The sequence below is a fragment of the Desulfogranum mediterraneum DSM 13871 genome, assembly GCF_000429965.1.
GTDB lineage: Bacteria > Desulfobacterota > Desulfobulbia > Desulfobulbales > Desulfobulbaceae > Desulfogranum > Desulfogranum mediterraneum.
Genome location: NZ_KE387005.1, coordinates 85,018 through 199,005, shown reverse-complemented (window position 1 = coordinate 199,005; position 113,988 = coordinate 85,018). Strand labels below are relative to the sequence as shown.

The following is a 113,988-nucleotide window of genomic DNA, read 5'->3' as shown; positions in this document are numbered from 1 at the left end:
TGGTCACCTCGGGGTGCTGGGCAAAGAGGGAGCGGAGGTGTTCATCCACCATCTCATGCACCCATCTGATGTTCTGTTCCTTGCGATGTTGCTCAAAGATCCCGGATTTGGAGGTGATTTCCTTGAACCTGGAGATCACCTTCCAGATGTTATCGATGCCGTCGTTGGTGACCGCGGAACAGGTAAAGGCATGGGAGACCCAACCCTCGGTGGAGGGTTGGAGATAGTGCATGGCCCGTTCATACTCGTTTCTTGCGGTCTCTGCGTAGAGTTTGTTGTCGCCGTCGGCCTTGTTGATCAGGAGGGCATCGGCCAGTTCCATGATCCCCTTCTTGATACCCTGGAGTTCGTCTCCTGCCCCGGCCAGCATCAGGAGGAGAAAGAAATCCACCATGGAGCGGACCGTGATCTCGCTCTGGCCCACGCCCACGGTCTCGATCAGGAGGACATCAAAGCCGGCTGCCTCGCAGACCAGGATGGTCTCCCTGGTCTTGCGGGCCACGCCGCCCAGGGTTCCTCCCGAGGGCGAGGGTCGGATGAAACAGCGTGCATCCCTGCCCAGTTTTTCCATTCTGGTCTTGTCGCCGAGAATACTGCCCCCGGAGATGGAGCTGCTGGGATCCACCGCCAGCACCGCCACCTTATGGCCCTGCTCCAGGAGGTAACAGCCCAGGGCCTCGATAAAGGTCGACTTGCCCACTCCGGGTACTCCGGTGATGCCCAAGCGCAGGGAGTTGCCGGTATGGGGCAGGAGGATCTTGAGGATCTCCTGGGCCTGGTCCATATGGGCGGGCAGGTTGCTCTCCACCATGGTAATGGTGCGACCGAGGATACCCCGATCGCCCTTGAGTACCCCTTCGGCATAGCCCTGGGCCGTCAGCTTGGTCCGACGGTACTGACTGACCGGTTTGTTGCTGCTGGTGCCGGCATAGGAACTGATACCGTCGTGGCCGGCGGCAACCCCGTCCATGACCCGGCAGGCAAAACCCTTGCCGCCCTCCTCAGGTGCCCACTCCGGGCGTTTCTCTGTTTTTCCCATCTCACTCTCCTCATCCAAAAAATTTCCGGTCCGGACCTCGGGGGCGTCACCCCCGGGTCCGGATCGAGGGCTAGAGATTAACCGTGCAGGCGGATGTTGAGTTCTTCAAGAACCTTCTGTGCAGCTACCGGGATAACGGTACCCGGGCCAAAGATGGCTGCAGCACCACGTTCGCGAAGGTAATCATAATCCGGGGCCGGAATGACCCCGCCGATGACGCACATGATGTCGGGCCGACCCAGTTTTTCCAGCTCTTCCACCAGGGCCGGCAGCAGGGTCTTGTGGCCTGCTGCCAGGGAGCTGAAGCCGATGATATGGGCATCGTTTTCCACGGCCTGACGGGCCGCCTCCTCCGGTGTCTGGAACAGGGGACCGATATCCACGTCAAAGCCCAGGTCGGCAAAGGCGGTGGAGATGACCTTGGCGCCGCGGTCATGACCGTCCTGGCCAAGCTTGGCCACCATGATCCTGGGACGGCGCCCCTCTTTCTCCTCAAATTCCTTGGTCAGCCGGACCACCTTCTCCACCTCTTCCTTTTCGCTGAACTCGGCCTTGTAGACTCCGGCGATGGAGCGGATGACTGCGGTATGACGACCCCAGCTCTTTTCCAGGGCAAAGGAGATCTCTCCCAGAGAGGCCCTGGCCCTGGCCGCCTCGATGGAGAGCGCCAGCAGGTTGCCCTCGCCTGATTCTGCAGAGCGGGTCAGGGCGTTGAGGGTTTCCTGACACTTGGTCTCGTCACGCATGGCCTTGAGCTTGGCCAGCCGTTCCAGCTGGGCCTCGCGGACCGCGGTGTTATCCACCTCCAGGGTATCCAGGGCATCCTCCTGTTCCAGACAGTAGGAGTTGACCCCGATGATCTTCTCCCGGCCCGAATCGATCCCGGCCTGTCTGCGGGCCGCGGCCTCTTCGATCCGCATCTTGGGCAGACCGGTCTCGATGGCCTTGGCCATGCCGCCCAGCTGTTCCACCTCCTGGATCAGGGACCAGCCCCGCTCCATGATGGCCCCGGTGAGTGCTTCCAGGTAGTAGGAACCGGCCCAGGGATCGGCAGGGCGCAGGATGTTGGTCTCGTCCTGGAGATAGAGCTGGGTGTTCCGGGCGATTCGGGCAGAGAACTCGGTGGGCAGGGCAATGGCCTCATCCAGGGAGTTGGTGTGCATGGACTGGGTGTGGCCCAGGGCTGCTGCCATGCCCTCGATCACGGTGCGGCAGACGTTGTTGAAGGGGTCGCCCTCGGTCAGGCTCCAGCCCGAGGTCTGGCTGTGGGTCCGCAGGGCCAGGGATTTGACGTTCTTGGGGTTGAAGGTTTTGATGATCCGGGCCCAGAGTACCCGGGCGGCACGCATCTTGGCGATCTCCATATAGTAGTTCATCCCCTGGGCCCAGAAGAAGGAGAGCCGGGGGGCAAAGGTGTCGATGTCCATGCCGGCATTGACCCCGGCCCGGGCATAGTCCCAGCCATCGGCCAGGGTATAGGCCATCTCGATGTCCGAGGTGGCGCCGGCCTCTTCCATGTGGTAGCCCGAGATACTGATGGAGTTGTACTTGGGCATGTGCTCCGAGGTATAGGCAAAGATGTCGGAGATGATCTTCATCGACTGGGCCGGGGGATAGATGTAGGTGTTACGCACCATATACTCTTTGAGGATATCGTTCTGGATCGTCCCCCCGAGCTGGCTCTGCTTGACCCCCTGCTCCTCGGCTGCCACGATATAGAAGGAGATGATGGGCAGCACCGCCCCGTTCATGGTCATGGAGACCGTCATCTCGTCTAAGGGGATGCCGTCAAAGAGGATGTTCATGTCCAGGATGGAGTCCACGGCCACCCCGGCCTTGCCCACATCGCCGACCACCCTGGGGTGGTCTGAGTCATAACCACGGTGGGTGGCCAGGTCAAAGGCAATGGAGAGACCCTTCTGGCCGGCAGCCAGGTTGCGGCGGTAGAAGGCATTACTCTCCTCGGCCGTGGAAAAGCCGGCATACTGGCGCACGGTCCAGGGCCGCATCACAAACATGGTGGCATAGGGGCCCCGCAGGTAGGGCGCGATGCCGGCCATATAGGAGAGATGGTCCAGCCCCTGGTAGTCGTCGCGGCGGTAGAGCGGCTTGACGTCGATCTGTTCCACGGTTTTCCAGGCCAGCTCTTCAGCGCTCATCCCGGTTTCCTGTTGAACGGCCGCTGCCCAACTCTGGTAATCCATCGGCGCCTTGCCGGGATTTAAGTTCATCTTGCTGAAATCAGGATTTTTCATGCGGTCACCCCCAAATGTTGTTGCACGGTTGCAAGTAATTCTAAAGCATTGCACCCCATGTAGAGGAATGCATCCACTCCGGCCTCCTTAAAGGCCTCGATGTGCGCCTTGGGATAGCCGGCCAGGATGATCAGCATATCCGGTCGCTCTGCCTTGACGGCCGTAATCAGCGGTGGCACCACCTCGGGATAGTCGGCGTCGGTTGAACAGATCACCATGGCGCGGGCCCCCGACTCCAGGGCTGCTGCCGCAGCTTCTTCGGCCGTGGCAAAGCCGTTGTTGCCGATGGTTTCCAGGGCGCCCACATTGAAGAAGGCGGTGGAAAAGTCGGCTCGGGCCTTGTGTTGGGGAATCGGGCCCATGTTGGCCAGGAAGAGCTTGGGGGCGGCTCCGGTTCTGGCGGTGAAGGCCTCGGTGGTTCGACGGAGCTGTTCAAAGGGTTCAGCCCCGCGGTGCTGGTGCAGGGTGGGAACGTTTTCCTGTTTATCCTGATGGGCTCCCAGGGCCTGGCTGAGTTGACCCAGGGTGGCTCCTGCCAGGACCGCCTTGATGGCATGATCCATCATGGCCTCGCTGCATTCACCCTGGAGGTGGGTCATGGCAGAGAGCACGTCTTCCGCCAGGGCCCGGTCCACCGTGGCAGCATGGTGTTCGGCCTGCTCGGCCCGATGGGCCTGGAAGGCATGGTGATCCAGCTCATCGGCAGGTTCCGGCTTTTCCAGGAGGTTGGGGTACATGTTGGTGCCGACAAAACGGTCCTTGCGGCTGGCCACGTTTTTGGCACGCTGGGCAGCGATCTCGGCCACCTGTTTTTGGGGTGCTCCCTGCTGGAGCAGGGCGAACATCCCTCCCTGGCTCTCGATCTCCTGGAACTGTTGCCAGCTTTTTTCAGCCAACTCAGCGGTGATGCTCTCCACGTACCAGCAGCCACCTGCAGGATCGATCACCTTGTTGAAGTGGCCCTCATCCTTGAGCACGATGTGGACGTTTCGGGCAATCCTCCTGGAAAAATCATTGGGTTGTCTGAAGATCTCATCAAAGGGGCTGACATGCATGGAGTCCACCCCGCCGGCCACCCCGGAGAAGGCCTCGGTGGAGACCCGGAGCATGTTCACCCAGGGATCGACATGGGTCTTGTTCCAGCTGGAGGTGCGGGCGTGGATCCGCATCTTGCGCGCCTCTTCGCTGCCGCCAAAGGATTCCACCACCTGGCACCAGACCATGCGGGCTGCCCGGAATTTGGCAATCTCCATGAAGAAGTCTGCGCCAATGGAGAAGGAGAAGGTGATCTTGGGGGCGATCTGGTCAATCCCCAGGCCACGTTCCTGCATGGCCCGGATATAGGCGACCCCGGTGGCCAGGGCAAAGGCTATCTCCTGGACCGCATTACCGCCGCTGTTTTGGTAGGGGTGGACCTGGACGCCGATGGTCTGGAGAGAGGGGGCCTTGGCAACGGCCCAGTAGGTCAGCTGGGCCATCTGGTCATAGGCCTGATCCAGGCTGACCGGCAGGCTCCCTTCGCTTGCCAGGAAGCCCAGGGGATCTGCAGCCACGCAGCCGCAGAGGTCCTCGGTCTTTTTCTCCTGTTTGTGCAGGGCAGCCCCGATCAGGGCCATGGCCCCAACCCCGGAGTAGCCGCAGCGAAGCTGGACAGGCAGGGTGGTGAGGTCCAGATCCTTGAAGGCGGTCTCGACGTCGGCCAGGTTGGCCAGGCAAACCCCGCCCTGGCCAACCAGTTCCGCCGGTGCCTGCTCGGAGTTGAGGCCGTAACAGCTGGCCTTGTCAAAGACCACGTTGAGGGTGTTCTGGCCGCGGCCCAAATCATGGACAGCAGCCTGGTTGAACTCTTCGGGATCAGGATCGGTGATCTCCTGGGCAATACCCCAGGGGTTGATCTTGCTGCCCGAGGCCGTGGTTCCTCGGACATAGGGAAGTTGACCTGGCAGGGTGTTGACGTGGTCCAGTTTATCCAGGTCATGTTGAAAATACATGGGTTGGATATCGATCCCTTCATAGGTTTTCTTGACCAGTACCTTGTCAAAGGGTTTGCCTTTGAGCTGTTTGTCAACAGCTTCGAGCCAATCCTCATGGGTATGAGCCGGGAAAACCTTCAGGATGTCTAGCGCATCACTCATTTCTGTCTCCTTTTCCAGTGTTGTGGTGGCGTTGAAAAAAACAAAAAAAAATCCCCCAGTCCTTGAATAAGGACTGGGGGATTGCACCCAGTTTGCTTCATCACCCCAGATAAACTGCCGCCGAGATGAAGGGGCTGCAGTTTATATCATGCGACAAGACGGTGTCCACGCCGTCTGTGCTGATAGAGAGTCATCGGCAGGTCTTCTGGCTTCCGGTTCTGTCTACTTGCTGCGTCTTCCCAACCCGAATGGTCAGTGACATCCTGCAGCGTTCGTCCCCGGTTACAGCGGCGGGACCGCAACGGATTTGCACCGTTTTCCCTTTTAAGCCCGGTGGTTATATGGTGGGCTCCGATACTCTGTATGTCGTTGTACTCACTATTGCATAGAGCACTTGGTTCTTCCTGTCAATATTATTGTCGCTTTTATCTTAAATTAATAAAGTAGAGTAAGTGAAAATTATTATTATAAAATCAGCGCTCGTTTCACCTCCTGACAGACGGTCTGTCAGCAGCGGTCCGTAGCGGCCTGTCGAGATTCAGGAGAGGCAGGCCCGATCCTGCTGCCCGGGATTGTTTTAAATATCTGATCAGGTATACGGCTCAGCTGAAAAGAATACTCTATGTAGGCAGGGGACTGATTTAATTGGTAAGGGGTAATTTATGGTCTGTATGGGTCAAGAATGAGGTGTTTTGAGTATTAATCTTGACCTGAGGGTTGAGAAGTGACAACATTACCTCAATGTCACCTAGGCGTCACCTAAACGAGATTTTTTGAGTATATCAGCAGGAGTGATGATGAGTATTTTAATGAGCACCAGGGAAGTGGCCGATTATCTCAAGGTGAACCAGAAGATGATCTATACCCTGGTTGCGGAGAAGGAACTGCCGGCCACCAAGGTGACCGGCAAGTGGTTGTTCCCCAGGCACCTGGTCCAGCAGTGGGTGGAGAACAGTACCATCAACTTCCCCGAGCCTGTGGGCCAGGTGTCGGCGACCAAGGGAACGGTGGTCCTGGCCGGGAGTAATGATGTCCTCCTGGAGCAGACCATGGCCCTCTATAACCGCGAGTATCAGGGCAGGATGGCGGTGTTTGCCAACGTGGGCAGCATGGGTGGGATCCATGCCCTGCGCCGAAATCTCTGCCATATCGCCCCCAGTCATCTCTTGGAGGAGGGCGGGAGCGGTCAGGAAAAGGGGAAGATGGAGTATAACTTTCACTTTGCCTGGCAGGAGCTGAAGAGTATGCCTGTGGTGGTGAACTTCTGTCGGCGCAGGCAGGGCTTGCTCTATCGCAAAGATAATCCCCTGGGCATCAGCGGGATTGCGGACCTGGGAAAGCCCGGACTGCGCCTAGTGAACCGGCCTCTGGGCACAGGTACCCGCCTCCTTCTGGACAACCTGCTCCAAGAGCAGGGGCTGAGCGGAGAGAAGATTAAGGGCTATGGCCTGGAGGTGGGCAGACACCTGGATGTGGGGCTGGAGATCCTGGCCAATCGTGCCGATGTCGGTCCCGGTATCGAGGCCATTGCCGGGATCCTGGATTTGGGTTTTCTGCCCCTGCACTGGGAGCGCTTTGACCTGTTGATCTCCAGAGCGATGTTCTTTGAGCGGACCATCCAGCACTTTTTAGGCATCCTGGAGCATCAGGGGGTCGCCGAGCTTGCGGCCGGATATCGGGGCTATGATCTCAGTCTGGCCGGAAAGATGATCTTCCAGGGCGAGGAGTAGGTCCGCCTCTCTTGGCAGGGGGACTTTTTCCCGCTGCTTTCTCCTAGAGCTTGATAATCCCGATCTTGGTCAAAAAAACCAGCAGCACGGCGACAGGGGCGATGTAGCGGATGGTGAAGTACCAGATATTGAAGATGAGCAGAAAGGAGCGGCCATCTTCGCAGATCTCGGCTCTGGATATTTTTTTTTCCAGGATGTGGCCTGCATAGATGGCGATCAGGAGACCGCCGATGGGGAGCATGAAGTTGCTGGCAAGATAATCCAGTGAATCCAGGATCTCCATGTTCTTGATGGGTTTGACCTGGGCCAGCAGGGAGTAGGAGAGGGCCGAGGGAATGCCGGTCAGGTAGACGGCAATGGTCATCCAGATGGTGGCCTTCCTGCGGTTGAACTTTTTCTCGTCGATCATGAAGGCGGTCAACACCTCCAGCAGAGAGATGGCCGAGGAAAGTGCTGCAAAGGCAAGCAGGATAAAGAAGAGCACAGCCAGGATAGAGCCCATGGGGATGGTGGCAAAGACCTGGGGCAGGGTCTTGAAGATCAAGCCAGGACCTGCCCCAGGCTCCATGCCCACGGAAAAGACGATGGGAAAGATGGCCAGCCCGGCAATGATGGCCACCAGGGTATCCAGGAAGGCAATCCGGATGGAGACCGGGTAGATCGGCTCCTTCTTATCCATGTAGCTGGCATAGGTTATCATCGCCCCCATGGCCAGGCTCAAGGTGAAGAAGGAGTGACCAATCGCCTCAAGTACGCCGTTGATGGTCAGCTTGGAAAAGTCTGGGTAGAGCATGAACTTCAACCCTGCCGTGGCGCCGCTGGTGGTCAGGGCGTAGCCGGCCATGACGATCAGCAGCACGAACAGGGTCGGCATCAGAACCTTGTTCCAGCGTTCGATTCCATCCTTGATACCGCCGATAACCGCCAACAGGCAGAGGCCCATGAACAGGGTCAGCGAGATCAGCTGGCGGACCGGGTCGGAGACCAGGGCGCCGAACATCCCGGCTATGGCCTCCGGCTCCTGACCGGCAAAGGCGCCGCACAGGGCTTTGAAGAGATAGTCAAGGGTCCAGCCCGCCACCACCCCGTAGTAGGAGAGGATGATGAAGGAGGCGGCAAGGTTGAGCCAGCCGAGATGTTTCCAGAAAGCGGATTGCGGAGTCAACTCCCTGAAGGAGCCGACCACATCTTTCTGGGCATGACGGCCAACGATGAACTCAGCCATGAGGATGGGCAGGCCGCAGGCCAGGATGGCTACCAGGTAGACCAGGACAAAGGCTCCTCCCCCATTCATGCCGGTAATATAGGGAAATTTCCAGATGTTTCCCAGGCCGACTGCAGATCCTACTGCAGCCAGGATAAAGCCGAGTCTGCCGCTCCAATGGTTACGCATGATCATTCCCTGCAGGTCAAATTTTAAAAAAGGACGGGTTGGAGAAGGTCCCGTTACATCGCTCGTTTTTTAAGGAGTAACGCTGACCCTGTAAGAGTTGAACCCTGGCCTGAAGCAGCACCGGTTTGGGCAACAGACACTACTTTCGTCTTCAGCCAACTGGCACCAACTCTTGAGGGTAGGTTCAGAAAAAAACGTGGCATATTACAGCTGTATACCCAAAAGTCAAGTCAAAGCTGTTCAATGGCAGGGTTGTTGATCAGTGGCTGGCTGGAATGCAGTATGGGTAAGGGCGGCCGGGCATGGGATACGGCCCGAGTACATGCCTTGAGCGGGGAACGGTTGCCCAGAGCTATGATGGGGGCAGCAGCCAGCAGCCCGCTTACCGAGAGTCTGGGTGCAGGGCTTTTCTGCCCGAGGGGCGCCAGCCCGGGACCGAATCTCAGATCCTGTCAGGACATTCAGGCTGTCCCGCCCGCCACCAGTGTTCCGCAGCCGCTGCTCACAGCAGGCCCGCTCGTTCTCTCGGTGTTGTCACCCAGGGGATCTGTCCCGGGGCAGGCCGGCTGGAGAGGTGAGTTGGCTGTTAAGGCCCCCTTGAAACATTGTTTTTCCTTCCAACTTCAGCCTAGCACTCAAAATTTTACCCTCGGAATATCAAATATATGGCTGCGGTACGGTGTATCGTGCGCCTTGACCTTGAGGGAAAATGCTAATTTGTTTAAGCCCCATTAATGGTATATTTATGATGCCAATTTTTTTGTTGTGTCGATCTCGGAAAAGAGCCTCTTGCTGGAGGGCAGCTCATTCGATCTTGGCTTGAGGCGGTGGCTGCAGGCGTTCGGATGGAGAGCTGATGACAGTGGCTATTATTATTAAATATCAGAAATATATAGATTTATTTTTAATAATTGTGGTATGGGTGCCAGAGTAAGCAGTTGGGGGAAGCGTTGCCCTTTGCTGGTTGATGGAACTGAAGTTGTATCTATTTATTTCAGATTATTGTTCGTCTTCTTGCTGGAGCGAGTGGAGGTTCCAGGGAGCAGATTCTGCTTCGGGCTCTGCGGGAGGGAGCAAGGGAAGGCGGCTGAGCTGGTCTGGGAAAGGCCCGGCCACTTGCCCTCAAGGGGAGGTTATCTGAAAGCGGACCATTGCCCTGGTTGGGCAACTGCCCGGAGGCAAATCTTTCACGTTCCAGCGTACGGCTCCACTTCTTTCCTGTGAACTGCCAAGCCAATGCCATCCCCGTGGTGGGGGTGGGGGGCTTCTTATGGCTACCTTGAAAAGTTGCTTTTTCTGCCAATCTCTTTGTTATGGTGAAAATTTTATCCCCGGAATAGCATCTCTATGCCTGCGTTACAATTTTCCCCATGCCGTGATCTTGAGCGAAAAATCTCGTTTTTCAAAGTATCCTTATCTTTAGCCAGGAGGTACATTTCATGTCGAATGGAGAAACAGTTCAAGGAAACCCGGCGGTTGTCGGGCTTGCAGGATTTGCTCTTACCACCATGCTTTTGCAGGTGCACAATATCGGCCTGTGTGACATCGGGCCGATTGTGGCCCTGGCCTTTATCTATGGCGGATTTGCCCAGATGTTTGCAGGCTTTCAGGAGTTTAAATGCGGTAATAACTTCGGTTACAGCGCCTTTGTCTCCTATGGCGCCTTCTGGATAGGCCTTGGTATTATTTTCATCCTCAATCATTTTAACATTTATCATTCCAGCACCAGCGACGTGGGCTGGTTTCTGGTGGCCTGGACCATCTACACCTTTATCATGTGGATTCCTGCCATGAAGGTGCATGGGGCCATGGGTCTGACCTTTACCCTGCTCCTCATCGGCTTTATTCTCCTTGACCTTGCCCACTTTGGCTTTCCACAGATGACCAAGGTTGCCGGCTACGAATTGCTGCTCTGTTCCGCGTCAGCCTGGTATATGATGGCCCATATCATCTTTGCCCAGGTCTTTGGTCGGGACGTGCTGCCGGTGGGAAAGGCATGGCTCCGTTAAACCGTATGCTAGGATCTGATGCTATGAAAAGAAACATTACTAGGAGAGGTACAATGAAAAAATCCCTTATCGTTCTTGCCGTCTCAGTCTTGGTTCTCTTGTCTTCCCAGGCAGGTGCCGTGGAGAGAGCAACCACCGAAGAGTGTGTTGCCAAGACCCATGAAGCAGCCGCATTGATCAATGCCCGGGGGGTGGAGGAGGCGATTAAAGTGATCCGTGACCCCCATGGTCCCTTTGTCTGGAAAGATTCTTACGTGTTTTTGATGAATCTGGAGGGGAAGGTCTTGGCGCATCCCATGCAACCGGAACTTGTCCAGCGGCAGCATGTGCTGTTGGAGACCGATGCCATCGGCAAGGCGATATTCGTGCACTTCGTTAATATGGCCAAGGATCCTGGTCAGGGCTGGGTGGATTACAGGTGGCCAAAGCCGGGAAAGAAATCACCCTCTAAGAAAATTACCTATGTCTACAGGGTTCCGTCAAAAGACCTGCTCGTGGGGGCCGGTATCTATGTGGGGGGGATGATGTATTAAGGCCACCTTGAAAAATTGCTTTTTCTTCCAATCTCGGCGTTGCACTCAAAATTTTATCCTCGGAATATCAGATATATGCCTGCAGGAAAATTTATCGCGCGCCTTGACCTTGATCGAAAAATCTCATTTTTCAAGCTACCCTTAATCTTGAATGCAGTTCAGGACGTTTGCAGCTAGCTGTGCCGGTGTAGTGGCAGGTGCGGTGTGCAGGGGCTCGCAAGGATGGAGGGGGATTTACCCCCTTCTCTGTTGCGAGCTTTTTTTTTGCCCATTTTCCCTTGGCTGTGACTCGTCTCTGTGGATAGGTCTCGATGAGGAGGGCACGAAATCTTCTACCTGGGTATGGTCTGTATCTCTCTGTGGCTGAAACCGACTTTTGTGCTGGTCTCTGGAGGTGTTCTCTGGGAGTAATGTGGGGAGGGGGGAGAGGAACACCGGTGACCACCAGGGCAGGGGGTAGGGGGTGTAAGGAGTTTTGAGTGATAATTTTGGAGAAGCGTCACTGGAAATAACGGCTCTGGTCCAAGAGGTATCGACCCTGCCCTGGTAATCGTTCCGGATCTCGTTGACTGTCTCTGTGTATATAGCATAACATGCACAGTATGCATAGATAAATATTCCTGGGGCCAGATTAAATGGACAGGGGGTGGACTGGCCTTTATCAAACCCTGTTCTGACCATGGCGGAAGGTTGGGGGGCGTTTTGTTCCGTATGATCAATAACTATGAGGTGATACAGTGGTGAGTGGGGCGGATCTGGAGGGGCTGAGGCAGGAGGCGCTCAAACTGGGGGCAGCGGCTGCGGTGGTGGTGTCCCCGTCCGAGCTGAAGATAGAGGCGCGCTTTGCCGAGATGTGCAGAACGCCGGGTTGTCCCAGTTATGGCCTGGCCCCGGGCTGTCCGCCCCATGCCCCCAAGCCCGAGGTCTTTAAGGCCGGCCTGGCCGCTTATCAGGCAGTGCTGGTCTTCCGCCTGGATGTGGAGGCGGCCGGATTGCAGGGAGAGGGCCGCCTGGAGGAGACCCGCAAGAGCCATCAGCTGGCGGCGCAGTTGGAGCGTCGGGCTGCGGTTCTGGGCTTCTCCCGGCTCAAGGCGGTGGCCGCTGGTTCCTGTAAGGAGTTGTTTTGTCCGCAGGATCCGGTCTGTGTGGTGTTGGAACAGGGGGTGGATTGCAGGTTTCCCGGCCAGGCTCGAGCCTCTCTCTCGGCTCTGGGGGTGGATGTCCGGGCCCTATTTGCCCGGCTTGGCTGGGAACTGACGTGGAAGGTTCCTGCTGACCAGGGCGAGCCGGTGGCGATGGCTGCCCTGGTGGGGATGGTCTTCGTGGGCTGAGCAGCAGGGAGCTGCCCCTGCTGGGGCTTATCTGCCGGCCAGCAGCTGCTGCAGGTAGTCGATCCACTGCTCAAAGTTGTCCCCTGAAGTGGCGGAAAGCTCGATGATATCCAGGTCAGGCTGGATCTTCAGGGCCTCTTCCCTGGCCTCCCGGGCAGAGAAGTCAAAGTGGGCCTGGAGGTCGGTCTTGGTGATCATGAAGCAGTCCGCGCCCTTGAAGGTGGTGGGATATTTTACCGGCTTGTCCGAGCCTTCAGGTACGGAGAGGAGGATGATCCGGCAATGCTCTCCCAGGTCAAAGGTGGCCGGGCAGACCAGGTTGCCGACGTTTTCGATGAAGATCAGGTCCAGGGGGCTGTTCTTGGTCAGGTGTTCCAGTACATGGAGTCCGCCGTGGACCATGGGGGCGTCCAGATGACAGGCACCTCCGGTGGTGAGCTGGACCGCAGGCACGCCCTTGGCGCGGATACGGTCGGCATCACGTTCGGTCTCGATGTCCCCCTCGATCACCCCGATCCGTACCTGGTCGCCCAGGGCATCGATGGTCCGTTCCAGGAGGGTGGTCTTGCCTGATCCCGGGCTGGAGATCAGGTTGATGGCGATGGCTCCCATCTTCTCGATGTGGCGCCTGTTGGAATCTGCCTGCTTCTGGTTGGCGTTGAGCAGGTTCTGGTTGACCTCGACGATGGTTGGATCGCTCTGGTGGTGGTCGTGTAGCTGACAGCCGCATACGTCACACATGGTGCTACTCCATTTCAAGTTGTTGTAAGATAAGTTCAGTCCCGCCCTGGGGCGAGAGTCGACTCTCGCCGCAGTGGCTGCAGGTAAAGTCGTTGCCGGCCAGGTTGGTGGTCTGCGGGTGACCGATGGCCGCTGCCCTGGTCCTGGTGTTGACGGTCTCGCAGTTGAGGCAGCGGTACTGCGGGTCCGGGGTCTCCAGGATGAGCTGGGCATCGGCGGTGGCCGCCTGTTCCTTCTTGAGGACATCGAAGCCAAAGGCAAAGGAGTCGGCAACCACACCGGAGAAGGGTCCCAGGATAACGGTCAGTCGGTTGATCCGTTTCATCTGGTGCTGGTCGCTCAGTTCCAGGAGCTGGTCGATAAGGCTCTGGGCCAGGGAGAGTTCGTGCATGATGGTCGGTTTCTGTACCTGGTAAAGGTTGGCCGGATTTTGCTCAGCAGATTCGGGGCAGGGGCTCCCCGGTCAGGGGTTCCAGCAGTCTGGTGCCGCCGATGGTGGTGGTCAGGCTGACCCTGCCGCGGTCTCCAGCTGCGACCCGGCCGATGATGGCGGCATCCCGGCCGGCATCCAGTCGGCGCATGGTGCTAACGATCGTCTCGGCCTGTTGGGGGTCGCAGATGACGAGGCATTTTCCCTCGTTGGCCAGGTAGAGCGGGTCCAGGCCGACCAGTTCGCAGGCCACACGGACCGCCGGCCTGATGGGCAGCAGTTCCTCTTCCAGAATAATATCCACCTTGGAGGCCTGGGCAATCTCGCAGAGGGTGCTGGCCACTCCGCCCCTGGTGGGGTCCCGCATCACATGGACGCCGTCCTGGGCCTGTTCCAGGATGGCTGCCACCAGCTGGTGGAGGGGTTGGGTGTCGCTCTGGATGTCTCCGCTGATGTCGATTCCGGCCTGGCGAGCCATGATGGTGATGCCGTGATCCGCCAGGGTGCCGGAGGAGATGACAGCATCCCCTGGCTTGGCCTGGGTTCCGGAGATGTTGTGCAGGTGTGAGACCGTGCCGATACCCGAGGTGTTGATAAAGATGCCGTCTGCCTTGCCCTTGGGCACCACCTTGGTATCGCCGGTCACCACAGCTACGTCCGCGGCTGTGGAGGCCCGGGCAATGGATCGGATGATATCTTCCAGCAGCTCCAGGGAAAATCCCTCTTCGATGATCAGGGCCAGGCTCAGGGCTATGGGCCGGGCACCACGCATGGCCAGGTCATTGATGGTGCCGTTGATGGCCAGTTCGCCGATGTCGCCCCCCGGGAAAAAGAGCGGATCCACCACGTAGCTGTCTGTGGAGAGGGCGATTCGGCAGGTGCATTCGTCAAGCACGGCACAGTCTTCCAGCTGGCTCAGGGCCGGGCTGGTCAGGTACTTGAGAAAGAGGTCGCTGATCAGGTTCTGGCTGGCCAGGCCGCCGCTGCCGTGATCAAGGGTTACGCTGTTGTTGGTCATGTACGGGGGCTCTTTAGGTTATTCGCTGTAGCGATAGTAGGCTGCGCAGGTGCCCTCGGTGGAGACCATGCACGGGCCGATGGGGTGCAGGGGGGTGCACCTTTTCTTGTACAGGGGGCAGGCAGGGGGCAGGAGTTGACCTTTGAGGATCTCACCGCATCTGCAGCCCTTGGGTTCTGTTACCGGTTTTACCGTGATGGGCAGCGCTGTCATGGCGTCGAAGCGGCGGTAGTCCGCCCTGAGGCGGAGGCCGCTTTCTGGGATCACTCCCAATCCCCGCCATTCGCTGTCTTCCTGGGCAAAGACCGTCTCGATCAGTTGCAGGGCCCTGGGGTTACCCTGCTCGGGAACCGCTCGGGTATAGCAGTTGTCCACCCCGGGGGTTTTCTGGTTGATCTGCCTGACCAGGCTGAGCAGGCCGGCCAGGATGTCGGCCGGTTCAAAGCCGGCGACCGCGCAGCTCAGCTGGTAGCGGTCGGCCAGTGGCTGGTAGGCCCGGGCGCCGATGATGGCGCTGACATGGCCGGGGCAGAGCAGGCCGTCTACCTTGAGTTCCGGGTCAGACATCAGTACTTCCAGGGGACTGGGCATGGTCTTGGCGGCAGCGATGATGAAGAAGTTGTCCAGTCCGAGTCGCTCTGCCTGGAGGATGGTGGCGGCAATGGCCGGGGCTGTGGTTTCAAAGCCGATGGCCGGAAAAACCACCTTCCTCTCTGGTTCCTGTTGGGCCAGGTTCAGGGCGTCCATGGGGGAGTAGACGATCTCTACCCGGGCACCTTCGGCCCTGGCCGTGGCCAGTGAGCCTCTGCTTCCGGGAACCCGGATCAGGTCGCCAAAGGTGGCAACGGTCACATCCGGGAGTCCGGCTGCAGCGATAAAGGCGTCGATCTGGCTGGCCGGGGTAACGCAGACCGGGCAGCCTGGTCCGGAGAGCAGGGTGATACCCTCGGGCAGCAGGGAGCGGATGCCATGGCGGAAGATGGACATGGTATGGGTGCCGCAGACCTCCATGATGCGCACCGGCCTGCGTAGGCTGTGGGCCAGTTCGCGGAGCAGGGGGGTGGTGATATCCCGGCTCTTGAATTCGTCCGCACACTTCATGGCTTCGGCTCCGGCAGCCGCCCCTCCTCCTCCAGGGCCTCCGCCATCTTGCGCATCAGCTTGAGGTTGATCTGGGCCTCCTCCTCGCTCAGGGTGTGGATGGCAAAGCCGGCATGGATGATGACGTATTCGCCGATCTCCGGCAGCCGGTCGACCATCTCCAGGCGGATCTCCCTGTGGATGCCGTCGGCTTCCACCAGGGCGACCAGGGGGGCAAGGGGATCTGTTTCACTGCCCTTGAGGGCGGTTACTTGCATGGGTATTGCGAGACACATGGGGCTTATCCTTTGTTGTGGGGCGCCTGCTAAGGGCGCAGGACTGTATGGTACACATGGTTGTGCTGGTCTGTCTATACTTTTAGGGGGCAGCCGCAATGTAGGCCTGCCCCAGGGAGAGGCCGCCGTCGTTGACCGGCACTGCTTCACCGCTGTACACCGTAAAACCAAGTCTGCCGAGCCGGGCGGTGAACCCCTCCAGCAGGATCTTGTTCTGCAGGCAGCCGCCGCTCAGGACGACCTGGCGAGGGCTCTCGGGGTCCGTCTCCCGGCTTGCCTGCTCCAGCAGGCGGCAGAATCCGCGGATCAGCCAGCCGTGGAAACGGTAACAGATCTCGTCCAGGGAAAGGGAGGCCTCGAGGTCGGCCAGGATCTGGTTGACCAGTGAGCCGGTTTCCAGCATCAGGGGGGGCGGGCCGGGGGAGATTTCGACTGGGTAGGCGCGATCGGCCTGTTCGGTCCGCCGGGGCTGCCCGGCGGCAAAGCGCGCGGCTCGTGCCTCCATGGTCATGGCTGCCTGTCCTTCGTAGCTTGCCTCCAGGCAGAGCCCAAGCATTGCGGCCACGCCGTCAAAGAGGCGGCCGCAGCTGGAGGAAAGGGGGCTGTTGATTCGCCGCTCCAGCATCTGGCCGAGGATTCTGCGATGTTCCCTGGGGATGCCCCGCAGTGGTGTGGGCAGCTCCTCCTCTGCGTCGAAGCTCAGTTTGTTTGCGCTGTGGAGCAGTGCCAGGCCCATGCGCCAGGGCTCCTGGGCCGCCTTGTCGCCCCCGGGGAGCCTGAACAGGGAGAGGTGTCCCTGACGTTGGTAGTGTCTCCGGTCAGCCAGGTACAGTTCTCCGCCGAAGATGGTCTGGTCGTGGCCCAGGCCGGTGCCGTCGAGGATGATGCTGAATACCCGGCTGTCGAGGCCATGTTCGGCCATCACTGCTGCGGTGTGGGCATGGTGGTGCTGGATAAGGTGGGGCTTGAGTTGGAGGGTGGCGGCGTGGCGGCTGCTTGCATAGTCGGGGTGGAGATCGCAGGCCACGGCCGGCGGGGTGCATTCCAGCACCGCCTGGAGGTGAGCGATGCTCTGGGTGTAGAAGTCAAGGCAGGCCGGAGAGGTCAACTCGCCGATATGCTGGCTGAGATAGGCCTGGTTGTCCCGGACAATGCAGAAGCTGTTTTTCATCGCGCCGCCGCAGGCCAGGATGTCGCCGGTGGCAGCAGCCAGGGGCAGGGGGGCCGGTGCATAGCCCCGGGCCCTGCGGAGGAGACGGGGACGCTGGTTCATGACCCGGGCCACCGAATCGTCTACCCGGGTGATGATATCCCGGTTGTGGAGGAGGAAGTGGTCGGCCAGACCGGAGAGGCGCTCCAGGGCCTCCTGGTTGCCGGTACAGATCGGCTCCCCGCCGAGGTTGCCGCTGGTCATGACCAGGGCGGGAGGGGCGGCCGGGTTGTTCAGCAGCAGGGCGTGCAGCGGAGTGTAGGGAAGCATCACCCCGAGAACCCCCAGTCCTCGGGCCAGGTTGTCGGCCAGGGGAACGGTCGTCGGGTACCGTACTTTTTTTTCCAGGAGGACGATGGGGCGCTGGGCCGAGTTGAGCAGGGTCTGTTCCGTAGCTGAAATCCGGCAGTAGCGGGCGGCGAGCTCTGTTGAGGCCACCATGATGGCCAGGGGCTTGTCAGGTCGTTTTTTTGCCCGGCGCAGGCGCTCTACCGCCTCGGTGGAGGTGGCGTCAACGGCCAGGTGGAAGCCGCCCAGTCCCTTGATGGCCAGGATCCGGCCGGCAGCCAGGGCCCGGGCCGCCGCATCGAGACTCTTCTCTTCAGGGATGAGTCGGCCCTGCTGGTCGTGCCAGCTCAACTGGGGACCGCACTCGGGGCAAGCGTTTGGCTGGGCGTGGAAGCGCCGGTCCAGGGGGTCGTTGTACTCTGCTGCACAGCGTCGGCACTGCCTGAAGGCGGCCATGGAAGTCAGGGGGCGGTCGTAGGGGACCTCTTTGATGATGGTAAACCTGGGGCCGCAGTTGGTGCAGTTGGTAAAGGGGTAGCCGTGGCGTCGATCAGAGGGGTCAAGGATCTCTCGCAGGCAATCCGGGCAGGTGGCCGTATCAGGAGTGATCTGGACCGTGGCCTTATGGTTGTGGGCGCTGGCGATGATGGTAAATCGTGGCTGGGCGTCTTGCTGCGGTCGCTCTGTCACGCTCAGGGAGCTGATCCGGGCCATGGGAGGGGCCTCCCGGGGGAGTCGCTGGATAAAGCTCGCCATGGCCGCTGCCCTGCCGGTGGCCATGATCTCTACCCCGTCGCCCGAGTTGGCTACGGTGCCGCTCAGGCCAAGGGCATGGGCCAGTCGATAGACATAGGGGCGAAAGCCCACTCCCTGGACCATGCCCTTGATCTGGATGGCACGGGATTGGAGGGTCTCTGTGGCAGGCGGCATCTTGGTTGGGGCAGCGGAGGATCTGGGAGTCATCGCGGTGTTTCCAGTCGATGGAGGGGCCAGGATAGGGTGAATCTCTCCTCCCTATATCAAGTTCCGTTGTTTTTCACCACTGATTTTTTTTATGCGGAACAGTTTGCCCAGTTTGCATAATTTGGGGCTCTGGTTGAGTCTGGACCGCTCTCAGCTGTTCGCCTGGGCCTGTTGCTGGATGGTACGGTAGCGCTGGGAATCCACCACCCGATGCTGGACCTGCTCATCAATCTCCTCCCGGCTCAGGTGGATCAGGCCGCAGACCGGACAGGCCAGCTCAACGTCATCATGGGCAGCACGTTCCTTGAGTTCATCGGCGGTCATGTGGCCAACGTAGCCACAGGCGCAGCTGGGGCATTCCACCCGGACCGGGCTGTACTGTTCTGTTCTCTTCTTTGTCATCACGGGCATTGTCCTTTGGAGGCGGTTATGGGGGAAAGGGTCTCGGCAGCCGGAACTCTGGGCAGGCTCAATCGCCGGGATCGGTCTCCAGGGCAAGCAGACGGTTATGCATCTCGTAGATGGCTTCAACCAGCCGCTCCGGTTCGGCTGCGGAGAGCCAGACCAGCTGAAAGCGCTCCTTCTCGTAGCCAAAATCAGCCAGGATCTCCTCCAGGACCTCGGAGCGGGAGAGCATGGCGTGGTTGCCCTCCTGGTAGTGGCACTCTCCCAGCTTGCAGCCGGTAACCATGACCCCGTCGGCCCCCTGGTTGAGGGCATGGAGCACCATCTCCGGGTGCACCATGCCCGAGCACATCACCCTGATGATCCGAATCGCACAGGGGTATTGCAGTCGGGATATTCCGGCAAGGTCTGCAGCGGCGTAGGAGCACCAGTTGCAGCAGAAGGTGATGATTTTCAGGTCCTGCTTCATAGAAGACTCATCTCACGGGGTCATGGTTTCGGGGGTTCCAGGGCGGCATCGATCTGGGCGAGGAGCTGTTCGTAACTGAAGCCGGTGATATAGACGCCCCGTTTGGGGCAGGCCCCCTGGCAGATACCGCAGCCCTTGCAGAGGGCGGGGTCGATTTCGATGATCTTGTGTTCCTCTCCCTGCTCGTCGATGGTGGCCAGCAGGGTGATGGCCTGGTAGGGGCAGACCTCCAGGCAGATCCCGCAGCCGTCGCAGAACTCCGGGTCCACGTGGGCGGTGATGGCGTCCAGCTCCACGCTCTCCCGGGCCAGGAGGGTGGTGGCCTTGGAGGCGGCGGCCAGGGCCTGGGAGATGGACTCCTCCACCGGCTTGGGATAGTGGGCCAGGCCGGCGACAAAGACGCCGTCGGTGTTGAACTCCACCGGCCGGAGTTTGGCGTGGGCCTCCTGGAAAAAACCATCCTGGTTCAGGGGCAGTTTAAACAGCTTGGCCAGCTCCGCACTGCCGGGGTCGGCCAGGGTGGCTGTGGCCAGGATGACCATATCCGCCTCGATCTCCAGGGGCCGGTGGAGCACGTGGTCACGGCTGCTGACCAGCAGCCGGCCTCCCTCTTCGCCGATGATCGGCGGCCCCTTGAGCTCGTAGTTGATGAAGATGATCCCCAGCTCACGGGCCTGGTTGTAGATCCGTTCCCGTTGGCCGTAGGTCCTGATTTCACGGTAGAGGATGTAGATCCGTCGTTCAGGGGCCTCCTGCTTCAGTTTGATGGCGCTCTGGATGGAGTGGGTGCAGCAGGACTTGGAGCAGTAGGGCCGCTTCTCGTTGCGGGAGCCGACACACTGGATAAAGACAAAGGACTTGCCCTGGGTCACCCGGATCTCGTTGTGCATGTGGAGTTTGTCAAACTCGATGGAGGCGACCACATTGGGGATCTGGCCGTAGCCGAATTCGCTGGGGATGTAGCGTTTACCGCCGGTGGTGATGATGGTGGCGCCATGGTCAACGCTCTTCTTGCGGCCGTTGCCGGCCCTGAGCGTGGTCTTGAAGTGACCGGCCTGGCCGGAGGAGGCCACAACGGTGGTGTTGAAGTGGATGGCGACCCTGGGCTCTTGGCTGATCTGCTGCTGCAGCTCCTTGAGGTAGCGGGGCACATGCTCGCCGCTCCAGGTCTGATAGAGATGGAGGGCATTGCCGCCCAGGGTGGTGCTTTTCTCCACCAGATCCACCTTGAAGCCCTGGCCGGCCAGGTTGAGGGCCGCCGTCATCCCGGAGACGCCGCCGCCGATGATCAGAGCCGAGGGGATTACCGGGATCCGCAGGGGATAGAGGGGCTCCTGGATGGCGATCTTGGCCACCGCCATCCGTATCAGGTCCTTGGCCTTGATGGTGGCCCGGGCGGGTTCGTTTTTATGGACCCAGGCGTTCTGGTTACGGATGTTGGCCATCTCGATCAGGTGCTCGTTGATCCCGGCGGCCCGCAGGGTCCTGCGAAAGAGCGGTTCATGGGTCTGGGGGGTGCAGGCGGCGATCACGATCCGGTTGAGTTGTTTTTCCCGGATCTGCTGGGTGATGTAGTCCTGGGTATCCTGGGCACAGGTAAAGGGGTTCTGCTCAACATGGATGACGTCGGGCAGGGTGGCGGCATAGGCGGCCAGCTCGTCTACGTCGACCACTCCGGCGATGTTGGAGCCGCAGTGGCAGATAAAGACCCCGGTCCTCGGGCTGTTGGCCTTCTGCGGGACCTCATGGGGGGTGCAGCTGGCCTGGGTCCGGGTGTGGCGGGCAGGGGCCAGCAGCTGCGAGGCGCTTGCCGCTGCTGCAGAACCGCCGATGACCGACTGGGGGATGTCCCGGGGGCCGTTAAAGGCGCCGCAGGTGAAGATCCCCTTCTTTGAGGAGGAGACCGGCATGAAGGCGGAGATTGAGGCGAAGCGATCCGGGGTGATATGGATCCCCATCCGTTCGGCAAGGCCGAGGGTGGAGTCCGGGGTCTCGAGTCCCACCGAGAGGATCACCAGGTCGACCAGCTGGTCCACCTGCTTGCCCTGCTGGTTAACGTAGTGGAGGCGCAGGTTGCCCTTGTTGCCCTGGGGTTCGACCCCATGGATCTTGGTGCGGACAAAGTTGATGTCATACTCGACCTTGGCCTGGATGAAAAAGCGTTCAAAGTCCTTGCCGTGGGTGCGCATGTCGCTGTGAAAGATGGTGATCTCCACCTGGTCCAGCTGCTCCTTGGCGATCATGGCCTCCTTGATGGCCGCCATGCAGCAGACCGAGGAGCAGTACTCGTTGTTGCAGCGATTCTTGTCCCGGCTGCCCACACATTGGAGAAAGGCGATTTTTCGCACCGGCCGACCGTCTGATGGGCGGGTGACCACGCCGCCGGTGGGCCCGGTGGGGGCGAGGAGGCGCTCGAACTGGAGGGAGGTGATCACGTTGGGATACCTGCCGAATCCCCAGGCCTGGCTGGTGCCAGGGTCAAAGGGTTGAAAACCAGGAGCCATGATGATGGCCCCGACCTGGATGGTCTGTTTCTGTTCCCGGTCGGCAAAGTTGACGGCATCGGCAGGACAGATCCGGGCACAGAGGCCGCATTGACCGGGATTGTTGAGCCAGAGGCAGGCGTCCGGGTCGATCTGGTACTTCAGGGGAACGGCCTGGGGGTACTTGATATAGATCGCCTTGCGCTGGGCCAGGTCGCCGTTGAAGCGGTCCTCCACGGCCTGGGGGCATTGGTCTGCGCACTGGCCGCAGGCGATGCACTTGTCGGGATCGACCCACCTGGGATACTCTTTGACCCTGACCGTGAAGTTTCCCTCCTGGCCCTCCACATCGAGGATCTTGGCCAGGGTGAGTATCTTGATGTTGGGGTGGCGGCCGCACTCCACCAGCTTGGGTGCGATGATGCACATGGAGCAGTCATTGGTGGGAAAGGTCTTGTCCAGCTGGGCCATGGTTCCGCCGATGGCCCCGCTGCGTTCCACCAGGTGGACATAGAATCCTGAGTTGGCCAGGTCCAGGGCGGCCTGCATCCCGGAGACGCCGCCGCCGACCACCATGATGGCTCCGATTTTTTCAGCCTCTGCCTGTGCAGCCTCTGTCATAGCTCCAATGCCTGTGGTGATTGTTCATGAGTATCATTCCTTGTTGTGGTCGATTCCCTGGCCGGTATGGCGGTCGCGGCCCTTGACTGCAGGGTGCGTCCATGGTCAGCTGGCGGGAACCAGGGCCTGGGCCACCAGTTCCCAGAGGGACTTGACCTCGATCTCCAGGTTGAATTCCGGGGCCAGGGAGTGTGCAATCTGGTCTTTGCAGTTATGGCAGGAGGTCACCACCAGCTTGGCTCCCGAGGCCTTGATCTGTCTGGCCTTTTCCCGGCCATGAAAGACCCGTTCTGCCGCATAGGGGCTTGCCCAGGCACCGCCGCCGGCGCCGCAGCAGTAGCTGTCTCCGCTGTTGGGGATCATCTCCCTGAACTTGGTGCAGCAGGCCTGGACAATGGTTCGTCCCTCGCTAAAGTAACCGTGACCAAAGGCCTTGAGCGATTTGCGGCCATAGTTGCAGGAGTCGTGGAGGGTGGTCAGCTTGTTGTGGATGGTCGGGTCCAGGTTGATCCGTCCCGCTGTCAAATACTCCAGGAGCAGGTCAAAGATTGAGTAGATCTTGAACTTGCGGGCCGATTCCGGGAACCATTTTTCCAGGCCATAGCGGGTGGCATAGTAGGCATGGCCGCATTCCGGAAGCAGCAGGGCCTGGCAGTTGAGTCGCTCCATGTTATCCACGATCCGTTCGACAATGGTTTTCATGGAGGAGTCGTCTCCGGAGTAGAATCCCCAGTTCACTCCCTCCCAGTTTTCCGAGGAGAGGGTCCATGACTCCTGGGCCGCGTAAAAGATCCGCCACCACCACATCAGTTGGCGGGGCTGGACAAAGGGTTCCTTGGAGTTGACCGTGACCAGCAGTCTGGCCCCTCGCACATCCACCGGGGTGGTGAAACCGGGGCAGATGGTCTCGCCGAGTTCTGTGCCCAGTCCCTTGACCAGTTGGAGGAAGTCGTCCTTGGGTATTCCCAGGTTGTTGCCCTTCTCCAGGCAGGTGGTGACCCCCTTCTGAATGGGGTGAGGCACCTTGGCCCGGTCCCGCTGGCCCCGGATGGAGCGCATCAGCTCAAGGATCTTGACGTTTGCGGGGCAGGACTCTTCACAGCGACCGCAGAGGGTGCATTTCCAGGGCCAGTCGCTGGCCAGAATCTCTTCTTCCAGGCCTAAGAGGGCCATGCGGATAATCTTACGGGGGTCAAGGTCATCCACGCCGGCGATGGGGCAGGCTCCGGCACAGCTTCCGCAGGTGACACAGCAGTCTGCCAGTGCCGGGTCCGGGAAGAGGTGGATAGAGCTGAGGCTGAGCCGGATCGGGACAGGGGGTGCCTGGGGCGTCGGTTGTTCCTGGGCCGGTGCATTGATGGCCTGGGCAGCGGGAAAGGCCTTGGGCTTGCGACCGAACTTGTCGCAGAGTCGGTGGTAGTCTTCGGCCTGGATCAGGTAACGCCGCCCCGGCCCTTCCTGGGCGGGCAGGGTGCCGGAGTTGATCCAGTTTCTGATCGTGTTGCGGTGAACCCCGAATTCTTCGGCCAGCTCATTGACTTTAACTTCGTAGACCATGCTGCAGTGTGGTTGGTTTGCGGTTGTACAACCTGAAGCCGGCGTTGAGCAGGGCGCTACTCCTGGTCAAGGGCAAGCCGTATGGCTGGTGGTGAACATCTGCGTAGTGCGCCAGAACTGTTGTTAATTTCTGTGAAGTGACCCTGTTTCCAACTGATCTGCCGGTTGTTGCTCAGGCCGGCTGGGGGCTGGTTTGTGCAAAATGTGCATTGGTCCCAGTATCACATAAAATGGTGGTTTTCTGCAAGCCTAAAGTGGCGGGGCAGAGCGGCGGCAAAGGAGGGGCCGCGGCCTGGCCTTGATCGCGAGACCGGGGCAATGGAGGTGGAGGACCTTGAACCTGTTGTTATTGGGGCAGGTTCGACCGGGCTCAGCTAACCCTTGGGAGAGAGGTTGAATTTCTCGCTCCAGAGCTAGGGGGCAGATGGCATATCATGGCTACGTATGAACATACGTCTGTATTTCTTGTTTGAAAAAAACACATAAAATCAGTTCATTCTTTGTTTGGAGGAACGTTTGGCTGAGTAGGATGCGCAATCAGAAAAAAACATTGGCAGGATGTTGCCTTTGTTCACGGATGCGAAGGTTTCTGTCCCTGGAGAGGCCCCGGATCTCCACCGATTCCGGAGCGGCGATTTTTTTGTTCTTCGGCGCAGTCAAGGTACGCTATAGTGGAAGAGGTGTGTTTGGGAAAGGGGACCCTGGAATAGAGGCAAGGGGAGGGGCGCGGAGTGATGAGGTCATTTCTGGGAAAGGATACCTTAATGAGAGCCGGGCAGGATATCTCTGCCTGGCGGAGCCTGGCTGCGCTTGTTCTGCTGCTGATCGGTCTGCTGCTCTTGCCGCTGCTGCTCTCCTGCAGTCGCTCTCCAGCCCTTAGCCTGACTCCTCTGGAAGAGCAGTGGGTGGCCGAACATGGAGACCAGCTGGAGGTGCTCTTTGGCTACGAGGCTCCACCCAATGCCTTTCACGGCCGTGGTGGTCGTTACCAGGGGCTGTTGGTGGATTTTCTGGAAGAGATCCAGCGCCAGAGCGGGCTGCGTTTTCGCTATCGCAACTTTGCAACCTGGCGCGAGCTCATGGCCTATGCTCGGACCGGACGTCGTTTCATCATCGTGGGGATTGCCGACAGCGTGGAGCGACGCGCCTACCTGTCGTTTACCGATGCCGTCCTCAAGGTGCCCTACGTGGTTGTCAGCCAGGAATCGGTAGCGGCAGGCTCCATGGCGCAGCTTGCCGGGGCCAAGGTCTGTACCGTGGCTGGGTATGCGATCAATGAGTTTCTGGCTCAGCACTATCCCCAGCTGCAGCCCCAGCCTGTTAGCGATAACCTCGAAGGCCTGCGGGCTGTTTCCACCGGTCGCTGTTCAGCCATGATTATTAACCAGATGTATGCCTCGTATCTGATAGAAGACCAGGGGCTTGCCAACCTGAAGATTGCCGGGGAGTCAGGCTATCTCAACCGCCTTGGTGCAGCCGTATCCCGGGAAGATCCTGTTCTCTTTAGCATCATCGACAAGGGTGTAGATCATATCCCCCAGCAGTTGAGACGAAGGCTCTATCGGAAATGGCTGGGGCAGGAGGAGGCGTTCCCCTTTGCTCCCCTCTTGTATGGCCTGATGGGGGTGCTGACCTTGGCCCTGCTGGTTGCCGGGCTTTTCTGGGGATGGAACCGCAAGCTGAAGCGAGAGGTGGAACGGCGTACCCGCGAGATCATCAAGAGTCGGCAGAACCTGGAGACCACCCTGCACTCCATCGGCGACGGGGTGGTCACCACCAACGCCCAGGGGGTGATCAGCGGCATGAACCGGGTTGCAGTCGAGCTTACCGGTTGGAGCGGTGAGGAGGCGGTAGGTCGCCCCCTGACCGAGGTTTTTCAGCTGGTCCACAGCAGTACCAGGGAGCCGTTCAGGGAGTTGCTTGGCACGGTATGCGGGGGGCGGGAGGTCGTCGGCCTGAGTGATCCTGCCACCCTGGTGGGCAGGCATGGTCAGGAGTATCAGGTCTCTGTCTCAACCGCTCCCATCATGGATGCAGGGGAGAGCTGTTACGGCACGGTGCTCGCCTTCCAGGATATCAGCGAGGCCTATGCGGTACGGGCGCAGTTGGAGCGAAGTGAAAGGACGATCAGGGGCTACTTTGATCAGGCCCCTCTGGGCTCAGGCGTGGTTGATGGTGACGGCAGGCTGGTGGAGGTGAATCAGCGAATGTGCCGACTCAGCGGATATAGCCGGGAGGAGTTGGAGAAGAAGACCCTGACCGGAATCCTTGCCCCTGAGGGGCAGCGCTTGCTGACCAGGGCCATCACAGAGTTTCAGGCAGAGGCGACCTCTTCGTTGACCAGTGAATATATTCATCACAGCGGGGAAAAACGCATCTGTACCATTGCCCTGCTCCACCTGGAGGATGCAGGGCTGTTGTTTTTTTTCAATGATGTCACCGAACAGAAACGTGCGGAACAGGAACTGCTCCAGATCGATAAACTCAAGAGCATCGGTACCCTTGCCGGCGGCATCGCCCATGATTTCAATAATTTTATCATGGCAATCTACGGAAATATTTCCCTGGCCCGGGGGCTGCTTAACGCCGATCATCCTGCTGCAGCCTATCTGGAGAATGCCGAGAATTCCATGGGTAGGGCAACCCGGCTCAGCCAGCAGCTGCTCACCTTCTCCAAGGGGGGCGATCCGGTTCGGGGAGAGCTGGATCTCTGCCGGGCGGTGGAGGAGATTGTCGAGCTTGATCTTGCCGGCAGCAATGTCCGGGCAGCGATCCACTGTTCCCCGGACCTCTGGTCGGCCCATGCAGACCGCGGCCAGATTCAACAGGTCCTCTCCAATATCTTTATCAACGGTGACCAGGCCATGCCCGAGGGCGGCGTTCTGGAGTGTACCCTGGAAAACGTGACCCTCAACGAGTCCTCCGGCCTGCCCCTGGCTGCCGGCAGGTATATCAGGGTCAGGGTCAGGGATAGCGGTGTCGGGATTGCCCAGGAACATCTGGGGCGGATCTTTGACCCCTACTTCACCACCAAGCGGGCCGGCAACGGCTTGGGGTTGGCAGCGGTCTACTCCATCATCAGTAAACACCACGGCCATGTCCTGGTCGATTCCAGGCCAGGAGAGGGGGCGCTTTTCACTCTCTTTCTGCCCGCCTCCGAGCATCGCTTTACCAGGGCGTCAGCACCTTCCGAGTCCGAAGAAGAGAGCGGCCTGCCGACAGCTCCTCTCCTGGTCATGGACGATGAGCCGGCCATCCTGGTATTTATCCAGAGGGTCTTGGAGCAAGCGGGCTGCCAGGTGGTCACCAGTAGCGACGGTCAGGAGGCTGTGGAATGCCTGCGGCAGGGGCTTGAGGCCGGTCGCCCCTTGACCATGGCGATTCTCGATCTGACCGTTCCCGGCGGGATGGGGGGATTGGAGGCTGCCGAGCAACTGCGGGCCCTGGATCCAGGAATACGCCTGATCGTTTCCAGCGGCTATGCCAAAGATCCGGTGCTGGCCGATTATGGGAGCTACGGCTTTGACGGCTGTATTGCCAAGCCGTACTCCAAAAAACAACTGCTCCAGGAGATCCGGCGGGTCGCAGGGATGGGGAGCAGGGGGGAGAGCGCAGCCATCGCTGGCTCCAAGATTTCCTGAAAGCGGCTCCGCGCCAGGCCCGTCGCCCCTGGTCAGGGGCTGAGCTGTCGGCGTAGGGTGTGGAGGGGGAGTCTGCACTGGATCAGGGGCCGACCAGGGTGGCCAGCCACATGGTGAGGGGAGGGTAAAAGGTGATCAGCAGCAGGTCCAGGATCAGGATAGCCAGAAAGGGCAGAATCCGTCTGCTCACCGCCCCCAGGCGATCGCCGGAGAGGGAGGCTGAGACGATCAGGCAGATGCCCATGGGGGGCGTCAGCATGCCGATGGCCAGGTTGGTCACCACGATCACGCCCAGTTGGATCAGGTCGATCCCCAACATGGGTTGCATGGCTGTAATGGTGGGTACCAGCAGGATCAGGGCAGCGGTGGTCTCGACAAAGGTGCCCGCGATCAGGAGGATCAGGTTGATGGCCGCCAGCAGCAGGGTCGGGTCGTGGCTCAGCCCCAACAGGCCCTGGGCCAGTTGTTCGGGGATATTTTCTATGGCGGCAATCCAGCTGAAGATCGAGGCCATGGCAATGATGAACATCACGATGGAGGAGGTGACCGCGGCGTCCCGAAACAGGGGAAACAACTCCCTGAACGAGAGCTGCCGATGGATCCCCATGCCGACGATCAGGGCATAGAGCACGGCCATGGCCGCGGATTCCGTGGCCGTGAAGATCCCGCTGAGAATGCCGCCCAGGATGATCAGCGGTGCGCCCAGGGCCAGGAGGGAGCGCCTGAAGGCCCGGCGGAGTCGGGGCAGGGAAAAGGGGGTGGTGGCCGAGTAGCCTCGGCGGAGGGAGATAAGGGTGGCAACCGTGATCAGGGAGAGGCCGATCAGGAGGCCTGGCAGGAGGCCGGCGGCAAAGAGGCGGCCGATGGAGGCCCCGGTGAGAAAGCCGAAGATGATCATCGGGATCGAGGGTGGAATGATCACCCCGATGGCGCCGCCCGAGGCCTGGACCGCCGCGGCAAAATCCGAGTCATAGCCGGAGCGTTTCATGGCCGGAATAAGGATGGCCCCCACGGCAGCGGCATCGGCAGCGGCAGAGCCGGAGATCCCTGCAAAGAACATGGCAGAGACTATGGTCACCGCTGCCAGCCCTCCGGGCAGCCAGCCCACCAGGGCGTTGGCCAGGTCGATCAGCCGCTGGCTGATCCCGCCGGCCTCCATCAGTACCCCGGCAAACATGAACAGCGGTACAGCCATCAGGTGGAAGGAGTTGGTGCCGGAAAAGAGCCGTTGGGCCAGCATCATCAGGGGAAAGTCTCCCTGCACCAGGATGGCCAGCACCGAGGCGGCCCCGATGGAGAGGGCGATGGGGACGTTGATGGCAAAGAGGAGCAGCAGGGAGACGAGCAGGATTTCACTGGTCATGGTCAGGCTCCAGGATGGTCTCGAGGAGAAAGGCCGCGCCATGGGCCAGGAGGATGATGCCGCTGATGGGGATGACCGCCAGGACGATCCACTTGGGCAGGCCCAGGGCCGGGGAGATCTGGAGGCGGATAAAGTAGGCGAACTGCACCCCTGCCAGGATGATGATCCCAAAGAGGGCCAGGCTGATCAGGTGGGTCAGCAGCCGGCAGAACCATCTGCCGGCGGCAGGCAGGCGCCGGCTGACCAGGTCCACTCCCGGGTGGGCTCCCCGGTAGTAGGCCGTGGTGGCGCCGAGAAAACTGAGCCAGACCAGCAGATAGCGGGCCAACTCCTCTGACCAGAACAGGGAGCTGTTGAGGACATAGCGGCAAAAGACCTGGGCGATCACCACCAAGGCCATGGTCATGCCCAGGGAGGCCAGCAGGTACTCGATCCAGGTGTTGAGTCGGCGACAGCCGGATTGGAGGGTATGGAGCACGGTCGTTGTCGGGGAAGGGTGGTTGGATGGGGTCCGGGCCAGAGGGGACGGGAACCATGGTTCCCTGGCAGCCGCTATCTGGTGGCGGCCAGCAGTTGCCGGAGCAGCGCCTGTACCTTGGGGTGCTGGTAGATCTTCATCTCTTTGAGCGTGCTGACCCTGTCCCGGAAGGAATCGATGTCCGGCTGCTCAACAATCTCCATCCCCTTTTCTCTGAGCAGGGCCAGGCGGGCCAGATCCCTGTCCCGGTTATCCTGGCGCTGAAAGAGGGCGGCCTGCTGCATGGCGCTGCGGATCATCTCCTGGTCAGCTGTGGTCAGACCCTGCCACCAGAGCAGGGAGGCCACATCGATGTGGGCAGAGTAGACGTGGCGGGTCATGCTCATGTAGTTCTGGACCTCGTAGAACTTGTAGACCTCCATCACCCAGAGGGGGTTCTCCTGGCCATCGATCACCCCCTGCTCCAGTTCAGAGTAGATGGGCCAGGGCATGGGGGTGGGGTTGGCGCCCAGGGCCTGCCAGATGGACTTGTGCAGGGGAGAGGCCATGACCCGGATCTTCAGGCCGGAGACATCTGCTGCCGCCTGTACCGGCCTCCTGTTGTTGGTCAGGTTGCGAAAGCCGTTTTCAGAAAAGGCCAGCCCCTTGAAGCCGACCTGTTCCAGCTCGGTGAGGATCTGCTGTCCCAGGGGGCCGTCCAGGATGGCGTCTGCCTGTTGGTTGTCCTTGAACAGGAAGGGGTAGTTGATCACCCGGACAATGGGGGCAAAGGTGTCAAAGGGGCCGACCGTGATGATTCCCAGCTGGACGGTGCCCATCTGGATCTGCTGGAGGATCTCGGTCTCGTTGCCCAGGGCCTTGGAGTGGTAGATCCGCACGGTATACCTCCCTTCGGAGGCCTGTTCCAGGAGCTGTTTGAACTTTTCGGCCGCGATGTTCTGGGCCGAGCCGGGCTTGGTGACCACGCCGAGTTTGATTTCTTGGGCAGCCAGGGAGAGCTGGCCAAAGAGCAGGACCAGGACAAGGGAGAGGGTCAGCTGGAGGTGTTTCATGGGAGGTGTCCGCCTCAGGTTGAAGGAGCGATGATCGGCGGGTAGCGGCTGGTCCGGCCTGCTTGAAGCCGAGCAGCGCACTCTTCAGGCCGGTTGCACCTAGCCTCCGCCGATAACCGGGAAAATAGCGACCTGATCGTTTTCCTGCACCGCCTGATCCAGGGCGCAGTGCCGGGAGTTGATCATGGTGACGCCGACTTCTTCAGGATCAATCCCAAGGGAGGAAATGATATCTCCCACCGTGGTTCCCGCCGGCAGGTCCTGATCTTCGCGGAGAAAACGATTTTCCCGAAAGTAGGCAAAGAGTTTGACTGTTATTTTCATGGCTGTCAATGAATAATATCGTTGGTTTTCGCCCGATTAGGACGAAAACCAACCTTGGAGGGAACAGGGGGGGCGGCTTGAGCGGTACCCCCTGCGTTGTGGGAATCTAGAAATCCCAGAAGGTGTCGATCTTCTCACCGGGGATGTCCCAGACCACGTTGTGGGGGGCAATGGGCTCCTGGCTGAAGAATTCCGGGAGCCGGTCATCCAGGTTGGTGAAACCGGCTGCCTGGTTGAAGGCCCGCTCGGTCTTGAGGATGGTCTTGCCCAGGTTGGTGACATCGTCGGCGGTCAGGTTGATGCCGAAGCGGGCGTTGATCATCTCTATCAGGGCCGGCAGGCAGTTGGCATCGTCCAGGGCGGCAAAGGCGATAAAGAGGCACATGCCGGTGGAGTCGATGGCGGCGGTGGCGATCTGAAGGTTACGGGAGAGCTCCACCTGACCCTCGTGGCTGAGGGGATCCACAGAGCCGCCCACGCCCAGGATGTTGGTGGCAATGGTGTAGCCCATGGTGTGATCCGCGCCCTGGGTGGAGGTGGCATAGGTGATGCCGATGCCCTTGATGGCCCGGGGATCATAGGCCGGAATGGCCTGGTTCTTGACCACCGGTACCCGGGTGACCCCAAAGGCCCGGCCCACCGAGCCGGCACCGTTGCCGATGATCCGTCCCAGGGGGGTGCCCTGGGCGATCTCTTCGCTCAGCATCCGGCAGATCCCGGCGCCGTCGCCGAATTCCAGCACGCCGGCCTCCATGGCCACCCCAAAGGCCACCGAGGTCTCAATGGTATCCAGGCCGATGTCATCCATCAGGTTGTCGGCCTGGGCGATATAATCCAGGTTGTCCACACAGCAGTCGGCACCCATGGCCCAGATGGACTCATACTCAAAGCCCGAGGTGCGGTACTCCTTGTCCGGACCGTTGTAGACCTGGGAGCAGTTGATCACACAGCCGGCATGGCAGTTGTGCTTGGGCTTGCCGCCCCGCTCGACAATGGTGTCATACATGGTCTCGCCACTGATCTCCTCGTGGCCTTCAAACTGACCAGTGGTGAAGTTGCGGGTGGGCAGGGCACCGGCCTCGTTGATGATGTTGACCAGGACATTGGTGCCGTACTGACCCAGGGCCTGGCTGATGGGGTTGTCCACCAGGGCCTTGGCAAAGGTGCGGTTGGCGGCCTTGAAGGCCTCGGGATCGGCAATGGCCACCTTCTTGTCGGTGGGGACGATGGAGATGTACTTGATCCGCTTGGAGCCCATGACCGCACCCAGGCCGCCACGGCCGCAGGAACGGATCCTGGCATCAGGATCCTTGATCGAGATATTGGCACCGCTCATCTTCAGCTCACCGGCCTGGCCGATGGAGATCACCCCGGTCTTGGCGCCGATCCGCTGGCCCATGGCCTCGATCACGGCATAGTTGCCCTTGCCGATCAGCTCGGTCTCTTCATTGATGGTGATCCCCTGCTCGTCGATGGCCAGGCTGTACCAGCGCTCCTCCTGGGGGAGTCCTTCGATGATCAGGGCCTTGATCCCCAGTCTGGCCAGGAGCTGGGCCGAGGTGCCGCCGGCGTTGGCCTCCTTGATGGTGCCGGTAAGCGGACTCTTGGCCCCGCAGGAGAGGCGTCCCGAGTTGGCGGCCGTGGTCCCGGAGAGCAGACCCGGGGCAAAGACCAGTTTGTTGCCCGGGCCCAGGGGGTGACAGCTGGGCTCCACCTCGGCGGCAATGATGGTGGAGGTCAGCCCACGGCCGCCATGGCCCTGCCACTGGGCAGGCACCTCTTCGACGGCGGTACTCAGGGTGGACATGTTGATTCGATAGATTTTGTCTGCCATGTTGTTTTTCCCTCAAGCTGGGGTTGCAGGGTGAGATAAGCCCTGAAGCCAGAGGACCACCCCCGGTTTTTCCGGGGTGGTTGGCTTCAGGGAAGAATTCGTTGGCCTAGGATTCGCTGCCCAGAACCTTGCTGATAATCATCTTCTTGGTGTGCACGTCGGGTTCCGGCGTCTTCCAGCTGATGAACTGGCTGATGACCCGCATGAAGTCACCGTTGTCGGCCTGGCACTGGTCGCAGATCGACTCGGCCTTATCCCGGTACATCACGACCTTGCTGGCCGGGTCGCCGGCCTTGTCCACGGCTGCCATCTTCTTGCAGCCGCAGTCCAGGCGGATCACGGCAACGCCGATCCCTTCGGGGCTGCCCTCCAGGATGGCCTCTATCATTGCCTGCTCGCCCTGCTCAGGGAGCGGGGAGCGTTTTTTTGGTGTTATTTTTTTTGCCATAGTATGGGGTACCTGTTTGAATAAGTATGTTGCGGTCATTCTATTCCCAGGTCTCTGTCCGGGTCAATAAAAAAAGCAAGGTCCTGAAGAGCTTATTGGCCGGTTTACACCATCCTTTCAGGCCAGCGCTCCAGAGGTTCTGTGCGTTTTATCTTGACAAAGTGTGAGCGGTTCGGTAGAGGAAAACCTCTTCAGAGTGATGTTTTTAACCTTGTCAACCAAGGCTGAAAGTAATAAACGTTACGACTGTATCATTTAATCAAAATTTTGGAGGTAGTGCCATGTGGGAAATAGTTGTAGATAAAGACAAATGTACCGGTGATGAAGAGTGTGTAGCAGCATGCCCTGCTCAGGTTTTCGAGATGGTCGACGGTAAGGCCGAGCCTGTCGAAGCCGACGAGTGTCTGGGTTGTGAAACCTGTGTAGAGGTTTGCCCAGAAGAAGCCATCACCGTTACCGAAGTGTAATCTTACCCTTCGATCAATCGGTTATCGATAAGCCCATCCCGCTACGGGGTGGGCTTATCGTGTTTTAGGGGACTTTACAGGAGCGTTGCTGCAGGGTCCCCTTGTTGTGTCCGGAGGGGCGAGCCGTGTTTAAACCCGGGGTGAAACGATCGGTCCATCTGTTTGCGGCTCCATTCCTGTGGACAGGGATCGGCGCCATGCTGATGGTGCGGGGCTATGGCTGGCTGGAGCCTGGGCATCGGCTGTCATACCTCAGTATCGCCCTGCTGCTCGGGTCTGCCAAGTCGCTGCTCATCCTCGACAAAACCGCTGGGAAATCACTGGGACGAATAGTCGCCTTTCAGGACGGCACCTGCCTGGGGGCGGTCTACTCCTGGAAAACCTGGTTACTGGTAGGGGTGATGATGAGCTGCGGTATCCTGATGCGCGCATTCGTAACTCCCGGACCACTGATCGGGGCGGTCTACTGTGCCATTGGTTGGGCCCTATGCCTTTCCAGCCGGCTCGGTTGGCGGGCCTGGTTCAGGGCGGTACATCCCAGGGTACCTTGAAGAGTACGATTTTTCGATCAAGCTGAAGGCATGGGGAAAATTTTAGCGCAGGCATATAATCGATATTCCGGGGATAGAATTTTTTCCATAACCCAGAGATTGGCAGAAAAAACACGGTTTCAAGGTAGGCCGTAGAGATGAACGCACTTAATCGCGTGGAGATCAGTGCTCGGGCCCTGCGGCATAACTTTGGCGTCTGTCGCCATTACGCCGCTGACGCCGCTATCCTGGCCATGGTCAAGGGTGAGGCCTATGGTCACGGCATGGTGGATTGCGCCCGACTCTTTGTTGCAGAGGGGGCCGCCAGCCTGGGGGTTGCCCAGGTGGGAGAAGGGGTAACCCTCCGCCAGGCCGGCATAACGGCGCCGATCTTTGTGCTTGCCGGGATCACCCCCCAGAGCGCAGCCGTGGCCGTTGAGCACGGTTTGACCCCGGTGATCGGCGACGGCTCCAGCCTGGATGAGCTGGCCTTCCAGGCCAGGAGAGTAGGTCGTACGGTCAGGCTCCACCTGAAGATGGATGCCGGCATGGGGCGTCAGGGGACCCTGCCAGGGGAGATGTCGGCCCTGATCCAGGGCGTTCTGGATCGACCCGGGCTTGCGATCGACGGCATCCTGGCCCACTTTCCTGAGGCCGATGAGCCGGGTGCTGCAAGTTCAAGCCAGGTGGTGGAGACCTTTAGGGTCACCAGCCGACAGTTGGAGCAGCAGTTTGGCCGGCGCTGGTGTTTGCATCTGGCAAATTCCGGTGGATTGTTGTATGTCAGCGGGGCGCGCTTTGATATGGTTCGGCCCGGGATAATGCTCTATGGCTCTTATCCCGACGCTCACGCCACTCCAGAGGTGACACCGGCCCTGCAGCTGCAGCCTGCCATGCGCTTCAGCAGCCAGGTGATCCAGGTGCGGCAGCTCCCGGCCGGAACCGGCCTGGGCTACGGCCACAGCTGGACCAGCGCGCGACCGACCACGATTGCGGTCCTGCCTGTCGGCTATAGCAATGGCTACCTGCGGAGGCTCTCCAACCGGGCCTCGGTCTTGATCAGGGGCCGGAGAGTGCCGGTGGTCGGTCGGGTCTCCATGAATCTGACCATGGTGGATGCCACCGATCTTGAGCAGGTCGAGGTGGGCGACGAGGCCGTGCTCCTGGGAACTCAGCAGGGAGAGGCGATCAGCGCCGATGAGATTGGGGCCTGGATGGAAACCATCAGCTATGAGGTGCTCTGCCTCTTTGGCGGCCTTAACCGGCGCAGCTTTCTGGAGTAGGCTGAGGATGGAGCCGCCGGGAATCCAGCGGATCGATCAGCTCTCCGCCAGGCAGCAGGGGCGAGAGAGGAAGGAGTTGAGCGTTTCAAGCGCTCACACCTTTGGGCCGGATCCTTGGCCGGCCCTGGTGGCAATCGGCCAAGGGCAGGGGAGGAACAACGATAATGTTAGCAAAAGCAGTGCGTAAGGATGGGGCGCAGTAAGCAATGATTAAATCACAGGTAAAGGCAATTGTAGATCGCTTCTTTGAAGAGGGTGTCAGCAGCTCCTTGTGGAGCGATCGTCTCCGGGACCGCTACAGCGTGGAGGTGCCCAAGCACCAGGGGCAGGGCGATTTTGCCACCAACCTGGCCATGGTCGGCGCCGGTATAGAGAAGTGTAATCCCCGGGAACTCGCTGCCCGCTTTATCGAGCTGGCAGGAGAGGACCATCCCGTTATCGAGCGCTGGGAGATCGCCGGCCCGGGCTTTATCAATATCTTCTTGAAAAAATCGATTTGGACCACGATCCTGGCCGAGATCAATCGCCAGGGTGAGGGTTTCGGCCTGAGCCGGCAGGGGCAGGGCAAGAGGGTACTGGTGGAGTTTGTCAGCGCCAACCCCACAGGCCCGCTCTCCGTGGGCCATGGGCGTAATGCCATCATCGGCGACTCGGTTGCCCGGCTGCTGGAGGCCACCGGCTTCCAGGTCCATCGGGAATACTACTTCAATGACGCCGGTCGGCAGATGCGGGTGCTGGGAGAGTCCACCCGGGCCCGCTACCTGGAGGAGCTGGAACTGGAACACCAGTTCCCGGAAGACGGCTATCAGGGGAGCTACATCACCGATATTGCAGATCAGCTGGTCCAGGAGTCCGGGGCCGAGCTCAAGGATGCGCCGGTGGAGTTTTTCAAGGAAAAGGCCAAGGAGGCCATCTTTGCCGACATCGATGCCACCCTCAAACGGATCGGGATCGCCTTTGACAGTTATTTCAACGAGCATACCCTCTATGAGGATGGCCTGATTGACGATGTGGTCCAGAGCCTGAAAGATCAGGACCTGGTCTATGAGCAGGAGGGTGCGGTCTGGTTCAAGACCAGTGCCCTGGGATTGGAGCAGGACCGGGTGATCATCAAGAGCAGTGGTGAGCCCACCTACAGGCTGCCGGATATCGCCTATCATCGGGAAAAGTTTAAACGTGGCTTTGACTGGATGATCAACGTCTTTGGTTCTGATCATATTGCCACGGTCCCCGATGTCCTGGCCGGGGTCCGGGCCCTGGGCTATGATGACGAGTTGATCACCGTTATCCTCTACCAGTTTGTCACCCTGCTGCGTGGCGGCAAACAGGTGAAGATGTCCACCCGCAAGGCCACCTTTGTGACCATCGATGAGTTGGTTGATGAGGTGGGCGTCGATGCCCTGCGCTTCTTCTTTTTGATGCGCAAGCCCGACAGTCAGCTGGAATTTGATCTGGACCTGGCCAAGAAGCAGAGTCAGGAAAACCCGGTTTACTATGTCCAATACGGTCATGCCAGGCTCTGCAGTATCCAGCGTCAGGCTGCGGAGCAGGGGGTGAGCCTGGACTTTTCCCGGGAGGTGGAGTTGGGCCTGCTGGACCAGGAAGAGGAGTATCACCTCTTGAAGACCATGGCCGACTATCCCGGGCTGGTGGCCGATGCCGCCACCGACCTGGCCCCTCACCGGCTGATCTTCTTTCTGATGGAGCTGGCTGGGAATTTTCATAGTTATTACAACAAACATAAGGTGCTCAGCGATGATCGAGAGCTGAGTGCCGCCCGTCTCTATCTCTGTCACTGCGTCAAGACTGTGCTCAAGAACGGCTTGACCCTGCTGGGGATCACCGCTCCGGAGCGGATGTAACAGGGTCCCCATGGCTCGGAAGAAGACCACTGGTTCTCGAAAAAAAACAGGACCCCGCTTCAACTTTCAGTTGAGTTGGCCCGGCCTGGGCGGGGTGGTGGTGGTGAGTCTCTGCCTCCTACTCTGGATGTTCATGCTGGGGGTATGGGCAGGGCAGACCATCCTGTTTCCCCAGATAGGCCCGGACAGGGGTGTGTCCGCTAAGCAGGCTAGGCAGGAGCGGAACCTCTCCTCAGCCGCCGGCGGTTCGATCCAGGGCCCTGTTCTGCCGGACGGCAAAAAGAGAGCGGTACCTCACAACTGAACCCCGGCGAACTGAACCCCGGCGGTCAGGGGTGCTGAGCTGACAGGAAGAATACGCATGGAGACAACAACGAACAACACCAGAGGGAGGATTCGACCGGCCCGGATGGGAGATGTCCGAGCCATCCATACCCTGTTGATGACCTTTGCCAGCAGAGACCTGATGCTGCCCAAATCCATCAGCGCCCTCTACGATAACCTCCGTGACTTCATCGTCTATGAGGAGGCAGGCGAGATCAGGGGGATCTGTTCGCTCCACATCTGCTGGGACGATCTGGCCGAGATCCGCTCCCTGGCCCTGGTGGAGGAACTCCAGGGCAGCGGCATCGGGCGGCAGCTGGTGGAATCCTGTCTGGATGAGGCGGTCAGCCTGGAGATTGGTAAGGTCTTTGTTCTTACCTATCAAGCAGATTTTTTTAGAAAACTCGGTTTCGTGGATAAGGATAAGCAGGAACTGCCCCACAAGATCTGGAGCGATTGCCTCAACTGTTCCAAGTTTCCGGACTGTGATGAAGATGCCCTGATCCGTATCCTTTCCAAGCACCCCTATTACAGCGCCCCTTAAGCGGAGGCCCCTGATCCCGGGGTAAGGGCAGAGGCCGGTGGCCGGAGGGGCGTGTTCAGCTCTCTTAGCTTTTACCTAAAGATTCAGATTCAGATTCAGCGGAGCTGTGGCTCCGATTTTGGAGAAAGTACATGGTCGGTAAAGTTCTCACCAAGATTTTCGGCAGTAAAAACGATCGAATCATCAAACAGCTGCGGCAAACCGTCAACCAGATCAATGAGCTGGAACCCACGGTCGAGGTGTTGACCGATGAGGAGTTGGCCGGGAAAACCGACGAATTTCGCAGCCGGCTTGAGCAGGGAGCAAGCCTGGATGAACTCCTGCCCGAGGCCTTTGCCGTGGTCCGGGAGGCAGCCAGACGTATCCTGGGGGAACGTCATTACGATGTCCAGCTGATCGGCGGCATGATCCTCCACTCCGGCAGGATCGCGGAGATGAAAACCGGTGAGGGCAAGACCCTGACCTCCACGGCGCCGGTCTATCTCAATGCCCTGAGCGGCAAGGGGGTGCACGTGGTCACGGTCAACGATTACCTGGCCAAGCGCGACGTGGAGTGGATGGGCCAGGTCTACCGTTTTCTCGGCCTGACCACCGGCTACATCATCCATGATATGGATGACGATGAACGCCGCCAGGCCTACAGCGCCGATGTGACCTATGGCACCAACAATGAGTTCGGCTTCGACTATCTCCGGGATAACATGAAGTTCGACATCCAGGATTACTGCCAGCGGGGCTTCAGCTATGCCATCGTCGACGAGGTGGACTCCATCCTCATCGATGAGGCCAGGACCCCCCTGATCATCTCCGGCCCTGCAGAACAGTCCACCGACCTCTACCTGGAGGTCAACGCGATCATGCACCATTTCCAGGAGGAGGCCCATTACACCAAGGAGGAAAAATCCCGGCAGATCATGCTCACCGATGAGGGGGTTGCCCTGGGGGAGGAACTGCTGAAGGTGGAAAACCTCTATGATCCGCGCAACATCAACCAGCTCCATCACATCAACCAGGCCCTCAAGGCCCACTTCATCTTCCAGCGGGACGTGGACTATATCGTCAACAACGGTCAGGTGGTGATTGTCGATGAATTCACCGGCAGGACCATGGAGGGGCGCCGCTACTCCGATGGGCTCCATCAGGCCCTGGAGGCCAAGGAGGGGGTGACCATTGAGAAGGAAAACCAGACCCTGGCCTCGGTGACCTTTCAGAACTACTTCCGGATGTATGACAAGCTCGCCGGGATGACCGGTACCGCCGATACCGAGGCCGTGGAGTTCAAGAAGATCTACAACCTGGATGTGGTGGTCATCCCCACCCACATGAACATGATCCGGGACGATTTTGCCGATGCCATCTATAAGAATCAGGCTGCCAAGTACCGTAACATTGTCCGGGAGATCAAAGAGCTGCATGAGAAGGGCCAACCCATCCTGGTGGGGACCATCTCCATCGATATCTCTGAGCTGATCTCCGGCCTGCTCAAGAAGGAGGGGATCAGGCACGAGGTCCTCAACGCCAAGCATCATGAGCGTGAGGCGGAGATCATCGCCGAGGCCGGCCAGCAGGGCAAGGTCACCATCGCCACCAACATGGCGGGCCGTGGTACGGATATCAAGCTGGGGGAGGGGGTGCGTGAACTGGGCGGCCTCCATATCCTGGGTACCAGCCGCCACGAGAGTCGCCGGATCGACAACCAGCTCCGGGGCCGGGCCGGTCGGCAGGGGGATCCCGGTTCTTCCCGCTTCTTCCTCTCCCTGGAGGATGATCTGCTTCGGATCTTCGGCTCCGGCCGCTTGAGCGGGATCATGGATAAGCTGGGCATGGATGATGATGAGCCCATCGAGCACTCCATGGTCTCCAAGGCCATCGAGAACGCCCAGCGCAAGGTGGAGGGTCATAACTTTGATATCCGTAAGCACCTGCTGGAGTATGACGACGTCATGAACAAGCAGCGTGAGGTGATCTACAAGCAGCGCCGGGAGGTGCTGGAGCGGAAGGAGGTGCAGCCCATCATCCAGGATATGGTAGATGACCTAATCGGGGAGGTCTGCGCCGACTTTGCCGTGGAGCGTACCCCTTCCGAGGATTGGGACTGGGATGGCTTTGGAGAGCGGGTGGGCGAGCAGTTCAACCTCAAGCTGGAGTGGCCGGCAGAGGAACGTGAGGAGCTGAACTACGAGGCCCTGGTAGAGAAGCTCAGTGTTGAATTCAAGGCCAGCTACGGGCGCCAGGAGGAGTACAACGGGGTGGAGCAGATGCGGCAGCTGGAGCGGATGGTGCTGCTCCAGATGGTGGACACCCTCTGGAAGGAACACCTGCTCCATATGGATCACCTCAAGGAGGGCATCGGCCTGCGTGGCTATGGCCAGAAGAACCCGCTCAACGAGTACAAGCGTGAGGGCTTCAACCTGTTCATGCGGATGATCGAGACCGTCAAGACCCAGACCGTGGCCACCCTGATGCGGGTCCAGATCGTCCGGGACGATGAACTGGAGCGTCTGGAAGAGGAGCGGCGTCGCCAGCGGGAACTGGAACTGGAGCAGGCAAAGAAGCTCTCTGCGCCCCAGGTTGAGACCCAGGCCTCTGCGCAGCCCCAGCAGCGCAGGGAAGAGAAGGTCGGCAGAAACGCCCCCTGTCCCTGCGGGTCGGGTAAGAAGTATAAGAAATGCTGCGGTAAGGCCGCCTGAGAAGGCCGGCCCGAGGGCTCCGGGGGGCTAGCCGCGCAGTCCCCCGGGAGTGAGCAGGTTCTGCTCCATGTGTCGGATCTCGTCGATCCCTGAGATGATGATCTCGGGGTCCGGCCTGAGCTCCCTGTTGCTGATCTTGTCCTCATACTCCAGCGAGGAGAGGATGTGTTTGATGCAGTTGATCCGGGCCTTCTTCTTGACGTCTGATTTGACGATGGTCCAGGGGGCATTGGTGCGGTTGGACTCGTTGAGCATCTGAAACTTCTTCACCGAGTACTCATCCCAGAGCTTCTGGGCCAGGTTGTCCACCGGGGAGAGTTTGTACTGTTTGAGGATGTCCTCCTTCCTGGCCTCGAACCGTTTGGCCTGTTCCTCTTTGGAGACCGAAAAGTAGAACTTGAAGAGTTTGATGCCGTCTTTGACCAGCATCTCTTCAAACAGGGGTACATCTTTTAAAAAACGCTTGTGCTGCTCGTCGCTGCAGAAGTCCATGACCGGCTCCACCATGGCCCGGTTGTACCAGGAGCGGTCAAAGAGGACCAGCTCTCCGCCGGCGGGCAGATGGGTGGCATAGCGCTGAAAGTACCACTGGCTGACCTCCTTGTCGTTGGGGGCGGCCAGGGCCACCACCCGGGCATTACGCGGATTGAGAAAGGCGGTGATCCGTTTGATGGTCCCCCCCTTGCCGGCGGCATCTCTGCCCTCAAACAGGGCCAGGACCCGCATCCCTGTCTTCTTGATATGGAGCTGGAGTTTCATCAGCTCGATCTGGAGCTTCTTCAGTTCTGCCTCATAGATCAGGTGGGAGTGCTTTACCCAGACCGCACACCGCTTGTCACTTTCTTGAGCCTCCATATTTTTTAAGGCCGTGCCTTCAAGGAGCCTCTGGTCAATGGGGCAGGAGTCTGCCGATTTCTTTTTTTTCTCACCCATGCTCTCCTCCACGTTTTTTTCCCAGCTCGGGAATGATGAAGATAGTATCTTGATTGTACAGGAAGAAGTTTGGCTGTCGCCCGGTATAATTTGCTTGCCGGCTTCAGAATTCGAGGTAAATAGGGGAAGGTGCATCTGAAGCGGGCGCGGAGTCTTTCCCCGTAGTGTATTCGGGACCACCACCCTTGGCAAGGGCTGATTCCGGCTGTCAGGGGTTTTCTTAAGAACCAGTATATCACAAAGGGAGTCTGAAATGCAGGCATGGAAACAGGAGGTGGAGAGCTTTCTCCAGGGCTGGGAGGAGAGTGTTGAAGGCAATAAAAAGACATTTGAGCAGCTGCTCAAACTCTTGGAGGAGCAGGGCAAGGGACATCTCGAGTTCCACCCCAGACCAGGGGTGACCTACTCGCTGCGCGGGGTCTGTGACGAGCAGGGCAGGAAGCCCCTCTATGTGATGGTGGATGTGATTGAGGATGCTCCCCGCTGGCTGTCGGTCTGTTTCTACGGTGAGCTGATCAGCGATCCCCAGGCCAGGGGCGACGCCGTTCCCGGAGGTCTGCTGGGGGAGGATGCGGTCTGTTTTGATCTGGATCGATTTGATGCCGAAGCGCTGGCCTATGTGGAGGCCAGGATCGTCGAGGCCTACAGCCAGGCCTGAGCCGCTCTCTTCGGGATAGCTCCGGGCCGGGGGTCAGTTGAGTTTTTGGCCCCTGCGGAACATCTCGCTGTAGATCTCCGGCAGGCCCAGGCGCCGGATCCGCCTGACCACGGCCTCGATCTCGTAGGGGCAGCGATGGTGGACCACCTCGACCTCGCTTCCCCGGATGGTCAGGATGGCATAGGCTGCCTCGGGGTTGCCGTCAAACATCCGGCCCGCAGCCCCGGGGTTGATGAAGTGGACCCCTCCAATCAGCTTATGATAGGGGGAGTGGGAGTGGCCGGTGACGATGATGCTCCGGGAGGAGTCGGCGGCCAGTTCCGCAAATCGCTCTTCCGGGGTATGGGCAAAGAGAAACTCCTGGTGGCTGGCCGGGCTGCCGTGGAAGAGGCCGAGGCGGTGCTGCCCCAGGTCGAGGCGGTATCTTTTCTTCAGCTGCAGCAGGTAGTTTTGGTTGAGAGCTGTGAGGACCTCGGCCGTGGTCGTGTACATGATCCGCTTGTCCGCCTTGGCGGGTTTCTTGAAGCTCTTGCCCTTGAGGAGTCTGATCACCTTGTCATCGGTGTTGCCGCGGATGGAGTGAACCCGGTGGCGGCGGAGCCAGTCCAGGGTCTCGTTGGGAAAGGGGCAGTAGACCGTGGAATCGCCGCTGTTGCAGATATGGGCAAACTCCGTGAGTCGGTGTCGTCTGCCGATGGCCTCCAGGGCCGGATAGTTGCCGTGGATATCACTGAGGAGCAGAATCTTCATCATCTCTTCTCTCTGGTCTCTGCAGCTGCCTGGGCGCTTCAGCCGGCGTCCGGCTTAGCGCCTCTTCTCCCTGTCCGCTCAGAGCAGCGGTCCTACCAGCAGCGCTGCGTTTTCCTTGAACCGTTCTGCCCAGCAACGCTTGGCAAATCGTTCACAGTCAATCTGTCTGGCCCCTTTGAGGTAGCTCTGTTGCAGCTCCCGCAGCCGGCAGGCAGATTCTTGGTCATAGATCAGGAGGGTCATCTCAAAGTTGAGCCAGAAGCTGCGCATATCCAGGTTTACCGAGCCAAAGAGGCAGAAATCGCTGTCAATGGTTATGGTCTTGGCATGGAGCAGGCCGCCTGAGAAGGCCATGATCCGTACCCCTGCCCGGACCAGGGCATCGTATCTGGCCCTGGAGGCATAGTGGACCAGTTTGGAATCATTCTTCTCCGGGACAATGATGATCACCTCAACCCCCCGTTGGGCCGCTGATTGCAGGGCCGCCAGGATGGCCGTGTCCGGAACAAAGTAGGGGGTGGTCAGGATGATCTCCTCACGGGCGGCATAGATGGTGGTCAGAAAGAGGTTATGGAGGGTATCCTCGGCCATGCCCGGACCAGAGGGGACGACCTGGACCAGCGCGTTGCCGGTGGCCCGATTGGGATGGATGTCTGCAGTGGCAAAGAGTTCTTCGATGGTCTGGTGGGTCTCCAGCATCCAGTCATAGATAAAGGAGGCCGTCATTACCTCCACCACCGGTCCGGTGATCCGGACCATGGTGTCCACCCACTCTCCCACCCCCTGTTCCTGCTTGAAATATCTGGGGTCAACCAGATTCTGGCTGCCGGTATAGGCGATGGTGCCGTCGATGATGGCCAGTTTGCGGTGGTTGCGCAGGTCGATCCGGACAAAGAGGACCCGGAATATTCCTGCCGGCAGGGCCTCGATGACCTCGATCCCCGCAGCCCGCATGGACTCCGACATGGGGCTGTTGAGGAAGGTCTTGCTGCCGATGCTGTCCAGCAGGATTCTGCAGTTCACCCCCCGCCCGCGGGCTTCCAGGAGCGCCTCGGCGACCTGATCGGCCCAGCCGCCCGGTTCCCAGATGTAGAATTCCAGGAAACAGCTGGAGCGGGCCGCCCGGATGTCCTTGATAAGGGCCTGGAAGAAGGGGTCTGAGTGGGGGATGAACTCCAGGTCATTGTCCGGCATGGTCGGCACCCCGATGGTGGCGTTGATCTGGCGATCGATGGGGAGACATTCCGGATTGATCCGCTCCCAGTTGACCTGGACCCGCTGGTAGAGGGCCTGGGTCCACTGCTGGATCAGGGGTTGGTTGAGGATCAGTTTGGAGGCCCGCCGCTCTCCCAGCCTGGTCTCCCCGAAGAGGAGATAAATCCCTGCCCCGACAAAGGGAAGGAGCAGGATGATGACCAACCAGGCCAGGGAAACGGAAGCCGCCCGTTTCTGCATGATCACCCGCAGGGAGAGGCCGATCCGGATGGCAAGGTCGGCGATGAAGACGGAGGTGGTCAGCACCCAGTAGAGCTTGTCCATGTCTGTTTGTTCCGCTGAAAAAGGCGGTTGTACCGTCGGTGGAGGGAATTGGCGGGAATCCTGCGGTCGCAAAAATGACCGGCAGGGACGATCTTCGTTCTTTTCTTTTACAGGGTATCTGTTAGATTACAAGCAAATCCATTCTTAATAAACAGATAATTACATAGGGCTGTTATGCAGGTTAAAGGGTTCAATGCTTCAGCAGTTCAGGCCGGCATCCGCTATGCCGATCGCCTGGATCTCGGTCTGATCACCTCAGATGTACCGGCGGTGACCGCCGGAGTTTTTACCACCAACACCGTTAAGGCGGCGCCGGTCCTGATCGATATGGACCGTCTCCGTAACGGTCAGGTTCAGGCCGTGCTCATCAACAGCGGCAACGCCAATGCCTGTACCGGCGAGGAGGGTATGGAGACCGCCCTGGCCACCTCCAGCCTGGTCGCCCGGCAGCTGGAGATCCAGGAGGAACTGGTCCAGCTGGCCTCCACCGGGGTGATCGGTGAGCAGCTGCCCCTGGCGCCGTTTCAGGAGCATGTGGCCGAGTTGGTGGCAGGGTTGGCCCCGGAAAATTTCCCCAAACTGGCCCAGGCCATGATGACCACCGATACCATGGCCAAGACCGCCTTTACCAGTGTGGATCTGGATGGGACCACGGTCTCTCTGCTGGGGGTGGCCAAGGGCTCCGGGATGATCATGCCCGATATGGCCACCATGCTCTGTTTTGTAGTCACCGATGCCCAGATCGTCTTTCCGGTGCTTAACTCCATGCTCAGGAGCGGGGTGGACCGCAGTTTTAACCGGATCACCGTGGACGGCGATACCTCCACCAATGACATGGTCCTGGTGATGGCCAATGGTGCGGCCGGCAATACCTGGATCGATGAAGACAACCCCGAGGGGACCCGGATCTTTGCAGCAGCCCTGGAGAAGATCCTCCTGGAACTGGCCCTGATGATCGTTGAGGACGGTGAGGGGGCCACCAAGACCGTTACCATCCGCGTCAACGGTGCCCGGGAGAGTGAGGAGGCCATGAGCGCGGCCCAGACCATTGCCAACTCGGCTCTGGTCAAGACCGCCTTCTTCGGCGAAGACGCCAACTGGGGTCGGATCATCGCCGCCCTGGGACGTTCGGAATGTCTCTTTGACCCCAACAAGGTCTCCATCGCCTTTGACGATGTAGTCCTGGTGGAAAACGGCCTGGCTCTCGGGGCGGAGCAGGAGGCGTTGGCCAGCAAGGTCCTGGCCAACAAGAAGTTCAGCGTGACCGTGGACCTCCATGACGGCATGGAGTCGGCAGAGGTCTATACCTGTGACTTTTCCTATGATTATGTGAAAATCAACGCAGATTACAGAAGCTAGAAGGAGACAGCCATGGCAGACGAGCTGACGGACAGCTGGTGCCTTCCCCCAGGGGTGACCCCGGAGGCCCTCTATACCCGTCTGGGCAAAAAATTCAGACTGCTTCACCAGGCCCAGCGCCAGGTCAATCTCACCTACTGCGACTCCTTTGACTGGCGCCTGTTGCGGGGCGGTTATCTCCTGGGCTGTAACGGCACCAGCTGGACCCTGTTTGATCGAGCCAGCGGTGCCCCCCTGGCTCAGGAACGGGGACCCAGGCTGGGGAAGCGCTGTTTTTCCTGGGAGCTTCCCCCCGGCCGCCTCCAGGATCTGCTGGCGCCGCTGTTGGAGATGCGCAGTGTCCTGCCCCTGGTGATGAGCACGGTCACGACCCAGGAGACCCGGATCCTCAACAGGGATGACAAGACCGTGGTCCGGCTTGCCCTGGAACAGCATCTGCCCGAGGAGGGAGGGGAGCCGCTCCAGGGCGTGCACCTGGAGCCGGTACGCGGCTATACCAGTGAACTCGAGGCGCTCAGGAAATTTTTTGCCAAGCTCGATCCCCTGAAACGCCCCCTGTCCCTCCTGGACCTGGAGCAGGGCCTTGCCCGTCAGGGGCGGAGCCTTGACGATTACTCTTCCAGGTTTGAGCTCCAGCTGGATCCGGATCAGACCGCCGGCTCTGCACTCATCCAGATCTATCTCCGCTTGCTGGCCTCCATGCAGGTCAATCTCCCCGGCACCCTGGCGGACCTGGACTCCGAGTTTCTCCATGACTTCCGGGTGGCCATCCGCAGGACCCGCTCAGGGCTGGCCCTGATCAAAAAGGTCTTTCCGGCTGAGGTCGTCCGCCACTATCAACAGGCCTTTGCCTACCTGGGCCAGATCACCGGCCCCACCCGCGATCTGGATGTCTACCTGCTCTACGAGGAGCTCTACCGCTCCCGCCTGCCCGAGTTCCTTCACCAGGGCTTTCATGCCTTTTTTGAAGACCTCGCCCTCCTCCGGGCCGGAGAGCAGAAGAAGATGGCCAGGGCGCTCAGGGGGCCCAGGGTGGAAGAGATCTTCGCCTCCTGGGGGAACTACCTCAAGGAGGGTGATATCTCCTCCGCACCCCTGGCAGAGGTGCCGGTGGTGGATGTTGCCCGAAGGGTCATCTCCAAAAGATACCAACGGGTCCTCAAGGATGGTCGGGCCATCACCCCCAAGAGTCCGGACCAGGACATCCATCGTCTCCGCATCCAGGGGAAAAAGCTGCGCTATACCATCGAGTTTTTTGGCTCCCTCTTCCCGGAAGAAGAGATCGCCCTCGTTATCAAGCGTTTGAAGAAACTGCAGAATTACCTGGGAGACTTCAACGACCTTTCGGTGCAGCAGGAGATGCTCCATCACCATCTCCAGGGGATCCGGCCGGGATCTCGACGAAACCTGGAGTTGGGGGCGGCCCTGGGAGGCTTGGTGAGCACCCTCCACCAGGAGCAGCTCAAGGCCCGGGGCAACTTTGGCGCGGTCTTTGAGCGCTTCAGCGGCGGCAGGAACGAGGCACTCTTTACCCGGCTTTTCAGCTGATAATCGGGGGTTGAAATGAGTATTGCAGCAGTCTACAATATCAAGGGCGGCGTGGGCAAGACCGCCACTTCCGTGAATCTGGCCTACCTCTCTGCCCGTCAGGGCCAGAAAACCCTGCTCTGTGACCTGGATCCCCAGGGCTCGGCCTCCTACTACTTCAGAATTCGTTCACCCAAGAAGTACAATACCAAGAAGTTGCTCAAGGGTGGTTCCCATGTGGACAAAAACATTCGGGGGACCGACTACCGGGGCCTGGACCTCCTGCCGGCGGATTTTTCCTACCGCAACATCGATATTGCCCTGGATGAGCTCCAACAGTCCACCAGCCACCTGGATGCGGTCCTCCGTCCCCTGCTCCAGGAGTATGACCGGATCTTTCTGGACTGCCCGCCCAACCTGACCCTGCTGGCAGAGAATATTTTCCATGCCGCCGACACCATCCTGGTGCCCATCATTCCCTCCACCCTCTCCCTGCTCTCCCTGAAACAGCTGTTTAAGTTCATGGACAAGATCGGACAGAGCAGGAAAAAGGCCCTGGTCTTCTTCTCCATGGTGGAGAAGCGCAAAAAAATGCACCAGGAGCTGATGGCCACCATGGTCAAGCGTCAGGGGGTGTTGAAGAGTCCCATTCCCTTTCTGGCCGATATCGAACGGATGGGACTCTACCGGCAGCCGGTCACTGCTGCTCTGCCCCGTTCCCTTGCTGCCCAGGCCTATATGGAGCTGTGGCAGGAGATTCAGCCCCTGCTGTTGTCACGATGAAGCGCCTGCTGCTCTGCCGTCATGCCAAGTCGAGCTGGAAAGACCCGGATCTCAGCGATGTTGAGCGTCCCCTGAACAGGCGAGGCAAGCGCGATGCCCCGCTCATGGGTCGGCGGCTGGCCGATCTGGGGATAGCGGTGGATGCGCTCCTCTCCAGCCCGGCGGTGCGCGCCAGGAAAACCGCCCGGCTGCTGGCGCGGGAGCTGGCCTATCCCAAGGGGGAGATCAGCCTGCTGCCTGGGCTTTACGGGGCCTCGGTCGCTACCCTGGTCCGGATTGTCCACCACCTGGACAACAACTGGGAGACGGTGCTGCTGGTGGGCCATAATCCGGAGTTTGCCCTGGGGGCAGCCTTCCTGGGAGGTATCCAGCTTCCCCACCTGCCCACCTCCGGGGTTGTGGCCCTGGAGTTCCCCTGCAGTGACTGGCAGCAGCTGGAGCAGGGCAGCGGCCGGCTGCTCTTTTTTGAATATCCCAAGAAGAGAGCGCCGAGGTGAGGGGGGGCGTGTCGTGAAGAGAAACCCTGTAGGCCTGTTCCTGGATCGTTTCTCGCCTCCCCAGGGCTTGCTGCTGATGCTCCTGGCCATCCTCATCGGCGGAGTGACCGGCCTGGCCGCGGTCTTTTTTATCCGCCTGATCGCTCTCATCCAGGAGTCGTTCTATACCCTGGTCCACGCCCTGCTGCCCATGCTGGGGATCTGGACTTATCTGGCTGTCCCGGTCATCGGGGCTCTCCTGGCCGGGCCGCTGATTGCCTGGTTTGCCAGGGAGGCCAAGGGGCATGGGGTCCCGGAGGTGATGCAGGCCCTGGTGCAACGCGGCGGACGGATCAGGGCCCGGGTGGCCGTGGCCAAGATCTTTGCCTCGGCCCTTTGCATCGGCTCAGGCGGTTCAGCCGGGCGGGAGGGGCCCATTGTCCAGGTCGGTTCGGCCCTGGGCTCGGTGACCGGCCAGATTCTTCATCTCTCCGATGAACGGATCAAGAATCTGGTGGCCTGCGGTGCGGCCGCCGGGATCGCCGCCACCTTCAATGCCCCCATCGCCGGGGTCGCCTTTGCCATCGAGGTCCTGATGAGCGGCCTCCAGGTCCGGATGTTCGGTAACGTGGTGATTGCCGCGGTCTCTGCATCCATCGTCAGTCAGGTTTTTTTGGGCGATCAGCCCGCCTTCCTGGTGCCGGCCTATGCAATGAGCTCGCCAGTGGAGATCCTGCTCTACCTGGGCCTGGGACTGGCTGCGGCCGTGGTGGGGATCTTTTTTATCCGTACCCTGGATTATTTTGAACGACGCTTTGACGGCTGGGATTTTCCCCTGGCCCTCAAACCGGTGGTGGGCGCGATCCTGCTGGGCGTCCTGGGGATGGGCTATCTGCTGGTAAGCGGCAGCTCGGTGGCCAGCCTGTCGGGCTATGGAGCGGAGCAGCTCGCCGCAGCCAAGCCCAGCATCTTCGGCTCCGGGTTTGCGTTCATTGAACGGGCCATCCGGGGGGAGGCCAGCTTTCTGCCCTTTCTGTTCCTGGTCCTGCTCAAACCCCTGGCCACCTCCTTTACCCTGGGCTCCGGCAACTCGGGCGGGGTCTTTGCCCCCTCCCTGTTTACCGGTGCCATGCTGGGCGGGGCCATGGGGGCCCTCTACGCCAGCTGGCTGCCCGAATATGCCGGTCCCACAGGTGCCTACGCCCTGGTGGGCATGGCTGCCGTCTTTGCCGCCTGTGCCCATGCCCCCCTGACCGCCATCCTGATCGTCTTTGAGATGAGCAGTGATTACGGCCTGATTCTCCCCCTGATGATCGCAGCGGTTACTGCCTCCAACCTGGCCCAGTACCTCTATCAGGAATCCATGTATACCACCAAGCTGACCCGCCGGGGCATTCGTTTTGTCCAGGGACGGGATCTGGATATCATGCAGGCGGTGGCGGTGCGCGAGGTGATGACCGATGATCCGGTGGTCATAGCTAAAGATGCGCCCCTGGCCGAACTCTATCAGATGTTTCAGGAGACCAACTACCTGGGCTTTCCGGTGGTGGATGAGCAGGGCCTGTTGTGGGGGATCGTCACCCTCCAGGATCTGGAAAAGGTGCTGGTGGAAGATGACCTGCCCCTGCGCAGCCTGAGGGTGGAGGATGTGGCCATTGTCGATCCGGTGACGGTCCATGCCGATGAACCCATCTGGACGGCTATCCAGAAAATGGCCCCCAGGGACCTGGCTCGTCTGCCGGTGGTGAGCAGAAGCAATGAAAAAACCTTGATCGGCCTGATCAGCAGGAGTAATATCCTCCGCGCATATGATGTCGGAATTATTCGTAAACAGCGTGGGCAACTCCTGGAGGACCAGCTCACTCTCCGTCGGGAAGAGCGCAACATCTTCATAGAGGTGCGGCTGCAGCAGGAGGACAGGGCCGTGGGGGTCATGCTCAAGGAGTTGGAGTTGAGTGAGGCCGTCAATGTGGTCTCCATAGAACGTGACGGGGTGCTGCAGATCCCACGGGGCAGCTCCAGGTTTGCCAGCGGTGACATTGTCACCCTCTTTGTCCGTAAAGAAGCCGTGGATCTGGCCCGACGGCAGTTGAGTGGTCAAGCCAACGAATCGTATTGATGCCATGGAAAAGAAGGGGCCACAACGGCCAAACTGTTTAAAATGTAAACACTACTATGTGACCTATGATCCTCAACAACCCCGGGGATGCCGGGCCTATGGCTTCAAGAGCCGGCAACTGCCCTCGATGGTGGTATTAGCCAGCTCAGGGGCGGAATGCCGCCTCTTTCGGAGTCGTTGACCGTCATCATCCGAGGGCTTGGCTACGCCTTGTAGATTTCTTGTATTTTCAGTGCCGCGCCTGCCGGCGGCAGTGGCTGAGCATCCTTGCCGGAGTTTCAGTGGAGCCGCTGGCCGGGAGCGATGGCCTGGAGGGGAGAGGATTGGTTTGTGGAGTAAAGGTGGAATGAAGATTTCTAGATTTGGAGAAAAAATTTCAGGCGATGCCGGTATCCTCTCCCTGATGGATGACCTGGGCAATGCCATGGCCGAAGGGAACATGATCATGATGGGCGGGGGCAACCCCGGCCAGATTCCGGCCATCCAGGAGGTGATTCGGGAGCAGCTGAGTGAGCTGCTCCACGATGAAGAGGCCCTGAACCGGCTGGTGGGGGTCTATGACCCCCCTGGTGGCGAGAAGGAGTTTATCGCGGCCCTGGCCGAGTTGCTTCGCAGGGAGTATGACTGGGATATCAGTCCGGCCAACATCTGCCTGACCAACGGCAGCCAGACCGCCTTCTTCCTGCTCTTCAACCTCTTTGGCGGCAGGTATGCCGACGGCAGCCAGAAGAAGATTCTCCTGCCCATGGCCCCGGAATATATCGGCTACGCCGACTTGGGCATCGACGATGATCTCTTTGTGGCCGTGCGTCCCAGGATCGAATGTGTGGGTGAAAATCTCTTTAAGTACCGGGTGGACTTCAGCAACATCACCATCACCGATGAGATCGGCGCCATCTGTGTCTCCCGGCCCACCAACCCCACCGGCAATGTACTGACCGATGATGAGATCCAGGGCCTGGCGGCCCTGGCCCGTGAACATCAGATTCCGCTGATCGTTGATTCGGCCTATGGGGTACCCTTTCCCAACATGATCTTCACCGAGGCCCGGCCCATCTGGAACCAGGATCTGGTCCTCACCATGAGCCTCTCCAAGTTCGGGCTGCCAGCGGTACGGACCGGGATCGTGATCGCAGCCGAACCGGTCATCTCCATGCTCTCCGGGATGAACGCCGTGGTCAGCCTGGCGCCGGGCAGCTTCGGGGCCATGCTGACCACCCCCCTGCTTCGCTCGGGCGAGATCCTCCGCCTCAGCAGGGAGGTGATCAAACCCTATTACCAGGAGAAGATGGAGCGGGTCATGGCCGTTATCAACGAGGCCTTCAGCGGTTGTCCCTACAAGGTCCATATCCCGGAAGGGGCCATGTTCCTCTGGTTCTGGTTTCCTGATCTGCCGATCACCAGCAGGGAGCTGTATGAGCGTTTGAAGGGGCGCAAGGTACTGGTGGTGGCCGGGGACTACTTTTTTCCTGGCCTGGAGCCGGGCTGGCGCCATATCGATGAATGTATCCGGGTAAATTATTCCCAGGATGAGGCTGAAGTCCACCAGGGCATCCGTTTGATTGCCGAGGAGATCCGGACCATCTATGCAGAACAGGGATAACATGCGTATCATTGGCTGGCGACAGGGGGCGGCCTCCCTGGCCCTGCTCCTGCTGAGCTGGAGTTCGGGCCACTCGGCCTGTCTCCAGGGGGATTGCAGGAATGGGGTCGGTAGCTATGAGGGCGGCGATGGTCGCCTCTACCAGGGATCCTTTCGGCGCGGCTTTCTCTGGGGACAGGGCCGGCTGCTCCTGCCTGACGGCTCGGTCTATGAGGGGGCCTTTGAGAAGGGGCGCTTTCACGGTCAGGGTTCCCTGCTCAGTTCCGACGGGCGGCGCTACCAGGGTTCCTTTGTCGATGGGGTGATCGACGGCAGCGGTACCCTGAGCTACCCTGACGGGGAAGAGTATATCGGTGAATTCTCCCTGGGACGCTATAACGGTAGCGGCAGCCTCTTCTTTACCGATGGCCGTCACTATTCCGGAGACTTTCGCAATCATACCATCCATGGTCAGGGGAAACTGATCTATCAGGATGGTTCTACCTATGAGGGCGAGTTTCGGGAGGGGGTACCCGAGGGGATCGGTATCCGACGTTATCTGAACGGGGTTCGCTACCAGGGGGATTTTCGGGCCGAGCAACGTCAGGGCAGAGGACGGTTGGAGTTTCCCGACGGCACCCTCTATGAAGGCGAGTTTGTGGATGATCGCTATCATGGCCAGGGGCGTCTGAGCAGCAGCGACGGCACCGTCTACAGCGGTCTCTTTGAACAGGGGGAGATGACCGGCCAGGGGACCGTTCGCTGGCCCGATGGTCGGGAGTACAGCGGCGAGCTGGTCAGGGGTATTCCCCATGGCCAGGGGAGCATGTCCTACGCTGCCGGTGGGCACTATGAGGGGAGCTGGCTGGCCGGTGTCCGCGAGGGGGAAGGTACCTGGGTGAACGCTGGCGGTGACCGCTATCAGGGCATGTTCCAGGCCGATCTCCCCCATGGCGCAGGTGTATTGGTCAGCGCGGACGGGACCACCAGCACCGGTGAGTTTGTCCAAGGCGTCTTTACGGCCCCCCTGATCGAGGCCGCAGGGGAAGGCGGAGGGATCCGGGACAGGGGCGAACCGGGTCAGGAGGAGGATCCCGGCGAGGAGGCAGGGGCCGACCGTTACGGCTCGCTGACCATCACGGCCCGGGTTCCGGAGGACAGCCGGACCGAGGAGGGACGCTATCTCATCAACGGCGTCCTCTATCGCGATTCCCAGCAGCGGCAACGCTTCAGCGGCCTGGGCAGGGTCACCCTCCAGGATGGAGCCCGCTACCATGGCTACTTCAAGGAGGGCCGGATGGAAGGAGAGGGTGAGTTGACCTTTGTCAACGGAGACCGCTATGTCGGCACCTTTGCAGACAACCGGATCAACGGCAGCGGGCTCTACCTCCACGCCGACGGCAGGCGATATGAGGGCAGCCTGGTGAACGGCAGACGTCATGGCCAGGGGAAACTGAGCTATCCGGACGGCTCTTCCTACAGCGGCAGCTTTAAAGATGGGCTCTTTGACGGAGAGGGGAGCTACCTCTTTGCCGATACCACCCGCTATTCCGGCACCTTCCGGCAGGGGAGCTTCCATGGCCAGGGGACCTTGGAGTATAAGGACGGCAAGACCTATGTGGGCAGCTTTGTCAATGACCTGCCCCAGGGAAGCGGCACCCTGACCTCGCCCGATGGCACGGTCTATGAGGGCGGGTTCAAGCAGGGCCGGCGCAACGGCAGGGGGACCCTGAGTCTTGCCGATGGCCGTATCCTCAGCGGTGTCTTTGCAGATGATCAGCTGGTGACGAGTACGAAGTAAGGTGACAGGATGATATGGCAGTATCGGACCATAGTTTTTGAGTTTGCCAAGGACGGTCTCCTGGGAGATCGTTACCTTGATGATGAGTCCATGGAAAAGACCCTCAACGAGCAGGGGGGCATGGGCTGGGAACTGGTCAATGTGGTGATGATTCAGGAGGGGCTGCTGGCCGTGCTCAAGCGCTCGGATAAGCGAAGCGCTCCCGGGGCCGAGCAGCAAGCGGGGCAGTCTCAGGCTCCCCTGAGCTCGGGCCAAAAGGAGTCTCCAGCCCCGAGGGTGACGGCCGAGGCGATCGGGCGGGAGGAACTCCGTCATATCCAGGCCCTGGAGGAGCAGCGTCGCAGGGCCATGCAGGAGCAGGAGCAGGCGCAGGAAGAGGAACAGCCAGAGGCACAGGAAGAGGCACCGCCAGAGGATCAGGTCGGCGGGATCAGGATCTTCTGAGCAGGGCTCAAGCTCAGCCAGGGAGGCGGCCATGAAGTTACAAACGGTTCAGGGTACCCCCCTGTCTCCCTATCTTGTGGAGATCAGGCGGAGGCTCCATCGTCATCCTGAGCTGGCCTTCCGGGAGGAAAAGACCGCTGCCCTGGTACGCCGGGAGCTGGACCGGTTGCAGATCCCCCATCGCCCCTTGGCCGGCACCGGCATCCGCGCAGAGCTCCATGGACGGCAGGCTCCGGCCGAGCCGGGAGCAGGCCGGCCCTGCCTGGCCCTGCGTGCCGATATGGATGGCCTGCCTATCCAAGAGCAGACCGGTCTCTCCTTTGCCTCAGAACATCCCGGGCTCATGCACGCCTGTGGTCATGACGGTCACACCGCCATGCTGCTGGGTGCGGCCCATCTCCTTTGGGCGCGTGATTTCAGCGGCAAGGTGGTGCTGCTCTTTCAGCCGGCCGAGGAGGCGGGAAACGGTGCCGGTCGAATGGTGGAGGAGGGGGGACTGGACCAGGTGGAGCTGATCTTTGCCGGTCACATCGACACCCATATCCCCACCCGGACCTTTACGGTGGATTCCGGCCTGATCTGTTCCTCTGCCGATCCCTTTGCGATCCGTATCCGCGGCCGGGGCGCGCACGCCTCCAGGCCCCACGAGGCGATAGATGCGGTGGTTCTGGCCAGTACCCTGGTGGTGCAGATCCAGACCCTGGTCTCCAGGGCAATCAACCCCTCCCATGCCGCCGTGGTCACGGTGGGGCGTCTCCGGGCCGGGACCGTACTCAATGCCATTGCCGAAGAGGCCCTGCTTGAGGGCACCATCCGCAGTGCTCATCCCCAGGCCAGGACAGCCCTGCGACAGGGCCTGGAGCGCTTGATCCAGGGGGTTGAGGCCATGGGGTGCGCCGGGATTGAGCTGGAGTATCTGCCAGGGCTGCCGGCGGTGATCAATGATGAGCGTGCGGCAGCCATCGCCCGTAGCGCTGCCCTCCGGCTGGTTGGCAGGGAAGGGGTCCGCCGGCAGGAGGCCCCCAGTCTGGGCAGTGAAGATTTTGCCCTCTACCAGCAGGAGGTTCCAGGTTGCCTGGTCCGTTTCGGTGCCCGGCTCAGCGGCGATCCCGCAGGCCCGGCCCACTCCGGGCGATACGATTTTGATGAACAGGTCCTGGAGCAGGGGGCAGCATGGCTGGCGCAGGTCGCCAGGCAGGGGCTGCTCCACCTGGAGGGAAGTACTGAGAGGAGGTAAGCCAATGGCTGCAGAGAGAGGCGCTATCCCGTTTAGCCCCAGTCCTCCATCTACCCTGGGGGTGGAACTGGAGTTTCAACTCCTTGACGCAGGTTCCTATAACCTGGTTCCTATGGCCCGGGAGGTGCTTGCCCAGGTCCCGGAGGCCAGTCAGGGGAGGGTGGCGCCTGAGTTTCTCCAGTCCATCCTGGAGATCCGCAGCGGTATCTGCAGCGGGGTTGGGGAGGTGGCCGCAGACCTGCTGGCCACCATCGAGCTGGTGGAAGGCTTGCCGGCATTGGAACACGGGCTGCTCTTTGGTGCCAGTCTGCACCCCTTTGCCTGCCCGGAGGATCAGGTCCTGGGCTTTGGCGAGCGTTACTGGCGGATCATGAAGGAACTCCAGTATGTGGGCCGTCAGTTTATCTGTCAGGGCTTGCATATTCACCTGGGGATGAGGGATGGGGAGACCGCCATCCGGGTCTGTGATACCATCCAACCCTATCTGCCGGTGCTCCTGGCCCTGAGTTGTTCTTCGCCCTTCTTTCGTGGGGATGATACCGGCTTCCACTCCTACCGGACCAAGCTCTTTGAAGCGCTGCCCCTGGCTGGGATCACCGGGTTTCACGGTTCCTGGAGCGGGTTTGAGCAGGAGCTGGCCATGCTGCGGGAGTATCAGGTGATCAGCGAGCCCCGCGATCTTTGGTGGGATGTGCGGCCGAGTCCCACCTTTGGTACGGTTGAGATTCGGATCTGTGACCTGCCCCTGCGCTTCAGCCAGATGCTTGGGCTGGTCGCCCTGGCCCAGGCCCTGGCGGCAGGGCTGGCTGAGCAGCTGGTCGTCCATCGGCCGGTGAGTCATCAGATCCTCAGCTGTAACAAGTGGCAGGCCGCCCGTCATGGTCTGGCAGGCCGCTTTGTCGATCCCCTGGGTCTGGTGGGCAGCGGGGCCATGTCCATGGTCAGGGCCGCCCGCCAGATGATTGCGGTCCTGGAACCTCAGCTGCGCCGCCTGGGCAGCCGTTTGTATATCGATGCCCTGGAGCCGCTCTTTACAGACGGCACCGGCGCCGGCCGGCAGCGGCAACTGGTGGCCTCAGGGCTCAATTTTCATGAAATGATTGCACAGCTCCATGGTGAATTTTGGCTATGAGTAACTCTTCAAAAGCAGTGGTGGCCAGCGGTCACCCCCTGGTCAGTCAAGCAGCGGCAACCGTCCTTGGTGAGGGAGGCAATGCCTTTGATGGCGCCGTGGCTGCTGGTTTTGCCAGTGCCGTGGTCGAACCCTGTCTCACCAGCCTGGGGGGCGGAGGGTTCCTCCTGGCCCGTACAGCTGAGCAGAGGGAACCGGCCCGGGAAATCTTTTTTGATTTTTTTGTGGATAGCCCGGGGCGGGGGTTGGCTGAGATACCCTGTCCCCATTTTTTTCCGGTGAATGTGGCCTTTGGCGGTTCAGATCAGGAGTTCAACATCGGTCTGGGATCGGTGGCCGTACCCGGTACCTTGAAGGGACTGTTGCATGTTCACGACCGGCTTGGCCGGATGGATCTGGCAGAGGTCCTTGCACCGGCACTCCAGCTGGCCAGGGGCCACCAGCTCAATGACTTTCAAGGGGTGTTCATGGAGCTACTCCGGCCCATCCTGACCATGACTCCCACGGGCAGGGAACTGTATCAGCCCCAGGGACGTTTCCTCGGCCAGGGTGATACCCTGGTCAACCAGGACCTGGCTGGATTTTTGGAAGAGCTGCCCCGGGATCATGGCCGGGAGTTCTACTGTGGTGAGATTGCCCGGGCCATGGCCCGGGATATGGCCGGGGGTGATGGCCTGCTTACCCGGGAAGATCTGGCCGCCTATGAGGTGATTGAGCGCAAGCCTCTGGAACTCACCTATGGCCGTCATCGGATTCTGACCAGTCCGCCGCCCTCCTTTGGCGGCTCCCTGATCGGGCTCTCCCTGGCCCTGCACCAGGAGCATCCCTCCAGCGCACCCTACGGCTCTCTGGCCAACCTGCGTCGGGCTACGGCCATCATGCAGGAGGTGGAGCGGTTGCGCCTCCAGGGCATGGTCAGTCCCAAGACCCTGCAGGCCTTTCTCAACTCCGAGCAGCTTGCCCAGGCAGCAGCCACGGTTCGGCTCTTTACCCGGGGCACCACCCAGGTAAGCATTGCCGACGGCCAGGGTAATGTGGCCTCCATGACCTGTTCCAACGGCGAAGGCTCCGGCTATTTTGCCCCTGCCAGCGGGATCATGCTCAACAATATGATGGGCGAGGATGATCTCCATCCCGATGGCTTTCATGCCGGCCCGGCCGGCCAGCGGGTGGGGTCGATGATGTCGCCCTCCCTGGTCCTGGATGCAGCCGGCAGGGTGCAGCTGGTCATCGGCAGCGGCGGCTCCAAGCGGATCAGGACCGCCATCACCCAGGTCCTGACCCAGGTGATTGATCAGGGGCGGCCCCTTGCGGAGGCCGTTGCTGCGCCCCGTTCCTACTGGGACGGCAGCCAGCTCCAGCTTGAGCCTGGGTTTGGAGGCGAGGTGATCGCAGAACTCAGCCGCCAGGTGGCGGTCAACTGTTGGCAGGAGCAGAGTGTCTATTTCGGCGGCGTCCATGCCGTGATCCCGGGAGGAGCCGGGGCTGGGGACCCCAGGCGGGGCGGAGCGGCCATGGTGGTGGAGTCATGAGCTGGTATATAGGGAAACGTCTGCTCTTGATGATCCCGACCCTGTTCGGGGTGATGCTGATCACCTTTACGGTCACCCAGTTTGTCCCGGGCGGGCCGGTGGAGCGGATGATGGCTGAGCTGGAAGGGCACGGCAACGGGGCAGAGGTCGGGGCTGCGGCTTCCCTCTACCAGGCGGATCAGGGCCTTGATCAGGAGCGGATCGAGCAACTCAGACAGCTCTACGGTTTTGACAAACCGGCAGCCGAGCGCTTTGTCGAGATGATGAAAAATTATCTGCTCTTTGACTTTGGCCAATCCTACTACCACCATAGGAGTGTGGCCCAGCTGGTGATCTCCAAACTGCCGGTCTCCATGTCCCTGGGGCTGTGGAGCTTTGTGATCGTCTACTCGGTCTGCATTCCCCTGGGCATCCGCAAGGCGGTACGTGACGGTTCCAGCTTTGATGTCCTGAGCAGTTCGGTGATCCTGGTGGGCTATGCCATCCCCGGCTTTGTCCTGGGCATCGTTCTGATCGTCCTCTTTGGCGGGGGCAGTTTCTGGAATATCTTTCCACTGCGGGGCTTGGTTTCCGATAACTGGCAGGAACTCTCCTGGCTCAGCAGGATCCTCGACTACCTCTGGCACATGGTTCTGCCCATCACCGCCTCCACGGTGGGCAGCCTGGCGGTGATGACCCTGCTGACCAAAAATTCCTTTCTTGAAGAGATTCGCAAACAGTATGTGATCACGGCCTGGGCCAAGGGGCTCAGCGAGGGTCAGGTCCTCTACAGGCATGTCTTTCGCAATGCCATTATTCCGATCATCACCGGCTTTCCAGGCTCCTTTATCACCGCCTTCTTTACCGGCAGCCTGCTGATAGAGACGATATTTTCCCTGGACGGCATGGGCCTGCTGGCCTATGAGTCGGTCCTCAACCGCGATTATCCGGTGGTTTTAGGGACCCTCTACTTCTTTACCATCATCGGCCTGGTTTCCAGGCTCTTGTCTGATTTGAGTTATGTCCTGGTTGATCCCAGGATCAGTTTTGACGGAATGGGGGAGCGATGAGCAGGAGCAGCAGACCAAAGAGCCTGGCCCGACGTCGCTGGCAGCTCTTCCGGGCCAATCGGCGGGGCTTCATCTCGCTGTGCATCTTTGTTCTCCTTTTCGGGTTGAGCCTCGGGGCTGAGTTGCTCAGCAATGATACCCCCTTGTTGATCCACTACCAGGGAGAGTGGTATACCCCGCTCTGGAATGAGTATCCCGAAACCGTCTTTGGCGGCGATTTTGATACCGAGGCCGACTATCGCGATCCCTATATCCTGGAAAAACTCCAGGCAGCGGGCAACCGGGTTTTTTTCCCTCCCAATCCCCACAGCTATAACTCCATCACCCTGACCCTGGATCGACCGGTGCCCTCACCTCCCACCCGGGAAAACTGGTTGGGCACCGATGATCGGGGCCGGGATGTCCTGGCCCGACTGCTCTATGGCTTTCGGCTGAGCGTGCTCTTTGGCCTGAGTCTGACCACCATCGGCACCCTGATCGGTATCCTGGCCGGTGCCATCCAGGGTTATTTCGGCGGAAAAACCGATCTCTTTGTCCAGCGTTTCATCGAGATCTGGGGCTCCATGCCAGAGCTCTATCTCTTGATCATCTTTGCCTCCATCTTCAAGCCCAGCGTTGCCCTTCTGCTGGTACTGCTCTCCCTCTTCGGTTGGATGGGGCTCTCCGACTATGTGCGGGCCGAGTTTCTCAAGGGTCGGAATATGGAATATGTCAAGGCGGCCAGGGCCCTGGGGGTAGGCAATCTGACCATCATGTACCGCCACCTCCTGCCCAACGGGATGACCCCGGTGATCACCTTTCTGCCCTTCCGGATGTCCGGGGCTATCCTGGCGCTGACCAGCCTGGATTTTCTCGGCCTGGGGGTACCGCCGTCCACTCCCAGTCTGGGGGAACTGCTGGCCCAGGGCAAGGCTAATATCGATGCCTGGTGGCTCTCCCTGTCCACCTTTGTGGTGCTGGTGGGCACTCTGATCCTGCTGATCTTCATCGGCGAGGCCCTGCGGGAGGCCTTTGACCCCAGGAAACAGTAGCCAGGGACGCTGAGCCTTGCAGCTGGGGATGTCCAGCCTGGAGCGGTGCGGCTCGAGGGAGTCGATGGGAGTAGATGGGCGTGGATCGAGTCGGTTGGGAGTACTCTGGAAAGAGATGAATCAAGGGAACAGGCCTTGGGCCTGTTCCCTTGCTGTGGTTTGGGGTAGGGGACTGCGCTTTGTGCAGCTCAGTGCTCCTTTTTCAAGTCCTTGCGCAGCTGTTTGAACTCATCCTTGATGATCTCGCGCAAGGTACCCAGGTCCAGCTGGGGAGCTGTCTCTCCGGATGCAGCAGGAACCGGGGCGAGCTGGCCCCCGCCGGCCATGGGCAGCAGATCTGGCTGGGAGCCAGCGGCGATGCCGGTGGTCACTCCACGCTGCCAGGAGACGAATTCGGAGACGATTCCGGGAAGCTCGGCCGGGGTGAGCCCGGCCCGGTGGAGGCACTCGAAGAGGGTGTTGATCAGCTGCTCTGTCGCCTGGAGGTCGATTGAGCGGCTATGAACCAGCTGGCTCACCGCCGAGCCCATGAGTTGGACCACCACCCGTTCCTCCGGGGTCAGCTCCAGTTGCTGCAGCCGTTCGATCTGCTCAGCGCTCTCGGCGATGTTGTCATCCGAAGGAGCGCGTACGGTGCCTGGAAGCAGGGCGCCCAGGGCAGCCAGGGAGACCGTTCTCTCTTCCTCCCCTGCCTCCAGGGGTGCCTCAGCGAGACCTGCGGCCAGGGAAGCGGCGGCCGGCTCGATGCCCGGCAGTTCTTCGGCCAGGCCCAGCTCCGGCTCCTCCTCGTCATCATCGCTTGCATCGGCGAAGAAGTCGAGCTCCTCCTCGGGACCGGCAGCCTCCTCCTCTTCCAGGCTAAAAAAGTCGGGGAACTGCTCGTCCTCTTCCGTTTCTCCCAGGGCTTGTTCTATCGGAATCTGTTCCTCCTGGTCCTGGGCAAGGAATTCCAGGGTATCTCCCAGGTCATCCTCTGCGCCTGGCGGGAACTCTTCTTCCAGCAGCGGAGCCTCCTCTTCATCGCCGTCAAAGAAGAAGTTCAGTTTTTCCTCGATGTCTCCCAGGGGGGCGTCTTCCAGATTTTCCATGGATTGCTCCAGGGAAAATCCCTGTTCCTCATCGCTGTCCGCCAGGGCAGGGGTCAGGCTCGCTTCTGCATCCTCTGCTTCGGCCGGAGCTTGCGGGAAGAGGCTCTCCTGGCTCTCTGGTTCCTGTTCAGAGAAAAAATCGTCCAGCTTACTCTCTATGTCCAGGGAGAGGGGATCGCTGGCAGGAGCGGGCTCTCCAGCCGGGCTGCCCTCTTGGGGGAGGATGACATCGGCCAGCGCGGCCTCAAGGGGTGCTTGCGGCTCGGCCTTCTCCCTGGCAGCGGCGTCATCGGCAGGAGGCGCCTCTTGCAGGCCCTCCGGGCTCTCCTTATCCTCTTCCGTGGAGAAGAGCATATCCAGCTGGGCGGTCAGGTCGCTTTGAGCCGGGAGGTCCAGGGGTTCACTCTCTTCGCTGAAACCAAAGAATTCATCACTGGAGGAGAGTGCAGGGGCGAGTTTATCCTTGTCTCTGACCTGGGCTTCAATAAAATCGTCGGCAACCTCGTCGTCAACCGGCTGAATGGCCTCAGCCGGCAGGATCTCATCGGGATATTTGCTGTCTGCGGTCTCCATGGCAGCGACGGATTCCAGTGGAAAGAGTTCGTCCAGCTCCATTTCGATCTCACTGCCCTGCTGATGATCACTGTCCAGGGGTGCCGGTTCAGCTTCCTCTTGCTCAGCAGCTTCCAGGGGCAGGGGCGCTGCCTCAGGCTCCGGCTCCGGTGCTGGAGCGGTGATCTCTTCCACCAGATGATCAACCATCGCCTCCCCAGGGGGAGTCAGCGGTTGCTCGGCTATCAGGGCCTTCAGGGTGTTTAAACGGCTGACCCGATCCACCAGCAGGGCCTGGAGCTGATCCTGATCCCGTTGATCCGGCTCCCTCTGGAGCGTCTGATCCAGCCCCTCTGCAAAGGCGTGGAGCAGGCTGAACGAGTCTGGGTGCGCCTGAGATCCGGCCTCGTCGATATAGTCGCCCAGGGCCCGTAATCCCTGGGTCAGCACCAGGGCCGGTTTGTCGTGGCTGAGAGTTTGGTGCAACTGGTTGAGATGGTCGTTGAACTGTTGCAGGTTGGCAGGGGTAACCTCCCAGTCAAGACTGAGGATGGCGGCCTTCAACATCCTGAGGTGGTCCTCTTCCGGGGCTGCACCAGGCTCCTGGTCCGGCTCCGTGGAGAGCAGAGGTGCGCTGCTCTCCAGGCCACCGGAAGGGGGCCCCTCTTCGCTCTGGTTGACCTGGTACTGCAGGATCTTAAATTTGCGGATATCCCCCTTCAGGAGGAGGGTGACGGCCTCTTCGCTGATCTCCTCAGTGGAAATGATTTTTTCAAAGTTATAATAGAAGGTCAGGAGGAGCTTGATGGAATTCGGGTGGGCATAGGCCCCCTTGCTACGGATGTAGCTGCCCAGTTTGCCCAGTCCCTGGAGATAGACCGCTGCGACCTTATCCCCCTGCCAACTGGTTTTGAGTTCCTGCACCTCATCAATGAGTTCCTGAAGGATCTCGTCGTTAATCTCCCAGTCCAGGGAGAGGATAATCGCCTTGAGTCGGGTCAGGGGCGAGTCATCTTCACTGGAAAATTCAAAGAGATCAACATCACCGGTATCAAAAGATTCGTCGGCAAAGAGGGTGAGATCTTCATACTCATCGTAGCTTGTGGTTGCTTCTTCCTGGGGGTTTTTCATAGCCTGATCATGTGTAGAGAAGAGTAAAGCGCAGGGCTGTCTTAGCTATCTGTTTTTCCCAGTCCCGGCGTTTGGGAAAAATCAATCCTCAGAGCCAGCTGGTGAGTTTGATCCTGTGCGCTGCCGGCAGCATCTGTAGACCACCTTGAGTACCTGTTATTTCGCCCAATTTCTGGTTATGCTCAAAAAATATCCTCGGAATATCGTTTCCATACCTGTGGTAATTTGTCTCGCATGCCTTGATCTTGAACAAAAGAGCTCTTTATCCAAGATACCCTTATACTATTGAAGCTTCTGTTGAATGGAAATGACGGTTGAGGATATTATTTTCTTCAAGGTCTCCGGAACATTATATCCAGTGAGGGCGCTTCCCTCAAAGGCCGGTACTTTGAGTTTACTGTTGAGGTCATTCTCCAGCAGGGGCGTCGGTAAAATCGGGATACCCTGGTTGCGCAAATCCACCTTGTTGTACTGGAGGACTAAAGGGATTTTGAAGATGGACTCCTTGTAATCCTGCAGGTTCTCGTGGAGTTGATTCAGGGAGCGGATATTTTTCTCCCGCATCTGCTCCTGGGCATCGGCTACAAAGACGATTCCGTCGACCCCCTTTAAAACCAGTTTTCTGGTGGCATTGTATTTGACCTGTCCAGGAACGGTATAGAGTTGAATCTTCAACTCATAGCCCTTGATCTGTCCCATGTTAAAGGGCAGAAAATCGAAGAACAGGGTACGGTCACCATGGGTCTTGAGGCTGACCATTTCAGAATGGATCTGTTTGGAAAATTTCCGGTTGATATATTCCAGGTTGGTTGTCTTGCCACCACGTCCGGGTCCGTAATAAACGATTTTTACCTGGACGATTTTTTCTCTGAGATTAATAAAGCTCAAAATAGTCTCCTGCTGCCTCTCTGCTCAGATCTGAAAACGGCGATGTCTGACCCTGCTGGGAAGAAGAGGGCTTAGCCGCGTTCCCAGAGGGTTTTGATCCGTTCAATGGTTTCCACCACATTGAGCCGGAGGAACCCAAGGGAGATGTCTTTGCCGAACATGGAGATGAGGAGCAGCTCGTCGTCGATCTTGGAAAAGTGGATATTACAGTCTGTTCCCTTGTGAAAGAGCAGCGAGAACTCCTGCTCACCGACCAGTTTCGCCATGGCATCCACCGTGGCAAAGTTACCTGCAGCAAGAGCGGCAAAGGAGTACACATCATACTTCGAGGTACCATTGTCTTTGGCGGTGATGATGTTGCCTGCCATATCGATGATAATGACGCAGTCCACCCCGATTTTGATGAGTTTCTCTGTGAGGATTTCATCAATTTTTTCAAGTTGTTCTTGGCTAACAACCCCATAGTTCATATTGCTACCTCGTGTCCATCAAAGCTGTGGCTAATATTTAATCTGATGCTGGTGCGGTTTGATTACAACAACTATACGCGAGAATATCAGATATATGAAGTGGTTTTTTTTGGTGATTTTTTCAACGATCAGTCGTTCCTTTCGCGTATAAAATATTAAGGGTACCTTGAAAAATGAGATTTTTCGATCAAGGTTAAGGCGCGCGATAAATTTTACCGTAGGCATATATTTGATATTCCGAGGATAAAATTTTGAGCGCAACGCCAAGATTGGAGGAAAAAACTTTTTTTCAAGGTGGCCTTAATTCTCTGGAGTGGGTTGCGAATTTTCCGATCGAGGGGGCGGCACCTTTTCCTTAAACTTGCTGTTTACCGAGTAGACAAAGGCCAGGACTTCGGCAACGGTCTGGTAGAGTTCTGCCGGTATCTCTTCGCCAACCGGGACCTTGGCCAGGAGTTCTACCAGGTCAGGATCTTCCTTGATGAATACCCCGGCCACCTGGGCCGATTCAATAATCTTTTGGGCAACGATCCCTGAGCCGCTGGCCACCACCTCAGGGGCATTTCTTTTCTGTTCATCATAGCGCAGGGCAACGGCCTTATCCTGTTTTTCCTTTTTTTCCATGATCCTATGCCTTGGTGTTGACCATCCCTGTGGTGTCGTGGAGCAGGAGATCCAAGAGGGTCTTGGTTGGATCTTTAGCGCCGGTGAGGAACTGCACCGAGTGGAGTTCCATGCGGGTCAACCATTGCTCGAGTTCTTCCCGGTACCCCCCCATGAAGGTCATCTTTTCCCGATCTTCCAGGTGAAAGCGAATATCCAGCCGCTCGCCTTCCTGGTGCAGCTCGATCTGGAGCGTACCCAGTCCGGTAAGCTCGAGGTGAAGGGAGTAGTTGCGGCTTTGCCTCTCCTGCTGCTCTCCGGAAGGATCGTGCTCCGGGGCCTCATCAATCAGGAGAAAGCCCTGTTGGAGGAAGGGCAGCGGCATGGGGAGAAAGAACAGCGACTCGCCGGCAAGACGGACCTGGAGCATCTGGTAGAGCTCCAGGGTCTGGAGGAGTTGGCTGCCCTGTTCCACTGCCGGGGGGAGCGCTTTCCCAGACTGGCTGAGTTCGAGCAGGGCAAATTTTAAGGTGTGGCTGGCTTCCTCGCCCCTGCCGGCGGCAAAGAGCTGTTCCATCCTCAGGCCCAGGTGATCGAGCAGCTGCTGCAGCTGTCCCCCCTGGGGAGATTGTTCCGGCCGGCTCAAGGGGGCATCTGCTGTGGTGGTTCCCAGGGCCTGGGAGAGGATGGAGAACAGTTCCCTGGTGGGGAAGAGTTTGGGGTTGGTGGTGAAAAAGTCCAGGATCTGGCTGCCCAGCTCAAGGAGGTGGGGCGTGCCTGGTGGCGCTGCCTTGACGGCCTCCTGGAGCAGGTGCAGGGAAGGACCATTCCCTGCCACGGTCGTGGCCAGGGCAACGATTATCCCTGGCTGGGAGGAGGGTGCTGCCTGGGACGTGCTCGCCTGTTCACTGCCCAGCCCTGGGGCTATGGTTTGGATCAGGCCGGGCAGTGCACCGTCGCTCTTAAGGGGCGTGGTCGGGTTGGTTTGCAGGGTGTGGAGGATGGCGCCCAGGAGTTCCGTGCTGCCCTGAACGGCTGTTGCTGCCGGGGGGCTGCCAGGGAGGGTGGGGATGGTTTGGGAGAGCAGGGTAAGGGTGTTTCGTGAGTTTTCACTGAGCAGCTTGAGGTGCGGGCCTTCACCGAGCTGAGCCAGGTTGGGGAGCAAACCCTGTTGGCCCCCTAAAAGATGAAGCCTGCTGCCGAGTTGTCGGGTCAGGGGATCGGTGATGACCCGTAATTCGATTTTGGGACCGGCGGTGGTTACCTGGAGATCGAGTTGCTGCCCAACCTGGAGGGGAAGTGCAGATTGGGCCTGGAGTTGCCTGCCGGCAATGGTCAGCAGGTAGTTGCTGGGGTCGATCTTATGCTCTACCACTGCCTGGAGGAGTTGGCCCGGACTAAAAGGGGTCCTGTGGTGTTCACGGAGCTGATCCTGTTGCCGGTAGAGTTGCTGGATGCGAAGGGTTGAGGCCGGGGTAACAGGAAAATCCATGGGAGCCTCGCTGGTCGAGGTTGCTCAACAGGGGTAGGGGACAACCCTTTATTCGGTCTGTACCCGCTCGCGCAGTTGACGACGTTGTTCCTGGAGACAACAGGCGATGATCTGGTCGCGTTTTTTTGGGGTGATATCATCAAAATGAAGCGCAACCTGGTAGCGGTTCCTGCGCATCCGGTAGGTACGGACCACATGGCCGATCCAGGAGAGCATATCTTCGGATTGGGGGATGCCTATCTGGATATAGAGCCGGCTGTTGCTGGCCGGCTTCTCGGCAAAGAGGCCCAGCACCCCGCTGCCGCTCAGGTCAACCGTGGTCCCGATCATCTTCCAGGAGCGGAGCTTGACTTCGCTGGCACCGGCGGTGTAGCCGATCTCTATGGAGGTATTGATGGCAACCCGGAAGTATTCACGCAGCTCTTCGGGTTTGATCGGTTCCCTGCCGATGAAGTTCAGGCGGCGATCGCTGGCAACACTGTCCAACTCGGCAATCAGGTTGACGGTGTTGTGTTTATGCTTGACGGTTAATTGACAGTTGACGCCCATCAAGAGCGAGTCGCTCTCCCAGGACTTTGGGGGAAAAACCAGCTGAAAGTGCGGTGGTTCAAGTCCCACAAAGGCGGCATTGTATCGATGCTCCTCGTTATGCTTATCCGGGAGGTCGATCACAGACTCTGCACCATCTTGGAGTTTATGGATAATGTCTTCGATTTTGCTCACAAGGCTGGTCATGGTTTGGGTTGACGGGGAGCCTCGCTCTCTTTCCGAGTGCAGAGGGATGGCGTACTCAGCTGCCTGCCTGGTTGAGGTCCGAAAAAAGGTTGTTATCTGTTCCTGTTATAGCAGATGAGCTGCCAAGTTCAACAGGAAAAACAGGGGCACTGGAGTGTTGGCAACGCGCCCCTGATGACTGGATCTCCCCCTGTCGCTGTTTAGAGGATATCTTTCACCTGCACCTTCATCCGGAGGTGTTGGCGCTGGAGTTGAAAACAACTGGCCATGATCCGGTCTCTGTCTTCACTGGAGAGGGTGTCAAAGTGGAGCCCCACATGGAAGGTCTCTTCGCCTGCCCTGCTGCAGCGGACCACATGGCCGATGATTTGGATCAGCTCCATCTGTCCCGTGGGCAGGGCCAGCTCGATGCGCACCTTTTTTCCCTTTTTCAGCCCCTGGCTGAAACTGCACAGGGCTCCGCTGCCGCTGAGGTCAATGGTCTCTCCCTGGAGGCGCCACTCCTCCTCCCCGGCAAGGCTTGTCTGGCCGGGCAGGGGACCGGCGCTTACCGGGGTGGCGGCATCGACCCGAAAATAGCTGCGCAGCTGCTCATGGCTGATCACCTCTGTGGCCTTGAACTCCAGGGATTGAGTGCTGCTGATCCCGGTGATATCAGCGGCAACAGAGAGGGTCTGGCCGCCAAGGTCAACGGTAACCACAGCGCTTTGCTCCAGGTCGATCCGGGAAGCCGGTAGCATCCCCTCTGGGAAGAGCAGCCGAAAAGATGGTGGCCTGACTGCCTCGTAGATGCAGTTGATTCGCTCTTTTTCAGGGCGATCTGTCATGGGGAGCGCGACTCGAACCGCCTTTTGGTCGTCTATCTGGGAGAAAAATGGATTGAGCTGCTGCACACTAGTCCTCTGTTGAATAAAGGGTACCTTGCCAGTTTTCCAGGCTATAACTTGCCATAGGCGCCGTGATAAGGAAAGCACTTTGTGGTTTCAAGGATAGCGCTTAAAAGTCGTGGCAGGAGCTTTTTTCAGAGGGGGCAGGGCAAAGAGGACAGAGGGGGCAGTCCACCTTTAACCGGTGCTGGAGATTAACTGACCGCTCCGGTCAGTATGGCTGTGATAGTGGCGCATCACCTTGGTCCCGGTCTGTAACTTGCTGAGCTCATGCTGGTGGACCGCCATATAGCCGCGAATCTGGGGAGTCAGACGCTGGTTGCTTTCCTGGATCTCGGTCATCAGCTCCAGCAGGTCCCTGACCAGGGGCGAGGCCGTTTCCTCGCTTCCCTGGCGAAGCAGGCCGAGGAGCTCCCGGTCACCTTCCCGGGCAAGAGTCTGCTGCTGCTCCAGGGCCTGGTATCGCTCGATGAGCTGCTCTGTATCCTGGGCAGGCAGCAGCTCTTCGATCTCGGCCATGATCTTTTGAATGGATCGGTATGTTTCCAGTGCTCGTTGGATGCTCATGATCTGTCCCCTCACATGGCCGTGGCAATGGATTTATAGGCCTGGGTGCTATGGAGCGGCGGGGCCGTGGATTCCACGCCCTGTTGGCTGTTCTGTTTGTTGATTTCGATGGCCTGGGCCCAGGTCTGGCGCAGCTCCCTGAGCATCTTCTTCACCTCTTCCAGGGGCTCGGCATCGTTATGCAGGTTGCCGTCCTGGAGACGTCCCAGCATGTAGCTGTAGAGGGCGTCCAGGTCCTCGGCCAGCTGGGCATTCTGGTCGTGGTCCAGGGTGGCGGCAAATTCGGAGATGATGGCCGAGGCCTTGTTGATGAAGTGGGCTCGCTTGTCGATCATCTGGTTTTCAATGGCCAGGATGGCCTGGCCGAGAAAGCGGATGGCTCCGTCATAGAGCATGAGCATCAGCTGTTCCGGCGAGGCGGCATTGACCGTGTTGGCCAGGTATTGGTTGGTATAGCCGTTCATCAGTTTCTGCTCCCGTAGTTCATGATATTGGTGATACTGGCCATCTGCTGGCTGAGATAGCTTGACTGGGCGTTAAAGCCGCTGACCAGGGTCTCCATGGCCGAGAACTGGGCTTCCAGGGTCTTCTTACGTTGTTCCAGACGCATCTCGCTTATCTCGATGCGCTTGTCGATCCGCTTGACATTGCTGGTGATGCTCTGCTTGCGGCCGGCCAGCATCCCGGTGGTGGCGTTGGTCATGGAGTCCAGGTAATCCTGGAACTGGGCTGCCAGGCCCTCTTTTTCCCCTTCACCGGAGAGCAACGTGACCACGCTGTCCAGGTTCTCGTCCACGGCCTTGTCCAGGATCTTGTCATTGACCTTCAGGGTGCCGTCTTTCTGGGTTTCAAAGCCCAGTTCAGACATGGTGTTGAGGGTTCCTGAGTTTTTCAGCGGCGTGGTCAGCATGGACTGGAGGTGGCGCTTGATGGAGTTGATCCCCGAGTCGCCGCCTAAGAGTCCGCCACCCTCGCCGTTGATTACCGACTGGCCGGTGATAAAGCTGACCACCTCGTTGTAGCCCTTGGCAAAGGCCTTGATGTTGTCCTTGATGGCGTTCTTGTCCAGGCTGACCGAGAGGTTGGTGGTAGTGTCGGCCTCGGCCTGGAGCAGGTCCAGGGTGACGCCCGGGATCGCCTCCTTGAGGGTGTTGGAGTCTCCATAGATATCGATGGTATCCACCCGGATATGGGCCCGGGTCGCCTCCTGCACCGGGGGATTGACGGTGCCGGTCTCATCCTCGATCACTCCCAGGCTGTCACTGCCGCCCGTGAGGCCGCTGGGGTCCAAAGAAAAGGACTGGCCCACGGTCTCACCGGTGAGGAGCAGACGGTAGGGCGTGTCGCTGCCGTCGTTGATGATGGCCGCAGAGACGCCGATATCCGCCTCGTTGATGGCCGCCATGATGCCCTCCAGTGAGTTGTTCTCGCTGCTGATCTCAATGGCGTGGCTGCTGCCGTCCACCGTGAGGTTGAGGCTGCCGGTACCAAAATTACTGCTCTCCTTACTGCTGAAGCCGGCGGCAGAGACCGATTTCTGGGCCTGGGCCAGGGCCACCACCTCCACCTGGTAGTTGGTGCCGGCCAGGGCCTCGCTGGAAACCGAGGCCGTGAGGAAGTCGTCTGAGCTCTGCTTGATGGAGCGCTGCTGGAGTGCGTCCTGGTCACCCAGGGTCTTGATATTATCCTTGAAGGAGGTCAGCTTGGTGTTGAGCTCGGAAAAGGCGGAGAGCCGGTTGTTCATCCAGGTCTTGTCCGTCTCCAGGCGGGCGAGGGGAAGCCGTTCGAGGTTCATCAACTGTTCGATGATGGCGCCGGTATCCATGCCCGAGGCGAGACCGCTGAATTGAATAGCCATGCTAGTGCTCCCTGTGTTCCGTATGCCCTGTAGACGCTGCTCAGCTCACCGTGTTGACGATGTTGCCGCTGAGTTCCTGCAGCTGTTTGGTGAGGTTCAACAGTTCTTCCGGGGGAATCTGTCTAATAACCTCTTCGGTCTCGTTGTCGACAATCTTTACCACCAACTCGTTGACTGTGTCGTCCTGTTCGAAGCGGACCGAGTAGACACCGTCTTCGGTGAGCGCCTTAATCTTGTTGAGCAGCTCCTCTGGTGGGGCCTGCTGGGGACTGTTTTCCGTGGATTCGACCTGGGGTTGTTCTTCTGCTTTCTGGCGGTTCTGCTCCACCTGCTCTACCCCTTCCTTGACCCGGGACGGTGCGGCGGTGGCTGCGCCGATGGCTTCGATCATCATGATATTCACCTCCTAGCTAAAGTATATCAGGTTCTGAAGGAGCCGCAAAGGGCTCCTCCAGGGATATTGGCTGTTAACCGAGCAGACTCAGGGCCAGCTGGGGCGCCTGGTTGGCCTGGGCCAGGATGGAGACTCCAGCCTGTTGGAGGATATTCTGCTTGGTCATGTTGGAGGTTTCCTGGGCAATGTCCGCGTCCAGGATTCGGGAACGGGCTGCAGAGATATTTTCAGAGATGTTCTGGAGGTTGGCGATGGTGGATTCAAAACGGTTCTGGATCGCACCAAGATCACCTCGCTCGGAGTCGATAGTACTTAGAGCCTTGTCAATGACATCGATGGCGTCCTGGGCTCCAGCTACGTCAGAGATATCTACTTCATTGACGCTTTCACTGGTTGAGGCCAGGATATCACCTGCTGCACCTGCTGCACCATCATCTACGACCGCGCCAAGGGCACTAGTTACACCAGAAGCTACCGAAAAGGAACTCCGGGATGAAAATTCAACATTACCCGCGACCACTGTGGAGTCGTTACCGGTTCCACCTGAATCAGTATCCAGGGCTGCTGCTGCGCCACTCTGACCAGTTACTGTCAAGGTGCTGCCTGCGCCGGCAGAATTGACAGCATCTTCAATCATAATGTCTTTACCCTCAGCCTGGGTCAGGGTCATGCCGCCTGTGGAAAGCTCTGCCGTGATACCGGTCTTGCCGCTGACATCATTGATGGCGGCAACCAGATCTTTCAAGTCGGTCTTATCGGTGATGCTGGCAGAGACGGTCTGCATGTTGGTGTCACTGCCGATGTCAAAAGATATTGTTCCTGCGTGACTTGCAACAACCGTTGCCTCTGATCGTGCAGTAGCAGATACACCTGTGTTGGCAGTCTGGGCGTTGACGAGATCTGCCACATCTTTAGCTGTAGAACCGTCGGCTATACCAGTGGCTCCGGATGCAATTTGTACTGATCCTTTATATCCTGCAACGTCCAGGGTTTGAGCCTTGATTCCGTTTCCTCCGCTAACATTTGCTGCAATGGCCGTTGCGGCACCCGCACCAGTAGCATCAGCTGAAGATGAGCCTTCAAGTGCATGTCGACCAAGATCAGTAGAGTTCATGGAACCAATGGAAACACTGATGGTTTGGTTGGCATTGGCACCAACCTGAAATTCCTGATTAGAAAAGGTTCCGTCAAGAATATTGAGGCCGTTGAAGGTGGTGGCACTGGAGATACGATCCATCTCCTGCTGCAGCTGGTTGACCTCAGCTTGGAGGGCGGAGCGATCATCGGCAGAGTTGGATGCGTTGGCAGATTGCACCGACAACTCACGCATCCGTTGCAGGATGTTGGTACTCTCCTGCATGGCGCCTTCAGCGGTCTGGGCCAGGGAAATACCGTCATTGGCGTTACGGGCGGCCTGATTGAGGCCGCGGATTTGAGAGGTCATCCGGTCGGAAATGGCCAGACCGGCTGCATCGTCCTTTGCAGAGTTGATCCGAAGACCAGAGGAGAGACGCTGCATGGACTTGTTCAAGTTGTTCTGGGTTGCACCCAGGTTACGTTGAGCGTTGAGAGATGCTACGTTTGTGTTGATTGATAATGCCATGATATTCCTCCGTGAATATGTGTTTGGCTTATGTTGTCCTGCTTATCGGCATCCTTGCCGTTGGGTCCTGCTCAGGTTTTTTGTTGTTCGCTGGTTAGCGCCTCCCTGTTGCTGTTCAAGTATCTTTCGTTGTCTTGGTAGGTACGTTTGAGGGACGTCATGTTCCCTTATGTACTCTATCGCCCTTGGGGTGATGATTCTTTAGTTTTATTTTGACTTTTTATTGCCAGGAACCGAGGATTATGCCGTTGCTCTGGCCAATATGCTGAATTTGCTCCATATTTTTTTTGTTCTCCTCGTCTGCGGCAGGGGGAGAAGCAGGGGAGTTGAGGCTGGCAAAGGGAAAGTGCGGCCGGTTTATCCCACTGCGCTCCTTGGGCTCAAGGAGTGTGGAGACATGTTTCTGGTAGCGAAAGCTGATCATCTTCATCTGGGTGCCCTCTGGAATGCACCCCGGGGCCGAGTTCGGCCCCGGGAGTGGAGTTTGCGTGGAGTTGAAATGCTTGTCGTCCTTAGCCCTGGAGGAGGCTGAGGGCCAGCTGGGGGGTCTGGTTGGCCTGGGTGAGGATGGAGACCCCGGCCTGTTGGAGGATGTTGGCCTTGGTCATCTCCGAGGTCTCCTGGGCGATGTCGGCATCCCGGATTCGGGAGCGGGCTGCGGTCAGGTTCTCCGAGACATTCTTCAGGTTGGAGATGGTGGACTCAAAGCGGTTCTGGATGGCACCCAGGTCGGCCCGCTGGGAGTCGATCTTGTTCAGGGCCGCGTCCACGATCTTGAGGGCATCGGTGGCGCCGAGCACGTTGCTGATGTCGATGGCCGTGACCTCTTCAAAGCCCGAGATCACCGTGGTGTCGGCCGCGGCATCGACGATACTGCCGCCGGTGGTGGGGTTGGCATCCGAGGCGATGGTGTAGGAGTCCTGGGAGGAGAATTCGATCACCCCGGCCACCCTGGTGGAGTCGGTGGAAGTGGCAGGCGGCCCGGAGGTCAAGGCTTCCGCGTTACCGTCGGCCCCGGTGACATTGATGGCGGTCAATGCGGTGGAGTGGGTGAAGTCAGCCACGACAATATCCTTTCCTTCGGGCTGGACCAGGTTGAGGGTCCCGGCGTCCACGGTGGCGGTGACCCCGGTGGTACCGCTCTGGTCATTGATCACCGTGGCCAGCTCGCTCAGGTCGGTGGTGGTTACCGAGGCGTTGACCGTGGCGGTGTTGCCGCCGGAGCCGATGGTCAGGGTGACCACCCCGGAGGCACCGAGTCCGGAGAGGCTGGCCTCGCTGCGGGCCGTGGCCGTGACCCCGGTCTTGTCCGCCGAGCTGGTCACCTGGTTGGCGATATCCCAGGCCGTGGCCCCGGCACCGATGGTGATGGTATCCGGGCCTTTGGAGCCGGTGATGGTCACATCCTGGCCCCCGATGGTGTTGGTGGCAGGTGCCGTTGCTGCCGCCTGCACCGAGGAGCCGGTCCCCTGGCGGGCGGTGGTGTTCTCGGCATCGATGAAGTAGCGGCCCAGGTCATCTGCGGCCATGGACTGGATGGAAAAGCCGATGGTCTCGTTGGCATTGGGACCGACCTGGAACTGCTGGGAGACAAAGGTGCCGTCAAGGACCTTGAGCCCGTTAAAGGTGGTGGACTGGGCGATCCGGTTCATCTCGGTCTTGAGCTGGTTGACCTCGGCCTGGAGGGCGGCCCGGTCGGGAGCCGAGTTGGTGGCATTGGCGGCCTGGACGGAAAGCTCCCGGATTCGTTGGAGAATGTTGGTGGACTCCTGCATGGCCCCTTCAGCGGTCTGGGCCAGGGAGATGCCGTCGTTGGCGTTGCGGGCTGCCTGATTGAGGCCGCGGATCTGGGCGGTCATCCGGTCGGAGATGGCCAGGCCGGCGGCATCGTCCTTGGCAGAGTTGATGCGCAGACCCGAGGAGAGCCGCTGCATCGAGGTGTTCAGATCCAGCTGGGATTTTTCCAGGTTGCGCTGGGCATTCAGAGATCCTACGTTTGTATTGATCGTTAAAGCCATGGTATCCTCCATGAATTTTTTAGCCATCGGTCGTCCATTGACTGATCCTGCGGCTAACGATACAAACGTAACAACTCTCTCAATACTGCTCTACTCTCTCTCTCAATACTCTCTTCGGTTGGAGCGGAAGAACAGTTAAGGAAATTTTAGGACGGAACAAAAAAAAGCCATCATTCCCGAGGGGGAATGATGGCTTTTGATTAATTATTTGAAAATATAGGCTATTTTTTGATTTCAGGCAGGGGGGTTTGGGTGTCGTAGCGTCCGTCTTCCAGGATAACCTGCAGGGCCCGGTTGGTTGAAGGCGAGTAGAGGATGGGGCCGGCAAGGTTGAGGGTGATTTTTTTGTTCTCAGCCACACTGACAATGGTCAGGGTGAAGCAGGGGTCGCTCTCCTTGAGCTGCAGTTTTTTGCGCTCCTCCTGATCAGGGGCGACCACATAGTCCAGAAAAAAGTTGGTGGGATCGGTCACCACAAAGGCAAAAACCGGGTCATCCACCGACTGGATCCAGAAGAGCGGGCCTTCCTTCTCGTTGGGGATGACCAGGAAGTCTTTCAGCTGCTCCAACCCGACCAGTCCCTCCGGGAAATGGATGACATTGGCAGGATCAAATTCAATCTCTCCAAATCGAGTCTCTATAGTCTTCATTTTTTCACTTTCCTGCTTGCAAGTGCATCACTGAGGATATCCAGATCAGCGATATCCCAACTGGCGGCTTCGATATTTTCCTGGCGAATCCGGTCATAGACCTCTTGGCGGTGGATCTTGGTCTCCCGGGGGGCATCGATCCCGATCCGGATGCCGCCGCTCTTCATCTCGATGATCTTTATGGTAATATTATCGCCGATGATGATTCCTTCACCGACTTTCCTGGTCAACACCAGCATAGCAACACCTGTAATGTATCCGGGAGCCGGTCGCTGCCCGAAGAAGTAAAAACGATAAGAACATATCCGCTGCAATCAGTGGCGGGACAGGGACAGATTTCGGCATCCCGTCGTCTGGACAGCGCTCATCTTTATCGCCCAGTATCGTGCAATTTTAAGGAGAACGCAAGTGTTTTTAAACGGTTCCAGGATCAGATAAAGTCGAGGATAGAGAGCTGCGACACCTTGGAGGTGATGTTGAGGGCTGCCTGGAAGGCGGTTTCCTGCTGGACAATGTCGTTGAAGACCTCGATGGCATCGGCATCCTCATAGCGGGAGAGGACCTGCTTGAGGTCGACCCGGACCGCCTCCTGATGGAGCTTGGCCGTCTCCACCCGACTGGCCCGGTTGCCCAGTTGGGAGCGGAGTCTGCGGTTCTGGTCAGCAGCCCCCTGGAGCTCCTCGATGCTGGTCTGCATGGCCGCCGGATCATTGTTGCGAATGGCCTCCTCCGCCTGGGTCAGCTCGGCAAAGAGGTCAAAGCGTCCGCCACTGACCGCGTTGGGCGGGTTGCCTGCGGGGTCGGGTGGGTTATAGGGGCCTTGGTTCCAACTGCTGGTGCCCAGGAAGAGGTCGTTGCCGGTCAGGTTGACCTGGAGTTGTTCGCCCGGGGTGATCTCCAGGGAGGTGGCATTTTCATCGCCTGCGTAGAGCACCGGCCAGGTACGGTGATCGTTGGCATCGTAGAGGGTAGGGTCGTAGCTCGGATTTTCGCTGAAGGGCTTCGTATCCTCGGCATAGCCGGCAAAGATATACTTGCCGTCCACGTTGCCGTTGGCCGCATCGAGCATTTCTTTCTTGAGCTGGACCAGTTCATCGGCCAGCACGGTCCGGTCTTCGGAGTTGAGGGAGCCGTTGACCACGTTGACCATGATCTCCTGGGCCCGCTGCATGATGTTTTCCACATGCTCCAGGTGGCCGTCGGTGGCCTGCATCACATCCAGGGACTGGCCCATGGTCTCCAGGTAGCGGTCCACGTTGCTCAGCTGTTTGCGGGTGTTGAGCACCGGTCGGATCGCAGCCGGGTCATCCGAGGGTTTGAGCAGCTTTTTACCGGTTGCCCCCATCTTGCGCAGGTTTTCAAGCTCATTGGCCACATCGTTGAGGCGGGTGCCGAGCATTCGGTAGGTGGTGCCTTGGGTCGCTTTCATGGCTTATCCTTTCAACTGGAGGAGTGCGTTCATCATCTCGTCCACGGTGGAGAGAAATTTAGCAGAGGATTCAAAGCCCCGCTGGTACTGGATAAGATCGATCATCTCTTCTTCCAGGGAGACCCCGGAAAAGCCGTCACGGAGATTCTGGAGCTGGACCTTGGCATCCTCGGCCCCCTTGAGGGCCAGATTGTTGCGGTTGGCCTCGATGCCGACTCTGGAGACCATCTTGGAAAAGAAGGCATCGTAATTGTCGGTGGTACCGCTCACCTGGTGGCTGGTCTCCAGGGCGGCGATCTCCAGGGCGATACCGTTATCTCCGGCAGCGGCTGTGTCGAGTTTCGCCGCCGCCACATAGCGGCTGTCGCTGAAGGCGACCTCAATGGAGCGGCTCGGGCGTATCCCCGGAGGAAGGGCGGTGATATCGTTGAAGAAGAGTTGGCCGGTGGCCGGCAGGCCGGTGCCCGGATCGATGAAATATCCGTCGTCGTGGAGGTCGTTGACCGATGAGGTCAGATCCACGGCCAGGGTGTCCAGGTCGTTGTGGAGGCCGTCGATGAAGACATCGCGGATCTCATACATTCCGCGGAAGGAGCCGCCCAACTCCTCTCTGCTGATATCCCGGGTAACCCCGGCGATCTCCAACTGCAGGTCCACATCGGTGCCGGTGGTGACGGTCTTGATGGTCATGGCCGTATCCCCCTGGACCAGGGGCAGGCCTCCGGGGAGCTGAACCGCCAGCATGCCGCGGTTGTCGGTATAGGTCTGCACCCCCAGGGTCTCGGAGAGGTCCTGGACGATCAGGTCCCGCTGGTCACGGGCGGCGTTGGCGCTCTGGCCGGAGATCTCCACCTGGCGGATCCGGTCGTTGAGTCGGGCCACCTCGGCGATCTTCTCGTTCAAGGCAGAGACGCCGCCGATGATCTCGGTATTGATATTTTCGGTGATGGTGTTGAGTTCATCGGAGAGCTGGCGGAAGTTGTCGCCCAGCAGCTGACCGCGCTGCATCACGATATCCCGCTCCACCTGGCCGCTGGGATTGGTGGTTAACTCCTGCCAGGCGTCAAAGAATTTATCGACCTCTGTGGCCAGGTTGTCCTCAGAGACGTTGAAGAGGCGCTCCAGTTCAGCCAGGGGGTTGGAGCGTCCCTGTTCTTCGCCGTAGGCAATAAAGGATTCCTGGAGCTGACGGCTGACAAAGGAACTGTAATCGCGACTCACATCCGAGACACTGACCCCCTGGCCAATGAAAAAGTCCCCGAAGTTCACCGCCGGGATCTGGATGAGCTCTGCCCGCTGCCGTGAGTACCCCGCAGTGTTGACGTTGGCAACATTGTTGCCGACGATCTCGATGGATTTCTGGTTGGTACTCAGGCTGGTTTTGCCGGCGTTCAGGGCATCAAGAAGTCCTGCCATAATACGTTCCTGGTAAAGAGTGAAAAGAGCGGCTCCCAAAGAGCACTCAAGGCAATCTGCCTTGTACTGTTGATCTGCTCTTCTTATCGGCTGGAGAGGGGGGGGAATTTAGCTTGAATTTAAGACGGATCCTGTGGCCGCTAGATGCAGGCCCTTAGGTCCCCGGGCCATCGGGATGGCGGCGGGCGGAGCTGACAGGGAAGGCGAGTGACGATCGTGGCGAAGGCAGGGGGAGCTTGACAGGCAGAGGTCTCTCGGCTGCCGCCCTTTTTGGGGTCAGGGGTACAGCTTGGTCAGGGGGTACAGCTCGGTCAGGATGAGGGCCTGGCTGCAGGAGAAGCTGGGGCCTTATCCGGCGGAGGCGCCGAAGCTGGCGGAGATGGGCAGGCAGGGGGAGGGCAGGGCTTAAATCCTGCCCGAGAGGAGGCGACCGTTGACAGGGGTGTTGCTGACGGCACCTGTCTGGCCATAGGTGGTGGGTACGGTCTTGCGGCCGAAAAATTCCATGGTGGACTGAATCCAGTTCAGGGTCGCCCTGAAGAGAAAGGCATTCCGACGGTTTTCTTCATGGATCTCCCGGGCCAGCGCCTGCTCTTCCGGATCAAGGGTCTTGATCACCTGGAGGGTCTGGATAAGGGCCTCTTTTTGGGCCATATCGTTGGCCATGGCCTGGAGGTCGAGTTGCCTGGCATGTTCACGTTCGTTGCGGATGGTATCGCGCAACTGGGTTAGGAGTTCCCGAACGGTCTCGCGGGTCATGATGATCACCCTTCCACTAAAAATTTCAACAGGCTGGAGGCCACCTTGTCCAGATCCGGCTTATAGCTGCCGTTGGCGACCTGGGCTTTGAGTTCCGCTACCCGATCGGCACGCTGGCTGGCCTCAACACTGCTGGCCTGAACCTCGCTGGCACCCTTGAGTGTCGAGGAAAAAGAGGCTCCCTGGGTTTCGCCGCTCTTGCCGCTCTTCTGGGCTTCACCAGGACGGTTGGTCTTGTTGATCCCGCCGACCTGACCCATGTTGTTGATTCCAAAAAATTCCACAGTCATCTCATCCACCTGTAGGTTCTATTTTCAGACAACCATCTCAGATTCAGACACCCAACTGTCCAGTTTTTCCATTACTGCGTCATAGGTTGCGTAGGAGATATCCGGCAACCAGCCGCCAAAGGCCTCAAGGGCCTCGTTGAAGCCTTGATCGATGCCCTCTTTGATGGCATCAAGACGGGAGGTGTCTCCACCGGCAACTCCAACCGCGAATTGGAAAATACGATCAGATGTCTGTTCTACACCAAAGTATCCGTCGTCGGCAACGAGTTCTTCTGCCTCTTCCGGACTGATGGCGGCGATATCCAAGGGAGTCTCGGCCACCATGATCTTAGTGTTAATACCCTGTTCTTTCAGCAGGTTGGCTACCAGGTTCTGCAGCAGACCATACTTTTTGCCTTCTCCGCCGACAAGCTGCATGTCGCTGGAGTAGGTAAGCGCAGAGGTCGATGTGCCTTCTATGCTCAGCGATTCAGTAACATCGCTTGGCCGGCCCTCTTCAATCCTGCCAACAGCATGGTTGATTTCAAGGCGAGCGCTATGCTGGCTGTACATCGAGCCGTTGATCTGGTTGTGGCTGATATTATGTAACATTGTCCTGCCTCCCTGCAGCGTGGGCAACCGGTCCGTGGTTGCTGGTACAGAATATATTTCTTTCTGTTATCTTTCTTTTCGGTGGGGAGCAGAAAAATCTTAATAGAAAAAAACGTTTTTTTTAAAAAAAGATCAGAGCTACGCTTTTTTATCTTCTGGAGCCAGTTGCCTCTCCATGCTTTGATAGATTTGCTCTGCCAGGCCCAGGCTCTGCTGGCTGGCCATATGTGAGGCCAGCTCGCTGTCCAGCATCTCCTCGTACAGCTTCTCGCCATTGGATTTGGGGAAGAGGGTGCCTTCGGGCACGGTTTTGCGCATGGCCTTGATCATGGACTGGATAAAGATGGCTTCAAAATCCTGGCTGGATTTTTTCAGTGACTCATGATCCCGGGTGGAGAGGGCCGAGGGTGTTTTCGGTTCCATGGTCGTCTGGATGATGGTCGCAGGGTCCAGTTGTGTTCTCATAGTCATGTCCGGGTAGAGGTTAAAGGATGACCAGTTCGCCCTGGAGGGCGCCGGCAGCCTTGATGGCCTGAAAGATGGCGATCAGGTCCCTGGGGGTGGCGCCGATGGCGTTGAGGGCCTTGGCGATTTCCCCGATATTTACCCCCATCTCCATCACCACCAGGTTGCCCTCCTCTTCGATGGTCTCGATGGTGGTCTGGGGGGCGGCCACGGTGTCGCCCCCTGCCAGGGGGTTGGGTTGGGAGACCTCGATGGATTCGGAGATGATCAGGTTGAGGTTGCCGTGGGAGACGGCCACCGTGGAGATGCGCACATCCTGGCCCATGACAATGGTGCCGGTGCGCTCGTTGACCACGATCCGTGCCGGGGTGTCGGGCTCGATATCGATGCTTTCCAACTCGGCGATAAACTGGACCAGGCTGCCCGGGTAGTCCGGGGGCCTGTTCACCCGGACCGAGGCCGCGTCCTGGGAGCTGGCCGTAGACGGACCAAAGCGCTGGTTCACCGCTGTCACCATTCTGGCGGCTGTGGTGAAGTCGATCTCCTTGAGCTGGAAGAGGAGCTCCCCGTTTTTCGGCAGGCTGAAGTTGACGCTTCGCTCAACAATAGCGCCTCCGGCAACACGACCGGCCGTGGGAAAGTTCTTCTGCACCTTGGCCGCCTTGCCGCCAAAGGAAAGACCACCCACGGCCATGGGCCCCTGGGCGACCGCATAGGTTCGGCCATCGGGTCCCTTGAGGGGGGTCATCAGCAGGTTGCCGCCGGAAAGGCTGGAGGCATCACCGATGGAGGAGACGTGGATATCGATGGTGGATCCGGGCTTGGCAAAGGGCGGCAGTTGGGCCGTGACCATGACCGCGGCCACATTCTTGGTCTTCATCTGGTTGAAGACATCCGGAGTCAGGGCCATGCCCATCCGCTTGATCATGTTGATCATGGCCTGGCGGGTAAAGACCGACTTCTTGATATCATCGCCTGTACCGTTGAGGCCGATGACGATGCCGTAGCCCATCAGTTGGTTTTCCCGCACCCCCTGGATATTGGCGATATCCTTGATCCGGGCAGCCTCTGCTGTAAAGGAGCAGCAGAGGAAGAGCAGCAGGCTCAGGATGAGGGTGCGGGTGATCCCCACGGTTCTGGTCATGGTCTTCTCCTCTGTTCGGCTAGAATGGCCAGGCATTGTCAAGGATCCGCATCAGCCAGCCGGGTTTCTGCTTGTCCGAGATCGCGCCCTTGCCGGTATAGGCGATCTGGGCGTTGAGGATATTTCCCGAATCAACGGTGTTGGCTGCGGTGATGTCATAGCCCCGGACAATGCCGGTGAGGTAGATGATCTGGCTCTCGTTGTTGACCATCACCGATTTACCGCCCCGGATCTTCATGTTGCCGTTGGGATAGACCTCGATCACCTGGGTGGTCAGGGTGGCCACCAGGTCTTCGGAGCGGGTGGTCTTGCCGCTGCCCTTGAACTCGTTGGAAAAGTTGGCAGATACCAGGGAGGCCATATCCAGGTTGGGGTTGTTGGCCTCAAAGACCTTCTCGTAGCCAAAGAGCTTGGGGATGCCGGCGGTCATGCTGGTGTCACGGTCAGATTCGGTGGTGGCCTCCTTGGAGGCGCTGGCCTTTTCCTGGATGATGACGGTGACGATATCGCCCACATTGCGGGCCTTGATGTCGGCCAGCCAGTTGCCCTCGTCACCGGTCCAGAGGGTACCTGGAGACTGGGGCCGGGGGGTCGCGACCATGGGTTTTTCCAGGGGCTCTGGTATCTCCACCACCTTCTGGTCTGGTTTGCTGCAGCCTGCTTGGGCCACCAGGGCCAGGAGCAGCATGGGGATCACGAGCGACCGGCAGGGGGTGGCCAACGGCTGAAAGGGGTGGCTTAAACGAACTAAACGAGCTAAGCGAATTAAACGAGCTAAACGATGATGCATATCAAAACTCCACAGAGACCATGCCAGGTGCCATGACCCGGGCGTAAATCAGTTTGTTCGAGCTGATATTTTTCACCCGGATGACCTGGCCCTGTTTGCCGTCGGCCTTGGCGATGCCCCTGGTGGTGATCCGCAGGGCCCCCTTGCCGGCCAGGATCTTGACCAGCTCTCCCTCCCGGATGACCGGCGGCAGCAGCAGCTCATCGGCCCTGAGTGGACGGCCCGCGCTCAGGGTCCGCCCAGCCTGTCTGCCGACAGCCTGGTCCAGGGCAAAGAGCGGATGGCTGAGTTTCAAGGTATTCTTCTTCACCAGGCTGAGCTGTCCGGCCTGAATGATGGCGCCCCGCTGGATGGATTCCCGTGCCACCACCACCTCGCTCAGGGCCTCGACCCGGCCACGGACCGTACAGTTATGGGCCGGCTCGCCGTTGACCTTGAAGAAGATCGAAAAGCTGGAGCTGTCCTCTATCCTTGGCCGGGAAGGGGTGATCTTCCAGCTCAGCTCACCATAGGGCAGGAGCAGCTTCTCCGGAGCACGCAGGGAGGTGAAGCGGATCTCGCCAGGGGGCAGTTCCCGGCGGTGTTCCTCCAGGTAGCCGAGAATAAGTTCTTGCAGCTGAGCCCGGCTGACCCTGATGCCCTGTCGTCGGACCTCCACCGTTGTACTGCCCTGCCAGTGTACCCCGGCAGTTTGGGGTGCATTCCTCAGGGCAGCAATGATCGAGGGCGTGCGCAGCTGTTTGCTGCCGCCAGGGGGCGGAGCAGCGGCAACCACCATTTGCCCCAGCGCCAGGGTGGTTTCATCATCCGGGGTGATGACGGCAATATCGGCCAGGGTGATTTTTGCTGCGATTACCGGGGCCTGCTCCTGGAAGGTAACGCTGGTCGCCGTGGATGATGCAGCTGCAGCCTGGGAGGGCATGGCGCCCGGCCAGAGGCTGAGGCTCAGTGCGCTCAACAGCAAGAGTAATGCCCCTATCGCCCCCTTGGCCTGTCCCTGGAGGGAGCTTGAACAAAAGATCCTACTCTTCAAGGGAGCCATCTATAAGTTGGTTACCGTCTGCATCATCTGATCTGCGGTGGAGACGACCTTGGAGTTGACCTCAAAGGCACGCTGGGCCGTGATCATGTGGGCCAGTTCCTCCACCAGGTTGACGTTGGAGTTTTCGACAAAGCCCTGGAGCAGCTGACCATAGCCATCGGAGCCCGGGGTGCCGATGGTGGCGGTTCCCGAGGATTCGGTCTCTCGAAAGAGGTTACGGCCGATGGCCACCAGGCCGGCGTCGTTGATAAAGGTGGCCAGATCGATGTTGCCCAGCTCCGTTGATTCGGTATCATCGTCGAGGATGGCGCTGACCACCCCGGTTTCGCTGATGGTGATCTGATTGGCACCTTCCGGGATGACGATCTCCGGCTGGAGCGGATAGCCGTCCGAGGTGGTCATCCGGCCGTCGCCGTCCAGCTTGAAGTTGCCGGCCCGGGTATAGGCGGTGTTGCCGTTGGGCAGGTCGACCTGGAAGAATCCCTTCCCTTCAATGGCCACATCCAACTCGTTGTCGGTCTGAATCAGATCGCCCTCGGTAAAGACCTTTGCCACGGCAGCGGTCTTCACCCCCAGGCCCACCTGGATGCCGGTGGGTGATTTGGTGTCGTCCGAGGTGGGGCTGCCCGGGACCTTCATGATCTGGTAGAGCAGATCCTGGAAGTCGGCGCGGCTTCGCTTGAAACCGGAGGTGGAGACATTGGCCAGGTTGTTGGCAATGACATCCATGTTCAGATTTTGGGCCGACATACCGGTGGTTGCTGTCCAAAGAGATCGCATGTTTTACCTCGTGGGCGTTGAAAGGTTCTCAGCAAGAGCAATCAGCCCAGGGAGCCGAGTTCATCCTGTTTGTCACTCAGTCGTGAATAATTTTCCAGGGCCTTGAGATGGGCCTCAAATTTTCGCTGGGTATTGATCATCAAGGCCATCTCCTCCATCATGTTGACATTGGAGGTCTCCAGGCTGCCCTGGACCAGCCTGAACTCTTCCTTGGCCTGGGATGCTGCCTCCGGGGCAAGGCGGAAACGGCTCTGCCCGGCCGGCTTCAGCTGGCTCTGGTCGGCGACGGTGAACACCTGGAAGCGCACCCCGGCATCGACCCCATCGATTGAGACCAGGCCGTTGTCATCGATGGAGATCTGTTTCCCCTGGGCCTCAAGGAGTTGCAGGGGTTGGTTGCCGGCACCGAGCAGCTGGTAGCCTTCAGGGGTCTTGATCATCCCGTTTTCGTCGAGCTTGAAGTGGCCGGCGCGGCTGTAGAGGGTCTCTGCGCCGGCCTGGATCTTGAAAAAGCCCTCACCGTTGATGGCCAGGTCAAGATCGCGACCGGTTTCCTGGAGACCTCCCTGGTCGAAGTTGGTGCCAATGGTCCGGATCCGGGAGTAGTTGAGGCCCCCTGCCTCGCCGACCTGGCGGGTGCCGCGGAGAATGGCCTCAAAGCTGACCTTGTTTTTCTTGAATCCGCTGCTGTTGACATTGGCCAGGTTGGCGGCGATGTTGTCTAAGGCCTGCTCCCGTGCCACTGCCCCGCTGAGGGCGCTGTATTTTCCTGAAACCATGGTTGCCTTGGGTTGAGTAAGGGGTAGCTCTCTATCTCTTTCGGTGTCTGCTGCCGGTTTCTTAAACACTCTTTCCCGGCCTGGGTGACGGTTCAGTTGCCGGACCGCTCGGCCTCGGCCATGGAGCGGAGGGTCATGAGTTGGGAGGCCTCAATCCTGGAGATTCCGAGGATGGAGGCGATCTCCTCCTTGTCCAGGCCCCGGGAGATCAGCTTGTTGAGAATGGTATATTTCTCCGGTGGCGGTTGATGGGCACGGGTCTGTCGCTGTAAGCGGGGGAACTGCAGCTCGGTGGTCAGGCTGGCCTGGGCCAGTGATTTTGCAAAGGAGTGGTGCTCAGGGGCGGCCGGCTGCCCGCCGAGGGCGCGGTCCAGCTTGGCCTGGAGTTGTTTGATCCGCTCGTCTTCACCCTGTCTGCTGTGGGGCCGGGCCTTGCCTAAGAGGATCATGACGATCAGGCTGAGGCAGAAGCCGAGCAGGGTGGAGCAGAGAACAACGGCGATGTGGGTGGTCATGGTCTCTCCTGGTACGAGTGGGGCAGAGGGCAAAAATAATATCCCTCCCAGCTTTTTCTATGCATTTTTTATGCCCAGGCCGCCGAGTTGAGGAGCTTTACCTTCAGTTTGAGCAGGGCCTGGCTATGGAGTTGGGAAACCCGGCCCTCGGACACACTGATCACCTCTGCGATTTCTTTCTGGGTCAGCTCCTCGTAGTAGTAGAGGGCGATCACCAGTCGTTCTTTTTCCGAGAGCTCTTCCAGGATGTCGGCCAGGAGATAGCTCAACTCCTCCTTTTCTATCCGCTCCATGGGGGCTGGTCCGGCCATGTCTTCCAGGGAATCGAGAAAGTTCCGTCCCTCCGGACTGTGATCCAGGGTCTCGTGGAGGCTGACGCAACCGAGATGACTGACTTGATTGAGCATGGTGTGATACTCCTCCAGGCTGATGTTCATGGCAGCGGCCATCTCATCCTCCTCCGGAGAACGGCCCAGTTGCCGCTCCAGGCGGAGCATGGTCTGAGTGAGACGGCTCTGTTTGTCGCGCATGGACCTGGAGAACCAGTCCATCTTCCGCATTTCATCCAGGATGGCGCCCCGCATCCGATATTCGGCAAAGGTCCGGAATTTGACACCCTTGGCGTGGTCAAAGCGGTTGGCCGCATCGGTGAGTCCTACCATGGCGGCACTGGTCATGTCCTCCCTGGTCATGAAGGAGGGCACCTGGGAAACCATACGTTGGACCACCAGTTCAACCAGGGAGAGGTGGTCCCTGATCATCTGGGAGCGATCATCGAGTGGCGGTACCGGTGGATACATGGAGATAAGGGTCCCTCTGGTTGTTTATTTGGAGCCGAAATCAAGCAGCCGTTTCCAGAAAAACTGGATAGAGCCCTTGGGCTCGATGGACTGGGGCTCCTGCATGATGCTCCGGGCCAGGGCTGCAAAGGCACTGCTGGTTTTTGAGTCCGGGTAGAGTTCGACCATCACCTGCTGTTTGCGGATGGCGTCGATCATCATCTTGTCCCGGGGGATGGAGCCGATATAGTCAATGGAGATGTCCAGATAGCGGTTGGCCACCATGGTCAGTTTACGGTAGACATCCAGGGCCTCTTCTTCGTTTTTGATAAAGTTGACGATCAGGTTGAAATGCTTCTCATGGTACTGGGTGGAGAGCAGCTTCATCAGGGCATAGGCATCGGTGATGGCCGTGGGCTCGGGGGTGGTTACCACCAGAATCTCGTGGGCTGCGGTGTTGAAGTAGGTGACATTTTCAGAGATGCCCGCCTCGGTATCGATGAGCACAAAGTCAAAGTCATTGTGCATGGCATCCAGTGCCTCCAACAGCCGCATCTTTTCGTTGGCACTCAGCCGGGTAAAGCGCTGTACCCCTGAACCTGCAGGCAGGATCTTGATGCCCATGGGACCTTCGACCAGGATGTCGTCCAGTTCCTGTTCTTCGGCAAAGAAATGGTTGAGATTGTAGCCCGGTGCCAGACCAAAGACCACATCTATGTTGGCCAGACCGAGATCTGCGTCCAGGATCAGGACCCGCTTGCCCATCCGGGCAAGGAGGACGGCCACATTGGCGACCACAGCGGTCTTGCCCACGCCTCCCTTGCCGCTGGTAACGGCAAAGACGCGGGTGGCCCGGGATGAGGGGGGGGGGCAGGTGGTGGATTCATTGCCCTCAGGGTATCAGCCTGGTCTAAAGGGCGCGCTGGGTGATCAGCCATTATTCGGGTTCCTGTGATCGTTTGCGATAAAATCTGCGACAACAGCCGGGTTGGGGGCGATGATGTCCTCCGGAACCCTTTGGCCGTTGGTGAGATAGGAAATAGGGGTGTGGTGGGCGCTGTGAATATTTAAGATGACTCCCAGTTGCTCACACTCGTCAAGCTTGCTGAAAAGAAAGGTGCTGATTGGTAGTATGCTGAAATTGTTAATGGTATCATGAAGTTCTCGTTCCCTTGTGGTGGCGGAGAGCAGCAGATGGTTGGAGATGTTGTGCTGGGGGCGGAGGAAGGCGGCCATCTCTTCCAGATCGCCTCGGTTCCTGGGGCTTCTGCCTGCCGTATCCACCAGGATCAGGTCATAGTCCTGGAATCTTTCCAGCGCCTGGTCCAGGTCTTCTGGTTTGATCACCACCTCCACCGGCAGACGCATGATCTCTCCATAGACCTTGAGCTGCTCCACGGCGGCAATCCGATAGGTATCGATGGTGATCAGGGCGATCCTGCCGCCAAAGCGGCTGAGGTAGTTGGCCGCCATCTTGGCTATGGTGGTGGTCTTGCCAACCCCGGTGGGGCCCACCAGGCTGATCCGTTGCTGCTCTCGGATCTTGGTGTGGAGAAGCTTCTGGGTGGTGATCATCCTGGCAATGACCCCCTTGACCACGGAGTGGAGGTCAAGCTCCTTGCCGCTGCCGGCTGAATAGAGGATCTCATCCGCCTGGGCGGCAACGGCGGCCTGGGTGGCCTGGTTGAGACCGTACTCCTCCAGCATCCCCAGCAGGGGATGGTTGCCTTGAGCCGGCCTGCCGGGAACGGTAAAGTCGGGCTTGACCGAGGCCTTGGCCGGCGCAGCCTGGGGCTGGAGCGAAGAGATCTGGCGGGTGAGTCCGTTCAGGGTATCCTTGAGGCCTGCAATTTCGCTCTTGAGCTGGGCCGTTTCTCCGGAGCTCCGTTCGTTGCTGGCTTCATCCCGGGCTGCCGGTGGCTCCCAGAGGGTCTCGTAGCTCAGTTCGTCTCTGGCTGCGGCCGGTTCGCTCCTGCCTGTGAGCGCAGCAGAGGCGAACTGTCTCCTGGCTGGGGCAGGGAGCGGTGAAGCGTGTTGAGGCATTGAGGTGGCTGGGGAGACGGGCTCTTCCTGGAAGCCCTTGTCGATGGCAGCGGTAATTTCCAGCACCGGTTTACTCATCAGGCCAAGCTTGCCCTTGCGGATGGTCCGGGTGGAGAGGATCAGGGCATCCGGGCCAAAGGTCTCCTTGACCTGCTTGAGACCGCTGGCCATGTCTGTCGCTTCAAAAACCTTAACTTGCATTGATGTTTACCGTTCCCACGGACTGAATGTTGACATTGGTGGTGATTTCATTGTGTGAGAGTACGGCCAGATTGGGAAAGTACCGTTCAGTCAGACGGCGCACATGGGGTCGGATCTGGGGGATAACCAGTAATGCGGGCTGCTGTCCGCCGGGGTAGTTGCTGATCAGGTTGCTGAGGCTGTCCAGGATCTGTTGACCGACAGCGGGATCCAGGGCCAGGTAGCTGCCATGTTCCCGATGCTGGACCGCGGACTGGATGGTCTCCTCCACCTGCCGGTCCATGGTGATCACCGCCATGGTGCCGTCACCCTGGGTATGGGCGGCGGAGATGGAGCGGGACAGGGCATGGCGGACATATTCGGTGAGCACGTCAGTATCCTGGGTCATGGGTGCATAGTCGGCCATGGTCTCGAGGATGGAGCGCAGGTCCCGGATGGAGACCCCTTCACGCAGCAGGTTCTGGAGGACCCGCATGATAGAGCCCAGGTTGAGGATGTTGGGCACCAGCTCTTCCACCAGTTTGGGATAGGTCCTGGCCAGGTTGTCGATCAGGTTCTGGGACTCCTGGCGTCCCAGGAGCTCGTGGGCATGCTGCTTGATGACCTCGCTGATATGGGTGGCGATCACCGTGGTGCAGTCCACCACGGTGTAGCCGGCGATCTGGGCCTGTTCCCGCTTGTCTTCGGTGATCCAGATGGCCGGCAGCTGGAAGGCAGGCTCCTGGGTGGGGATCCCCTTGATGGTCTCGGTCACCATGCCCGGATCCATGGCCATGAAGTAGCCGGGCATCATCTCGGCGCTGGCGATCTGGACCCCCTTGAGACTGATGGTGTACTGATTGGGGTTGAGCTGGAGGTTATCCTTGATATGTACCGGCGGGACAATGAAACCCGAGGTGATGGCAAACTGTTTCCGGATGGATTGGATCCGCTGGAGCAGCTCACCGTCCTGGGCAGCGTCGACAAAGGGGATCAGGCCGTAGCCGACCTCAAATTCGATCAGGTCCACATTGAGCATCTGTTCGTAATCTTCATCAGGTTGGACCGTGGGTTCAGGCTGTTCGATCAGGGTCTCGGCCAGTTGCTTCTCACGCTCTGCCTTGTCGATCCGGTAGGCGGTGAAGGCCAGGCCGGAGGCAATGACCAGAAAGGGAAAAAAGGGCAGGCCGGGGATCAGGGCAAAGCCCAGCAGGATCGCTGCCACCACCCAGAGGGCCTTGGAGTATCTGGTGAACTGGGTCTTCAGCTCTGAACCGAAATCATCCCGACCGGCAGAGCGGGTGACCAGCATACCGGCGGCAGTGGAGATGATCAGGGCCGGGACCTGCCCAACCAGGCCGTCACCGATGGTGAGGATGGTATAGTTCTGCGCCGCTTCAGCCATGGGCATCCCCTTTTGGAGCACCCCGATGATGAAACCGGCGCCGATGTTGATCAGGGTAATGATGATCCCGGCAATGGCATCTCCGCGGACAAACTTGGAGGCACCGTCCATGGCCCCGTGGAAGTTGGCCTCGTTGGAGATATCTTCGCGCCGTTGTTTGGCCGTGGCCTCATCGATCAGACCGGCATTGAGGTCCGCATCGATGGCCATCTGCTTGCCGGGCATGGCGTCCAGGGTGAAGCGGGCGGCAACCTCGGCAATCCGGCCGGCACCCTTGGTGATGACGATGAAGTTGATGATCACCAGGATGATGAAGATGACCAGACCCACCACATAGGAGCCGCCGACCACGAACTGGCCAAAGGCCTGGATCACCGAACCTGCTGCCCCCATGCCCTCGTGGCCGTGGAGCAGGATCAGACGGGTTGAGGCCACGTTCAGGGAGAGCCGAAACAGGGTGGTGGCCAGGAGGATGGAGGGGAAGATGGAAAACTCCACCGCCCGCTGGGTGTAGAGGCTGATGATCAGGATCAGCATGGCCAGGGTGATATTAAAGGAGAGGCAGAGATCCAGGACCAGCGGCGGCAGGGGGATGATCATCAAGGCCAGAATACCCACCAGTCCCAGGGAGGCGAAGATGTCACTCCGTTGGAGGATTGCCTCCAGGTTCGTGGCGCTGATGAGGTTTCGGGGCTTGGCTGTTTCCATTTATCTCGAGGTCTTTTTTAAAGAATAGACATAGGCAAGGATTTCTGCCACCGCCTTGAACATTTCTTCCGGGATGGCCTGGCCGATCTCAACTTTTTTATGCAATAATCTTGCCACTGGCGGGTTCTCCACCAGGGGGATCTCGTGTTCCCGAGCCAGCTCCCGGATCTTGCCGGCAACGATCTCCTGGCCTTTGGCGACCACCTCCGGGGCCTCCATGGCGCTGGGATCATACTTAATGGCCACCGCAATCCGGGTGGGATTGGTGATCACCACGTCGGCCTCGGGTACGGCCTCCATCATCCTGCTCCGGGCCAGCTGCTGTTGGATGGCACGGATTTTTGACTTGATGTGGGGGTCACCCTCGGTCTCCTTCATCTCCTCCTTCTGTTCCTGTTTGGTCATCTTCATCTTCTCTTCCATCTCCCAGCGGACAAAGCCAAAATCCAGTGCTGCCAGAAAGATCATGATCGCCACGGCCTTGGCCATGACCAGGGCAGCGGTGGTGCCCAGGTAGCTGAGGGTTGCACTGAGCTCCATTTGACCGAGGACCAGTGCCTTCTCAAACTCACCCCTCACGGTCTGGTACGCGACCCAGCCGATGAGGAGGACCTTGCTCAGGGACTTGATCAGCTCAACCAGGGACTTCTTCGAGAAAAAACGTCCCATTCCCTTGATGGGATCAAGCTTGCTCAGGTCAGGGGTCAGCGGCTGGCCGGTGAAGAGCCAGCCGATCTGGAGGAAGGTCGAGAAGAAGCCGATCACCATGGCCAGGAGAAAGAGCGGGCTCAGCAGCAGGCCCAGGTTTTTGGCCAGAAAGTAGGAGAGTTGCATGATCGATGGCGGGGTGATGGCGTAGCTTCCGCTGTTTTTCCAGACCGCGATGATCACCTCCTCGATCCGGGAGAAAAAAATCGGGGCATAAAAGAGCCAGAAGAGGAGCAGGATGGTGAACAGGGCAGCGGTCTGCACCTCCCTACTCTGGGCTACCTGCCCCTTTTTCCGGAAATCTTCGCGTCTTTTTGCCGAAGGCGATTCTGTGCGTTCGCCGCTGGAGGTGTCCTCTGCCATGAAATCTCTGCGTGATTATGGGGGGATAGCTTCGTCGATGTCTCGCCTTCTTTCATGCAAACAATGCACCGGCTTGTACTTTTTTTTCTGGCAGAGCGTTGGAGCGGATCTTGTCGCCTTCCGGCTCAAGCTTGGGGCCGCCAGTTGTCCCTAGGGTAGACGCAGGAGGGTGAAGAGCTGGATGATGTTGTTCATCATGGTGTCAAATTCACGACGCAGGATCAGCAGCACGATGTTGAGAGTCAAACCAATGACCAGGAAGGCGATGCCGATGTTCATGGGAAAGGAGAGCATGAAGACGTTGAGCTGGGGAAAGACCCTGGCCAGGATACCCAGGACCAGGTTGGAGATCAGCAGCAGGGAGAGGATGGGGGCACTGAACTTAACCCCCAGGATAAACATCTCGCTGGCCAGTTCCATCAGCCTGGGGATGGCCTCCCCAGAGAGATTGAGGCCCCCGGGAGGGAGGAGTATGTAGGACTCCAGGATGGCATGGAAGAAAAAGTAGTGGATATCCAGGGAGAGAAAGATCAACAGGGAGAGAATATTGATAAATTGGCTCATCAAGGAGAGCTGTTGGGTGGTCTGGGGATCGAAGATGTTGGCTGCGGCAAAACCCATCTGGTAGCCGATGATGCTTCCGCCCAGGCCCACTCCGGCAAAGATGAGCTGGGCGACCAGGCCCAGAAGTGCCCCCAGGAGGACCTCGTTCACCAAAAGGAGTCCTAATTCCAGGATGGAACCGACGGGTTTTGGCGTATAGGGAGCCATCAGGGGAAAGAGGAGCAGGGCGGTGATCACGGCGATTCCCACCTTGATCCGCCCGGCCAGCTGGCTGCCACCGAAAACCGGGATCGCGGCTATCAGGGCAATGACCCTGGAGAGACAGATCAGAAAGTCCTGAAACTGCCCAAGGGGAATGAGTTGAAGGTCCATGCGTGACCGGGCGTCCCAGGGCCTGAGAACTTAGCGGCCGACCGTGGCGATGCCGGTGATCACGCCGGTGGTAAAGGTGATCAGCAGGTTCATGATCCAGGGGCCAAAGATCAACAGGGCGATGAAGACGGCAACGATCTTGGGGATAAAGGTCATGGTCTGCTCATTGATCTGGGTGGCAGCCTGAAAGATGGAGATCACCAGGCCGACCACCATCGCTATAATGAGCATGGGGGCTGCGGCAAGCAGGATGGTTTCAACGGCCTTTCGACCGATGTGGATCACAGACTCAGGGGTCATGGTCTTCTCGTGTTTTTTCAGCCCGGCGGTCAGCCGAAACTGCTCATCAGGGATCCCACCACCAGTTGCCAGCCATCCACCAGCACAAAGAGGAGGAGCTTGAAGGGGAGGGAGATAATAATCGGGGGCAGCATCATCATTCCCATGGACATCAGCACCGAGGCCACCAGCATGTCGATCACCAGGAAGGGAACATAGATGAGAAATCCCATCTGAAAGGCCCGCTTCAGCTCCGAGAGCATGAAGGCCGGGATCAGGATCATGGTGGAGATATCTTCTCTGTCTTCGGGTTGCGGTTCTTTGGTGAGATCTATGAAGAGTTGGAGTTCCCCCTCCTGTACCTGGCTGAACATAAAGTCACGCATGGTCTCCACCGCCTGGTTCAGGGCCTGTTGTTGGCTGATTTGCTGCTCCATATAGGGCTGCAGGGCGGTGTTGTTGATGGTGTTCAAGACCGGTGCCATCACGAACAGGGTCAAAAAGAGGGCCATGCCGAGGATGACCTGATTGGGCGGCGTGTTCTGGGTGCCCATGGCCTGGCGGACAAATCCCAGAACAATGACAATCCTGGTAAAGGCGGTGGTCATCAGCAGGATTGCCGGGGCAACGGAGAGGACGGTGAGGACAAAGAGGACCTGCAGACCGGTGGAGACCTCTTCCGGACTGGTAGCCTCGGTGACTCCCAGGCTCAGGGTGGGCAGGTTGACCGCTGCCGCGTTCTGGGCAAGCAGGAGCAGAGCTGCCATCGCTAGGAGGGCTTTGCCGTTCATGGCTGCTCGTCCAGGTGTTGCTGAAAGTCTTTTCGAGGCTCGGTCGCGGCTCGGTCCCACTGGCTGAGCAGCTGGACACCGTTGTTGCTGACAGCCACCAGCAGTTCTCGACCGTGGACCTCAATCAGGGCCAGGCTGTTTCTATGCATCACCGGCTTGACCTCAAGGATGGTGATCGCCTTGCCCTGGAGGGAACCGGGGAGCAGTTTCCTTTTAACCAGCCCATAGAGGATCAGGATCAGGCCGATGACCAGCAACAGGGCCCAGCTGGTCTTCAGCAGCATCGCCCCCATGGAGGGGGCATCGGCAGCGAGCGCTGTACAGGGGGTCAGGAGCAGGCCAAGGCTGAGGGGGAGGCGAGGGGACATGATCTTAACCCAGTTTTTCCAACCGATCCAGTTGACTGACCACCTCGGTGAGCTTAATGCCGAATTTTTCTCCCACCTTCACCGCCTCTCCCCGGGCAATGAGCCGGGAGTTGACATAGAGGTCCAGAGGTTCTCCGGCATGTTTGTCCAGCTCCACCACGTAGCCTTCCCCCATCTGGAGCAGGTCCTTGAGCAGGATTTTGGTTCTTCCCACCTCCACAGAGACCTGGAGCGGTACATCGAAGAGGAACTCCAGGCCCCTCTGCTGTCCTCCGGGGGAGGGCTGCTGAGCAGCCCTGGAGGGGGTTTCCTCCAGCAGTTCGGCGGTCTCTTCCGGGTTGAGGGTGTTGGGGGCCGCTGAAGAGGGGTGCTCAGGTGTTGCCATGGGATTCTCCATAGGTGCTGCTGTTGTATTGATTGGTAATGTGAAAGGCCTTCTTGCCGTCCCTCTCTCCCGGAATGGCAAGGAACTTGGGCTGATCTTCAACAATGATGTCCACGGGCCGGTCCGGATCGTAACCGAGATCAAGGATATCTCCCGCCTGCAGCTGGAGGATCTCTCGAATCGTCATCTCGATCAGGCCGGATCTGGCAATGACCGTGGCCTCCATCTCCATGGCCTCGCGGATAAAGACCTTGCTCCAGCTGTAGGCTGCCTGGGTGATGGTGACCATCTCCTTGAAGGCCTCGCGGAAGGGTTCTACGGTGAGGTAGGGGATGATGAAGCGCATCTCTCCGGCCTGTTCGCCGCCGACGCTGACCTGAAAACTGGCCACCAGGACCTCTGCCTCGGCATCGACGATATTGACCAGGCGGAAGTTGTTTTCGATCTTGGTGAGGCTGGGGTTCATCTGGGTGATGGGGTTGAAGGCCTTGCGCAGGTCCTGGGCAATGGACATCATGGTGTTCTTGAGGATACTGATTTCAATGGTGGTCAGGTTCCGGTTTAAGGTGACGGATTCACTGGACACCGATGAACCCAACATGATTTCCAGGAGGGTAAAGGCCATGAAGGTGTCAAAGTGAAAGAGACAGCCGTATTTGAGGGGGTCGGTGCTGAAGATACCAACGGCCCCCTGATTGTTGAGATCCAGCAGGCTCTGCTGAAAGGTGGTGGAGTTGAGTTCGGCTCGTTCCACGGTAAAGGAGCGCTGGAGGGTGTTGGTCAGGCTGGTGCCGAAGTTCCTGGCGAACATATCAATGATGATATCGAAGTTCGGTATCCGGGCTTCTCCGCTGGCAGCGGCGCGCTGATAGGTTTGAAAGAGATCGAGCTCCTTTGCCTGAAGAAATCTCGGGGCCTGGCTGGTGCCGCCTTCAACGGTATCTGTGGAGATCTCTCCGCTTTTGATCGCTGTAAGCAGATCAGCGATTTCATCTTTGCTGAGGATAGGCTCCATAACCGTTACTGGACCACAAAATCGGTGAGATAGATGTTTTTCACCTTGCCCGACTGTAGGAAGGAGTTCAGCTTGCTCTTCAATTCGGCCTTGACCTGCTTCTTGCCCTGGAGATCCTGGAGCTCTTCAAAGGTCTTGTTGCCGATCAGCAGCAGCACCGCATCGCGGATCTGGGGCATCCGTTTGTTCGCCTCCTCCATGACCTGTTCGTTGCTGAGCTCCAGGGTGAGGGAGGCCTTTACATAGTGGGCCGAGTCATTGCCGATGATGTTGACGATGAACTCTTCGATGTTGACCATGGGGCCGATCTCGGCATCGTCCAGTGCCGGTTGGATCATTTCAACCTGTTCGTTGGCCTCCTCTTCCGGGGGCGGATCTTTTTTGAGAAAAAGAAAATAGGCAGCCGCTCCTGCTCCAATGAGCAGGATGACGGCCGCTGCAATGATGATAATGAGTTTCTTCTTTCCCCCGCCATTTTCTTCCGGGGCTTCTGCGGCGTTGTCTTGTGCCATAATGTCCTATCCTTGACGATATTATCCCGATGTCTATCCTTGACGACGGTATACCGAGGTTAAAAGGGAATGGGGCTGACCGGTCGATTGAATTGATCGACCTTACGGTTACTCTTGAGAATAAAATCAACCCTTCTGTTTTTTTGCCGGTTTTCTTCGCTGGTGTTGGGGGACACCGGCCGGGTATCCCCATAGCCAACTGCGGCCATGCGATCAATGGAAAAGATCTCGCCCCGATTGTAAAAGCGCATCACCGAGACTGCCCGGTCCACCGAGAGGTCCCAGTTGGTCATAGAGGGGCGCGCGATCGGGGTATCGTCGGTGTGGCCTTCAATCCGGATGGTCATGGGCAGGGGACGGACGATGTCGGCAATTTTCCGCAGCATTGGGTAGGAAGAGGGGTTTAAGCTGGTCTTGCCCTTGTCAAAGAGGATCGAGTCGTGGATGCGGAGCACGATGGAATCATTATCCTTTTCAATGGCCTCCACCTGATCCATGAGTTTGGTCATCTCCAGGTCATTCTTCACCCGTTTGAAATAGGTCATCTTGGTTTCTCTGGGGATGGGGGTGAATTCAGCCTTGGGCGGTGATTGAATCACCGGAATGGTATACTGTTTGGGCGCTGCCGTGGTTCGCCAGCCAAAGGTATCCTTGATGGAGGTCTTGGCCTGGACAAACTTGACCGGGTCCATGCTGGCCATGGAGAGGAGCAAGACAAAAAAGGTCAGCAGAAGGGTGACCAGGTCACTGAAGGTCACCATCCAGAGTGGAGCACCCAGGGGGCATTCTTCTTGTTTTTTTGCCATGGAGCTTCCGGTATCCTATTGAAAGACAGATTCTCTGAGTTTCGGGGCAATATAGGCGTGGAGTTTTTGTTCCATCACCCGGGGGTTTTCGCCGGAAAGGATCGATTCCATGCCTTCCACGATAACGGTTTTTTGGAGCAGCTCGGTTTTTGAACGTGTCTTCAGCTTCCCTGCCATGGGATTGAATAAAATATTGGCCAGAACCGCCCCGTAAAAGGTGGTGAGCAGGGCCACGGCCATGGCCGGACCGATGGAGGAGGGGTCGCTCATGTTCTGGAGCATCTGGACCAGACCGATCAGGGTGCCGACCATTCCCATTGCCGGCGAGATGGTTCCCAGGGAGGTGAATATTTCAGCCCCGCCGCTATGACGTTCCTGGATGTAGTCAATCTCGGTATTGAGCATGGCCTTCAGATCGTCCGGCTCCTGTCCGTCCACGGCCATCTGCAGCGCCTTGACCAGAAATTGGTCTTCTACGGTATCTATGGCGCCCTGGAGGGAGAGGATCCCCTCTTTTCGGGCCTTGTTGGCAAACTCCATCAACTGGGCGATGAGTTCGTTGGTGTTGGCCTCCTTGATGAGGACGGTCTTTTTCGCCACTCCGATGGCACTGATCACATCGCCCAGGGGAAAGTTGATCAGGGCGACCCCGGCGGTCCCGCCAAAAACAATAAGCATTGAAGCGACATCGATAAACATGCCCAGGCCGCCACCCTGGAGGATGGCCATGAGCATCAGGCCAAATGCCGCTACAATTCCTATTATGGTTGCAATATCCACGTGTTGATTCCTGAGAGGAGAAATTTGCTGAAGAGTTGGTACCCTGGCTCAAAGTGTACCTAAATTCAGGGATAATGACAAGATGCAAAAAGGACGCCAGGGGAATTGGAACAGGCGAGAGGGGAGAGGGGGGGGCGAGCCAGGGGAGCGGCTCCACAGGCAGCTGTCCTGGGGGATGATCAGGACACTATATCAGGGGCTTAGCTGCTCTGCTTTCTGATGGTTCTGCCCGGTTCGATCCGGTCCAGCGCTGAGGGGTGTTTTTTTTCATTAAACCAGGTTGATATCTTCTCTTGACCGGCAGCTTGGAGGCGAGCTGGGAGCTGCTCCTTTCAGGGGTTCAGCCAGGAGGCCGCCTGTCCCGATCCGAGGCAGGCGGCGTGAAGTCAGAAAATTGACAGCAACTTAGCGTTTGAGGTTGATCAGCTCGCCCAACATCTCGTCCACCGTGGAGATGATCTTGGAGTTGGCCTGAAATCCGCGCTGGGTGGTGATCATCTTGACAAACTCCTGGCCCATATCCACGTTGGACTGTTCCAGGGAGTTGGTAAAGATTTTCCCCAGTTCCGGGCCGGGCAGTCCTATCCGGATGGTACCGGACTCTTCGGTGGCAGCGTACTGGTTGGAACCGGCCAGGGAGAGTCCTCCGGGATTCTGGAACTTGGCCAGGACCAGCTGGGCGATCTTGACCTCTTCGCCGTTGGAGTAGGAGGCGACCACGATGCCGTCGCCGTCAATGGCCACGTTGGTCAACTCGCCGGCACCATAGCCGTCCTGGTTCTGGCCGATCACCACCGAGGCCGAGTCAAACTGGGTACAGTCAAAGGTGAGGTCGATCACCTGGTTGAGATCTGAACCGTTTCCCCAGTCCGCGATGGTTATGGCAGAGACCAGGGGCGGGTCGGCCTCGCCGGTGGGGTTGCCGTCGCCGTCGGTGTCCAGGAGGCCTTTGCCGTCAAAGGCCAGCTTGTCGGGGAGGGCGACCGCGGCCCCCCCGTCAACGGCATAGGCCATTCCCCAGGTGTTGGTCGCGGTGTCCTCCAGCCGCCAGTAGACCGAGACCAGGTGGGGCTCTCCCAGGGAATCAAAGACCTGGCTGGAGGCGGTGTAGTTGTAGGTAGCGGGGAGGGCGGCATCGATGGCGCCCACGCCGAGTTCGTCGGAGTTGGCGTCCAGGTTGGTGGTGTAGGTCAGCTCGCCGGTGGGCTTGGCCTCGATCAGGCCGACATTGGTGACCTGGATGTTGCCGGGATCGCCCGGGAGTAGGACACCGGCATCGTCAAAGGCCTTGCCCTGGACAATGAAGTTCTCCGGATTGACCAGGTAGCCCTCCTCGTTGAAGCGGAAGGCGCCGGCCCTGGTGTAGTACATGGACTCGTTGGCCAGTTCGCTGACCACAAAGAAGCCTTCGCCCTCGATGGCCACATCGGTGTCTGAGTTGGTGGTTTCAAAGGTGCCCTGGCTGAAGATGTTATCAATGGTGGAGAGGCCTACCCCGCGTCCGACCTGGGAGGTGCCGCCGGAGCCGAAGACATTGCTGGATAAGAGGTCTGAGAAGACCGAACGGGCGCCTTTAAAACCGAGGGTATTGGTGTTGGCAAGGTTATTACCGATGACGCTCATGGCTTGGGAGTTGGTGTTGAGTCCGCTTACTCCGCTGAACATTGCACTCTGGATGCCCATTGCAACCTCCTGGGTGGTGAGAAAAGATGGATAATTGTCGTTTGTATACAGGGTGGAAAACAGGGTCGAAGATCAGGCGGTATCCGTCTCCTCTTCAGTTCCCTCTTTCGTACCCTCAATTATCCCCGCGCCATCCTTTGCTGCAGAGATTGCCTTGTCTGTTGTTGTTGCTCCATCTGCCTGGTCCCCACCTTCCGTTGGTTGGTCCTTGGCACTGTCTGATTGTTGGCTGGTGTCAAAGGCGCCTTGAATGGCGTCGATGCTGAATTCGCCTGAGGCCGTTACCAGCATGGGTGCGGCCCCCTCCAGGTTGACTCCGGTGACCTGGGTACGCACCAGCGGAGTGACCGTTGCCTTGCTGGCCTTGTCCTCGGTCTGTACCTGGGCCGTTACCGTGTAGCTGCCCGGGGGCAAGGGGTTTCCCTCGCGGTCCAGGCCGTTCCAGCTGATGGAATGGTTGCCCTCCTTGAGGTTCTCTCCCTGAAGGGTGGCCACGGTGGCGCCTGAGCTGTTTTTGATCTGCAGCTCAAGCCCGCTCACCTGGCCCTTGACCTTGTAACCGATCTCCACCGGGCTGCTCCCCAGGTTGAGCTTGGAGCCCTCCACCAGGACCTCTTTACCGATCAGGGAGAGGGCCGAGATCCGTTGCGAGTTATTCTGGGCGTCTGCCAGCTGCTCCATGGAGCTGTTGAGGCTAAAGAGCTGCTCCAGTTGGCTGTACTGGGCCAGTTGGGCCGTGAACTCGGTGGCATCCGTTGGATTGAGCGGGTCCTGGTTCTTGAGCTGGGCAACCAGCAGGGTTAAGAATTGCTCCTGGCCAAGGGCGTCTTTCTTCTTGTCTGCTGTGGTTGCAGGGGTCGTTGTCGCCTGCGGACTGGTTATTCCAGGAATCTCTGCCATGATACTTATCCTCTCCTTATACCCGTAGGCTCAGGCGCTGCTCTGCAGCAGGTGCTGGTTCTGTTTCCGCTCCGTCGGTCTCGCTGGGGACGCTGGTTTGGGTATCGGTTCTGAAGGCTTGCGCCAGTTGATGACGTGCTTCGTTCTCCTGGAAGCGTTGGCCGTCATACTGGTCGCTGGGAGCCACGCTGATCTCCACCTCACTCAGGTGCAGTCCCTGTTGCTCCAGTGCATCCCGGAGTCTGGGCAGGTGGCGATCCAGCGCCTCCTGGGCCTGTGGGTTCTGGGTGGTGATGTGGGCCTTGATGTTGTCCTGTTTGACCTCTATCTCCAGCCGTAGTTCGCCCAGTTCCTGGGGGTGAAGTCTGAGATGAATGGATCCGGACTCCAGCTTGGTCGTGGCGCTGAAGTGATTGATCACCTGATCCATCACCGCTGCTTCCGGAACCGTGATCCCGGAGGGCAGCTGTAAGAGCGGGGTGCCCGGAGGAACAGGGGCTGCGGCTGTCGGGCCGAGGGAGCTCCCGGCCGGGTTGAGGCTAAAAGAGGAGGCAGCCAGGTTATCCTTGGCCGGCTGTTCGGAGATGTTGAGGTTCTCCTGCTGGAGCAGGGCTTCAGGGTTCTGCTGCTGGTTCCCCTCACCGCTGGCTGCCTGCTCCTGACCTTGATTCAGCATGGCCTTGACCGAATTGCTGGGAAGAGTGGAGTGGATGTAATTACTGTTGGCGTCCTGGCGGATTCCGCTCTGCTCCCTGGTGCCGGCCTGGCCGGAGGCGGCAATCTTTGCCGCTATCTCTTCGTTGTCACTGGATTGGTAGACCGTAATCAGCTGGCCCTGGGGGGAAGAGGTGATTTTTTCCGGAGCCGCCTGAGCGGATCCAGCTGCTCCAACAGCTGCCTGGGGCTGTTGCCTGGTCCCAGCGGGCAGCGACGACTGTTGCTCCGGAATCGGTGTCTGGGCAGTTTTTCCAGCCGGTTGCAGGCGGAGTTCACTGATGCTGCTTCCCGGAGCCGTGCTCAGGGTGTAATCCCGCTCTCTGCCGCTGCTGCCGGTGGCCTGGGCTGGCTGGGGGGTCAGCTCCTGCGCTGTCCCCTGTTGCCTGCTGGGATGGATCTGGGCGAGGGATGCCCTGGTGCCCTTATCGGTTTCCTGTTGTCCGTTGAGATGGATCTGGGCAATGGAGCCCCGGTCGGCCCCGTTGTCTCTACCCGGGCCGGGCGGAACGTTCGGCGTCTCCGGAGATCCCGAAGCCCTCGTTCCCTCTGTGGAGCGGATAATCTCTTTCAGGAGGCCTGCCAGCGCCTGCTCCTGGCGCTCCTGTACGGGTGACAGCTGGGCCATCGTCTGTTCCTGGGTGTGTTGCCCGGGCGATAGCTGGGCCGCCAGCGCCTGCCCTGCATTAAGCTGTTGAGGTTGTTGGGGCTGTTGTGCGTCGATCGGCTGGAGGCTGCCTCCAGCCAGGGGCAGCTCCCTTGGCTGGATTTGGAGCGAGAGCTCCCTGTCCGGGCCAAGCTGGAAGGGAAGGATCAGGTTTTGGTTCTCGGCAGCTAAGGGTTCCGCCTCTTCCGGCTGGCTGCTTGCGGCTGGCATCTCCGGGGCTGGATCGTGCCCGTCTGCCGCCTCGGCGGAGGCTTGGGGGGCTGCTGCAGCCAGGTGCATGGAGAATCGCTCCTCCGGCACCGCTGTGCCAGCCGCTCCTTGCCGTCCGGAGGGTGGTGGGGCTAAAAAATCTGCTGGGGAAGAAGAGAAGGCCTGCATCTAGTCTAAGGGGTCTCCAGGTTTGAGAAGGCAGTTGTCAGTGCGGCGGCTCTCTCACGATCCATGTTGTTGAGCACTCTTGCTGCGGCTTTGGTTTTCATCTTTTCCAAAATAGAAACTGCCAGCCCTTGATCCAGGCTGGTGAAAACACGAGCCGCTTTTTCTGCCGCCATTTTTTCGTACATCTTGCTTAAATCCTTAATCCGCTTCAGCTCCCGAGCATCCTTGTCAGCGAGCAGTTCTTCCAGCTGCAGACGTTGCTGTTTGAGCTGGCTTAGTTTTCTATCGACTTCTTCCTGTAAACTCTTTAGCGCCTTTTTTTGAGCAGCGAGATCTTGTCGCTCCTGTTCAAGGCTTGTGCGTTCCTCCTTGAGGGCCACCAGGAGGCGGCGCTCTTCCACAGAGGCGTATTCCTGGCCATTGCCTGCCGCAGGACGATCGTCAACTGGCCCTGGTTCAGCCAGGGCCAGGCTTGAGAAGAGGAGAAGGGGGAACAGGTAAACAAGGCGGCGTGGTCTCATGGGGATACCCTGAAGCAGTAAGGTGATGGAACTCTGTTCCTATCTGTTGTGATAGAGAACGGCCAGCTCATCGAGCATGGCCTGTTCCTTTTTGGTGAGATATTTCCGGAAGGCGAGGTTTTGCTGGGCTTCCATTTTTTCTATAATCTGTCGATCTTGACTCGCCTTGAGCAGGGCCTGACGTTGCTTGTGGACCCTGGCCTGCACCTTTGCCATGGTTTCCCTGGCCAGGGCGAGCTCCTCCTGGACCCTGGATACCCTGTTCTCGATCATGATCAGTTGGCTGATGGTGGTGCCTGCGGTCTTGTGCTGCTGGCTAGAGTGGTAGAGCCCTTCAAGTTCCTGCTGATGACGGGCAAGGATCTGTGAGGCCTTGGCCTCCTCTTCAAGGGCTGTGGCAAGGCCCTGCCTGGCGCTGCCTTCCAGTCGACGACGAAATTTGAGGACAGCGTGGAGTTGGAAGGCTTGCATGGTCGGCTCTCTCTGTCTCTCTGCTCAGGGATTCTTGATAGCTGCAGCCACCGGTTCACGGTGGCCGGGTCTGTCTGCAGCGCCTGCTCACAGGGCGGACGGCAAAGGTGTTCTCAGCCGCTCCCTGATTTTCTTCGGTCTTTGCCTCTTCGGCTGGGGCGTCTCCGGTCACTGCCAGTTCGCTCACTGACCAGGGAACCCATGACACCGGTCGTCTCTTCCAGGCTGAAGGCCTCGTTCATGCCCTGGGTGAGGAAATCGTTGATCGCGTCGATTCTGGAGATGGCGTAGTCGATTTTGGCGCTGCTGCCGCCGGAGTAGGCGCCGATGTTGATCAGGTCCTCCGACTCCTGGTAGACCGCCATGACGCTGCGGATCTTGCCGGCCAACTCCAGGTGCCTGGGGCTGACAATATCCCGCATGACCCTGCTGGTGGACATCATCACATCAATGGCCGGATAGTGATTCTTGGCGGCAATACTGCGGGAGAGGACGATATGGCCGTCAAGGATGGAGCGGACCGCATCGGCAACGGGTTCGGTCAGGTCATCGCCGTCGACCAGCACAGTGTAGAGGCCGGTGATAGAGCCCTGGTTTTGGAACTTACCCGCCCGTTCAAGGAGCTTGGGAAGGGTGGCAAAAACTGAAGGGGTATATCCCTTGGTGGTCGGGGGTTCACCGATGGCCAGGCCGATTTCCCGCATGGCCATGGCAAAGCGGGTGACGGAATCCATCATCAGGAGCACATTTTTACCCTGGCTGCAGAAATATTCGGCTATGGCCGTTGCCAGGTAGGCGCCCCTCATGCGGAGCAGGGGAGGATGGTCCGAGGTCACCGCAATGATCACTGAGCGGGCTAACCCCTCTTTGCCCAGATCACGTTCGATGAATTCCCGTACCTCCCGACCACGTTCACCGATCAGGGCAATGACATTGACATCAGCCGTGGCATATTTGGCCATCATGCCGAGGAGCACGCTCTTTCCCACCCCTGAACCGGCCATGATCCCCATGCGCTGACCCACGCCGCAGGTCAACATCCCGTTGATGGAGCGGATCCCCAGATCCAGGGGCTGGTCGATGGTATCGCGTTGCATGGGTCCCGGTGGGAGGGCATAGAGCGCTTGCTGCCGGTCCAGGTTCAAGGCAGGTCCGTCGTCCACCGGCTGTTCCATCCCGTCAATGACCCGGCCCAGCAGCTCCTTGCCCACCTTGATCACCGCCTGCTGGTTGCGGACTCGAATAAGCGCGCCCGGACCCAGGCCGCGCAACTCTCCCAGGGGCATAAGCTGGGCCCGGTCGTTATTGAAACCTACTATCTCCGCCGCCACCGGCGTCCCTCCCCCCAGGGGAATGATCTCGCAGAGCGAGCCGATGGAGGCCTGGGGACAGGAGCCCTCCACCACCAGGCCGACAATGCGCTGCACCTTACCGTAAACCCCGATGGGAGAGAAGTTGTCGAGTATGCTGGGCTCAGGTAGAAACATGGGCAAAGAAGCTCCTTGGGCGCTGATCCATACCGTGGGGCGGCTGCCTGCGGTCCCGGATAGTGATCGCTCTGTTTGAAACCGGCTCAGAGCTGATCGGTTGCGGCCTGCTCTCGATCCTCCGGGGGCTGCTCCAGGGGCGGGGTATGCTCTTCGAGAAAGATTCTGGCATTGTTCAGTTGCATCTCCAGGGTGGCGTCAACCGAGCAGGTGTTGGAGTCAAGGCGGCAGCTGCCCCTGGCAATCTCCTGGTCCGGTCGGATGGTGAGCTGTTTGAGTCCGCGTACACGGGAGATCAGATCAGGGCTGGCCTGTTGCGCGATCTCCAGATCATCAGGATGGATGGAGACGATGAATTCCTCGCTGGCAATGGCCTGCTCCAGGGCAACTTCAAGGCTGTTGGCAATGATATCGCGCCGCGTTTCCAGTTCCTGACCGATAATCTTCCGGCAGAGACTGATGGTGGTGTTGATGATCTCGACCCGGTGCTCTTCCAGGAGTGAGCGGTGGAGCTCGTCGAGCTGGCGGCAGCCCTTGGCCAGGGCCTCAACGCCTGAGAGGAGCTCCTCCTGGTAGTGAGCGCGGGTGTCATGTACCCCCTTATTGTAGGCCTCTTCCTGGATCTGTGCAATGTCAATCAGCTCCTCCTGGTGGATGGCTTCCTGCTCCTCTTCCGGGATGACCGGCGCAGCCTCCTCGACCGGCGGATCGATTTCCGGGGAGGGCGGGGGGGCCGCTGCCTGTTCCTCTACAGCCTCCTCTTCCTGCTTCTCCTCCTGTTCCTCTTCCCTGACCGGGGGGAGGGTGATCTCCTCCTGGACCAGAGGGGTCGGCATGAAGGCCGCGTCATGTTTGTAGACCTTAGACGAGTTCATCTCCGCCTCCTCGGCCAAGGACCAGCTTCCCCTCTTCTTCCAGTTTCATGGCGATCTTGACGATGGTCTGTTGCATGGCCTCCACCTCTGAGAGCCGGACCGGGCCAAGGGCTTCCAGGTCGTCTTTGATCATGTCTGCTGCCCGGGCAGACATGTTGGAGAAGATCTTCTCCCTGAGTTCTTCGGAGGCCGTCTTTAAGGCCAGGGTCAGGGAATCGTTATTGATCTCCCGGAGGATCATCTGCATGGAGCGGCCATCCAGGGCGCTGAGATCTTCAAAGGTAAACATCAGCTTTCTGATATCTTCCACCATGTCCGGATCAATTTCTTCCAGATTATCCAGGATGTCCGAGTCAAGGTTGTCGGTCATGTTGTCCAGGATCTCGACCACCTTGGGGACGCCGCCGACCTGTCGCTGATCCTGGCCGCCGGCAACCACCCCGATCTCCTTGTTCAAGGCCTCTTCTATCTGGTTGATGACACTGGGAGAAACAGCGTCTAGGGTGGCGATGCGATAGATCACATCGGCACGTTTTTCCTCGGGAAGGTTGGCGATGATGGCGCTGGTGTGTTCCGGGGTCTGGGTGGAAAGAACCAGGGCCACGGTCTGCGGATGCTCCCTCTCCAGCAGTCCTGCAACCATGGGCGGCTGCATCTTGGATACCGTCTCCAGCGGTTTCCCTTCGGTCCCGGAGACGAACTGGCGCATCAGGGTGGAGACCCGTTCCTCACTGCCGGCTCCGGCAATGGTCTTTTTGGCAAAGTCCTGACCCCGAACGACCAGGCCTGCCTGGCTCTCGATGGCGAGCTCAAAGTCCTCCAGGACCCGTTGCTTTACCTTCTCCGGGATGTGTTCAACGGTGGACATATATCTGGAGACTTTAAATATTTCGTCGTCGGAAAGTTCCCGCATGATCTTGGTGGCGGTCTCCTCGCCAAGGCAGATCAGCAGGATAGCAGCTTTACTGATTCCGTTGAGTTGTTTGTCAGGTGCAGCCATAAATATCTGGTTAATGATTCGATTTGTAAGGGGGGGGCAAGCTCACCTCCGGCTCAGGATCCCTTGGTTTGAGGGTGAATCCGTCGCCTTTTTTTCGGGTACAGCTTCTCTCTCAACTCTCTTTGATCCAGCTCTTTAAAATATGGGCACTAAAGACCGGATTGGCATCAACGTTTTTCCGGATTCGCATGATTGGGTCCTTGAGCATCAGCTCTTCCCGTTCCTGTTCCACCGCTACCTTGCTCTTTTCCGCCTCTTCGGCCTCCAGCTCCTCCACGGTCTTGAAGTGCTGGGTGGTTTCGCCGCGCAGGATCTTGATCACCGGCCGAACCATCAGGAAGTAGACCAGCAACCCGCCCAGCAGCAACAGGCCGTAGCGGATGATAGGCATATACTGGTTCAGGGCAGAGGCGGTCAAGCCTTCATCCCCGGGTAGGAGCGGCGCCTCGCTGAAGGGCATGGAGGTGACCTCGATCTTGTCGCCCCTGGTCTTATCCAGTCCCAGGGCGGAACTGATCATCTTCTCCAGGGCCAGGAGTTCTTCCTCGCTGCGCGGTTCCGAGCGCTCCTCCTGCTCCCCGCTTGCGGGCAGGAGTTTGTCTGCGACCAGCACGGCCACGGAGATTCTTTTAATGGTGCCAACCGGGTTGACGGTTTTGGAAACCACCTTGCTGATCTCGTAGTTGGTGGTTTTTTGTGAGCGCGAAGAGGGGGGAGAGGCCCCGGCCATGGGGTTGGTATTGCCCTGGAGGTTGGATTGGACCCCCGGGACACCGCCGACAATCTCAGAGCCTGATTTTTCCTCACTGAGCTGTTCGCTGCGGATGACCGGTTCTTCCGGGTCAAAGAGTTCCTCTGTTTTTTCGGTGTGGGCAAAGTCCAGGGCCGCCGTTACCCGGACCATGGCATTCTTGGAGCCCAGGGCCTTGTCCAGTAAAGCCTGGGCACGCTCTTCCAGGTGCTGTTCAACCTGGAGTTGGAACTGGAGCATGTCCGGCGAGAGGTTGCCGATCATGTTCCGATCACCGGTCTGGGTAAGGACATTCCCGTTCTGATCGATGATGGTAACATCATCCTGGCTCAGCCCCTCGATGGAACCTGCCACCAGGTGGGTGATGCCCTCCACCTGTGATTCAGCCAGCCGCCTGCCTGGGGCAAGTTTAATGATCACCGAGGCGGTGGCCGGCTTTTGTTGATTCTTAAAGAGCCTCTTCTCCGGGAGAACCAGGTGTACCCTGGCCGTTTCAACCGGGCCCAGCGAGGCTATGGTGCGAGCGAGCTCTCCCTGTAAGGCTCTGGAGTAGTTGACTTTTTGAACGAAGTCGGTGAGGGCGAAGGATTGTTTGTCAAAGATCTCAAACCCTACCCCTCCCCCCTGGGGGAGGCCTGCCGAGGCCAGGCTTAATCTGGCCTCGTGGACGCCGCTGCTGGGGATCAGAATATTGCGACCGTTGTTGTTGAGTCGATAGGGGATGTTCTGGCCCTTGAGCCATTCAACCATGGCCGCAGCATCTGACTTGGCCAGGTTGCCGTAGAGCAGTTGGTAGTCTGCCGTCCGTGCCTGGAGAATGATGACGGCAAAGAGGATGGCCGCGCCGGCGGTTACCGCCCCCAGGGCGATTTTACGCGACAGCGGCCAAGCTCTGAGGGTATCGATCAGGGTTTGCCAACCACTTTTATCTGCTTGGACAGGGGGAGTTTCTTCAGCCATAAAGCATCCTTGCCGGGTAAATCAAAAACTTGTGGCTACCTTGAAAATCAAAAAATCGAATGTTTCAGAGTACCCATGTGATGAGCGGGGTAATGGTTGCCGGATCCTGCACGCGGCTTTCTGATAAGGTACAATACCCAGCAGAATTATCTATCCATCTAAACAGGGGGCTGATTTTATTTCTCCTTTGAGTCCGGGGGGCAGATCTATCTTCATGGTTTTTATGAAAAAAGATCTGTCCCCTGTCTCTGTATTAAGAAATTCAATCTGTCTCCTGAGCCTAGGGTTTCATAACTGATCAGATTCGGCTTAGACCTGCATCCGCATGATTTCCTGATAGGCCTCCAGGGCCTTGTTGCGCACCTGGACCATGTAGCGCAGGCTCACGTCTGCCTGCTCCATGGAGATCATGGCTTCGTGAAGATTTTTTTCGCCGCCTGCATGGAGCTCCTGGATCGCCTGATCAGCCTGCTGCTGCTCACCGCTGACGCCTTCGACCATATTGCTGAGGATCTCCTGGAAGGAGTCGCTCAGGTTGGCTACCTCAGAGGCTTCGTTCTTGACCGGGGTGAGGGCGATCGGGGGGATGTTCTGCAAGGGTAGCATCTATCTACCTCCCTATTTCCAGGGCCTTGAGGGCCATTCTCTTGGCCGATTTGATGGTGGTGGTGTTGGCCTCGTAGGAACGGGTGGCCGACATCAGGTCAACCATCTCCTTGATGACGCTGACATTTGGGAGCGCGATATAGCCATCATCGTCTGCATCGGGATGTGCAGGGTTGTATACCTTCTGGGGCGGCTCCTGGTCTTCGATGATCTTGGCCACCTTGACGCCCTCTGCGTGGTTGTTGATCGATTTGTTCAGCTGGTTCTTAAACGAAACCGGCTCGGATTGGAAGACTACGGATTTCTTTTTGTAGGGACCGCCCTCGGGCGTGGAGGTGGTCTCTGCGTTGGCCAGGTTGGAACTGATGGTGTTCAGCCTGGTGCGCTGGGCCTTCAAGCCCGAGGCAGCGATGTCAAAGGTGGTGAAAATATCCATAGTGGCTCTCCATGAAGTGATCTCTCTGGTACCCGGATGTCTGACTGGTTTGCGCCCGTGTTCAGCGAAGCACCTTGAACACGGCTGACGGCTTCAGGCGAGTTTGAAAAAATGATCCTTTCAAACGACCCTTTCATCTTGTCGGCCCGGGACAGGGGACGACCTGCCCGCCTCTTGTGTTGAAAAGCAGGCTGCCCCTGGCCGGGTCTGGCTGGTATTGATAAATCATGCAATTTATGCGCCACCGTTGATGGTGTATTTGAGGAGTGACATTTTTTTGTTGAGCATGGTGACGGCTGCCTCGTAGAGGATCTGGTTCTCTGAGAGTTTGACCATCTCCTGGTCAACGCTGACGCTGTTTTCGTCGCCGATGCCGGTGCGGTCCACGGTCTCGCTCAGGGTGCCCTCCACCTGGGAGAGGTGAGAGGGCGCCAGGGGGATATGTTGGGGATGGGTGGCCACCGGCTTAAGGTTGCCGTCGGCCATTGCACCTTTCAGCGCGTCTTCAAACTGGAGGGACTTTGCGGCATACCCAGGGGTCTCTGCGTTGGCGATGTTGGAGCTGATGACCTGCTGATTTTTGGCACGCAGATCAAGGACCTTCTGCAGCAGCTGCATGGTGGTGTCAAGCTGTTGGGGGATGGACATCTCTCTACTCCTTGGGTTATTGCAGCTCAAGGCTACCTTGAAGAATTGCTTTTTCTTCCAATCTCTGCGTTATGATGAAGATCTTATCCTCGGAATCTGCGCTTGGCAGATCTTGATCGAATGATCTAGTTCTTCAAACTACCCTCAAGCTGGAGGATTGCGATCTCCTCCCGGGCCAGTTTTTTCCAGAGCGGGTCTACTCCTTCCTCGGCTAGTTGTTGCAGCCGCTTAAGGGCCTGCTGACGGTTGTTCTCTCGTAGGCGGATCTGAGCGAGGCGGAACTGTGCCTGGTCCGGGGCTGTTTCCTGGTCGATCACGCTCAGAAACAGGGGTTCAGCCTTGTCCATCATGCCGGTCTGGAAGTAGGACTCAGCCAGCATCATCTCTCTCTCCGGGAGACTGTCTGCTCCCTGCAGGGAAGGCGCGGTGGTCAGGGCTGCTATCACCTCCTGCCACTGGTTCTGGTCGTAATAGATCTGTACTGCCAGTTTTTCGATCTGGGCAGAGGAGGGTCGATCTTGACTGTCCAGCAGCTGGCGGACCCGCTTCAGCTTGTCTTTCTTGAGTAGGGCCTTGAGCCGGAGCAGGAATACCTCCGGCAGGAGGGTGCTTTGGGGGTAGCGAAAGGTGAAGCGATCTGCGTAGTCCTCAATGGCCTGGTACTGGCCGTCCTGGTAGAGCGACTCGATCAGGGGGAGGTAAATCTTTTCCTGCTGGTCACCGCTGGAGGTGTCAAAGAGATACTGATAGGTTCGGGCGGCGCGATCAAAAAAACCGAGGTTGGTGTATGCCGCGGCGAGATCGTAGAGCAGGTTGTTGGAGATCCAGCCACGGGCAAAGAGTTGTCGGTTCTTTTGGGCAAGGACCAGTGCCTCGATATAGTGTTGTTTGTCGACCAGCTCGCTGACGACCTGGGGCAGCTGCTCTATGATCAGGGCCCTGGCATCCACCTTGAGTGCGGCCGATTGAAATTCACGCAACATGAGCAGGCTTTGCCGGATGGCCGCCAGTGGGTCGCCGTTTAACAGGTGGACCAGGGCCTGCTTGAAGGTCGCCTCTTCGCGCAGGGCAACGGTATTGGCCTTCAGGGCCATCTCTGCATAGGCCCTGAGGGCCTGCTCTGGAGTCAGTCGTTTGGCAGTGAAATCCTGGTCTATCTGTTTGAGGCGGGCTCTGTAGGCCCCCTGCATTCCTGGATAAATTTCCTGGACCAGGGCAAGGTCCTGGGAGAGCTGGCGCCTGTCCGTGGTTGCGCGGTACTGGCTCATGGCCAGGCGGAAGAGAACCAGATCGAGATGATCCTTGCCGTTGAGCAGTTCCCGGAGACGGGAATACCTTTGCCCTGCCTGTTCGTAGCGTTTGAAGCTGTAGAGGAGGTCAGCAAACCTGGCCAGGGATTCAGGGATACGGTTGATCCCTCCGCCCTTCTCCTTAAGCTGCAGGTAGGAGACCAGGGCCTTGATTCGCTGCTTGCGGAGGTAGTGGAGGTCTGCCTGACGCATCAGGCGAAGGGTGTTGGCCTCCTTGGCAAAGCCGATATCATCCCGTTTGAGCTGTTTTTCTGCATCATCCAGGCGACCGATATCCATCGCTGCCTCGGCCAGGATCAGGGCAAAGTAGGCGTTGAAACGGGGGACAGGTCCTATGCGCTCTATCGCCTTTTTCAGTTCATAGTAGCCGAGAAAGTCAGGCTCATGGACCGTTCGCAGATAGACAAACAGGTAGTCGGCCAGGGCGGCCAGGGAGGTGTCAGCGTAGCGATGGCTGATCTGCTGGAGGAGGCGATGGGGTTCCCGGTACTCTCCTGCGCGAACCAGTGCTTCTGCGTAGCTCAGCAGGAGTCGGTCGCGGAGCAGTTCATCCTCCTCCTGCTCCAGCTGCTCCTGGAGCCCTTTACCGGTCAACAGCCAGTTGCCCTGGGCCGCCTCTTGGCGGATGGATTCGGGCAGCCAGCTCTCAAGGGGAAGGGGCGGCCGGAGAGCTGCGGCAAGGGGAAAGGGGGGCAGGGTGAAGGTTGTGGGGAGGGGGATTGTAAGCGGTGTTTCGTATTCGTTAAAAAAAGAGGCCCATCTGTCGACATATCCGGAAATGTGGATTGGATTGGTATAGTCGATGGCATCACGGTTCAGCAGGGTCAATCCTTTGAGTTTTGTCGACAGATCCGGGTGCATCGCGGTAAAGGGGTTGCCCAGCGAGATGTCGAGCATGAGGGAGGCTGGCTCCCTGCGACTGGACTCCACCACCTTCTGGGGAGGGTAGCGAAAGAAAAAGGAGAGGAGCAGTCCCTTGTCCAAGGGGCGACGGAGTATCTTGACAATGCGGTCGTCTGGCTGCAGCTGCTCCAGGTTGTCTGCGGCTTTGGTGCCGGGGAGGAGCAGGTCGATTCGCCGATGATGACTGGTGAGCTCATATTTCGGTAAGGTCGTAAAGCGGAGGTAGAGCTGGGTCGAGCTGGTTTCATCGGTTCGATTGATCGAGGTCAGCAGGGGCGCAGCTTCGCAGTTTCGCGCTAACAGGGCGAGCAGGGTAAAAGTAAAAACAAGGAAGGCGGAGGTGGTCTTGTGCATATTTCGTCTTGGCTGTTGAAGAATTACCCTCTCTGTAAGCAATATGCATTCCATAGTAAGGGGCCTGCCCCTCTGGGGCTAAAGGTGGATCTGGCGGAGATGCTCGATCTTTGCAGGCAATCTGGTGGTTGCCGTCCAACTCGGCGACTGCAGTGGCCGTTGAGATATGTTGACAGGAGGAAGGGAGGATGAGGGTCAAAATTTTGGCAACCAGGGTTTTGAGTCAAAAAAATGGTATTCATTTGCACATCTCTCTGCAGGGTGGGTATACTATTCCTCTAGACAGGCGGGCACCGTGAAGCCGGAGCCCTTAAGAATGCGTACTCAAGCTGAAGAAGAGCGGGGGGTGGAGCCCCTGTGCAGGGCCTTGCTCAACCCCTGTCTCTTCCAAGGCCTGTGATAGAGACTGGTGTACCCATGGTGATGGATTTAAGAGAAGAACAGAGGCTGCTCAGGGGCTTTTTGAAAGAGCTTTTTGAGATGATACGGGAGGTCGAACCCTTTACCCTTGCCTTGGCTGAAGATCCTGAACGGATTGAGATTGAAGAGCGGGTTGTCAAGGGCTGTTATCGGTTGTTTCATTCCATCAAGGGAACCGGAGGTTATTTTAAACTTGATCAGCTGGTTTATCTTGCCGAGGCCTATGACTATGTTCTTGATATGGTCCGTTCCTCCATCATCCCCCTGGAGCCGATCCAGATCAAGCTCTTGGCTGATGGTTGTCGTTTTATCAGGGAACATCTGAGCTCGATCTGGGAGGAGCAGGGGGATGCGGCCCTGAAAACAGAGGCCCGGGCCCTGTCGACAGCGATCCTGCAAACGGTTTCCTCTTCCGGGGCGCAGCAGGCAGCTCTGCAGCCGCCATCCCAGACAGCGACACGCTTGGAGGTGCACTGTGGGCTCTTCGAAGAAATCGGGGAGTTGCTTGAGCTGGCTGAGCAGGAGTTTGTGCTCTGGGACTATATAGCCCTGGATCATGACCGGGTAACCGAGCTCTGCCGGGTGATTGACCGTTTACAGAGAAATTTCTCCCTGATTGAGAGCAGTGATCTGGAGCGGCTAACCCAGGTCATGGGGGCGACGCTCAATCGTTTTCTGGGAGGCGCGTTTTTCCAGGGCGAATATCCGGAACGTTCCTTTATCCGGGCCATTGATGCCATACGTACGACCATGGAGTGCTCCCCTGGCAGCGGCCTTACTGCACTGAAGGAGATGGATAGTCATCTCGTTGCGCTCCAGGGGCTCATTCGGCAGCCCATTGGCGAGATGTTGGTCCAGGCAGGGTTGGTGCCTACCCAGACGGTGGAAGAGGCCCTGGTCCGGCAGAGAGACCCTCAGCAACAGCCGCCGCGCCGCCTGGGTGAAATGCTGGTTGAGATGGGAGAGGTCAGTAAAGAGGAGATCGAGCAGCTCCTGGAGAATCAGCATCGGCAACAGCTGCACAGGAAAGAGCTGAACCAGGAGCTGGCTGTTCAGGATGGTCGGCCCGCGGCTGGAAAGGGGGAGCCGTTTTTGACCACCGATCTGCGCCTGGATCAAGAGAGCAGTCAGC

Annotated in this window: 105 protein-coding genes, 2 pseudogenes and 1 riboswitch (2 of these 108 cut by a window edge); of the genes and pseudogenes, 27 read left to right on the top strand and 80 right to left on the bottom strand. The window is 58.8% G+C overall.

Going from position 1 to position 113,988, the window contains the following annotated elements; all coding sequences use genetic code 11:
• The 3 genes from meaB to G494_RS0117540 form a co-directional block, all read right to left on the bottom strand.
• Window positions 1–1,039, bottom strand: the 5' portion of a protein-coding gene (gene meaB, locus G494_RS24280; protein ID WP_035247308.1) for a methylmalonyl Co-A mutase-associated GTPase MeaB. Its footprint begins 125 nt before the window's first position; only the first 1,039 of its 1,164 coding nucleotides appear in the window; it begins with the start codon at window positions 1,037–1,039; its stop codon lies off the left edge, out of view.
• Between the two features lie 77 nt (window positions 1,040–1,116).
• Window positions 1,117–3,294: a methylmalonyl-CoA mutase gene (scpA, locus tag G494_RS0117545; protein WP_028585562.1), complete on the bottom strand. Its 2,178-nt coding sequence runs from the start codon at window positions 3,292–3,294 to the stop codon at window positions 1,117–1,119.
• On the bottom strand, window positions 3,291–5,429 hold the full coding sequence (locus G494_RS0117540) for a methylmalonyl-CoA mutase family protein (protein ID WP_028585561.1): 2,139 nt from the start codon (window positions 5,427–5,429) through the stop codon (window positions 3,291–3,293). Before G494_RS0117540 ends, scpA begins: the two co-directional genes overlap by 4 nt.
• A 178-nt stretch (window positions 5,430–5,607) precedes the next feature.
• Window positions 5,608–5,799: riboswitch (cobalamin riboswitch) on the bottom strand.
• A gap of 424 nt (window positions 5,800–6,223) precedes the next feature.
• Here G494_RS0117540 and G494_RS0117535 point away from each other — a divergent pair.
• On the top strand, window positions 6,224–7,159 hold the full coding sequence (locus G494_RS0117535; protein WP_332307538.1) for a helix-turn-helix transcriptional regulator: 936 nt from the start codon (window positions 6,224–6,226) through the stop codon (window positions 7,157–7,159).
• A 43-nt stretch (window positions 7,160–7,202) separates the two neighbouring features.
• Here G494_RS0117535 and G494_RS0117530 read toward each other — a convergent pair whose 3' ends face one another.
• Complete coding sequence (locus G494_RS0117530; RefSeq protein ID WP_028585559.1) at window positions 7,203–8,552, bottom strand: sodium-dependent transporter; 1,350 nt, start codon at window positions 8,550–8,552, stop codon at window positions 7,203–7,205.
• A gap of 1,439 nt (window positions 8,553–9,991) precedes the next feature.
• On the opposite strand from G494_RS0117530, the gene G494_RS0117525 reads away from it, so the two are divergent.
• From G494_RS0117525 to G494_RS25765, 3 genes are all read left to right on the top strand, one after another.
• Window positions 9,992–10,561 (top strand): acetate uptake transporter, encoded by a 570-nt coding sequence (locus G494_RS0117525; protein ID WP_028585558.1) that lies wholly within the window; start codon window positions 9,992–9,994, stop codon window positions 10,559–10,561.
• A 53-nt stretch (window positions 10,562–10,614) separates the two neighbouring features.
• Window positions 10,615–11,094 (top strand): cache domain-containing protein, encoded by a 480-nt coding sequence (locus tag G494_RS0117520; protein WP_028585557.1) that lies wholly within the window; start codon window positions 10,615–10,617, stop codon window positions 11,092–11,094.
• 740 nt (window positions 11,095–11,834) lie between these two features.
• Complete coding sequence (locus G494_RS25765) at window positions 11,835–12,425, top strand: DUF2284 domain-containing protein (RefSeq protein WP_153305933.1); 591 nt, start codon at window positions 11,835–11,837, stop codon at window positions 12,423–12,425.
• Window positions 12,426–12,452: 27 nt separating this feature from the next.
• Here G494_RS25765 and hypB read toward each other — a convergent pair whose 3' ends face one another.
• The 10 genes from hypB to G494_RS24265 form a co-directional block, all read right to left on the bottom strand.
• The gene (gene hypB, locus G494_RS0117510; RefSeq protein ID WP_028585555.1) at window positions 12,453–13,166 is read right to left on the bottom strand and encodes a hydrogenase nickel incorporation protein HypB; all 714 of its coding nucleotides are present in this window, start codon (window positions 13,164–13,166) and stop codon (window positions 12,453–12,455) included.
• A gap of 4 nt (window positions 13,167–13,170) precedes the next feature.
• Complete coding sequence (locus G494_RS0117505) at window positions 13,171–13,557, bottom strand: hydrogenase maturation nickel metallochaperone HypA/HybF (RefSeq protein WP_028585554.1); 387 nt, start codon at window positions 13,555–13,557, stop codon at window positions 13,171–13,173.
• Between the two features lie 43 nt (window positions 13,558–13,600).
• Window positions 13,601–14,614 (bottom strand): hydrogenase expression/formation protein HypE, encoded by a 1,014-nt coding sequence (gene hypE / locus G494_RS0117500; protein ID WP_028585553.1) that lies wholly within the window; start codon window positions 14,612–14,614, stop codon window positions 13,601–13,603.
• 18 nt (window positions 14,615–14,632) lie between these two features.
• The gene (gene hypD / locus G494_RS0117495) at window positions 14,633–15,715 is read right to left on the bottom strand and encodes a hydrogenase formation protein HypD (protein ID WP_028585552.1); all 1,083 of its coding nucleotides are present in this window, start codon (window positions 15,713–15,715) and stop codon (window positions 14,633–14,635) included.
• Window positions 15,712–15,990 carry a HypC/HybG/HupF family hydrogenase formation chaperone gene (locus G494_RS0117490; protein ID WP_028585551.1) on the bottom strand — a complete coding sequence of 93 codons (279 nt, stop codon included), beginning with the start codon at window positions 15,988–15,990 and terminating at the stop codon, window positions 15,712–15,714. Before G494_RS0117490 ends, hypD begins: the two co-directional genes overlap by 4 nt.
• Before the next feature lie 82 nt (window positions 15,991–16,072).
• Window positions 16,073–18,451, bottom strand: a complete 2,379-nt coding sequence (gene hypF, locus G494_RS0117485; protein ID WP_051305826.1) for a carbamoyltransferase HypF — start codon at window positions 18,449–18,451, stop codon at window positions 16,073–16,075.
• 150 nt (window positions 18,452–18,601) lie between these two features.
• Window positions 18,602–18,853: a hypothetical protein gene (locus G494_RS0117480; protein WP_028585549.1), complete on the bottom strand. Its 252-nt coding sequence runs from the start codon at window positions 18,851–18,853 to the stop codon at window positions 18,602–18,604.
• A gap of 67 nt (window positions 18,854–18,920) precedes the next feature.
• Window positions 18,921–19,325, bottom strand: coding sequence for a hydrogenase iron-sulfur subunit (locus G494_RS0117475; protein WP_028585548.1), 405 nt, complete (start codon window positions 19,323–19,325; stop codon window positions 18,921–18,923).
• Window positions 19,326–19,345: 20 nt separating this feature from the next.
• Entirely contained in the window at window positions 19,346–22,429 is a 3,084-nt protein-coding gene (locus tag G494_RS0117470) for a CoB--CoM heterodisulfide reductase iron-sulfur subunit A family protein (RefSeq protein WP_028585547.1), read from the bottom strand.
• Window positions 22,430–22,534: 105 nt separating this feature from the next.
• A complete protein-coding gene (locus G494_RS24265; protein WP_028585546.1) occupies window positions 22,535–23,986 on the bottom strand; it encodes a 4Fe-4S dicluster domain-containing protein in 1,452 nt (483 codons plus the stop codon).
• 764 nt (window positions 23,987–24,750) lie between these two features.
• Here G494_RS24265 and G494_RS25760 point away from each other — a divergent pair.
• Entirely contained in the window at window positions 24,751–27,627 is a 2,877-nt protein-coding gene (locus G494_RS25760) for a PAS domain S-box protein (RefSeq protein WP_051305825.1), read from the top strand.
• An 82-nt stretch (window positions 27,628–27,709) separates the two neighbouring features.
• Here G494_RS25760 and G494_RS0117455 read toward each other — a convergent pair whose 3' ends face one another.
• The 6 genes from G494_RS0117455 to G494_RS0117430 all read right to left on the bottom strand — a co-directional run bounded on the left by G494_RS0117455 (window position 27,710) and on the right by G494_RS0117430 (window position 33,126).
• Window positions 27,710–28,990: a TRAP transporter large permease gene (locus G494_RS0117455; RefSeq protein WP_028585545.1), complete on the bottom strand. Its 1,281-nt coding sequence runs from the start codon at window positions 28,988–28,990 to the stop codon at window positions 27,710–27,712.
• The gene (locus tag G494_RS0117450) at window positions 28,980–29,468 is read right to left on the bottom strand and encodes a TRAP transporter small permease (protein ID WP_028585544.1); all 489 of its coding nucleotides are present in this window, start codon (window positions 29,466–29,468) and stop codon (window positions 28,980–28,982) included. The genes G494_RS0117455 and G494_RS0117450 overlap by 11 nt, the downstream gene beginning before the upstream one ends.
• A 74-nt stretch (window positions 29,469–29,542) precedes the next feature.
• Window positions 29,543–30,520, bottom strand: coding sequence for a TRAP transporter substrate-binding protein (locus G494_RS0117445; protein WP_051305824.1), 978 nt, complete (start codon window positions 30,518–30,520; stop codon window positions 29,543–29,545).
• Between the two features lie 99 nt (window positions 30,521–30,619).
• Entirely contained in the window at window positions 30,620–30,844 is a 225-nt protein-coding gene (locus G494_RS0117440; protein ID WP_028585542.1) for a MoaD/ThiS family protein, read from the bottom strand.
• 106 nt (window positions 30,845–30,950) lie between these two features.
• Complete coding sequence (locus G494_RS0117435) at window positions 30,951–32,678, bottom strand: aldehyde ferredoxin oxidoreductase family protein (protein WP_028585541.1); 1,728 nt, start codon at window positions 32,676–32,678, stop codon at window positions 30,951–30,953.
• Between the two features lie 106 nt (window positions 32,679–32,784).
• On the bottom strand, window positions 32,785–33,126 hold the full coding sequence (locus tag G494_RS0117430; protein ID WP_028585540.1) for a hypothetical protein: 342 nt from the start codon (window positions 33,124–33,126) through the stop codon (window positions 32,785–32,787).
• Window positions 33,127–33,407: 281 nt separating this feature from the next.
• Between G494_RS0117430 and G494_RS26455 the strand changes: the two genes are divergently transcribed.
• From G494_RS26455 to secA, 7 genes are all read left to right on the top strand, one after another.
• The gene (locus tag G494_RS26455; RefSeq protein WP_028585539.1) at window positions 33,408–33,593 is read left to right on the top strand and encodes an indolepyruvate ferredoxin oxidoreductase subunit alpha; all 186 of its coding nucleotides are present in this window, start codon (window positions 33,408–33,410) and stop codon (window positions 33,591–33,593) included.
• Between the two features lie 125 nt (window positions 33,594–33,718).
• On the top strand, window positions 33,719–34,144 hold the full coding sequence (locus G494_RS0117420; protein ID WP_232362592.1) for a hypothetical protein: 426 nt from the start codon (window positions 33,719–33,721) through the stop codon (window positions 34,142–34,144).
• Between the two features lie 137 nt (window positions 34,145–34,281).
• Complete coding sequence (gene alr / locus G494_RS0117415) at window positions 34,282–35,406, top strand: alanine racemase (RefSeq protein ID WP_028585537.1); 1,125 nt, start codon at window positions 34,282–34,284, stop codon at window positions 35,404–35,406.
• Window positions 35,407–35,612: 206 nt separating this feature from the next.
• Window positions 35,613–37,268, top strand: coding sequence for an arginine--tRNA ligase (argS, locus tag G494_RS0117405; protein ID WP_028585535.1), 1,656 nt, complete (start codon window positions 35,613–35,615; stop codon window positions 37,266–37,268).
• A gap of 10 nt (window positions 37,269–37,278) precedes the next feature.
• Window positions 37,279–37,572 (top strand): hypothetical protein, encoded by a 294-nt coding sequence (locus G494_RS0117400; RefSeq protein WP_028585534.1) that lies wholly within the window; start codon window positions 37,279–37,281, stop codon window positions 37,570–37,572.
• A gap of 57 nt (window positions 37,573–37,629) precedes the next feature.
• The gene (locus G494_RS0117395; RefSeq protein ID WP_028585533.1) at window positions 37,630–38,136 is read left to right on the top strand and encodes an N-acetyltransferase; all 507 of its coding nucleotides are present in this window, start codon (window positions 37,630–37,632) and stop codon (window positions 38,134–38,136) included.
• Between the two features lie 131 nt (window positions 38,137–38,267).
• On the top strand, window positions 38,268–40,826 hold the full coding sequence (secA, locus tag G494_RS0117390) for a preprotein translocase subunit SecA (RefSeq protein ID WP_028585532.1): 2,559 nt from the start codon (window positions 38,268–38,270) through the stop codon (window positions 40,824–40,826).
• A 27-nt stretch (window positions 40,827–40,853) separates the two neighbouring features.
• On the opposite strand, the gene ppk2 is transcribed toward secA, so the two are convergent.
• On the bottom strand, window positions 40,854–41,759 hold the full coding sequence (ppk2, locus tag G494_RS0117385) for a polyphosphate kinase 2 (protein WP_035247296.1): 906 nt from the start codon (window positions 41,757–41,759) through the stop codon (window positions 40,854–40,856).
• Window positions 41,760–42,012: 253 nt separating this feature from the next.
• On the opposite strand from ppk2, the gene G494_RS0117380 reads away from it, so the two are divergent.
• Window positions 42,013–42,417 carry a hypothetical protein gene (locus tag G494_RS0117380; protein ID WP_028585530.1) on the top strand — a complete coding sequence of 135 codons (405 nt, stop codon included), beginning with the start codon at window positions 42,013–42,015 and terminating at the stop codon, window positions 42,415–42,417.
• Window positions 42,418–42,450: 33 nt separating this feature from the next.
• Here G494_RS0117380 and G494_RS0117375 read toward each other — a convergent pair whose 3' ends face one another.
• Together G494_RS0117375 and cls are read right to left on the bottom strand one after the other, a co-directional pair.
• Window positions 42,451–43,170 (bottom strand): metallophosphoesterase family protein, encoded by a 720-nt coding sequence (locus G494_RS0117375; protein ID WP_232362591.1) that lies wholly within the window; start codon window positions 43,168–43,170, stop codon window positions 42,451–42,453.
• A 75-nt stretch (window positions 43,171–43,245) separates the two neighbouring features.
• Complete coding sequence (gene cls / locus G494_RS0117370) at window positions 43,246–44,706, bottom strand: cardiolipin synthase (protein ID WP_028585528.1); 1,461 nt, start codon at window positions 44,704–44,706, stop codon at window positions 43,246–43,248.
• Between the two features lie 174 nt (window positions 44,707–44,880).
• Here cls and argJ point away from each other — a divergent pair, with 174 nt between their 5' ends.
• The 13 genes from argJ (at window position 44,881) to G494_RS0117305 (ending at window position 60,778) form a co-directional block, all read left to right on the top strand.
• Complete coding sequence (gene argJ, locus G494_RS0117365; protein WP_028585527.1) at window positions 44,881–46,065, top strand: bifunctional glutamate N-acetyltransferase/amino-acid acetyltransferase ArgJ; 1,185 nt, start codon at window positions 44,881–44,883, stop codon at window positions 46,063–46,065.
• A gap of 12 nt (window positions 46,066–46,077) precedes the next feature.
• Window positions 46,078–47,613 (top strand): CYTH and CHAD domain-containing protein, encoded by a 1,536-nt coding sequence (locus tag G494_RS24255; protein WP_051305823.1) that lies wholly within the window; start codon window positions 46,078–46,080, stop codon window positions 47,611–47,613.
• Window positions 47,614–47,628: 15 nt separating this feature from the next.
• A complete protein-coding gene (locus tag G494_RS0117355; RefSeq protein ID WP_028585526.1) occupies window positions 47,629–48,375 on the top strand; it encodes a ParA family protein in 747 nt (248 codons plus the stop codon).
• A complete protein-coding gene (locus tag G494_RS0117350) occupies window positions 48,372–48,872 on the top strand; it encodes a SixA phosphatase family protein (protein ID WP_028585525.1) in 501 nt (166 codons plus the stop codon). The genes G494_RS0117355 and G494_RS0117350 overlap by 4 nt, the downstream gene beginning before the upstream one ends.
• A gap of 13 nt (window positions 48,873–48,885) precedes the next feature.
• The gene (locus G494_RS0117345; protein WP_028585524.1) at window positions 48,886–50,970 is read left to right on the top strand and encodes a chloride channel protein; all 2,085 of its coding nucleotides are present in this window, start codon (window positions 48,886–48,888) and stop codon (window positions 50,968–50,970) included.
• Window positions 50,971–51,316: 346 nt separating this feature from the next.
• Complete coding sequence (locus G494_RS0117340; protein WP_028585523.1) at window positions 51,317–52,573, top strand: valine--pyruvate transaminase; 1,257 nt, start codon at window positions 51,317–51,319, stop codon at window positions 52,571–52,573.
• Window positions 52,557–54,353, top strand: a complete 1,797-nt coding sequence (locus tag G494_RS0117335) for an MORN repeat-containing protein (protein WP_028585522.1) — start codon at window positions 52,557–52,559, stop codon at window positions 54,351–54,353. Before G494_RS0117340 ends, G494_RS0117335 begins: the two co-directional genes overlap by 17 nt.
• 9 nt (window positions 54,354–54,362) lie before the next feature.
• The gene (locus tag G494_RS0117330; protein ID WP_028585521.1) at window positions 54,363–54,797 is read left to right on the top strand and encodes a hypothetical protein; all 435 of its coding nucleotides are present in this window, start codon (window positions 54,363–54,365) and stop codon (window positions 54,795–54,797) included.
• Between the two features lie 31 nt (window positions 54,798–54,828).
• Window positions 54,829–56,034: a M20 metallopeptidase family protein gene (locus G494_RS24250; RefSeq protein ID WP_035247292.1), complete on the top strand. Its 1,206-nt coding sequence runs from the start codon at window positions 54,829–54,831 to the stop codon at window positions 56,032–56,034.
• A 4-nt stretch (window positions 56,035–56,038) separates the two neighbouring features.
• Window positions 56,039–57,166, top strand: a complete 1,128-nt coding sequence (locus G494_RS24245) for a carboxylate-amine ligase (protein ID WP_051305822.1) — start codon at window positions 56,039–56,041, stop codon at window positions 57,164–57,166.
• Window positions 57,163–58,698, top strand: a complete 1,536-nt coding sequence (locus G494_RS0117315; protein WP_028585520.1) for a gamma-glutamyltransferase family protein — start codon at window positions 57,163–57,165, stop codon at window positions 58,696–58,698. The genes G494_RS24245 and G494_RS0117315 overlap by 4 nt, the downstream gene beginning before the upstream one ends.
• Window positions 58,695–59,747, top strand: coding sequence for a microcin C ABC transporter permease YejB (locus G494_RS0117310; protein ID WP_028585519.1), 1,053 nt, complete (start codon window positions 58,695–58,697; stop codon window positions 59,745–59,747). The genes G494_RS0117315 and G494_RS0117310 overlap by 4 nt, the downstream gene beginning before the upstream one ends.
• Window positions 59,744–60,778, top strand: a complete 1,035-nt coding sequence (locus G494_RS0117305; RefSeq protein WP_028585518.1) for an ABC transporter permease — start codon at window positions 59,744–59,746, stop codon at window positions 60,776–60,778. The genes G494_RS0117310 and G494_RS0117305 overlap by 4 nt, the downstream gene beginning before the upstream one ends.
• A gap of 188 nt (window positions 60,779–60,966) precedes the next feature.
• Here G494_RS0117305 and G494_RS0117300 read toward each other — a convergent pair whose 3' ends face one another.
• The 57 genes and pseudogenes from G494_RS0117300 to G494_RS0117015 form a co-directional block, all read right to left on the bottom strand.
• Window positions 60,967–63,549, bottom strand: coding sequence for a hypothetical protein (locus tag G494_RS0117300; protein WP_028585517.1), 2,583 nt, complete (start codon window positions 63,547–63,549; stop codon window positions 60,967–60,969).
• A 282-nt stretch (window positions 63,550–63,831) separates the two neighbouring features.
• A complete protein-coding gene (locus tag G494_RS0117290; RefSeq protein WP_028585516.1) occupies window positions 63,832–64,437 on the bottom strand; it encodes a GTP-binding protein in 606 nt (201 codons plus the stop codon).
• A gap of 71 nt (window positions 64,438–64,508) precedes the next feature.
• Window positions 64,509–64,907, bottom strand: a complete 399-nt coding sequence (locus G494_RS0117285; protein ID WP_028585515.1) for a roadblock/LC7 domain-containing protein — start codon at window positions 64,905–64,907, stop codon at window positions 64,509–64,511.
• Window positions 64,908–65,207: 300 nt separating this feature from the next.
• On the bottom strand, window positions 65,208–65,531 hold the full coding sequence (locus G494_RS24240) for an EscU/YscU/HrcU family type III secretion system export apparatus switch protein (RefSeq protein ID WP_051305821.1): 324 nt from the start codon (window positions 65,529–65,531) through the stop codon (window positions 65,208–65,210).
• Window positions 65,532–65,535: 4 nt separating this feature from the next.
• Window positions 65,536–67,002, bottom strand: coding sequence for a flagellar hook-length control protein FliK (locus G494_RS0117275; RefSeq protein WP_028585514.1), 1,467 nt, complete (start codon window positions 67,000–67,002; stop codon window positions 65,536–65,538).
• Between the two features lie 48 nt (window positions 67,003–67,050).
• Complete coding sequence (locus tag G494_RS0117270; RefSeq protein WP_161630011.1) at window positions 67,051–67,725, bottom strand: PilZ domain-containing protein; 675 nt, start codon at window positions 67,723–67,725, stop codon at window positions 67,051–67,053.
• A gap of 212 nt (window positions 67,726–67,937) precedes the next feature.
• Complete coding sequence (locus G494_RS0117265; protein WP_028585512.1) at window positions 67,938–68,630, bottom strand: flagellar brake protein; 693 nt, start codon at window positions 68,628–68,630, stop codon at window positions 67,938–67,940.
• Window positions 68,631–68,801: 171 nt separating this feature from the next.
• A complete protein-coding gene (locus tag G494_RS0117260) occupies window positions 68,802–69,191 on the bottom strand; it encodes a hypothetical protein (RefSeq protein WP_028585511.1) in 390 nt (129 codons plus the stop codon).
• An 11-nt stretch (window positions 69,192–69,202) separates the two neighbouring features.
• Entirely contained in the window at window positions 69,203–69,655 is a 453-nt protein-coding gene (fliS, locus tag G494_RS24235; protein ID WP_035247287.1) for a flagellar export chaperone FliS, read from the bottom strand.
• A complete protein-coding gene (gene fliD / locus G494_RS0117250; protein ID WP_028585510.1) occupies window positions 69,655–71,049 on the bottom strand; it encodes a flagellar filament capping protein FliD in 1,395 nt (464 codons plus the stop codon). Before fliD ends, fliS begins: the two co-directional genes overlap by 1 nt.
• A 40-nt stretch (window positions 71,050–71,089) precedes the next feature.
• Complete coding sequence (locus G494_RS0117245; protein WP_028585509.1) at window positions 71,090–71,443, bottom strand: flagellar protein FlaG; 354 nt, start codon at window positions 71,441–71,443, stop codon at window positions 71,090–71,092.
• Between the two features lie 73 nt (window positions 71,444–71,516).
• Window positions 71,517–72,080: a flagellin gene (locus tag G494_RS28180; protein WP_408608411.1), complete on the bottom strand. Its 564-nt coding sequence runs from the start codon at window positions 72,078–72,080 to the stop codon at window positions 71,517–71,519.
• A gap of 30 nt (window positions 72,081–72,110) precedes the next feature.
• Window positions 72,111–73,046 (bottom strand): annotated as a pseudogene (locus G494_RS28175) (flagellin N-terminal helical domain-containing protein); the annotation flags it as partial.
• 220 nt (window positions 73,047–73,266) lie between these two features.
• Window positions 73,267–73,476, bottom strand: a complete 210-nt coding sequence (locus tag G494_RS0117235) for a hypothetical protein (protein WP_028585507.1) — start codon at window positions 73,474–73,476, stop codon at window positions 73,267–73,269.
• 82 nt (window positions 73,477–73,558) lie between these two features.
• Window positions 73,559–74,161 (bottom strand): flagellin, encoded by a 603-nt coding sequence (locus G494_RS28170; protein ID WP_408608410.1) that lies wholly within the window; start codon window positions 74,159–74,161, stop codon window positions 73,559–73,561.
• Window positions 74,150–75,064, bottom strand: a pseudogene (locus G494_RS28165) (flagellin N-terminal helical domain-containing protein); the annotation flags it as partial. The gene G494_RS28170 and the pseudogene G494_RS28165, both read right to left, overlap by 12 nt.
• A gap of 221 nt (window positions 75,065–75,285) precedes the next feature.
• Window positions 75,286–75,714, bottom strand: coding sequence for a flagellar assembly protein FliW (locus G494_RS0117225; protein WP_028585505.1), 429 nt, complete (start codon window positions 75,712–75,714; stop codon window positions 75,286–75,288).
• The gene (gene csrA / locus G494_RS0117220) at window positions 75,711–75,953 is read right to left on the bottom strand and encodes a carbon storage regulator CsrA (RefSeq protein ID WP_028585504.1); all 243 of its coding nucleotides are present in this window, start codon (window positions 75,951–75,953) and stop codon (window positions 75,711–75,713) included. The genes G494_RS0117225 and csrA overlap by 4 nt, the downstream gene beginning before the upstream one ends.
• A gap of 191 nt (window positions 75,954–76,144) precedes the next feature.
• Window positions 76,145–77,143, bottom strand: a complete 999-nt coding sequence (flgL, locus tag G494_RS27970) for a flagellar hook-associated protein FlgL (RefSeq protein WP_028585503.1) — start codon at window positions 77,141–77,143, stop codon at window positions 76,145–76,147.
• A 3-nt stretch (window positions 77,144–77,146) separates the two neighbouring features.
• Window positions 77,147–78,559 (bottom strand): flagellar hook-associated protein FlgK, encoded by a 1,413-nt coding sequence (gene flgK, locus G494_RS0117210; protein ID WP_028585502.1) that lies wholly within the window; start codon window positions 78,557–78,559, stop codon window positions 77,147–77,149.
• 405 nt (window positions 78,560–78,964) lie between these two features.
• Window positions 78,965–79,318: a flagellar protein FlgN gene (locus G494_RS0117200; protein WP_028585501.1), complete on the bottom strand. Its 354-nt coding sequence runs from the start codon at window positions 79,316–79,318 to the stop codon at window positions 78,965–78,967.
• A gap of 5 nt (window positions 79,319–79,323) precedes the next feature.
• Window positions 79,324–79,608: a flagellar biosynthesis anti-sigma factor FlgM gene (gene flgM / locus G494_RS0117195; RefSeq protein ID WP_028585500.1), complete on the bottom strand. Its 285-nt coding sequence runs from the start codon at window positions 79,606–79,608 to the stop codon at window positions 79,324–79,326.
• A gap of 24 nt (window positions 79,609–79,632) precedes the next feature.
• Window positions 79,633–80,199 carry a hypothetical protein gene (locus G494_RS0117190; RefSeq protein ID WP_028585499.1) on the bottom strand — a complete coding sequence of 189 codons (567 nt, stop codon included), beginning with the start codon at window positions 80,197–80,199 and terminating at the stop codon, window positions 79,633–79,635.
• Between the two features lie 138 nt (window positions 80,200–80,337).
• Window positions 80,338–80,664 (bottom strand): rod-binding protein, encoded by a 327-nt coding sequence (locus tag G494_RS24230; RefSeq protein ID WP_051305819.1) that lies wholly within the window; start codon window positions 80,662–80,664, stop codon window positions 80,338–80,340.
• Between the two features lie 19 nt (window positions 80,665–80,683).
• Window positions 80,684–81,808, bottom strand: a complete 1,125-nt coding sequence (locus tag G494_RS0117180) for a flagellar basal body P-ring protein FlgI (protein WP_028585498.1) — start codon at window positions 81,806–81,808, stop codon at window positions 80,684–80,686.
• Window positions 81,809–81,827: 19 nt separating this feature from the next.
• Window positions 81,828–82,598 (bottom strand): flagellar basal body L-ring protein FlgH, encoded by a 771-nt coding sequence (locus tag G494_RS0117175; RefSeq protein WP_084457041.1) that lies wholly within the window; start codon window positions 82,596–82,598, stop codon window positions 81,828–81,830.
• Window position 82,599: 1 nt separating this feature from the next.
• Complete coding sequence (gene flgA / locus G494_RS0117170; protein ID WP_161630010.1) at window positions 82,600–83,631, bottom strand: flagellar basal body P-ring formation chaperone FlgA; 1,032 nt, start codon at window positions 83,629–83,631, stop codon at window positions 82,600–82,602.
• A gap of 9 nt (window positions 83,632–83,640) precedes the next feature.
• Window positions 83,641–84,420 carry a flagellar basal-body rod protein FlgG gene (flgG, locus tag G494_RS0117165; protein WP_028585495.1) on the bottom strand — a complete coding sequence of 260 codons (780 nt, stop codon included), beginning with the start codon at window positions 84,418–84,420 and terminating at the stop codon, window positions 83,641–83,643.
• A 41-nt stretch (window positions 84,421–84,461) separates the two neighbouring features.
• Window positions 84,462–85,199, bottom strand: a complete 738-nt coding sequence (gene flgF, locus G494_RS0117160; RefSeq protein WP_028585494.1) for a flagellar basal-body rod protein FlgF — start codon at window positions 85,197–85,199, stop codon at window positions 84,462–84,464.
• Window positions 85,200–85,291: 92 nt separating this feature from the next.
• A complete protein-coding gene (locus G494_RS0117155; protein WP_028585493.1) occupies window positions 85,292–85,714 on the bottom strand; it encodes a hypothetical protein in 423 nt (140 codons plus the stop codon).
• A gap of 68 nt (window positions 85,715–85,782) precedes the next feature.
• Window positions 85,783–86,514: a FliA/WhiG family RNA polymerase sigma factor gene (locus tag G494_RS0117150; RefSeq protein ID WP_028585492.1), complete on the bottom strand. Its 732-nt coding sequence runs from the start codon at window positions 86,512–86,514 to the stop codon at window positions 85,783–85,785.
• 24 nt (window positions 86,515–86,538) lie between these two features.
• Window positions 86,539–87,306 (bottom strand): MinD/ParA family protein, encoded by a 768-nt coding sequence (locus G494_RS24225; RefSeq protein WP_153305930.1) that lies wholly within the window; start codon window positions 87,304–87,306, stop codon window positions 86,539–86,541.
• Window positions 87,307–87,423: 117 nt separating this feature from the next.
• On the bottom strand, window positions 87,424–88,737 hold the full coding sequence (flhF, locus tag G494_RS0117140; protein WP_084457039.1) for a flagellar biosynthesis protein FlhF: 1,314 nt from the start codon (window positions 88,735–88,737) through the stop codon (window positions 87,424–87,426).
• A complete protein-coding gene (gene flhA, locus G494_RS0117135; protein ID WP_035247279.1) occupies window positions 88,727–90,829 on the bottom strand; it encodes a flagellar biosynthesis protein FlhA in 2,103 nt (700 codons plus the stop codon). Before flhA ends, flhF begins: the two co-directional genes overlap by 11 nt.
• Complete coding sequence (gene flhB / locus G494_RS0117130; protein WP_028585489.1) at window positions 90,830–91,900, bottom strand: flagellar biosynthesis protein FlhB; 1,071 nt, start codon at window positions 91,898–91,900, stop codon at window positions 90,830–90,832. It lies immediately after the preceding gene.
• Between the two features lie 150 nt (window positions 91,901–92,050).
• Window positions 92,051–92,836 carry a flagellar biosynthetic protein FliR gene (gene fliR, locus G494_RS0117125; RefSeq protein ID WP_028585488.1) on the bottom strand — a complete coding sequence of 262 codons (786 nt, stop codon included), beginning with the start codon at window positions 92,834–92,836 and terminating at the stop codon, window positions 92,051–92,053.
• 30 nt (window positions 92,837–92,866) lie between these two features.
• A complete protein-coding gene (gene fliQ, locus G494_RS0117120; RefSeq protein WP_028585487.1) occupies window positions 92,867–93,136 on the bottom strand; it encodes a flagellar biosynthesis protein FliQ in 270 nt (89 codons plus the stop codon).
• 29 nt (window positions 93,137–93,165) lie between these two features.
• Window positions 93,166–93,906, bottom strand: coding sequence for a flagellar type III secretion system pore protein FliP (fliP, locus tag G494_RS0117115; protein WP_028585486.1), 741 nt, complete (start codon window positions 93,904–93,906; stop codon window positions 93,166–93,168).
• Window positions 93,903–94,274 (bottom strand): flagellar biosynthetic protein FliO, encoded by a 372-nt coding sequence (locus tag G494_RS24220; RefSeq protein WP_051305818.1) that lies wholly within the window; start codon window positions 94,272–94,274, stop codon window positions 93,903–93,905. The genes fliP and G494_RS24220 overlap by 4 nt, the downstream gene beginning before the upstream one ends.
• A gap of 4 nt (window positions 94,275–94,278) precedes the next feature.
• Window positions 94,279–94,659: a flagellar motor switch protein FliN gene (fliN, locus tag G494_RS0117105; RefSeq protein WP_028585485.1), complete on the bottom strand. Its 381-nt coding sequence runs from the start codon at window positions 94,657–94,659 to the stop codon at window positions 94,279–94,281.
• Window positions 94,646–95,674: a flagellar motor switch protein FliM gene (locus G494_RS0117100; RefSeq protein WP_028585484.1), complete on the bottom strand. Its 1,029-nt coding sequence runs from the start codon at window positions 95,672–95,674 to the stop codon at window positions 94,646–94,648. Before G494_RS0117100 ends, fliN begins: the two co-directional genes overlap by 14 nt.
• Window positions 95,675–95,679: 5 nt before the next feature.
• A complete protein-coding gene (locus G494_RS0117095) occupies window positions 95,680–96,186 on the bottom strand; it encodes a flagellar basal body-associated FliL family protein (RefSeq protein ID WP_028585483.1) in 507 nt (168 codons plus the stop codon).
• Window positions 96,187–96,245: 59 nt separating this feature from the next.
• Window positions 96,246–96,992, bottom strand: coding sequence for an OmpA/MotB family protein (locus G494_RS0117090; RefSeq protein WP_028585482.1), 747 nt, complete (start codon window positions 96,990–96,992; stop codon window positions 96,246–96,248).
• Between the two features lie 15 nt (window positions 96,993–97,007).
• Window positions 97,008–97,772, bottom strand: a complete 765-nt coding sequence (locus G494_RS0117085) for a motility protein A (protein WP_028585481.1) — start codon at window positions 97,770–97,772, stop codon at window positions 97,008–97,010.
• Between the two features lie 405 nt (window positions 97,773–98,177).
• Window positions 98,178–99,455, bottom strand: a complete 1,278-nt coding sequence (locus G494_RS0117080; RefSeq protein WP_028585480.1) for a flagellar hook protein FlgE — start codon at window positions 99,453–99,455, stop codon at window positions 98,178–98,180.
• 72 nt (window positions 99,456–99,527) lie between these two features.
• Window positions 99,528–100,355 (bottom strand): flagellar hook assembly protein FlgD, encoded by an 828-nt coding sequence (locus G494_RS24215; protein ID WP_084457037.1) that lies wholly within the window; start codon window positions 100,353–100,355, stop codon window positions 99,528–99,530.
• Between the two features lie 16 nt (window positions 100,356–100,371).
• Window positions 100,372–102,015 carry a flagellar hook-length control protein FliK gene (locus tag G494_RS0117070; protein ID WP_028585479.1) on the bottom strand — a complete coding sequence of 548 codons (1,644 nt, stop codon included), beginning with the start codon at window positions 102,013–102,015 and terminating at the stop codon, window positions 100,372–100,374.
• 104 nt (window positions 102,016–102,119) lie between these two features.
• A complete protein-coding gene (locus tag G494_RS0117065) occupies window positions 102,120–102,635 on the bottom strand; it encodes a MotE family protein (RefSeq protein ID WP_028585478.1) in 516 nt (171 codons plus the stop codon).
• Window positions 102,636–102,674: 39 nt separating this feature from the next.
• Window positions 102,675–103,106, bottom strand: coding sequence for a flagellar export protein FliJ (gene fliJ, locus G494_RS0117060; protein WP_028585477.1), 432 nt, complete (start codon window positions 103,104–103,106; stop codon window positions 102,675–102,677).
• 113 nt (window positions 103,107–103,219) lie between these two features.
• Window positions 103,220–104,593, bottom strand: a complete 1,374-nt coding sequence (locus G494_RS24210; protein WP_035247276.1) for a FliI/YscN family ATPase — start codon at window positions 104,591–104,593, stop codon at window positions 103,220–103,222.
• Window positions 104,594–104,679: 86 nt separating this feature from the next.
• The gene (locus G494_RS0117050) at window positions 104,680–105,468 is read right to left on the bottom strand and encodes a FliH/SctL family protein (RefSeq protein ID WP_028585476.1); all 789 of its coding nucleotides are present in this window, start codon (window positions 105,466–105,468) and stop codon (window positions 104,680–104,682) included.
• A complete protein-coding gene (gene fliG / locus G494_RS0117045; protein ID WP_028585475.1) occupies window positions 105,455–106,468 on the bottom strand; it encodes a flagellar motor switch protein FliG in 1,014 nt (337 codons plus the stop codon). The genes G494_RS0117050 and fliG overlap by 14 nt, the downstream gene beginning before the upstream one ends.
• A gap of 112 nt (window positions 106,469–106,580) precedes the next feature.
• On the bottom strand, window positions 106,581–108,179 hold the full coding sequence (gene fliF, locus G494_RS0117040) for a flagellar basal-body MS-ring/collar protein FliF (protein WP_028585474.1): 1,599 nt from the start codon (window positions 108,177–108,179) through the stop codon (window positions 106,581–106,583).
• Window positions 108,180–108,488: 309 nt separating this feature from the next.
• Window positions 108,489–108,785, bottom strand: coding sequence for a flagellar hook-basal body complex protein FliE (gene fliE, locus G494_RS0117035; protein ID WP_028585473.1), 297 nt, complete (start codon window positions 108,783–108,785; stop codon window positions 108,489–108,491).
• 4 nt (window positions 108,786–108,789) lie between these two features.
• Window positions 108,790–109,221 carry a flagellar basal body rod protein FlgC gene (gene flgC, locus G494_RS0117030; RefSeq protein ID WP_028585472.1) on the bottom strand — a complete coding sequence of 144 codons (432 nt, stop codon included), beginning with the start codon at window positions 109,219–109,221 and terminating at the stop codon, window positions 108,790–108,792.
• A 234-nt stretch (window positions 109,222–109,455) separates the two neighbouring features.
• Window positions 109,456–109,869: a flagellar basal body rod protein FlgB gene (gene flgB, locus G494_RS0117025; protein WP_028585471.1), complete on the bottom strand. Its 414-nt coding sequence runs from the start codon at window positions 109,867–109,869 to the stop codon at window positions 109,456–109,458.
• A 125-nt stretch (window positions 109,870–109,994) separates the two neighbouring features.
• On the bottom strand, window positions 109,995–112,436 hold the full coding sequence (locus G494_RS0117015) for a tetratricopeptide repeat protein (RefSeq protein ID WP_028585470.1): 2,442 nt from the start codon (window positions 112,434–112,436) through the stop codon (window positions 109,995–109,997).
• Between the two features lie 417 nt (window positions 112,437–112,853).
• Between G494_RS0117015 and G494_RS0117010 the strand changes: the two genes are divergently transcribed.
• Window positions 112,854–113,988 carry the 5' portion of an ATP-binding protein gene (locus G494_RS0117010; protein WP_028585469.1) on the top strand. The gene runs 674 nt beyond the window's last position, so 1,135 of the gene's 1,809 nt are visible here — the first part of the coding sequence; it begins with the start codon at window positions 112,854–112,856; its stop codon lies off the right edge, out of view.

What these genes read in the sequence shown, in the direction of transcription:
- scpA (WP_028585562.1), bottom strand. Translation starts at nt 3,294, where the DNA reads ATGAAAAATCCTGATTTCAGCAAGATGAACTTAAATCCCGGCAAGGCG.
- G494_RS0117540 (WP_028585561.1), bottom strand. Translation starts at nt 5,429, where the DNA reads ATGAGTGATGCGCTAGACATCCTGAAGGTTTTCCCGGCTCATACCCAT.
- G494_RS0117535 (WP_332307538.1), top strand. Translation starts at nt 6,224, where the DNA reads ATGATGAGTATTTTAATGAGCACCAGGGAAGTGGCCGATTATCTCAAG.
- G494_RS0117530 (WP_028585559.1), bottom strand. Translation starts at nt 8,552, where the DNA reads ATGCGTAACCATTGGAGCGGCAGACTCGGCTTTATCCTGGCTGCAGTA.
- G494_RS0117525 (WP_028585558.1), top strand. Translation starts at nt 9,992, where the DNA reads ATGTCGAATGGAGAAACAGTTCAAGGAAACCCGGCGGTTGTCGGGCTT.
- G494_RS0117520 (WP_028585557.1), top strand. Translation starts at nt 10,615, where the DNA reads ATGAAAAAATCCCTTATCGTTCTTGCCGTCTCAGTCTTGGTTCTCTTG.
- hypB (WP_028585555.1), bottom strand. Translation starts at nt 13,166, where the DNA reads ATGTGTGACGTATGCGGCTGTCAGCTACACGACCACCACCAGAGCGAT.
- G494_RS0117505 (WP_028585554.1), bottom strand. Translation starts at nt 13,557, where the DNA reads ATGCACGAACTCTCCCTGGCCCAGAGCCTTATCGACCAGCTCCTGGAA.
- hypE (WP_028585553.1), bottom strand. Translation starts at nt 14,614, where the DNA reads ATGACCAACAACAGCGTAACCCTTGATCACGGCAGCGGCGGCCTGGCC.
- hypD (WP_028585552.1), bottom strand. Translation starts at nt 15,715, where the DNA reads ATGAAGTGTGCGGACGAATTCAAGAGCCGGGATATCACCACCCCCCTG.
- G494_RS0117490 (WP_028585551.1), bottom strand. Translation starts at nt 15,990, where the DNA reads ATGTGTCTCGCAATACCCATGCAAGTAACCGCCCTCAAGGGCAGTGAA.
- hypF (WP_051305826.1), bottom strand. Translation starts at nt 18,451, where the DNA reads ATGACTCCCAGATCCTCCGCTGCCCCAACCAAGATGCCGCCTGCCACA.
- G494_RS0117480 (WP_028585549.1), bottom strand. Translation starts at nt 18,853, where the DNA reads ATGACAAAGAAGAGAACAGAACAGTACAGCCCGGTCCGGGTGGAATGC.
- G494_RS0117475 (WP_028585548.1), bottom strand. Translation starts at nt 19,325, where the DNA reads ATGAAGCAGGACCTGAAAATCATCACCTTCTGCTGCAACTGGTGCTCC.
- G494_RS0117470 (WP_028585547.1), bottom strand. Translation starts at nt 22,429, where the DNA reads ATGACAGAGGCTGCACAGGCAGAGGCTGAAAAAATCGGAGCCATCATG.
- G494_RS24265 (WP_028585546.1), bottom strand. Translation starts at nt 23,986, where the DNA reads ATGGTCTACGAAGTTAAAGTCAATGAGCTGGCCGAAGAATTCGGGGTT.
- G494_RS25760 (WP_051305825.1), top strand. Translation starts at nt 24,751, where the DNA reads ATGAGAGCCGGGCAGGATATCTCTGCCTGGCGGAGCCTGGCTGCGCTT.
- G494_RS0117455 (WP_028585545.1), bottom strand. Translation starts at nt 28,990, where the DNA reads ATGACCAGTGAAATCCTGCTCGTCTCCCTGCTGCTCCTCTTTGCCATC.
- G494_RS0117445 (WP_051305824.1), bottom strand. Translation starts at nt 30,520, where the DNA reads ATGAAACACCTCCAGCTGACCCTCTCCCTTGTCCTGGTCCTGCTCTTT.
- G494_RS0117440 (WP_028585542.1), bottom strand. Translation starts at nt 30,844, where the DNA reads ATGAAAATAACAGTCAAACTCTTTGCCTACTTTCGGGAAAATCGTTTT.
- G494_RS0117435 (WP_028585541.1), bottom strand. Translation starts at nt 32,678, where the DNA reads ATGGCAGACAAAATCTATCGAATCAACATGTCCACCCTGAGTACCGCC.
- G494_RS0117430 (WP_028585540.1), bottom strand. Translation starts at nt 33,126, where the DNA reads ATGGCAAAAAAAATAACACCAAAAAAACGCTCCCCGCTCCCTGAGCAG.
- G494_RS26455 (WP_028585539.1), top strand. Translation starts at nt 33,408, where the DNA reads ATGTGGGAAATAGTTGTAGATAAAGACAAATGTACCGGTGATGAAGAG.
- alr (WP_028585537.1), top strand. Translation starts at nt 34,282, where the DNA reads ATGAACGCACTTAATCGCGTGGAGATCAGTGCTCGGGCCCTGCGGCAT.
- argS (WP_028585535.1), top strand. Translation starts at nt 35,613, where the DNA reads ATGATTAAATCACAGGTAAAGGCAATTGTAGATCGCTTCTTTGAAGAG.
- G494_RS0117400 (WP_028585534.1), top strand. Translation starts at nt 37,279, where the DNA reads ATGGCTCGGAAGAAGACCACTGGTTCTCGAAAAAAAACAGGACCCCGC.
- G494_RS0117395 (WP_028585533.1), top strand. Translation starts at nt 37,630, where the DNA reads ATGGAGACAACAACGAACAACACCAGAGGGAGGATTCGACCGGCCCGG.
- secA (WP_028585532.1), top strand. Translation starts at nt 38,268, where the DNA reads ATGGTCGGTAAAGTTCTCACCAAGATTTTCGGCAGTAAAAACGATCGA.
- ppk2 (WP_035247296.1), bottom strand. Translation starts at nt 41,759, where the DNA reads ATGGGTGAGAAAAAAAAGAAATCGGCAGACTCCTGCCCCATTGACCAG.
- G494_RS0117380 (WP_028585530.1), top strand. Translation starts at nt 42,013, where the DNA reads ATGCAGGCATGGAAACAGGAGGTGGAGAGCTTTCTCCAGGGCTGGGAG.
- G494_RS0117375 (WP_232362591.1), bottom strand. Translation starts at nt 43,170, where the DNA reads ATGATGAAGATTCTGCTCCTCAGTGATATCCACGGCAACTATCCGGCC.
- cls (WP_028585528.1), bottom strand. Translation starts at nt 44,706, where the DNA reads ATGGACAAGCTCTACTGGGTGCTGACCACCTCCGTCTTCATCGCCGAC.
- argJ (WP_028585527.1), top strand. Translation starts at nt 44,881, where the DNA reads ATGCAGGTTAAAGGGTTCAATGCTTCAGCAGTTCAGGCCGGCATCCGC.
- G494_RS24255 (WP_051305823.1), top strand. Translation starts at nt 46,078, where the DNA reads ATGGCAGACGAGCTGACGGACAGCTGGTGCCTTCCCCCAGGGGTGACC.
- G494_RS0117355 (WP_028585526.1), top strand. Translation starts at nt 47,629, where the DNA reads ATGAGTATTGCAGCAGTCTACAATATCAAGGGCGGCGTGGGCAAGACC.
- G494_RS0117350 (WP_028585525.1), top strand. Translation starts at nt 48,372, where the DNA reads ATGAAGCGCCTGCTGCTCTGCCGTCATGCCAAGTCGAGCTGGAAAGAC.
- G494_RS0117340 (WP_028585523.1), top strand. Translation starts at nt 51,317, where the DNA reads ATGAAGATTTCTAGATTTGGAGAAAAAATTTCAGGCGATGCCGGTATC.
- G494_RS0117335 (WP_028585522.1), top strand. Translation starts at nt 52,557, where the DNA reads ATGCAGAACAGGGATAACATGCGTATCATTGGCTGGCGACAGGGGGCG.
- G494_RS0117330 (WP_028585521.1), top strand. Translation starts at nt 54,363, where the DNA reads ATGATATGGCAGTATCGGACCATAGTTTTTGAGTTTGCCAAGGACGGT.
- G494_RS24250 (WP_035247292.1), top strand. Translation starts at nt 54,829, where the DNA reads ATGAAGTTACAAACGGTTCAGGGTACCCCCCTGTCTCCCTATCTTGTG.
- G494_RS24245 (WP_051305822.1), top strand. Translation starts at nt 56,039, where the DNA reads ATGGCTGCAGAGAGAGGCGCTATCCCGTTTAGCCCCAGTCCTCCATCT.
- G494_RS0117315 (WP_028585520.1), top strand. Translation starts at nt 57,163, where the DNA reads ATGAGTAACTCTTCAAAAGCAGTGGTGGCCAGCGGTCACCCCCTGGTC.
- G494_RS0117310 (WP_028585519.1), top strand. Translation starts at nt 58,695, where the DNA reads ATGAGCTGGTATATAGGGAAACGTCTGCTCTTGATGATCCCGACCCTG.
- G494_RS0117305 (WP_028585518.1), top strand. Translation starts at nt 59,744, where the DNA reads ATGAGCAGGAGCAGCAGACCAAAGAGCCTGGCCCGACGTCGCTGGCAG.
- G494_RS0117300 (WP_028585517.1), bottom strand. Translation starts at nt 63,549, where the DNA reads ATGAAAAACCCCCAGGAAGAAGCAACCACAAGCTACGATGAGTATGAA.
- G494_RS0117285 (WP_028585515.1), bottom strand. Translation starts at nt 64,907, where the DNA reads ATGAACTATGGGGTTGTTAGCCAAGAACAACTTGAAAAAATTGATGAA.
- G494_RS24240 (WP_051305821.1), bottom strand. Translation starts at nt 65,531, where the DNA reads ATGGAAAAAAAGGAAAAACAGGATAAGGCCGTTGCCCTGCGCTATGAT.
- G494_RS0117275 (WP_028585514.1), bottom strand. Translation starts at nt 67,002, where the DNA reads ATGGATTTTCCTGTTACCCCGGCCTCAACCCTTCGCATCCAGCAACTC.
- G494_RS0117260 (WP_028585511.1), bottom strand. Translation starts at nt 69,191, where the DNA reads ATGAGCATCCAACGAGCACTGGAAACATACCGATCCATTCAAAAGATC.
- fliS (WP_035247287.1), bottom strand. Translation starts at nt 69,655, where the DNA reads ATGAACGGCTATACCAACCAATACCTGGCCAACACGGTCAATGCCGCC.
- fliD (WP_028585510.1), bottom strand. Translation starts at nt 71,049, where the DNA reads ATGGCTATTCAATTCAGCGGTCTCGCCTCGGGCATGGATACCGGCGCC.
- G494_RS0117245 (WP_028585509.1), bottom strand. Translation starts at nt 71,443, where the DNA reads ATGATGATCGAAGCCATCGGCGCAGCCACCGCCGCACCGTCCCGGGTC.
- G494_RS28180 (WP_408608411.1), bottom strand. Translation starts at nt 72,080, where the DNA reads ATGATTGAAGATGCTGTCAATTCTGCCGGCGCAGGCAGCACCTTGACA.
- G494_RS0117235 (WP_028585507.1), bottom strand. Translation starts at nt 73,476, where the DNA reads ATGAAGATGATCAGCTTTCGCTACCAGAAACATGTCTCCACACTCCTT.
- G494_RS0117225 (WP_028585505.1), bottom strand. Translation starts at nt 75,714, where the DNA reads ATGAAGACTATAGAGACTCGATTTGGAGAGATTGAATTTGATCCTGCC.
- csrA (WP_028585504.1), bottom strand. Translation starts at nt 75,953, where the DNA reads ATGCTGGTGTTGACCAGGAAAGTCGGTGAAGGAATCATCATCGGCGAT.
- flgL (WP_028585503.1), bottom strand. Translation starts at nt 77,143, where the DNA reads ATGAAAGCGACCCAAGGCACCACCTACCGAATGCTCGGCACCCGCCTC.
- flgK (WP_028585502.1), bottom strand. Translation starts at nt 78,559, where the DNA reads ATGGCAGGACTTCTTGATGCCCTGAACGCCGGCAAAACCAGCCTGAGT.
- G494_RS0117200 (WP_028585501.1), bottom strand. Translation starts at nt 79,318, where the DNA reads ATGACCCGCGAGACCGTTCGGGAACTCCTAACCCAGTTGCGCGATACC.
- flgM (WP_028585500.1), bottom strand. Translation starts at nt 79,608, where the DNA reads ATGACTGTGGAATTTTTTGGAATCAACAACATGGGTCAGGTCGGCGGG.
- G494_RS0117190 (WP_028585499.1), bottom strand. Translation starts at nt 80,199, where the DNA reads ATGTTACATAATATCAGCCACAACCAGATCAACGGCTCGATGTACAGC.
- G494_RS24230 (WP_051305819.1), bottom strand. Translation starts at nt 80,664, where the DNA reads ATGAGAACACAACTGGACCCTGCGACCATCATCCAGACGACCATGGAA.
- G494_RS0117180 (WP_028585498.1), bottom strand. Translation starts at nt 81,808, where the DNA reads ATGACCAGAACCGTGGGGATCACCCGCACCCTCATCCTGAGCCTGCTG.
- G494_RS0117175 (WP_084457041.1), bottom strand. Translation starts at nt 82,598, where the DNA reads ATGCATCATCGTTTAGCTCGTTTAATTCGCTTAGCTCGTTTAGTTCGT.
- flgG (WP_028585495.1), bottom strand. Translation starts at nt 84,420, where the DNA reads ATGCGATCTCTTTGGACAGCAACCACCGGTATGTCGGCCCAAAATCTG.
- flgF (WP_028585494.1), bottom strand. Translation starts at nt 85,199, where the DNA reads ATGGTTTCAGGAAAATACAGCGCCCTCAGCGGGGCAGTGGCACGGGAG.
- G494_RS0117155 (WP_028585493.1), bottom strand. Translation starts at nt 85,714, where the DNA reads ATGACCACCCACATCGCCGTTGTTCTCTGCTCCACCCTGCTCGGCTTC.
- G494_RS0117150 (WP_028585492.1), bottom strand. Translation starts at nt 86,514, where the DNA reads ATGTATCCACCGGTACCGCCACTCGATGATCGCTCCCAGATGATCAGG.
- flhF (WP_084457039.1), bottom strand. Translation starts at nt 88,737, where the DNA reads ATGCAAGTTAAGGTTTTTGAAGCGACAGACATGGCCAGCGGTCTCAAG.
- flhA (WP_035247279.1), bottom strand. Translation starts at nt 90,829, where the DNA reads ATGGAAACAGCCAAGCCCCGAAACCTCATCAGCGCCACGAACCTGGAG.
- flhB (WP_028585489.1), bottom strand. Translation starts at nt 91,900, where the DNA reads ATGGCAGAGGACACCTCCAGCGGCGAACGCACAGAATCGCCTTCGGCA.
- fliR (WP_028585488.1), bottom strand. Translation starts at nt 92,836, where the DNA reads ATGGACCTTCAACTCATTCCCCTTGGGCAGTTTCAGGACTTTCTGATC.
- fliQ (WP_028585487.1), bottom strand. Translation starts at nt 93,136, where the DNA reads ATGACCCCTGAGTCTGTGATCCACATCGGTCGAAAGGCCGTTGAAACC.
- fliP (WP_028585486.1), bottom strand. Translation starts at nt 93,906, where the DNA reads ATGAACGGCAAAGCCCTCCTAGCGATGGCAGCTCTGCTCCTGCTTGCC.
- G494_RS24220 (WP_051305818.1), bottom strand. Translation starts at nt 94,274, where the DNA reads ATGTCCCCTCGCCTCCCCCTCAGCCTTGGCCTGCTCCTGACCCCCTGT.
- fliN (WP_028585485.1), bottom strand. Translation starts at nt 94,659, where the DNA reads ATGGCAACACCTGAGCACCCCTCTTCAGCGGCCCCCAACACCCTCAAC.
- G494_RS0117100 (WP_028585484.1), bottom strand. Translation starts at nt 95,674, where the DNA reads ATGGAGCCTATCCTCAGCAAAGATGAAATCGCTGATCTGCTTACAGCG.
- G494_RS0117095 (WP_028585483.1), bottom strand. Translation starts at nt 96,186, where the DNA reads ATGGCACAAGACAACGCCGCAGAAGCCCCGGAAGAAAATGGCGGGGGA.
- G494_RS0117090 (WP_028585482.1), bottom strand. Translation starts at nt 96,992, where the DNA reads ATGGCAAAAAAACAAGAAGAATGCCCCCTGGGTGCTCCACTCTGGATG.
- G494_RS0117080 (WP_028585480.1), bottom strand. Translation starts at nt 99,455, where the DNA reads ATGGGCATCCAGAGTGCAATGTTCAGCGGAGTAAGCGGACTCAACACC.
- G494_RS24215 (WP_084457037.1), bottom strand. Translation starts at nt 100,355, where the DNA reads ATGGCAGAGATTCCTGGAATAACCAGTCCGCAGGCGACAACGACCCCT.
- G494_RS0117070 (WP_028585479.1), bottom strand. Translation starts at nt 102,015, where the DNA reads ATGCACCTGGCTGCAGCAGCCCCCCAAGCCTCCGCCGAGGCGGCAGAC.
- G494_RS0117065 (WP_028585478.1), bottom strand. Translation starts at nt 102,635, where the DNA reads ATGAGACCACGCCGCCTTGTTTACCTGTTCCCCCTTCTCCTCTTCTCA.
- fliJ (WP_028585477.1), bottom strand. Translation starts at nt 103,106, where the DNA reads ATGCAAGCCTTCCAACTCCACGCTGTCCTCAAATTTCGTCGTCGACTG.
- G494_RS24210 (WP_035247276.1), bottom strand. Translation starts at nt 104,593, where the DNA reads ATGTTTCTACCTGAGCCCAGCATACTCGACAACTTCTCTCCCATCGGG.
- G494_RS0117050 (WP_028585476.1), bottom strand. Translation starts at nt 105,468, where the DNA reads ATGAACTCGTCTAAGGTCTACAAACATGACGCGGCCTTCATGCCGACC.
- fliG (WP_028585475.1), bottom strand. Translation starts at nt 106,468, where the DNA reads ATGGCTGCACCTGACAAACAACTCAACGGAATCAGTAAAGCTGCTATC.
- fliF (WP_028585474.1), bottom strand. Translation starts at nt 108,179, where the DNA reads ATGGCTGAAGAAACTCCCCCTGTCCAAGCAGATAAAAGTGGTTGGCAA.
- fliE (WP_028585473.1), bottom strand. Translation starts at nt 108,785, where the DNA reads ATGCTACCCTTGCAGAACATCCCCCCGATCGCCCTCACCCCGGTCAAG.
- flgC (WP_028585472.1), bottom strand. Translation starts at nt 109,221, where the DNA reads ATGGATATTTTCACCACCTTTGACATCGCTGCCTCGGGCTTGAAGGCC.
- flgB (WP_028585471.1), bottom strand. Translation starts at nt 109,869, where the DNA reads ATGTCCATCCCCCAACAGCTTGACACCACCATGCAGCTGCTGCAGAAG.
- G494_RS0117015 (WP_028585470.1), bottom strand. Translation starts at nt 112,436, where the DNA reads ATGCACAAGACCACCTCCGCCTTCCTTGTTTTTACTTTTACCCTGCTC.